Annotated in this window: 102 protein-coding genes, 1 pseudogene and 1 riboswitch (1 of these 104 running past the window's edge); of the genes and pseudogenes, 60 read left to right on the forward strand and 43 right to left on the reverse strand. The window is 59.6% G+C overall.

Translation table 11 applies throughout. The annotated features are described in order from the left end of the window. From FHT78_RS29135 to FHT78_RS21290, 5 genes are all read left to right on the forward strand, one after another. On the forward strand, positions 1 to 229 hold a 229-nt coding region (locus tag FHT78_RS29135; RefSeq protein WP_210289914.1), incomplete at its 5' end, for a hypothetical protein. Between the two features lie 27 nt (positions 230 to 256). Beyond that, the gene (locus tag FHT78_RS21275; protein WP_183748858.1) at positions 257 to 1,027 is read left to right on the forward strand and encodes a glucose 1-dehydrogenase; all 771 of its coding nucleotides are present in this window, start codon (positions 257 to 259) and stop codon (positions 1,025 to 1,027) included. A 448-nt stretch (positions 1,028 to 1,475) separates the two neighbouring features. Beyond that, positions 1,476 to 2,441, forward strand: a complete 966-nt coding sequence (locus FHT78_RS21280) for a sugar-binding protein (protein ID WP_183748389.1) — start codon at positions 1,476 to 1,478, stop codon at positions 2,439 to 2,441. A 74-nt stretch (positions 2,442 to 2,515) separates the two neighbouring features. Continuing rightward, a complete protein-coding gene (locus tag FHT78_RS21285; protein WP_183748391.1) occupies positions 2,516 to 4,057 on the forward strand; it encodes a sugar ABC transporter ATP-binding protein in 1,542 nt (513 codons plus the stop codon). A 42-nt stretch (positions 4,058 to 4,099) separates the two neighbouring features. Beyond that, the gene (locus FHT78_RS21290; RefSeq protein WP_183748393.1) at positions 4,100 to 5,125 is read left to right on the forward strand and encodes an ABC transporter permease; all 1,026 of its coding nucleotides are present in this window, start codon (positions 4,100 to 4,102) and stop codon (positions 5,123 to 5,125) included. A 141-nt stretch (positions 5,126 to 5,266) separates the two neighbouring features. Here the strand turns inward: FHT78_RS21290 and FHT78_RS21295 are convergent, their stop codons facing one another. Continuing rightward, the gene (locus tag FHT78_RS21295; RefSeq protein WP_183748395.1) at positions 5,267 to 6,745 is read right to left on the reverse strand and encodes an NAD-dependent succinate-semialdehyde dehydrogenase; all 1,479 of its coding nucleotides are present in this window, start codon (positions 6,743 to 6,745) and stop codon (positions 5,267 to 5,269) included. A 4-nt stretch (positions 6,746 to 6,749) separates the two neighbouring features. Beyond that, positions 6,750 to 8,030: a 4-aminobutyrate--2-oxoglutarate transaminase gene (locus FHT78_RS21300; RefSeq protein ID WP_183748397.1), complete on the reverse strand. Its 1,281-nt coding sequence runs from the start codon at positions 8,028 to 8,030 to the stop codon at positions 6,750 to 6,752. Positions 8,031 to 8,171: 141 nt separating this feature from the next. Between FHT78_RS21300 and FHT78_RS21305 the strand changes: the two genes are divergently transcribed. The 4 genes from FHT78_RS21305 (at position 8,172) to FHT78_RS21320 (ending at position 11,449) form a co-directional block, all read left to right on the forward strand. Then, the gene (locus FHT78_RS21305) at positions 8,172 to 8,996 is read left to right on the forward strand and encodes a MerR family transcriptional regulator (protein ID WP_183748399.1); all 825 of its coding nucleotides are present in this window, start codon (positions 8,172 to 8,174) and stop codon (positions 8,994 to 8,996) included. A 383-nt stretch (positions 8,997 to 9,379) separates the two neighbouring features. Next, entirely contained in the window at positions 9,380 to 10,180 is an 801-nt protein-coding gene (locus FHT78_RS21310; protein WP_183748401.1) for a cysteine rich repeat-containing protein, read from the forward strand. A gap of 154 nt (positions 10,181 to 10,334) precedes the next feature. Then, on the forward strand, positions 10,335 to 11,123 hold the full coding sequence (locus FHT78_RS21315) for a DUF2092 domain-containing protein (RefSeq protein WP_183748403.1): 789 nt from the start codon (positions 10,335 to 10,337) through the stop codon (positions 11,121 to 11,123). Further along, positions 11,120 to 11,449: a hypothetical protein gene (locus FHT78_RS21320; RefSeq protein ID WP_183748405.1), complete on the forward strand. Its 330-nt coding sequence runs from the start codon at positions 11,120 to 11,122 to the stop codon at positions 11,447 to 11,449. The genes FHT78_RS21315 and FHT78_RS21320 overlap by 4 nt, the downstream gene beginning before the upstream one ends. 115 nt (positions 11,450 to 11,564) lie before the next feature. Here the strand turns inward: FHT78_RS21320 and FHT78_RS21325 are convergent, their stop codons facing one another. The 10 genes from FHT78_RS21325 to FHT78_RS21370 form a co-directional block, all read right to left on the reverse strand. Beyond that, entirely contained in the window at positions 11,565 to 14,732 is a 3,168-nt protein-coding gene (locus FHT78_RS21325) for a multidrug efflux RND transporter permease subunit (protein ID WP_183748407.1), read from the reverse strand. A gap of 41 nt (positions 14,733 to 14,773) precedes the next feature. Continuing rightward, complete coding sequence (locus FHT78_RS21330; protein ID WP_183748409.1) at positions 14,774 to 15,973, reverse strand: efflux RND transporter periplasmic adaptor subunit; 1,200 nt, start codon at positions 15,971 to 15,973, stop codon at positions 14,774 to 14,776. Between the two features lie 203 nt (positions 15,974 to 16,176). Then, positions 16,177 to 17,310 (reverse strand): calcium:proton antiporter, encoded by a 1,134-nt coding sequence (locus FHT78_RS21335; RefSeq protein WP_183748411.1) that lies wholly within the window; start codon positions 17,308 to 17,310, stop codon positions 16,177 to 16,179. Positions 17,311 to 17,483: 173 nt separating this feature from the next. After that, the gene (locus FHT78_RS21340; protein ID WP_112544467.1) at positions 17,484 to 17,834 is read right to left on the reverse strand and encodes a ribbon-helix-helix domain-containing protein; all 351 of its coding nucleotides are present in this window, start codon (positions 17,832 to 17,834) and stop codon (positions 17,484 to 17,486) included. Positions 17,835 to 17,958: 124 nt separating this feature from the next. After that, positions 17,959 to 18,555, reverse strand: a complete 597-nt coding sequence (locus tag FHT78_RS21345; protein ID WP_183748413.1) for a DJ-1/PfpI family protein — start codon at positions 18,553 to 18,555, stop codon at positions 17,959 to 17,961. Between the two features lie 86 nt (positions 18,556 to 18,641). Next, complete coding sequence (locus FHT78_RS21350; protein ID WP_183748415.1) at positions 18,642 to 19,037, reverse strand: DUF779 domain-containing protein; 396 nt, start codon at positions 19,035 to 19,037, stop codon at positions 18,642 to 18,644. A 73-nt stretch (positions 19,038 to 19,110) separates the two neighbouring features. Then, a complete protein-coding gene (adh, locus tag FHT78_RS21355) occupies positions 19,111 to 20,619 on the reverse strand; it encodes an aldehyde dehydrogenase (protein ID WP_183748417.1) in 1,509 nt (502 codons plus the stop codon). A 169-nt stretch (positions 20,620 to 20,788) separates the two neighbouring features. Then, positions 20,789 to 21,748 carry a helix-turn-helix domain-containing protein gene (locus FHT78_RS21360; protein WP_183748419.1) on the reverse strand — a complete coding sequence of 320 codons (960 nt, stop codon included), beginning with the start codon at positions 21,746 to 21,748 and terminating at the stop codon, positions 20,789 to 20,791. A 170-nt stretch (positions 21,749 to 21,918) separates the two neighbouring features. Further along, entirely contained in the window at positions 21,919 to 23,130 is a 1,212-nt protein-coding gene (locus tag FHT78_RS21365; protein WP_183748420.1) for a TIGR03862 family flavoprotein, read from the reverse strand. Between the two features lie 38 nt (positions 23,131 to 23,168). Further along, complete coding sequence (locus FHT78_RS21370; protein ID WP_183748422.1) at positions 23,169 to 23,591, reverse strand: helix-turn-helix domain-containing protein; 423 nt, start codon at positions 23,589 to 23,591, stop codon at positions 23,169 to 23,171. 71 nt (positions 23,592 to 23,662) lie between these two features. Here FHT78_RS21370 and FHT78_RS21375 point away from each other — a divergent pair, with 71 nt between their 5' ends. From FHT78_RS21375 to FHT78_RS21400, 6 genes are all read left to right on the forward strand, one after another. Further along, on the forward strand, positions 23,663 to 25,939 hold the full coding sequence (locus FHT78_RS21375) for a heavy metal translocating P-type ATPase (protein ID WP_183748424.1): 2,277 nt from the start codon (positions 23,663 to 23,665) through the stop codon (positions 25,937 to 25,939). A 308-nt stretch (positions 25,940 to 26,247) separates the two neighbouring features. After that, positions 26,248 to 26,475, forward strand: a riboswitch (cobalamin riboswitch). A 261-nt stretch (positions 26,476 to 26,736) separates the two neighbouring features. Further along, positions 26,737 to 26,958 (forward strand): glutaredoxin-like protein NrdH, encoded by a 222-nt coding sequence (gene nrdH / locus FHT78_RS21380; RefSeq protein ID WP_007820342.1) that lies wholly within the window; start codon positions 26,737 to 26,739, stop codon positions 26,956 to 26,958. Between the two features lie 13 nt (positions 26,959 to 26,971). Beyond that, positions 26,972 to 27,373 carry a class Ib ribonucleoside-diphosphate reductase assembly flavoprotein NrdI gene (gene nrdI, locus FHT78_RS21385; protein ID WP_183748426.1) on the forward strand — a complete coding sequence of 134 codons (402 nt, stop codon included), beginning with the start codon at positions 26,972 to 26,974 and terminating at the stop codon, positions 27,371 to 27,373. Continuing rightward, the gene (nrdE, locus tag FHT78_RS21390) at positions 27,352 to 29,520 is read left to right on the forward strand and encodes a class 1b ribonucleoside-diphosphate reductase subunit alpha (RefSeq protein WP_183748428.1); all 2,169 of its coding nucleotides are present in this window, start codon (positions 27,352 to 27,354) and stop codon (positions 29,518 to 29,520) included. Before nrdI ends, nrdE begins: the two co-directional genes overlap by 22 nt. Positions 29,521 to 29,699: 179 nt before the next feature. Next, complete coding sequence (gene nrdF, locus FHT78_RS21395; RefSeq protein WP_183748430.1) at positions 29,700 to 30,674, forward strand: class 1b ribonucleoside-diphosphate reductase subunit beta; 975 nt, start codon at positions 29,700 to 29,702, stop codon at positions 30,672 to 30,674. A gap of 94 nt (positions 30,675 to 30,768) precedes the next feature. Then, positions 30,769 to 32,016 (forward strand): adenylate/guanylate cyclase domain-containing protein, encoded by a 1,248-nt coding sequence (locus FHT78_RS21400; protein WP_183748431.1) that lies wholly within the window; start codon positions 30,769 to 30,771, stop codon positions 32,014 to 32,016. On the opposite strand, the gene FHT78_RS21405 is transcribed toward FHT78_RS21400, so the two are convergent. Next, positions 32,013 to 33,065: a substrate-binding domain-containing protein gene (locus FHT78_RS21405; protein ID WP_183748433.1), complete on the reverse strand. Its 1,053-nt coding sequence runs from the start codon at positions 33,063 to 33,065 to the stop codon at positions 32,013 to 32,015. The genes FHT78_RS21400 and FHT78_RS21405 overlap by 4 nt on opposite strands. A 313-nt stretch (positions 33,066 to 33,378) precedes the next feature. Between FHT78_RS21405 and FHT78_RS21410 the strand changes: the two genes are divergently transcribed. The 4 genes from FHT78_RS21410 (at position 33,379) to FHT78_RS21425 (ending at position 37,728) form a co-directional block, all read left to right on the forward strand. Further along, positions 33,379 to 34,638: an ABC transporter substrate-binding protein gene (locus FHT78_RS21410; RefSeq protein WP_183748435.1), complete on the forward strand. Its 1,260-nt coding sequence runs from the start codon at positions 33,379 to 33,381 to the stop codon at positions 34,636 to 34,638. 73 nt (positions 34,639 to 34,711) lie between these two features. Next, on the forward strand, positions 34,712 to 35,665 hold the full coding sequence (locus FHT78_RS21415; protein WP_183748437.1) for a sugar ABC transporter permease: 954 nt from the start codon (positions 34,712 to 34,714) through the stop codon (positions 35,663 to 35,665). After that, positions 35,662 to 36,609 carry a carbohydrate ABC transporter permease gene (locus tag FHT78_RS21420; protein ID WP_183748439.1) on the forward strand — a complete coding sequence of 316 codons (948 nt, stop codon included), beginning with the start codon at positions 35,662 to 35,664 and terminating at the stop codon, positions 36,607 to 36,609. The genes FHT78_RS21415 and FHT78_RS21420 overlap by 4 nt, the downstream gene beginning before the upstream one ends. 3 nt (positions 36,610 to 36,612) lie before the next feature. Next, entirely contained in the window at positions 36,613 to 37,728 is a 1,116-nt protein-coding gene (locus tag FHT78_RS21425; RefSeq protein ID WP_183748441.1) for an ABC transporter ATP-binding protein, read from the forward strand. Between the two features lie 25 nt (positions 37,729 to 37,753). Here FHT78_RS21425 and FHT78_RS21430 read toward each other — a convergent pair whose 3' ends face one another. The 3 genes from FHT78_RS21430 to FHT78_RS21440 form a co-directional block, all read right to left on the reverse strand. Beyond that, positions 37,754 to 39,997: a glycoside hydrolase family 2 protein gene (locus FHT78_RS21430; RefSeq protein WP_183748443.1), complete on the reverse strand. Its 2,244-nt coding sequence runs from the start codon at positions 39,995 to 39,997 to the stop codon at positions 37,754 to 37,756. A 104-nt stretch (positions 39,998 to 40,101) separates the two neighbouring features. After that, positions 40,102 to 41,100 carry a LacI family DNA-binding transcriptional regulator gene (locus tag FHT78_RS21435; protein WP_183748445.1) on the reverse strand — a complete coding sequence of 333 codons (999 nt, stop codon included), beginning with the start codon at positions 41,098 to 41,100 and terminating at the stop codon, positions 40,102 to 40,104. Between the two features lie 10 nt (positions 41,101 to 41,110). Beyond that, the gene (locus FHT78_RS21440) at positions 41,111 to 42,115 is read right to left on the reverse strand and encodes a Gfo/Idh/MocA family oxidoreductase (protein WP_183748447.1); all 1,005 of its coding nucleotides are present in this window, start codon (positions 42,113 to 42,115) and stop codon (positions 41,111 to 41,113) included. Positions 42,116 to 42,316: 201 nt separating this feature from the next. Here FHT78_RS21440 and FHT78_RS21445 point away from each other — a divergent pair, with 201 nt between their 5' ends. From FHT78_RS21445 to FHT78_RS21465, 5 genes are all read left to right on the forward strand, one after another. Next, complete coding sequence (locus FHT78_RS21445; RefSeq protein WP_183748449.1) at positions 42,317 to 43,609, forward strand: extracellular solute-binding protein; 1,293 nt, start codon at positions 42,317 to 42,319, stop codon at positions 43,607 to 43,609. A gap of 105 nt (positions 43,610 to 43,714) precedes the next feature. Next, positions 43,715 to 44,602 (forward strand): sugar ABC transporter permease, encoded by an 888-nt coding sequence (locus FHT78_RS21450; protein ID WP_113211859.1) that lies wholly within the window; start codon positions 43,715 to 43,717, stop codon positions 44,600 to 44,602. A 1-nt stretch (position 44,603) separates the two neighbouring features. Next, on the forward strand, positions 44,604 to 45,515 hold the full coding sequence (locus FHT78_RS21455) for a carbohydrate ABC transporter permease (protein WP_183748451.1): 912 nt from the start codon (positions 44,604 to 44,606) through the stop codon (positions 45,513 to 45,515). Between the two features lie 19 nt (positions 45,516 to 45,534). After that, positions 45,535 to 46,617 (forward strand): sn-glycerol-3-phosphate ABC transporter ATP-binding protein UgpC, encoded by a 1,083-nt coding sequence (ugpC, locus tag FHT78_RS21460; protein ID WP_183748454.1) that lies wholly within the window; start codon positions 45,535 to 45,537, stop codon positions 46,615 to 46,617. A gap of 18 nt (positions 46,618 to 46,635) precedes the next feature. After that, positions 46,636 to 47,385: a ThuA domain-containing protein gene (locus FHT78_RS21465; protein ID WP_183748456.1), complete on the forward strand. Its 750-nt coding sequence runs from the start codon at positions 46,636 to 46,638 to the stop codon at positions 47,383 to 47,385. A 54-nt stretch (positions 47,386 to 47,439) separates the two neighbouring features. Here the strand turns inward: FHT78_RS21465 and FHT78_RS21470 are convergent, their stop codons facing one another. Further along, the gene (locus FHT78_RS21470; protein ID WP_183748458.1) at positions 47,440 to 48,351 is read right to left on the reverse strand and encodes an SMP-30/gluconolactonase/LRE family protein; all 912 of its coding nucleotides are present in this window, start codon (positions 48,349 to 48,351) and stop codon (positions 47,440 to 47,442) included. Between the two features lie 340 nt (positions 48,352 to 48,691). Here FHT78_RS21470 and FHT78_RS21475 point away from each other — a divergent pair, with 340 nt between their 5' ends. Further along, entirely contained in the window at positions 48,692 to 49,915 is a 1,224-nt protein-coding gene (locus FHT78_RS21475) for an adenylate/guanylate cyclase domain-containing protein (RefSeq protein ID WP_183748460.1), read from the forward strand. 328 nt (positions 49,916 to 50,243) lie between these two features. Here FHT78_RS21475 and FHT78_RS21480 read toward each other — a convergent pair whose 3' ends face one another. From FHT78_RS21480 to FHT78_RS21495, 4 genes are all read right to left on the reverse strand, one after another. After that, positions 50,244 to 51,023: an SDR family NAD(P)-dependent oxidoreductase gene (locus FHT78_RS21480; RefSeq protein ID WP_183748462.1), complete on the reverse strand. Its 780-nt coding sequence runs from the start codon at positions 51,021 to 51,023 to the stop codon at positions 50,244 to 50,246. 78 nt (positions 51,024 to 51,101) lie between these two features. Further along, the gene (locus tag FHT78_RS21485) at positions 51,102 to 51,497 is read right to left on the reverse strand and encodes a DoxX family protein (RefSeq protein WP_183748464.1); all 396 of its coding nucleotides are present in this window, start codon (positions 51,495 to 51,497) and stop codon (positions 51,102 to 51,104) included. 94 nt (positions 51,498 to 51,591) lie between these two features. Continuing rightward, complete coding sequence (gene dgoD / locus FHT78_RS21490; protein ID WP_183748466.1) at positions 51,592 to 52,740, reverse strand: galactonate dehydratase; 1,149 nt, start codon at positions 52,738 to 52,740, stop codon at positions 51,592 to 51,594. Positions 52,741 to 52,810: 70 nt separating this feature from the next. Beyond that, on the reverse strand, positions 52,811 to 53,551 hold the full coding sequence (locus tag FHT78_RS21495) for a FadR/GntR family transcriptional regulator (protein ID WP_183748468.1): 741 nt from the start codon (positions 53,549 to 53,551) through the stop codon (positions 52,811 to 52,813). Positions 53,552 to 53,738: 187 nt separating this feature from the next. Between FHT78_RS21495 and FHT78_RS21500 the strand changes: the two genes are divergently transcribed. The 5 genes from FHT78_RS21500 (at position 53,739) to FHT78_RS21520 (ending at position 61,535) form a co-directional block, all read left to right on the forward strand. Continuing rightward, positions 53,739 to 54,170, forward strand: coding sequence for an OsmC family protein (locus tag FHT78_RS21500; protein WP_183748470.1), 432 nt, complete (start codon positions 53,739 to 53,741; stop codon positions 54,168 to 54,170). 149 nt (positions 54,171 to 54,319) lie between these two features. Continuing rightward, the gene (locus FHT78_RS21505; protein ID WP_183748472.1) at positions 54,320 to 54,928 is read left to right on the forward strand and encodes a TetR family transcriptional regulator; all 609 of its coding nucleotides are present in this window, start codon (positions 54,320 to 54,322) and stop codon (positions 54,926 to 54,928) included. Between the two features lie 49 nt (positions 54,929 to 54,977). Continuing rightward, entirely contained in the window at positions 54,978 to 56,117 is a 1,140-nt protein-coding gene (locus FHT78_RS21510) for an efflux RND transporter periplasmic adaptor subunit (protein WP_183748474.1), read from the forward strand. Positions 56,118 to 56,142: 25 nt separating this feature from the next. Beyond that, the gene (locus tag FHT78_RS21515) at positions 56,143 to 59,289 is read left to right on the forward strand and encodes an efflux RND transporter permease subunit (protein WP_183748476.1); all 3,147 of its coding nucleotides are present in this window, start codon (positions 56,143 to 56,145) and stop codon (positions 59,287 to 59,289) included. A 341-nt stretch (positions 59,290 to 59,630) separates the two neighbouring features. Next, entirely contained in the window at positions 59,631 to 61,535 is a 1,905-nt protein-coding gene (locus FHT78_RS21520; RefSeq protein ID WP_183748478.1) for a family 20 glycosylhydrolase, read from the forward strand. Between the two features lie 57 nt (positions 61,536 to 61,592). Here the strand turns inward: FHT78_RS21520 and FHT78_RS21525 are convergent, their stop codons facing one another. Continuing rightward, positions 61,593 to 62,504, reverse strand: a complete 912-nt coding sequence (locus FHT78_RS21525) for an ROK family protein (protein ID WP_183748480.1) — start codon at positions 62,502 to 62,504, stop codon at positions 61,593 to 61,595. A 261-nt stretch (positions 62,505 to 62,765) separates the two neighbouring features. On the opposite strand from FHT78_RS21525, the gene FHT78_RS21530 reads away from it, so the two are divergent. The 9 genes from FHT78_RS21530 to FHT78_RS21570 all read left to right on the forward strand — a co-directional run bounded on the left by FHT78_RS21530 (position 62,766) and on the right by FHT78_RS21570 (position 72,656). After that, positions 62,766 to 63,344 (forward strand): exopolysaccharide biosynthesis protein, encoded by a 579-nt coding sequence (locus tag FHT78_RS21530; RefSeq protein WP_183748859.1) that lies wholly within the window; start codon positions 62,766 to 62,768, stop codon positions 63,342 to 63,344. A 99-nt stretch (positions 63,345 to 63,443) separates the two neighbouring features. Beyond that, positions 63,444 to 64,397, forward strand: coding sequence for a sugar-binding transcriptional regulator (locus FHT78_RS21535; RefSeq protein WP_183748482.1), 954 nt, complete (start codon positions 63,444 to 63,446; stop codon positions 64,395 to 64,397). Positions 64,398 to 64,542: 145 nt separating this feature from the next. Continuing rightward, positions 64,543 to 65,853: a sugar ABC transporter substrate-binding protein gene (locus tag FHT78_RS21540; RefSeq protein WP_183748484.1), complete on the forward strand. Its 1,311-nt coding sequence runs from the start codon at positions 64,543 to 64,545 to the stop codon at positions 65,851 to 65,853. A 132-nt stretch (positions 65,854 to 65,985) separates the two neighbouring features. Continuing rightward, complete coding sequence (locus tag FHT78_RS21545; protein ID WP_183748486.1) at positions 65,986 to 66,858, forward strand: sugar ABC transporter permease; 873 nt, start codon at positions 65,986 to 65,988, stop codon at positions 66,856 to 66,858. Position 66,859: 1 nt separating this feature from the next. Next, positions 66,860 to 67,690: a carbohydrate ABC transporter permease gene (locus tag FHT78_RS21550; RefSeq protein WP_183748487.1), complete on the forward strand. Its 831-nt coding sequence runs from the start codon at positions 66,860 to 66,862 to the stop codon at positions 67,688 to 67,690. A gap of 18 nt (positions 67,691 to 67,708) precedes the next feature. Next, on the forward strand, positions 67,709 to 68,707 hold the full coding sequence (locus FHT78_RS21555) for an ABC transporter ATP-binding protein (protein ID WP_183748489.1): 999 nt from the start codon (positions 67,709 to 67,711) through the stop codon (positions 68,705 to 68,707). Between the two features lie 106 nt (positions 68,708 to 68,813). Then, positions 68,814 to 70,295 (forward strand): mannitol dehydrogenase family protein, encoded by a 1,482-nt coding sequence (locus FHT78_RS21560; protein ID WP_183748491.1) that lies wholly within the window; start codon positions 68,814 to 68,816, stop codon positions 70,293 to 70,295. Positions 70,296 to 70,383: 88 nt separating this feature from the next. After that, a complete protein-coding gene (locus FHT78_RS21565; RefSeq protein WP_183748492.1) occupies positions 70,384 to 71,073 on the forward strand; it encodes an HAD family hydrolase in 690 nt (229 codons plus the stop codon). Further along, a complete protein-coding gene (locus FHT78_RS21570; protein ID WP_183748494.1) occupies positions 71,073 to 72,656 on the forward strand; it encodes an FGGY-family carbohydrate kinase in 1,584 nt (527 codons plus the stop codon). Before FHT78_RS21565 ends, FHT78_RS21570 begins: the two co-directional genes overlap by 1 nt. Position 72,657: 1 nt before the next feature. On the opposite strand, the gene FHT78_RS21575 is transcribed toward FHT78_RS21570, so the two are convergent. Beyond that, positions 72,658 to 73,512: a MurR/RpiR family transcriptional regulator gene (locus FHT78_RS21575; RefSeq protein WP_183748496.1), complete on the reverse strand. Its 855-nt coding sequence runs from the start codon at positions 73,510 to 73,512 to the stop codon at positions 72,658 to 72,660. A 235-nt stretch (positions 73,513 to 73,747) separates the two neighbouring features. Here FHT78_RS21575 and FHT78_RS21580 point away from each other — a divergent pair, with 235 nt between their 5' ends. Continuing rightward, positions 73,748 to 74,461, forward strand: a complete 714-nt coding sequence (locus FHT78_RS21580; RefSeq protein WP_183748498.1) for a sulfate transporter family protein — start codon at positions 73,748 to 73,750, stop codon at positions 74,459 to 74,461. A gap of 9 nt (positions 74,462 to 74,470) precedes the next feature. After that, positions 74,471 to 74,710, forward strand: a pseudogene (locus FHT78_RS21585) (TetR/AcrR family transcriptional regulator); the annotation flags it as partial. Here the strand turns inward: FHT78_RS21585 and nth are convergent. Further along, positions 74,675 to 75,454, reverse strand: a complete 780-nt coding sequence (nth, locus tag FHT78_RS21590) for an endonuclease III (RefSeq protein WP_246715396.1) — start codon at positions 75,452 to 75,454, stop codon at positions 74,675 to 74,677. The pseudogene FHT78_RS21585 and the gene nth overlap by 36 nt on opposite strands. Before the next feature lie 22 nt (positions 75,455 to 75,476). Between nth and FHT78_RS21595 the strand changes: the two genes are divergently transcribed. Continuing rightward, positions 75,477 to 75,974 carry a DUF2244 domain-containing protein gene (locus tag FHT78_RS21595; protein ID WP_183748860.1) on the forward strand — a complete coding sequence of 166 codons (498 nt, stop codon included), beginning with the start codon at positions 75,477 to 75,479 and terminating at the stop codon, positions 75,972 to 75,974. A gap of 69 nt (positions 75,975 to 76,043) precedes the next feature. Then, complete coding sequence (locus FHT78_RS21600; RefSeq protein WP_183748502.1) at positions 76,044 to 76,916, forward strand: bifunctional helix-turn-helix domain-containing protein/methylated-DNA--[protein]-cysteine S-methyltransferase; 873 nt, start codon at positions 76,044 to 76,046, stop codon at positions 76,914 to 76,916. A gap of 24 nt (positions 76,917 to 76,940) precedes the next feature. Here the strand turns inward: FHT78_RS21600 and FHT78_RS21605 are convergent, their stop codons facing one another. After that, positions 76,941 to 77,924: a sugar-binding transcriptional regulator gene (locus tag FHT78_RS21605; RefSeq protein ID WP_183748504.1), complete on the reverse strand. Its 984-nt coding sequence runs from the start codon at positions 77,922 to 77,924 to the stop codon at positions 76,941 to 76,943. A 431-nt stretch (positions 77,925 to 78,355) separates the two neighbouring features. On the opposite strand from FHT78_RS21605, the gene tal reads away from it, so the two are divergent. The 3 genes from tal to FHT78_RS21620 all read left to right on the forward strand — a co-directional run bounded on the left by tal (position 78,356) and on the right by FHT78_RS21620 (position 80,899). Beyond that, complete coding sequence (tal, locus tag FHT78_RS21610) at positions 78,356 to 79,321, forward strand: transaldolase (protein WP_183748506.1); 966 nt, start codon at positions 78,356 to 78,358, stop codon at positions 79,319 to 79,321. Between the two features lie 96 nt (positions 79,322 to 79,417). Further along, on the forward strand, positions 79,418 to 80,086 hold the full coding sequence (locus FHT78_RS21615; protein WP_183748508.1) for a DUF1345 domain-containing protein: 669 nt from the start codon (positions 79,418 to 79,420) through the stop codon (positions 80,084 to 80,086). Positions 80,087 to 80,452: 366 nt separating this feature from the next. After that, positions 80,453 to 80,899 carry a DoxX family protein gene (locus tag FHT78_RS21620; protein WP_183748509.1) on the forward strand — a complete coding sequence of 149 codons (447 nt, stop codon included), beginning with the start codon at positions 80,453 to 80,455 and terminating at the stop codon, positions 80,897 to 80,899. Between the two features lie 38 nt (positions 80,900 to 80,937). Here FHT78_RS21620 and FHT78_RS21625 read toward each other — a convergent pair whose 3' ends face one another. From FHT78_RS21625 to FHT78_RS21660, 8 genes are all read right to left on the reverse strand, one after another. After that, positions 80,938 to 81,111 carry a DUF1328 domain-containing protein gene (locus FHT78_RS21625; RefSeq protein ID WP_183748510.1) on the reverse strand — a complete coding sequence of 58 codons (174 nt, stop codon included), beginning with the start codon at positions 81,109 to 81,111 and terminating at the stop codon, positions 80,938 to 80,940. Positions 81,112 to 81,267: 156 nt separating this feature from the next. Continuing rightward, complete coding sequence (locus FHT78_RS21630) at positions 81,268 to 82,374, reverse strand: LuxR C-terminal-related transcriptional regulator (RefSeq protein ID WP_183748511.1); 1,107 nt, start codon at positions 82,372 to 82,374, stop codon at positions 81,268 to 81,270. 181 nt (positions 82,375 to 82,555) lie between these two features. Continuing rightward, positions 82,556 to 83,983 (reverse strand): gamma-aminobutyraldehyde dehydrogenase, encoded by a 1,428-nt coding sequence (locus tag FHT78_RS21635; protein WP_183748512.1) that lies wholly within the window; start codon positions 83,981 to 83,983, stop codon positions 82,556 to 82,558. Positions 83,984 to 84,058: 75 nt separating this feature from the next. Continuing rightward, positions 84,059 to 84,874 (reverse strand): ABC transporter permease, encoded by an 816-nt coding sequence (locus FHT78_RS21640; RefSeq protein ID WP_183748513.1) that lies wholly within the window; start codon positions 84,872 to 84,874, stop codon positions 84,059 to 84,061. After that, positions 84,864 to 85,826, reverse strand: coding sequence for an ABC transporter permease (locus FHT78_RS21645; RefSeq protein ID WP_183748514.1), 963 nt, complete (start codon positions 85,824 to 85,826; stop codon positions 84,864 to 84,866). Before FHT78_RS21645 ends, FHT78_RS21640 begins: the two co-directional genes overlap by 11 nt. After that, positions 85,823 to 86,809 carry an ABC transporter ATP-binding protein gene (locus FHT78_RS21650; RefSeq protein ID WP_183748515.1) on the reverse strand — a complete coding sequence of 329 codons (987 nt, stop codon included), beginning with the start codon at positions 86,807 to 86,809 and terminating at the stop codon, positions 85,823 to 85,825. Before FHT78_RS21650 ends, FHT78_RS21645 begins: the two co-directional genes overlap by 4 nt. 206 nt (positions 86,810 to 87,015) lie before the next feature. Then, on the reverse strand, positions 87,016 to 88,176 hold the full coding sequence (locus tag FHT78_RS21655) for an ABC transporter substrate-binding protein (protein ID WP_183748516.1): 1,161 nt from the start codon (positions 88,174 to 88,176) through the stop codon (positions 87,016 to 87,018). A gap of 120 nt (positions 88,177 to 88,296) precedes the next feature. Next, positions 88,297 to 89,205 (reverse strand): LysR family transcriptional regulator, encoded by a 909-nt coding sequence (locus FHT78_RS21660; protein ID WP_183748517.1) that lies wholly within the window; start codon positions 89,203 to 89,205, stop codon positions 88,297 to 88,299. 178 nt (positions 89,206 to 89,383) lie between these two features. On the opposite strand from FHT78_RS21660, the gene FHT78_RS21665 reads away from it, so the two are divergent. Next, the gene (locus FHT78_RS21665; RefSeq protein WP_183748518.1) at positions 89,384 to 90,109 is read left to right on the forward strand and encodes a hypothetical protein; all 726 of its coding nucleotides are present in this window, start codon (positions 89,384 to 89,386) and stop codon (positions 90,107 to 90,109) included. A gap of 109 nt (positions 90,110 to 90,218) precedes the next feature. Here FHT78_RS21665 and lysS read toward each other — a convergent pair whose 3' ends face one another. The 5 genes from lysS to FHT78_RS21690 all read right to left on the reverse strand — a co-directional run bounded on the left by lysS (position 90,219) and on the right by FHT78_RS21690 (position 96,029). After that, positions 90,219 to 91,715: a lysine--tRNA ligase gene (gene lysS / locus FHT78_RS21670; protein WP_183748519.1), complete on the reverse strand. Its 1,497-nt coding sequence runs from the start codon at positions 91,713 to 91,715 to the stop codon at positions 90,219 to 90,221. Positions 91,716 to 91,737: 22 nt separating this feature from the next. After that, complete coding sequence (gene gltX / locus FHT78_RS21675; protein ID WP_183748520.1) at positions 91,738 to 93,192, reverse strand: glutamate--tRNA ligase; 1,455 nt, start codon at positions 93,190 to 93,192, stop codon at positions 91,738 to 91,740. Between the two features lie 360 nt (positions 93,193 to 93,552). Continuing rightward, positions 93,553 to 94,302 (reverse strand): TerC family protein, encoded by a 750-nt coding sequence (locus FHT78_RS21680; protein ID WP_183748521.1) that lies wholly within the window; start codon positions 94,300 to 94,302, stop codon positions 93,553 to 93,555. A 101-nt stretch (positions 94,303 to 94,403) separates the two neighbouring features. Beyond that, positions 94,404 to 95,243, reverse strand: a complete 840-nt coding sequence (locus tag FHT78_RS21685) for an AraC family transcriptional regulator (protein WP_183748522.1) — start codon at positions 95,241 to 95,243, stop codon at positions 94,404 to 94,406. Between the two features lie 105 nt (positions 95,244 to 95,348). After that, entirely contained in the window at positions 95,349 to 96,029 is a 681-nt protein-coding gene (locus tag FHT78_RS21690; RefSeq protein ID WP_183748523.1) for a TetR/AcrR family transcriptional regulator, read from the reverse strand. Positions 96,030 to 96,181: 152 nt separating this feature from the next. Here FHT78_RS21690 and FHT78_RS21695 point away from each other — a divergent pair, with 152 nt between their 5' ends. The 6 genes from FHT78_RS21695 (at position 96,182) to FHT78_RS21720 (ending at position 103,815) form a co-directional block, all read left to right on the forward strand. After that, positions 96,182 to 97,390 carry an HlyD family secretion protein gene (locus tag FHT78_RS21695; protein ID WP_183748524.1) on the forward strand — a complete coding sequence of 403 codons (1,209 nt, stop codon included), beginning with the start codon at positions 96,182 to 96,184 and terminating at the stop codon, positions 97,388 to 97,390. A gap of 28 nt (positions 97,391 to 97,418) precedes the next feature. Beyond that, entirely contained in the window at positions 97,419 to 99,020 is a 1,602-nt protein-coding gene (locus tag FHT78_RS21700) for a DHA2 family efflux MFS transporter permease subunit (protein WP_183748525.1), read from the forward strand. A gap of 154 nt (positions 99,021 to 99,174) precedes the next feature. After that, the gene (locus FHT78_RS21705; RefSeq protein ID WP_183748526.1) at positions 99,175 to 100,200 is read left to right on the forward strand and encodes a LacI family DNA-binding transcriptional regulator; all 1,026 of its coding nucleotides are present in this window, start codon (positions 99,175 to 99,177) and stop codon (positions 100,198 to 100,200) included. 21 nt (positions 100,201 to 100,221) lie between these two features. Then, the gene (gene xylB, locus FHT78_RS21710; RefSeq protein WP_183748527.1) at positions 100,222 to 101,676 is read left to right on the forward strand and encodes a xylulokinase; all 1,455 of its coding nucleotides are present in this window, start codon (positions 100,222 to 100,224) and stop codon (positions 101,674 to 101,676) included. 59 nt (positions 101,677 to 101,735) lie between these two features. Further along, complete coding sequence (gene xylA, locus FHT78_RS21715) at positions 101,736 to 103,046, forward strand: xylose isomerase (protein ID WP_183748528.1); 1,311 nt, start codon at positions 101,736 to 101,738, stop codon at positions 103,044 to 103,046. A 148-nt stretch (positions 103,047 to 103,194) separates the two neighbouring features. Further along, positions 103,195 to 103,815, forward strand: a complete 621-nt coding sequence (locus FHT78_RS21720) for a class I SAM-dependent methyltransferase (protein ID WP_183748530.1) — start codon at positions 103,195 to 103,197, stop codon at positions 103,813 to 103,815. 21 nt (positions 103,816 to 103,836) lie between these two features. Here FHT78_RS21720 and FHT78_RS21725 read toward each other — a convergent pair whose 3' ends face one another. Together FHT78_RS21725 and FHT78_RS21730 are read right to left on the reverse strand one after the other, a co-directional pair. Next, the gene (locus FHT78_RS21725) at positions 103,837 to 104,223 is read right to left on the reverse strand and encodes an ester cyclase (RefSeq protein WP_183748532.1); all 387 of its coding nucleotides are present in this window, start codon (positions 104,221 to 104,223) and stop codon (positions 103,837 to 103,839) included. A 91-nt stretch (positions 104,224 to 104,314) separates the two neighbouring features. Further along, on the reverse strand, positions 104,315 to 105,346 hold the full coding sequence (locus tag FHT78_RS21730; RefSeq protein WP_113117229.1) for a LacI family DNA-binding transcriptional regulator: 1,032 nt from the start codon (positions 105,344 to 105,346) through the stop codon (positions 104,315 to 104,317). 164 nt (positions 105,347 to 105,510) lie between these two features. Between FHT78_RS21730 and FHT78_RS21735 the strand changes: the two genes are divergently transcribed. From FHT78_RS21735 to FHT78_RS21755, 5 genes are all read left to right on the forward strand, one after another. Next, positions 105,511 to 107,037 carry a sugar ABC transporter ATP-binding protein gene (locus tag FHT78_RS21735; RefSeq protein ID WP_183748534.1) on the forward strand — a complete coding sequence of 509 codons (1,527 nt, stop codon included), beginning with the start codon at positions 105,511 to 105,513 and terminating at the stop codon, positions 107,035 to 107,037. A gap of 84 nt (positions 107,038 to 107,121) precedes the next feature. After that, a complete protein-coding gene (locus FHT78_RS21740; RefSeq protein WP_183748536.1) occupies positions 107,122 to 108,126 on the forward strand; it encodes an ABC transporter permease in 1,005 nt (334 codons plus the stop codon). Between the two features lie 87 nt (positions 108,127 to 108,213). After that, the gene (locus FHT78_RS21745; protein WP_183748538.1) at positions 108,214 to 109,161 is read left to right on the forward strand and encodes a substrate-binding domain-containing protein; all 948 of its coding nucleotides are present in this window, start codon (positions 108,214 to 108,216) and stop codon (positions 109,159 to 109,161) included. Between the two features lie 249 nt (positions 109,162 to 109,410). Then, positions 109,411 to 110,466 carry a sugar phosphate isomerase/epimerase gene (locus FHT78_RS21750; protein ID WP_183748540.1) on the forward strand — a complete coding sequence of 352 codons (1,056 nt, stop codon included), beginning with the start codon at positions 109,411 to 109,413 and terminating at the stop codon, positions 110,464 to 110,466. Positions 110,467 to 110,493: 27 nt separating this feature from the next. Beyond that, entirely contained in the window at positions 110,494 to 111,681 is a 1,188-nt protein-coding gene (locus tag FHT78_RS21755) for a Gfo/Idh/MocA family oxidoreductase (RefSeq protein WP_183748542.1), read from the forward strand. A 79-nt stretch (positions 111,682 to 111,760) separates the two neighbouring features. On the opposite strand, the gene FHT78_RS21760 is transcribed toward FHT78_RS21755, so the two are convergent. Then, positions 111,761 to 112,165 (reverse strand): DoxX family protein, encoded by a 405-nt coding sequence (locus FHT78_RS21760; RefSeq protein ID WP_183748544.1) that lies wholly within the window; start codon positions 112,163 to 112,165, stop codon positions 111,761 to 111,763. A gap of 243 nt (positions 112,166 to 112,408) precedes the next feature. Between FHT78_RS21760 and FHT78_RS21765 the strand changes: the two genes are divergently transcribed. Then, positions 112,409 to 113,782, forward strand: a complete 1,374-nt coding sequence (locus FHT78_RS21765; RefSeq protein ID WP_183748546.1) for a GH1 family beta-glucosidase — start codon at positions 112,409 to 112,411, stop codon at positions 113,780 to 113,782. A gap of 39 nt (positions 113,783 to 113,821) precedes the next feature. Here the strand turns inward: FHT78_RS21765 and FHT78_RS21770 are convergent, their stop codons facing one another. Next, entirely contained in the window at positions 113,822 to 114,286 is a 465-nt protein-coding gene (locus tag FHT78_RS21770) for a hypothetical protein (RefSeq protein ID WP_183748548.1), read from the reverse strand. Then, positions 114,283 to 114,753 (reverse strand): MarR family transcriptional regulator, encoded by a 471-nt coding sequence (locus FHT78_RS21775; protein WP_183748550.1) that lies wholly within the window; start codon positions 114,751 to 114,753, stop codon positions 114,283 to 114,285. The genes FHT78_RS21770 and FHT78_RS21775 overlap by 4 nt, the downstream gene beginning before the upstream one ends. Positions 114,754 to 114,948: 195 nt before the next feature. Between FHT78_RS21775 and FHT78_RS21780 the strand changes: the two genes are divergently transcribed. Continuing rightward, positions 114,949 to 115,343, forward strand: partial view of an EAL domain-containing protein gene (locus FHT78_RS21780; RefSeq protein ID WP_183748552.1) — the beginning only. Its footprint extends 1,795 nt past the window's final position; only the first 395 of its 2,190 coding nucleotides appear in the window; the start codon lies at positions 114,949 to 114,951; its stop codon lies beyond the right edge, outside the window.

The raw sequence follows: 115,343 nt of genomic DNA on the forward strand, positions 1-115,343 counted from the left end.
GGTTCAAATCCTGACCCCGCAACCACCGACACCTGAATATTTTGCCATTCAAGTCGCTTCAACAAAAGCTCCTCCGCGTAAGCGTCGAGGAGCTTTTTTGTTTCTGCTCCGTCTCAAGTTCGCCAGCGCGACGCTTCTCCAGATAGTCGTGACGCTGCAACGCCGCGAACCGCTTCTCCATAAGCGGCGCCGATTCCCGTCTGGCATCCGCAAGCCGACGCTGGCATAAATGAGCTTCATTGAGGGAGGCATCATGATGCAGAAGAACGCACCGGACTTCAGCCTTGCGGGCAAGGTGACTTTGGTGACGGGAGCGAGCCGCGGCATCGGTCGAGCTTGCGCAGTCGCCTGTGCCGCAGCGGGCTCCGATATTATTTTAGGAGTCCGTGATGTCGCAGCCTCGGCGGGCCTGATTGCGGAACTCGAAGGCGCGGGACGAAAAGTTCTTCCTGTTGAACTGGACATTCCCAATAAGGCCCATATCGCCCAAGCCGTCGATGCGGCGCTTGCCAGGTTCGGTCGGATCGACATCCTCGTCAACAACGTCGGCGTGGCTCCCGGCAATCTCGCGGAACTCGTTGAGGAGAAGGACCTTGACGAGATACTCGATGTCAACATCAAGGGCACCTTTCTGATGACGCAGGCAGTTGGCCGTCAGATGATCAAGCGCAATGGGGGCCGGATCATCAGCATCAGCTCACAGGCCGGTACCGTGGCACTGCGTGGCGAGGCAATCTATTGCATGAGCAAGGCGGCAATTAATCATCTTACGCGCTGCCTCGCAGCCGAATGGGCACGCTACAATGTCACCGTAAATACCGTATCGCCGACGTTCATCCACACCGATGGTACGGCACCTTTCCTATCCGATGCCGACAATCGCAAAGCGACGCTCGGTCACATCCCGCTCGGCCGGATCGGTGAAACCGACGATGTGGTGGGTGCCGTAGTCTTCCTTGCATCACCGGCCGCGAGCCTAATCACCGGCGCGAACCTGCTGGTGGACGGTGGATGGTCCGTCGCCTGAGGCTGAGGCGCGCCTGCAGCATAGTCTTATGAAGACGGATCGCTAACGTCATCAGCAAAGGCGAAAGCGATCTAAGATCGTCGAACAGTATTGACTGGAGCACAATGCCTGTGCCCGCCCACTGGCGCAAAGCGGAAATTATCTCCTTTCGGTCCAAGGCTTGCAGCCAACAGCCTACGTGTGATCAGGCCCCCGACAACTAGATCCAGCTGAAAGCCTCCCACATGCGAAGCTTTTGCAGTAGTGCCGCGGGCGGACTTGACCCAGCATCGACATGTTTCGATCGGCATTAATATTACTATTTACTAATTTAGATTCTGGTATACCGTCGTGTTGCGATCGGCACACGTGCCACACGTCGCTTCGCGACGGACCTTGGAGGGGCGCGCATTCGGCCGGCCGTAGTCGCGAACGGGCCCTCGCAACAGCGGCCCTTGGGAGGAGTATTATGAAACAGCTGAAACGGAAAAGTGCAGCCTTGTTTTTCGCCGCGTTGATGCTGAGTGCGGCGCCGATGGCTGCATCTCATGCCGCCGACAAGCCGACACTCGCATTCGTCGTCAATGGAGCATCCGATTTCTGGAAAGCAGCCGAGGCGGGGGTGAAGAAGGCGCACGGCGAGATGCCAGACTACAACATGGAACTGAAATATCCTGAGCAGGCGGCCGTCGCCATTCAGCAGCGTCTCATGGAAGATCTCGTCAGCGCCGGCGTCAAGGGGATCATGGTCTCCGCTGTCGATCCCAAGACCCAGACGGACGGCCTCAACAAGATTGGCTCCCAGACTGCTCTCTTCACCACCGACAGCGATGCGCCGAAGACCAACCGCGTGGCCTATATCGGTTCTTCAAACGTCGACGCCGGCAAACAGGCCGCCGAAATCGCCAAGAAGGCAATGCCGGACGGTGGTAAGTGCATGGGCTTCGTTGGTCTCCTGGGCGCCGATAACGCCCGCGAGCGCATCGAAGGGATGAAGGAGGGGCTCAAGGGTACCAAGATCGAGCTGGTCGATGTTCGCGGTGACGACATCGACCAGACGCGCGCCAAGAAGAACGTAGAGGATGCGTTGGTAGCCAGCCCCGACTTAACCTGCATGGTCGGCTTCTACTCCTACAACACACCGCGCATCTATGAGGCGCTGCGCGATGCAGGCAAACTCGGCCAAATCACCGTCGTCGGCTTTGATGACGATCCGATCACGCTCGGCGGCGTCAAGGAAGGTACGATTGCGGCAACCGTCGTGCAGCAGCCGTTCGAATGGGCCTATCAAGGCATGAAGTTGATGGCCGCCTACCTCAAGGGCGACAAGTCCGGCATTCCCGCCGACGGCTTGATCATCATCCCGACGGTGATCATCGGTAAGGATGACGTCGACAAGTATGCTGCCAACTTGAAGGCCATGGCTGGAAAATAACCTCTTTCGCGGCGGCACTCACCGCCGCCGCGAAAGGCATTCGTGCCGACAGCATCAGTAGCCATGGACAGCCGATGAACCATAGTTTCGATATCCCTCCGCAGGGCGTGCCCGGAACGCCATTCCTTTCGCTTTCCGGTGTTGGCAAGACCTATCCAGGTGTCGTTGCGCTCGAGGGCCTATCAATGGACATCATGCCAGGCGAGGTCATCGGCCTTGTCGGCGAAAACGGGGCTGGGAAATCGACGCTGATGAAGATTCTCGGCGGTGTGGTCGCACCGGATCGGGGCACGATCCTGCTCGACGGGGCAGAACTTCGTTCCCTCACTGTGGAATCGAGCATCTCGTCCGGCATCGCCTTCGTACATCAGGAACTCAATCTCTTTGAGAATCTCGACGTCGCTGCCAATATCTTCCTAGGGCGCGAACCGCTGAAGGCGGGACCTCTTAAGCTCGTCGATCGCGATCGACTAAGGGACATGGTGAAGCCGCTCTTGAGGCGCGTGGGCGCGCATTTTTCCGCCGACACACCCGTGGCGTCGCTTTCGCTGGCCGAGCAGCAGATGGTGGAAATCGCCAAGGCGCTGTCCATCAACGCGAGGCTCGTCATCTTCGACGAACCCACTTCCAGCCTGCCGCTGGCTGAAACCGAGCGGCTGCTCAACATCATCAAATTGCTGAAGGCGGATGGCATCAGCGTTATTTTCATCTCGCATCGGCTCCACGAGGTTGAGCGCGTAGCCGACCGGGTCGTCGTACTCCGTGACGGCGCGCTTGTGGGCACGCTCGCCAAGAAGGACATCGGCCACGACCAGATGGTCAAGCTGATAATTGGCCGGATGCTTGCGGCCCGTACCGCAAAGCCGCAGCGCTCACCCGGCTCAGTTGCGCTGAAGATAAGTGCCGTGCGCACCGAGGCCTATCCCAGCCGCCCGGTTGATTTGGAAATCAGGTATGGAGAAATCCTGGGGCTCGCTGGTCTCGTGGGGTCCGGCCGTACCGAGCTTGCCAGAGTGCTCTTTGGCATTGATCGCAGTTACGGCGGAGTCATCCTGCAGGACGGGCAGGAAATCGCAGTCCATTCCGCGCGGGACGCCGTTGCTCGCGGCATTTTCCTGGTGCCGGAGGATCGAAAGCGTAACGGCATTCTTCTTGATTTCCCTATCGCCCAGAACATAACCCTTGCCGATCTCCCCATGCTCGCCAACCGCTTCATACTTTCCGCCGAGCGGGAGACGGCGGCGGCCGAAAAGCAGCGCGTTCGCCTCGGCATCAAGGCGCCCTCTGTTTCGAGCCGAACCGGCACTCTGTCCGGCGGCAACCAGCAGAAAGTGGTGCTTGCCAAATGGCTGTCGATGAGTCCGAAGGTGATGATCTTCGACGAGCCGACACGCGGCATCGATATCGGCGCGAAGAACGAGATCTACGGCCTGATGCGGGCGCTTGCCGATGCCGGTGTCGCGATCCTGATGATCTCCAGCGACATGGAAGAGGTGATCGGCGTTTCTGACCGCATTGCCGTCATGCATGAGGGCCAGATCGCCGGCATTCTCGATGAGGACGAATTCAGTCAGGAAAGCGTCCTTTTGCTTGCTGTCGGCAAACGCGTAAAATAGCCGCCGCGGCACTATAATCAGGTATCGGGGAATGGGTCTCGAATGATCAAAAAAGATCTTGGACTGCTGCTTTTGATCGTCGTCGTCGGCATCGTCGTCGCCATCATCAATCCGCGCTTCCTGCTGCCGATCAATCTGGCGAATACCGCCAACCTGATCGGTCTGTTCGGCATCCTGTCGATTGGCCAGGCCTACGTCATTATTACAGGCGGTATCGAACTTTCCGTGGGTTCGCTCGTCGCGCTTCTTGGTGTGCTGTTTGTCGATTTCATCGCGGTCCAGGATATGCCATGGATGCTGGCGCTACCACTCATTTTAGTGCTCGGCGCGGCCATAGGCGCCATTCACGGCTGGCTGATCACCCGGCTGAACCTGCAACCCTTCGTCGTCACTCTCTGCGGCCTCCTTATCTATCGCGGGGCGGCGCGCTTCTATACGGCCGACGGAACGGCGGGTTTTGCGTTCGGCCAAAATTTCCCGGACCTCGAGTTCATGACCGCCGGACGGTTCTACGGCGTTCCCAACACCTTCATAGCGCTCGTCATCATTTCCGTGGTCATGTGGGTGGTGCTGCATCGCTCCGTCTTCGGGCGTTATCTTTACGCAATCGGCAAGAACGAGGAGGCGGCCCGCTATTCCGGTATCCGCACCGGCCGAATGGTGATGTCGGCCTATGTCATCTGCGGACTGCTTACGGCGCTCGCGGCAATCTATTTTGCCATGTATACACGCTCGATCTCCCCGGCCAGCCATGGCCAGTTCTATGAACTCTACGCGATTGCCGCTGCCGTACTCGGTGGCTTTTCGCTCCGCGGCGGCGAGGGATCGATCGTTGGCGTCGTGCTCGGAACGGTCCTGCTCCAGGAGTTGCAGAACCTCGTGAATCTGCTTGGTATCCCCTCGTCGCTGAATTTCGCCGTCATGGGTGGCGTGATCCTCATCGGCGTACTGGTCGACCAACAATGGAACGCGATCCGCGCACATCGCCGCCTCATCTCAGCCGCCCGGCAGACTGAAGCGCGTGCTTCGGACGAAGGCAAATTGCCGGCGGTTGCCAATCAGGACTAGGTCGGTGGATGAGACCAGTGTATCAGGCTTGCCGGTAGGACAAAATAGCCCGCGACAAGCGGGCTTTTTTGTTGGTAACTTGAGAGGGATGCGTCGGCGACCAGAGCCAGGCATTCACGCGTAAAGTGATCAACAACAGTCTTAAATGCTCAGGCACAGATACTTAATCTCGAGGTAGTCCTCGATGCCGTATTTCGATCCCTCGCGACCTTGGCCGGATTGCTTTATGCCGCCAAAGGGGGCGACCTCCGTGGAGATGAGGCCGGTATTGATGCCTACCATGCCGTATTCCAGGGCTTCGGCTACCCGGAAGATTTTCGACATATCTTTCGAGTAGAAATAAGACGCCAGGCCAAATTCGGTATTATTGGCCATTTCGATAACGTCTTCTTCCGTTTCGAACTCGAAGAGCGGCGCCACAGGACCGAAGGTTTCCTCACGGGCGACCTTCATGTTCGTGGTTACGCCTGTCAACACCGTTGGCTGGAAGAACAGCCCTCCGCGCGCGTCCCTTTTGCCGCCAAGTGCCACTTCCGCACCCTTCGATACGGCGTCGGAAACGTGCTCCTCGACCTTTTCCAGAGCCTTTTGCGTAATTAGCGGTCCGGCGTTGACGCCTGCCTCGAAGCCGTCGCCCACCTTCATGGATGCAACCTTTTCCGAGAGTCTTTTCGCAAAAGCATCATAAACGCCGGACTGGACGTAGAAACGGTTGGCGCATACACAGGTCTGTCCGTTGTTGCGGTATTTCGAAACCATCGCGCCTTCTACTGCGGCGTCCAGATCCGCATCGTCGAACACGATGAAGGGCGCGTTGCCGCCCAGTTCCAGACCGAGCTTCATGATCTGGTCCGCGCCCTGGCGCATGAGGATTTTGCCGACATTGGTGGAGCCGGTGAATGTCAGCTTGCGGACCTTGTCGTTTTCCGTGAACTCCTTGCCGACAGACGAGGAATCCGTCGAGAGAACAATATTAAATATACCGGCGGGCAACCCAGCGCGTTCTGCCAGAACAGCGAGAGCCAAGGCAGAAAGCGGCGTTTCCGCAGCCGGTTTGGACACCATCGCACATCCCGCGGCAACGGCCGGAGCAAATTTGCGGGCCAGCATCGCATTGGGAAAGTTCCAAGGCGTGATAGAGGCCACGACGCCGACCGGTTGCTTAAGAATGATGATGCGCTTGTCCTGTTGATGGCCGGGGATGGTGTCGCCATAGACGCGCTTGGCCTCTTCACCGAACCATTCCACATAAGAAGCGCCGTAGAGGATCTCGCCTTTCGCTTCGGCCAATGGCTTGCCCATTTCCATGGTCAGAATGGCTGCGAGGTCGTCAGCATTTGCTACCAGAAGGTCGAACAATTTGCGAAGAACAGCCGCGCGTTCCTTGCCGGTCTTCGCGGCCCAGAGCTTCTGCGCCCTGTAGGCCGCTTCGATGCAGCGCGCGGCCTCCTCGCGACCCATGTCGGGAAGGGTCGCGACCAATTCACCCGTAGAGGGGTTGGTTACGTCGAAGGTCTTGCCGCTATCGCTCACAGCCACCCACTTGCCGGCAATCAGCGTCTTGTCGGTCGCAAGGGACGGGTCCTTGAGCATCGATACGAGTTTTTGCGAAATCGTCATGGGATCAAGCCTCCGAAGCACATTCACGCAGCGTCGTTTCGAGAATGGAAAGCGCTTCGTTGAAAACATCGTCTTCAATGGTAATAGGCGCGAGGAAGCGGATCACATTCCCGTATACACCGCAGGTCAGCAAAATCAGCCCCTTCTGCAAAGCGCGCTCACGCACCTTATTGGTGAAATCGGCATTTGGCATTTTCGTTCCGGGCAGGTTGAACTCGATGGCATTCATGAAACCCGGCCCACGAATATCGGCAATCTGCGGAACGCCGTCACGCAGCGATTGAAGCTTCTGCTTCAGGCGATTGCCGAGCGAGGTCGCCCGTTCGTTGAGGTTTTCCTCCTCAATGACGTCCAGGACGGCATTGCCCGCGGCAATGCCGATCGGGTTGCCGCCATAGGTGCCTCCGAGACCACCGGGGCCTGGTGCGTCCATGATCTCTGCGCGGCCCGTAACGGCTGCAATAGGGAAGCCGCCGCCAAGACCCTTGGCCATGGTGGTGATGTCGGCCACGACGCCGAAATGCTCCATGGCAAACAGTTTTCCCGTGCGGGCAAAACCGGTCTGGACTTCGTCCGCAATCAGCAGAATCCCATGCTTATCGGCAATCTCCCGCAGCTTCTGCATGAACGTGCGCGGAACTTCATAGAAGCCCCCTTCACCCTGCACCGGCTCGACGATGAAGGCAGCGACACGGCTCGGATCGACATCGGCCTTGAACATCTTGTCCAGAATGGCGAGGGAATCCTCGATGGTCTGACCGTGCAGTTCGACCGGGAATGGAACGTGGAAGACGTCGGGCACCATGGGGCCGAAGCCGTTCTTGTAAGGCACGACTTTTCCTGTCAGCGACATGCCCATGAAGGTACGTCCGTGGAAACCGCCGGTGAAGGCGATAACTGCAGAGCGATTGGTGGCCGCGCGGGCGATCTTGACGGCATTCTCGACGGCTTCCGCGCCTGTTGTGACGAAGATGGTCTTCTTCTTGAAATCCCCGGGGACGAGATGGTTCAGGCGCTCGGCCAGACGCACATAGTTTTCGTAGGGTACGACCTGATGGCAGGTGTGGGTGAAATGATCGAGCTGATCTTTGACGGCAGCGATCACTTTGGGATGCCGGTGGCCGGTGTTGACCACGGCGATGCCCGCTGCAAAATCGATATAACGGCGACCTTCAACATCCCAGAGCTCAGCATTTTGCGCCTTATCGGCGTAAATCTGTGTCGTGACGCCGACGCCGCGAGATATCGCGTCCGTGCGGCGCGAAGCAATTTCAAGATTCTGCATGATGGTATGGTCCCCTGAGTTATCGCATTTTTACGAGCGTAATCGCCTTATAAATATTATCTACATTTTTTCTGTAGGTTTTCAACGTACCTTTTTGCAATTATGAAGATTGACCAGAGGCACCACCAGAAGCGCCGGTTTATGGACATCATCCACCTCAAAATTGCTGAAGCCGCCCGCATGGCCGGGGTATCGGCTTCCACGCTACGGCTGTGGGAGCAACAGGGGTTGATCGAGCCCATCCGTACACGTTCGGGGCAGCGCCTTTATGATAGAGCCCTTTTAGAGCGGCTGAAGACCATCAGTTGGTTGCGAAGCGAAAAGGGCCTCAATCCAGCTGCGATCAAGCAGGCGCTCACATTGGATGACACGGCGGACCGCCAGTCCATCATGCCAATAGTAGAGGATCGCGAAGCCTCGGACCTGCCCATCGGTATGAAAGTACGTCATCTGCGGAAGAAGGCCGGCCTAACCTTGGAAACGGTGGCACGATCGACCGGCACGACGGTATCTGTCCTCTCCACTTTCGAGCGAACATCGCAAGGCATCTCTCTAACGGCGCTCCATAATGTGGCCCAGTATCTGGGTACGACGATTGCGACCCTCAGCGGCCAGGGGAAATCTCGGCAGGGCGCATCATTGGTGCGGGATGGCCAGTGGACGACCTGGCCAACCACCGCTTCCGGCGTAACAATTCAGGTTCTTGCCGAAGGTAACAACCAGATGGAATGCCACCGCTTCGATCTGGCGCCCGGTGCATCCAGCGAAGGTGCTTATCAGCATGAGGGCGAAGAATTCATCCATGTGCTGACAGGTGGCCTGGAAATCATCCTCGATGGCGATCAGTTTCACGAGTTGCGTCCCGGCGACAGCTTCTATTTCGACAGCAGCCGGTGGCACTCGTGGCGCAATAATTTCGATGGTCAGACGACACTGATCTGGATCAACACTCCTTCGACATTTTAAGCCGCTTTCGGTCAAGCGCAGGGTCGATATGTGCAAATTCTGTTCGGACGCGCCGGTAAGCGTGCCTTCGCTCCGGATGATCTGAGCACCGCCAATCGGAACTTCCGCGGGTTCACCGCATTGCGTTCATCATCGACGACTGAGATGTAAATCGTGTCGCGGTGCCATGACATCTCGAAATCCGGCAGGCACGGTGTAAGCATAGCGGGCTAACCATTATCTTGATATCCGCGTCTACTTTCTAAATTTCGAATGTGCTAAAGTAATTCCGTGTGGCGCTTTAAGCTTCCGCGCACGCATTTCTATTGGTCTTTCCAGGTCTGCTGTCTCGTTCAGCCGGAGTATTCATGCCGTAAATCGATAAACTTTCCAGGGAGGGAACAATGCGAAAATATGCATCTTCTCAATCGGCAACACGGCGCAAGAGGCGTTGGCTTCCGTTGGGGCTGTCGGTATCAAGTCTCTTCTGCGCAGCCAGTCTTTTTGCAGGGATTGCTGTCGCGCAGGCACCCACCGAGGAGCAGCGCAGCGAGGTCCGGGCAGCATGCCGCTCCGATTTCATCGCGCAATGCACCGGTGTGCAGCCGGGAGGCATCGAGGCGCTGAATTGCCTGCAGCAACACGAGTCCACTCTCTCCGCTGCCTGCCGCAAAGCGGTATCAGCGATCACCGCCAAGCCGAAATCGACAGCTGCAGAGCCATCTCAAGCGGCGCCTGTCACGACAGGGGCGGCGACGCCGGCACCGGCAACTGGCGCTCAGACGGCGGCTCAACCGACCGAGGCGCAGCGTGATGCCGTCAAGTCAGCCTGCCGCTCCGATTTCATGGCGCAATGCTCCGGCGTGGCCCCGGGAGGTGCTGCTGCACTCTCCTGCCTGCAGCAGCATAATGCCCGCCTGTCGGCGCCCTGTCAGCAGGCCATTGCGGCCATCGGTGCACCAGGCGCGCCCGCTGCCGGTGCGGGTGCTGCAACAGCTGCCGTGCCGCCGGTAACTCGACCGGCCGTCATGCCTGTCTTCTCTCCGCGTGAGGAAGTGATGATCGTGCGTGAGACGTGCGGGCCTGATTTCCGGGCTTTCTGCCGGAAGGTGCCAATCGGTGGCGGCCGGGTCATCTCGTGCCTACGGGACAATCTGCAGCGCGTGTCGCCGGCTTGCCATAGGGTGCTGACCTCGGGGCTCTAGCGACTTTCCAAATCCTATCTACTTCCGCCAAGAATGCCTGAGCCGTCAGGCATTCTTCTGACGGCTCCAGACAGCCGTTCCGCTGTTGCCGCGGGACATCCGAAATCTCCGCATTTGATGAATTCAATGACGACACAAATGAAAGGCAGTTGCCATGTCATCGACTTCTCATCTATCGCGATTGAAACGAATACTGGCCTATTCCGCTGTTGCCGCCGGTCTCGTTCTGCCAACCCGTGCATGGGCAGATGATGCAAAAGATCTTCTGAAGGCCATGTCCGATTTCCTGGTGGCACAGAAGACAATATCCTTCAACTACCAGTCATCGCTCGAGGCAGTGACGCCGGACTTCGAGAAGCTGCAATTCGTCAGTTCGGGTACGGCCAATATCACCCGGCCTGACAAACTGCGTGTTACGAGAACCGGTGGTTTTGCCGATATCGATGTCAGTTTCGATGGTTCGAAACTGACGGTGCATGGGAAGAATCTCGATGCCTATGCGAAGATTGACGGCAAGGGCTCGCTCGATGACCTGATCGACCGGCTCGCCAATGCGGGCGTGGAAGCGCCTGGCGCCGATCTTCTCTCGTCGCATGTCTTCGATACGCTAATGACCGATGTAACCGAGGCGAAGCACATTTCCAGCGCCTTCGTCGACGGTGTGGAATGCGAATATCTGGCCTTTCGAACGCCGGAAATCGACTGGCAGATCTGGATACAGACGGGACCGCAGCCGATACCTCGGCGTTATGTGATCACCAGTAAACATGTCGTCCAGGCGCCGCAATATACGCTTGAGATCAGTGACTTCAAAAGCGGAGCGGCCGTTGGCGCCACGTCCTACGACATCGACGTTCCTGCCAATGCCAAGACCGTGGATCTGAGCGAACTTCAATCGATCGACGAGCTTCCGGCGCCTGCTGTCACAGGAGAGATGCAATGACCCGCAGCACGCTCTTTTTCGCCCTCTGCCTTGCCGGCGCGATGACCTTCACGGATTTTCGCATGGAAGGGCAAGGTCCGCTGCCGGTGTCGATCGGCTTCGCCACACCGGCGGGCGCTGTCATCGGTCGGCCCCTGACGCCGCTGTCCTACGCCGGCGTTGCCCGTCGCACGACGCGCCGGGTTGTCCGCCGAACGGCGACCACCATTGCGGTGCTGCCCGCCGGTTGCGTCTACGGTGCTTATTATGGTGGTTATTACTACCGCTGCGGCGGCTTGTATTACGCCAAGAGCGGCGGCGTTTATATTCAGGTGATCGTGCAATAAGTTCGCATGCGAGGCGAGAGCATTTCCGTTTTCCTTCGAATCCCAGAACTGCTCTATCTCTTTGTTTTTTACGCAATTCCGGACACAAAACCGCTGCACACTTTGCTGGAATTGCCTATTGCACCCTCACCTCTGCTTCTGCGACCGCAGGGGTTTTGCTGCGGCGCCTTCTGAATTCCTCAAGGCGCTGCAGCACGACGTAGAATGAAGGAACGAACAAAACGGCAAGGCAGGTCGATGCGATCATGCCGCTGAAGACCGAGATGCCGATCGACTTGCGGGCAGATGCGCCGGCTCCCGTCGCGAGGACAAGCGGCAGGACGCCGAGAATGAAGGCGAAGGATGTCATGAGGATCGGGCGGAAACGCAGGCGGGCCGCTTCGACCGCAGCGTCCAGTATTTCCATCCCTTCCTCACGCTTTTCACGCGCATATTCGACGATCAGGATGGCGTTCTTCGATGCCAGCGCGATCAAAAGGATCAGGCCGATCTGGGTGTACAGATTGTTGGCGACGCCCGCCGCCATCAACGCGCCGACGGTGCCGAGCAGAGCAAGCGGGACGGCCAGCAGCACGGCAAGCGGCAGGATCCAGCTTTCATATTGACCCGCAAGCACGAAATAGACGAGCAGCATGCCGAGCGCGAAGATATAGTAGATCTGTCCGCCGACCGCCTTTTCCTGATAGGAGAGCGCCGTCCACTCATAGCCGGTTCCTGTTGGCAAGGTCTGGTCGGCGATCTGCTCCATGACGTCGAGTGCCTGGCCGGAGCTGAAGCCGGCGGCAGGTCCGCCGACGATGGTTGCTGACGGGTAGAGGTTGTAGAGGCTGATCAGTGAAGGGCCTTGCATCGGCTTGATATCGACAACGGTTCCGAGCGGCACCATGGTGCCATCGCCGGCCTTGACCTCCAGATTGCGGATATCGCCGGGGCTGACGCGGAATTCCGGAGATGCCTGGGCGTAGACCTGGAACGTGCGGCCAAACTTGTTGAACTGTGTCACGTAACTCGATCCGACATAGCCCGACAGCGCAGAGAAAACCTGTCCGACCGTGACGCCCAGCGTCTCGGCCTTGATGCGGTCGACTACGATTTCGAGCTGCGGCACATTCGAGCGGAACGACGTGCTCAGCCTTTGCAGGGATGACTGGACTTCGCCATTTTTCACAATCGTATCGGTAAGAGACTGCAACAGTGCGTAGTCGGATACGCCGTTTTTGAGTTCCACCTGCATCGTAAAGCCGCTGGCATTGCCGACGCCCTGGATCGGCGGCGGTACGATCACCAAGGTTTTCGCAACCAGTACGCTTTGCAGCGCGCCATTAAGGTGCTGGTAGATGGACAGGAGATCCTGACCTTTTTCCTTAAGCCTTTCGTCCCAGTCTTTCAGCACGACATAAGCAACGCCGGCATTCTGCAGGCTGGCATTGTTGTCGAGAACGGATATGCCACTGATCGTCAGGACCTGATCGACGCCCGGTGTCGCCTGGGCGATCTTGCCGACCTCCGCCATGACAGCGTCAGTGCGCTCCTTGGAAGCGCCATCAGGCAGTTGAGCGCCGATCAGCACGTAGCCCTGATCCTCGATCGGCAGGAATGCAGTCGGCACGCGCGTGAGGCCCCAGACAGCGACGCCCATCAGCGCCAGCGCCAGAATAACCATGACCGTGGCGTGGCGCGTCATCGAACCGATCAGCCGGACGTATCCGCGTTCGCCCCAGTCGTAAATTCGGTTGAAGCCGCGATAGACGAAGTTCCGCTTCTCGGGAGGCACCGGCGTGCGCAGCCAGAGGGCGCATTGCGTCGGTTTCAGCGTCACAGCATTGATGGCGCTGATCAGCGCCGTTGCGGCAATGACCAGAGCGAACTGCCGGTAAAGCTGGCCTGTCAGCCCCGGCAGGAAGGCGGCCGGAATGAAGACGGCCATCAGTACCAGCGTAATGCCGATAACGGGGCCGAGCAGTTCGTCCATCGCCTTTTCGGCCGCCTGCCTGCCGGACATGCCCGCCTCGATATGTCTCGCGACACCCTCGACAATGACAATGGCGTCATCGACGACGATGCCGATGGCTAGGACGATTGCGAACAGAGTGGAGAGGTTGACGGTAAAGCCCATGGCGGCCATCGCGGCAAAGGCGCCGATGATGGTGACGGGAACTGTTGTCGCCGGCACGAGCATGGCTCGCCAGTCCTGCAGAAACAGCAGAATGACGATGAGAACGAGAACGCCTGCCTCGATCAGCGTGACATAGACTTCGTTGATCGACGCCTTAACGAATTTCGTCGTGTCGAAGGGGAGATGATATTCGAGGCCCGGCGGGAAGGCCTTCGCCAGTTCCGCCATCTTTGCATCGACTGCCTGGGCCACAGCAATGGCGTTTGCTTCCGGCAATTGGGAGATACCGATGCCCGCAGCTGGTCTGCCATTCTGCGTGAAGGTCTGGCTATAGGTCTGCGCACCCAATTCGACCCGGCCGATATCGCGGATGCGCGTTACCCGGCCGCCGTCCGCGCCATCCACTTTGACGATGATGTTTTCGTAGTCGACAGCATCGTTCAGCCGGCCATTGATGTTCAGTGTGTATTGGAATGTCTGCCCTTGGGGAACCGGCGGAATGCCGATCTGGCCGGCCGTGACCTCCTGGCTCTGCTGCTGCACGACATTGACGATATCCTGCGGCGTGAGCCCGCGGGCCTGCAGCAGGTTTGGATCCATCCAGATGCGCATGGCATATTGGCCGGCGCCGAAGACAGTGACGTTGCCGACGCCGGGCAAGCGGGCAAGCTCGTTCTGCAGGTTGATGACCGCATAATTGGAGAGGAACAGGCTGTCATAGCGGCTATCAGGCGAAGTCAGGCTGACGAAGCCGAGGATCGCGGTCGATTTCTTCTGAGTGCTGACGCCTTGAACCTGCACAGACTGCGGAAGCGACGACATGGCGATCGCAACGCGGTTTTGCACCAGGACCTGTGCCTGGTCGGGATCGGTGCCGATGGCGAAGGTCACGGTCAGCGAGTAGGTTCCGTCGCTTGCGCTGGTGGACTGCATGTAGAGCATGTCCTGTACGCCGTTGACCTGCTGCTCGATCGGCAGGGCGACCGTATCGACAAGTGTCTTGGCGCTGGCGCCCGGAAAGCGGGTCGTAACCTGTACTGTCGGCGGAACGACATCAGGATATTGCGCCACCGGCAGTTGGAAAAGAGCCACCGCGCCGATGAGAACAAAGACCAATGCCAGAACATTGGCGAGCACCGGCCGTTCGATGAAGAAGCGCGAGATCATGCTGTTGTCCTTGGACCTTCAGATGAAGCGGGTGGCGGATTTTACTGCGTCGTCGTTGTGGCCTTTGCATCGGCGCCGGTTTCTGCCGGCTGCGTTTTCATATCGATTTTCTCCGGTGCGACCTTGCCGCCGGGGATTGCCTGCTGGATGCCTTGGACGACGACCCAGTCGGCGGGCTCGAGGCCGGATTCGATGACGCGAAGGGCGCCTTCGCGCTGGCCAGTCTTGACCTGTTTCTGTTCGACGGTGTCATCCTTGCCGAGCACGAGCAGATAGCTGCCGAGCTGGTTGGTCGCGATCGCATCGTCGCGCACAAGCAATGCCTTCTCATTCTGGCGGATCGGTACGCGAACGCGCACGAAGAAGCCGGGCAACAGGGCCTTGTCCTTGTTGTCGAACAGAGCCCGCACCTGAAGCGTGCCGGTCGATGCATCGAGTTGCGGCGAGACGTAGTCCAGATGTCCTTTGTGGGGATAGCCTTCCTCGGATTGCAGGCCGAGTTCTGCTGGGATGCTCGGCAGATCCGTCTGCTTGAAGGTGCGTCCCTGCTTTCTCAACATATCCTTGATCAGCAGCACCTGGGTTTCGCTGACGTTGAAATAGGCATAGATCGGGTCCGTCTGGACAATGCTGGCGAGCTTGGTGGGACCCGAGACGCCGACGAGCGTGCCGATATCGACAAGGTGGTCGGTCACCGTGCCATCGAAGGGTGCAATGACTTCGGTATAGCCGAGATTGATCGTTGCAAGTTCGACATTGGCCTGCGCATTGAGGATTTGCGCATTGGCTTCATCGAGCGTCGCCTTGGCGCTGTCGACGGCTGTCTGCGTCGTGACCTGCTGCTTCATCAGATTGAGCTGACGATCGTACTCCTGCTTGGCGCCGACCTGGGATGCCTGTTGCGATGCGAGGGATGCCTTGGCCTGATCAAGCTGGGCCTGATAGGTGTCGCGCTCGATTCCGAAGAGCTTGGTTCCCTTCGTTACCGTCGTGCCGTCCTGATAATCGATCGATTGAAGGTAACCTTGGACGCGCGCTTCGATATCGACCGAGTTCAGCGGCGCAGTATTGCCCGTGAGTTCGAAATAGAGGGTGACGGGCTCCTGGACTGGTTGCGCAACACGGACGGCCGGCGGCGGAGGCGGGACGTAGGTATTGCTGCTTCCATCGCAGGCAGCGAGCGCTGCCATACCGATGAGTGTCACAGAAAACTGCAGGCCCCGATGCAATCCCTCATGCATTCTTGCTGCCCCGATGATCTATTTGCCCCGGTCTTGATGCGTGCCTTGGCGGCGATCCCTATAGCCGCCGGATGTTTCAGGCATGCGGTACTATGTCGCGGGATTGCCCGAAATTGCAATAGCTTGCGGCATGCAATTTAGCTTTGTCTAAATGATTGACGCTGCATGGCCCGGACGGCGGCTCAGCCTGGACATTTTTCTACTCACTGCTGGGTAATGAGCAGTATGTAAGCCAAAAATAGCACCAGGTGAACCGCGCCCTGCATGAGGTTGGTGCGGCCACTTGAAAAGGTAATGATGCTGACGGCGAGCGTCAGCACGAACATGACGAGATCCGGACCCTGAAGCCCTAATGTGACGGGGTGCCCGTAAAAATGGCTGATTGCCAGCATGGCCGGCACGGTCAGGCCGATCGTCGACAGGACTGAGCCGAGGAAGATGTTGATGGCGCGTTGCAGATGGTTGGCTACGGAAGCACGCACGGCGCTGATGGCTTCGGGTGTCGCGACAAGCACCGCCATGATCACACCGCCAAATGCCGCCGGTGCATGCAGGGTTTCGATCACGTAGTCGATCGGCAGGGCAAGCTGTTCGACCAGGAAGACGACCGGCCCCATATAGGCGAGCAGCAGCACTGCATGATGCCATACCGACCGGTGGTGCCGTATGCCGACTGCGTGCCGCTCATGATCGTCGCCGTCATCGGCGAAGTAGCGCTGATGGCGGCCGGACTGCAACAGGAGAAATATGCTGTAGAGGCCGATCGAGATGATGCCAAGAAACATCTGTCTCGGAGCCGAGGGATGCGGGCCATCCGGGCCGGCGAGAAACGTCGGCATGACGAGGCTGAGGGTCGCCAAGGGCACGATAACGCCGAGATAGGCATTGGCGCCGTGCAGATTGTGCTGTTGGTCTTCCCGCCGCCATGCGCCTAAGAGCAGCGACAACCCGACCATGCCGTTCAGGATGATCATCACGACGGCAAACAGCGTGTCGCGGGCGAGCGTCGGATTGTTTTCCCCGTGAAGCATGACGGCTGAGATCGCCATCACTTCGATCGAGGTAATGGCAAGCGTCAGGATGAGGGTTCCGTATGGCTCCTCGAGCTGCTCTGCCAGATGATCCGCATGGCGAACGACCGAAAGAGCAGAGCCCAGCACGACGGCAAAAAGCCAGAGAAGAATGATGACGAACCAGATCGGCTCGGAAAGCCGGTCGAAGATCGGATCGCGGAAGGCGAGGAAAATCAGGCTGGTCGCGATGCTGACGCCAAGGAACCATTCCTCACGGGCCAGGCTCGCCACGCTGGTGGTGTGCGATGTGGAGCCGTCAGTCATCGGCACCATCGCCGGCCATGAAGTACCGTCGCGCTACGACCGCCGCCATCTTCCCCTCCGCTCCGCTCCGCCTGGTCAAACCGAGCAATGCGGTTGATGGCGGTCGAGGCGATTGTCTCATGCAGAGGGGCAATCCGCCTATCTAAAAATCACCGCCCCGGCTTAGGGGGAATTCAATGATACTTCCGCTTCTCCCGCCCCAGAATTTCCGGCGCATTGAGGCCGGCGATCGGCCGCGAGAGATCTGCGGGGATATCGCCGGCAAGCTGGAGGTCCAGGTAGCGTGCGCAGCAGACGCGGAGGAACGAGGTGAAGTTGCCGAGGTCATGGCCGGCGTCGATCGACTCGTGATGCAGCCTGGTGATCAGCTGAACCACGTTCATGCCGTCGCGGGCGGCAATTTCCTCCAGCTTCGACCAGAAGAAATTCTCCAGCCGCACGCTCGTGACCATGCCATCGATGCGCAGCGACCGGGTTGTACTTTCCCAGAGCCTGGCATCAGCTTTGATGAATAGTTCGCACATCGCGTTCCTCGCGCCCGTCCATTTAAAGCGTGTCGCGATCCTTAGGATTCGCTCGGCACGCTTTAAGGCTTTGATTTTGTATGTCGTTATTGCAAAATCGCTGCGCACTTTTGCGCGACATGCTTTAGGCGGCGTTGGTCTCCAGGACTGTTGCCGCATCGAGCACCGTCATGAACTGGCGCAGCCACGAGGGATGAGCCGGCCAAGCCGGTGCGGTGACGAGATTGCCATCGGAAACGGCGTCAGTGATGGCTATATCGGCATAGGTCCCGCCGGCGAGCTCGACTTCCGGGCGGCAGGCGGGATAGGCCGAGCAGGTACGACCTTCTAGGACACCGGCAGCCGCCAGAAGCTGGGCGCCGTGGCAGATGGCAGCGACCGGCTTATTGGCATCGAAAAAATGCCTGACGGCCTTGATGACCTCTGGGTTGAGACGGAGATATTCCGGCGCACGGCCGCCTGGAATGACGAGTGCATCATAATCTTCGGCATGCACGCTCTCGAAGGTCGCGTTCAGTGCGAAGTTATGGCCGCGCTTTTCCGAATAGGTCTGGTCGCCTTCGAAATCATGGATGGCGGTGGCGACCGTCTGGCCGGCGGTCTTGCCGGGGCAGACGGCATGGACCGTGTAGCCGCAGGCAAGCAGCGTCTGGAACGGCACCATGGTTTCGTAATCTTCAGTGAAATCGCCTGTGATCATCAGGATCTTGCTAGCTGGCATTTTTTCCTCCCGTAAAAACCAACAGATGGACTTTAACAAAGGATCGCGGACCGCGGGTAATATGGGAATACTACAGCAGCCGCCGATCAGCTCGTCTCACGTGCCCTGACGTCGGGAATGGTGCAGGCCTCGCCGCCGCCGAACACGCGCGAGCGGGTCAGGAAGCGCTTCTCGCGACCATTATCGAGCGAAAACATGCCGCCGCGGCCGGGTACGACGTCGATGACGAGCTGCGTATGTTTCCAGGCCTCGAACTGGCTGGCGCTGATGTAAACGGGCACGCCGCCAATCTCGCCGAGTTTCACATCCTGGTCGCCAACGATGAAATCATCCGTCGGGTAACACATGGGCGAAGAACCATCGCAGCAGCCGCCGGACTGATGGAAGAGGATATCAGGATAATCCCTCTGGATTTCCTCGATGAGATCGAGTGCTGCATCGGTTGCGAGCACGCGCGGTTCGCCATTGACCAACTGTTCCATGATTGCCTCCTCCAAGACAATGCCTCCTCCCCGTGAAGGGAGGAGGCGCGACATTAGCACAAGCGACTGCTTCTCAGAAGAAGCCAAGCTTCTTCGGGCTGTAGCTGACCAGCATGTTCTTGGTCTGCTGGTAGTGGTCGAGCATCATCTTGTGCGTTTCACGGCCGATGCCGGACTGCTTGTAGCCACCAAAGGCGGCATGGGCCGGATAGGCGTGGTAGCAATTGGTCCACACACGGCCGGCCTGGATTTCCCGACCGAAGCGATAGGCGCGATTGGCGTCACGCGTCCAGATACCGGCACCGAGGCCGTAGAGCGTGTCATTGGCGATCTCGAGCGCTTCCTTGTCATCCTTGAAGGTGGTGACGGAGACGACCGGGCCGAAGATTTCTTCCTGGAACACACGCATCTTGTTGTGGCCCGTGAAGATGGTTGGCTTGATGTAATAGCCCTCGGAAAGTTCGCCGCCGAGATCGTTGCGCGAACCACCGGCCAGCACCTGTGCGCCTTCCTGCTTGCCGATATCGAGGTAAGCGAGGATCTTTTCCATCTGCTCGGTAGACGCCTGAGCGCCGATCATCGTTTCCGGGTCGAGGGGGTTGCCCTGTTTAATGGCTTCGACGCGTTTGACGGCCCGTTCCATAAAGCGGTCGTAGATCGATTCCTGGACGAGAGCGCGGCTTGGGCAAGTGCAGACTTCCCCCTGGTTCAGCGCGAACATGGCGAAACCTTCGAGCGCCTTGTCGAAGAAATCGTCGTCTTCGGCTGCCACATCGGCAAAGAAGATGTTGGGCGACTTGCCGCCGAGTTCCAGCGTGACCGGAATGAGGTTCTGGCTGGCATATTGCATGATGAGGCGACCTGTCGTCGTCTCGCCGGTAAAGGCGATCTTGGCGATGCGCGGGCTGGATGCGAGCGGTTTGCCGGCTTCGAGGCCAAAACCGTTGACGATGTTGAGCACACCGGGCGGCAGGAGATCGCCAACGATTTCTGCCCAGAGAAGCAGAGAGGCGGGCGTCTGTTCGGCCGGCTTGATAACGACGCAGTTGCCGGCGGCGAGGGCCGGTGCCAGCTTCCAGGCGGCCATCAGGATCGGAAAATTCCAGGGAATGATCTGGCCGACGACGCCGAGCGGCTCATGGAAGTGATAGGCAACCGTATCATGATCGATTTCGCCGATCGTGCCTTCCTGGGCGCGGATGCAGGAAGCGAAATAGCGGAAGTGGTCGATGGCGAGCGGAATGTCGGCCGCCATGGTTTCGCGGATCGGCTTGCCGTTGTCCCAGGTTTCGGCCTGGGCCAGAAGCTCCAGCTTGTCTTCCATGCGCTGGGCGATCTTCATGAGGATGTTGGAGCGCTCGGTGGTGGAGGTGCGGCCCCATTTTTCCTTGGCGGCATGGGCGGCATCGAGCGCGGCATTGATGTCCTTTTCGTCGGAGCGCGGGATTTCGCAGAGCTTGCCGCCGGTCACTGGCGTGACGTTGTCGAAATATTTGCCGCCGATCGGCTCGCGCCATTCGCCGCCGATATAGTTGCCGTATCTCAGCTTATATGGCGACTCGACGATTTTCTGATGAAGCATGTCATCCTCCCTTGATGAACAGGTTCCGGAACGAACCAGTGGGAGGAAATCTGTGCCGCTTTTGCCTGAGGGAACAGGGCAGCTTGCCAATACCGCAGCGCACAGTGTCGCAGAGTTGCGACAGGTTCCGGTGTCGCCACGACATTGTGATCAAGCCTTTGGCATGATGTCAGTGCAGGTCGAGCTTCTTCATCTTCCGATGCAGTGTCGCACGGCTGATGCCGAGGGCTGCGGCGGCCTGGGAAACGTTGCCATGGGTGCGAGACAGGGCTCGCCGAAGCGCGGCCTTTTCGGCCTCTGCTATCTCCTCTTCCTGCGAGACGCGGCCTTCATGCAGCGCATCGGAGGCGGGAAGGCCGGCAGCGATGCGCACGTCGTCCAGCTTGAGAGCGAGGCGGGCGGCCCGCGTGGCGCCGAGAACAAGGTCGTGCCGATCGACGGCGAGGAGTGCATTGGCGGAATTGACTCCCGCCGGCACCATGACGAAGCGGGCACCGGCAAAGGCCGAGCGGAACAGATTGAGCTCGATGCGCATCGCCGCATCCCGCACGGCCTGCGACAGGATGCTGAGCGTAATTTCATTGACGTCGTCACGGCAGGTCGAGATGTCAAGGGCGGCTGCCAGCAGGCCACGATGATCGCGGATCGGAGCTGTGGTGCAGCTCAGCTTGATGTTGGAGCAGTAGAAATGCTGATCCCGGAAAACGGCAACGGCTCGGTCATCGGCAAGGGCGGTGCCGATGCCGTTGGTACCGATGCTGGCTTCGGTCCAGACGGAACCGGTCCATAGACCGAGATCGTAAAAATCCTTGTCATTGCCGGTGGCCCCGCGACGCTCCAGCGCAATGCCGTTGCGATCCGTCAGCAACAGGCAGCAGCCGGCTTTGCCGACAGTCGCAAAGAGGCGGTCGAGTTCCTCGCGAGCATCGGCGATCAGCTGTTCAGATTGCTCCCGCGCCAGGCCAAATTCCTGCTCGGTGAGGCGCAGGGGCGCGCGCTTATCTTCCGGCGCCAGCTGATACATGGTCATGCAGCGGCGCCAGGAAGCCACGATTGGAGAGCTGGCCGCAGCGGAATTCTGCTGGGCGCACGTATAGACATGCTCCGCATGCGCGGATTGTTCGTGCATTGAGGCTCCTCCCACGGAACTTGCGCATATTCTGATGTAAATGCGGCGGCTTTGCAATCAGGCCGGCATGACGGCAGATTCTAGGGATGGAATTTTCCGGCTGGTCCGTGTCGCATTTCTGAGACAGTTGCGTGCCCGTCGGTTCGCATGTCGGCGTGCAGCCTTTGCCGTCACCTTCGGCCGAGCCAGGCCTCGATGCCTTTTGCAGCGGCGCGGCCCGTGGCGAAACAGGCGGTGAGCAGGTAGCCCCCTGTCGGCGCCTCCCAATCCAGCATCTCTCCGGCTGCGAAGACGCCAGGGAGGTGTTTCAGCATGTAGGTCTCGTCAATTTCACCGAAGGCGATGCCGCCGGCCGACGAGATGGCCTCGGCGATGGGGCGTGGGCGCAGCAGTGGGACAGGCAGGGCCTTGATGGCGGTGGCGAGTTCTTGCGGGTCGTTGCGATTTGTTTCCGGCGCTAGCTCTCGCAAGAGTGCCGCTTTTGCGCCATCGATGCCGGCCCCTTTGCGCAGGCGATTGGAGAAGCTCGACTTAGCCCCCTGCCGGGCGAGATCGCGAGACAGACGCTCCAGCGTGCGACCGGGGGCGAGGTCGATTGAAAGCGCTGCCTGACCATGTTCCCGCAGGTCATCACGCAGGACGGCCGAATGCGTATAGATGAGGCTGCCTTCGATGCCGTGTCGGGTGATGACAAACTCGCCGGGAAATGTGCCAGCGCGCGACGTTGCCGTGACGGATTTCAGCGGCTGTCCGGCGAAGTGGTCTTGGAAGAGATCGCTCCAGGCGACATCGAAGCCGCAATTGGCGGGCTGAAATGGGGCGATCGTTATGCCGCGTTCGACAAGCAACGGCACCCAGGCGGCGTCCGAGCCGAGACGCGGATAGCTGGCACCCCCGAGTGCGAACAGTGTCGCATCGCAGGAGATGGTCTTGCCGCCATCAGGCGTTTCGAATGCATGCCCGTCGTCGGTAAAGCCGATCCAGCGATGGCGGGGAAAGAAGCTGACGCCACGGCCTTCCAGCCGGGCAAGCCAGGCACGCAGAAGGGGCGAAGCCTTCATGATATTGGGGAAGACGCGGCCGGAGGAGCCGACGAAGGTTTCGGTGCCGAGCCCGGCTGCCCAGACGCGGATATCTGCCGGTGTGAAGGCATCGAGAGCCGCGCGCAGCAGGGGACTGGCATCGCTGAAGCGGGTGGCGAAGCGTTCGTAGTCTTCGGAATGGGTGATGTTGAGTCCGGATTTGCCGGCGAGCAGGAACTTGCGGGCAAAGGTCGGCATCGCATCATAGACGGAAATGGCATGGCCGCTTGCCGACAGCACTTCGGCTGCCGAAAGGCCGGAGGGGCCGCCGCCGATGATCGCGATTTTCTTCTGTTTCATTGCGCCTTCTTGGCGCGGGCGGGGAACGAGCGCAAGTGTCAGTGATGCGGGTGAGCGCACTTGCCGTGATCGGCGAGCACCTCGATGACACGGCACTGATCGACGCGGCCATGGCCGCAGCCTTCGACCATCAGTTCCAGTTCGGCCTTCAGGGCGTTCAGGCTGCGGATACGCTGCTCCACTTCAATGAGACGAGCCTTTGCGATGGCATCGGCGGAGGCGCAGGGCTGATGCGGGTCGTCCTGAAGCTGCAAGAGAGTGCGGATCGCCTCGATCTCGAAGCCGAGCTCGCGGGCATGGCGGATGAAGGCGAGGCGATTGAGATCCGATGGCTCGTAGGAGCGCTGATTGCCCTCGCTGCGGCTTGGCGCAGACAACAGGCCGATGCCCTCATAATAGCGGATCGTCGGCACTTTGACGCCGCTCTGGCGGGCGGCTTCACCGATGGTGATCTTTTTCATGATTTTCCTCTTGCACCTCTAGTCGCTAGAGGATGTAGGAACGATACAGCTTACAGGCAAGGATCGAAATCATGAGCGAAGCAGCACAGGCACGGTTCCGGGTTGGCGGCATGGATTGTGCCGCCTGCGCAACGAAGATCGATACGGCCGTAAGGCGTGTGCCCGGCGTCGAAGACGTCTCCGTATCGGTGACGGCGGGTACGATGACGGTGCGCCATGATGGCAGCAGCGATCTAAAGGCGATCGAAAAAAAGGTGGTGGGCCTCGGTTATTCGGTTGTTCCGCTCACGGGCAAGGCTCCTGTCCGAGAAAGCAAAACCGATCATGATCATGCGCATCACGACCACGCACACGATCATAAGCATGATGATCACGACCACGACGGTCATGACCACGATCATGCTGGTCATGATCACGCCGATCACGGGCATTCGCATGGCACCGAGGAGGTCGAGGGGTTGCACGGCCATGATCATGGGCCGATGACCGGTCCCTGGTGGCTGAGCAAGAAGGGCCGATTGACGATCCTTTCGGGACTTGCACTCGTCGTTGCCTATGTCGTGGGCCACCTGGTGCCTTCGATTGCTCCGTATGCTTTCATCATCGCCATGCTGGTGGGGCTGGTACCGATCGCACGCCGCGCGGTCGTGGCCGCACTTTCCGGCACGCCGTTTTCCATCGAAATGCTGATGACGATTGCCGCCGTTGGCGCGGTCATCATCAATGCTGGTGAAGAGGCAGCGACAGTCGTGTTCCTGTTCCTCGTTGGCGAATTGCTGGAAGGGGTCGCCGCCGGCAAGGCGCGCGCCAGCATCCAATCGCTGACGACGCTGGTGCCGAAGAACGCGTTGGTGGAGACGGGTGGCGAGGTGAAGGAAGTACCGGCTGAGATGCTTGCGGTTGGTTCTGTCATTCTCGTACGGCCGGGAGACCGGATTTCAGCCGACGGCACAATTCTGTCCGGTGAAAGTGCCATCGATGAAGCACCGGTGACCGGCGAAAGCACGCCGGTGCGCAAGGGCGCTGGCGAGAGCGTGTTTGCCGGCACGGTGAATGGTGACGCAGCACTCCGCGTTCGTGTCACGGCAGCCGCCGAGGACAACACGATTGCCCGCGTCGTCAAGCTTGTGGAGGAAGCCCAGGAATCGAAGGCGCCGACGGAGCGTTTCATCGACCGCTTCTCGCGCTATTACACACCGGGCGTGGTCGTTGTGGCGGCTCTGGTAGCGATCCTGCCGCCGTTGCTGACGGGCGCGGCATGGAGCGAATGGATCTATAAGGGCCTTGCCATCCTGCTGATCGGTTGCCCCTGCGCGCTGGTCATTTCCACGCCGGCAGCAATAGCTGCTTCGCTCTCGGCGGGTGCGCGCCGCGGTCTGCTGATGAAGGGTGGGGCGGTCCTGGAATTGCTCGGCAAGGTGACGGCCGTTGCCTTCGACAAGACAGGCACGCTCACAGAAGGCAAGCCGCAGGTCACGGATATCATCGCCTATGGGCGCTCGGAGGCTGAAGTGCTTTCCCGTGCTGCCGTTCTCGAACAGGGCTCCAGCCATCCGCTGGCGCTGGCGATCCTCAACCGTGCCAAGGCCGACGCCGTGCCCGTGCCGCCGGCCTTCGAAGTGGAAGCGCTGCCCGGCAAGGGCATGACCGGTAAGGTTGGCGGCGAGACGCTCGATCTCCTGTCACCGCCGGCGGCGCGCGAGCGCGGGGCGCTGAATGTCGAACAGGACGAGCGGGTCGCGGCACTTAATGGTGCGGGCAAGAGCGTCTCGGTATTGCTCGTCAATGGTGTCGCGGCCGGTCTCATCGCCATGCGCGACGAGCCGCGCGACGACGCCACGAGCGGGCTTGCGACGCTGAAGGCGGCAGGCGTGCGCGCCATCATGCTGACCGGCGACAACAAGCGCACTGCAGCAGCCGTTGCCGGTGACCTCGGCATCGACTGGCGCGGCGAGTTGCTGCCGCAGGACAAGCAGCGCATTGTTGGCGAACTGAAGAAGGAAGGATTGTTCGTTGCCAAGGTCGGTGACGGCATCAATGATGCACCGGCACTTGCCGCCGCCGATGTCGGCATCGCCATGGGCGGTGGCACCGACGTTGCGCTGGAAACGGCGGATGCGGCCGTGCTGCATGGGCGTGTCGGCGACGTTGCCCGCATGATCGAGCTCTCGAAGCGGACGATGCGCAACATCATGCAGAACATCACCATTGCTCTCGGGCTGAAGGCGGTGTTCCTCGTCACCACTATTGCCGGCATTACCGGCCTGTGGCCGGCGATCCTTGCCGATACCGGCGCGACCGTATTGGTGACGATGAACGCGCTTCGTCTTCTCCAGATAAAGGCGTAAAGTCTGTCATTTTAACAGCGTGCGGACGGTGTGCGCCGTGGCATCGTGGTTCCCGGGATCTGCCGAAACCGCAGCTGCCCCGAATGCAAAGTCGGCCTGTTGCGCGATGCCCCATCCGCGATTCGGGCATGAATCGGGAATCGAAAATCGCAGAGCCCGCTACAGGCTGGCTCTCTTCCTTGGGGCCTTCTCCACAGCCTGCTTTCTTTAATCATCTGTTAACCACGTTCTTCACACGAATGCAGTGATTTCAAACATGCCGTAACGCGACGCGCAAACCATCCGTTGACGCAAACTGGGATTCGCGTACTATATCTAGTGTTCAAGGTTCCTTCGATTCGTGAGGGTCGCGGGCTAAGACGGGAATACGGTGCGTTTCGCCATGAAGGCGCGACAAGTCTGCAGCTGCCCCCGCAACTGTAAGCGGCGAGCAACTGTCCGATTTCAGGTCACTGAGGCATGAGGCTTTGGGAAGGCTGGGGGCAGGGTGCTTCGACCCGCGAGCCAGGAGACCTGCCTTGAACTGGTTGTCCACGGGCGGGGTGTCCGGAAGGTCGCGTGCATGAATGCGGATCTATCCGTGCCTGTTACGCTGCCCCGAACTTCCGCATGAGCACTTCGGGGTTGAAGTCATGTCGAGAGCATCAAAACCGCCGCCCGCGCAGATCCCGCAGAGGATAATGCCTGGCGTGTAAAGCGCCGACTTTGTCAGATCATTCTCAAGCGTTGCCCCGGACGCCGCAAGGCGCCCGATCCTAGTTCTGCGTCCGGAATCCATTGACATCACGAGGAACATGATGAGCGTTACCGTTTACAGCAAGCCTGCCTGCGTTCAGTGCACCGCCACCTACCGCGCCCTCGACCGTCTGGGCGTCGACTATCAGATCATCGATATCTCCGAAGATGCCGACGCGCTCGATCGCGTGCGCGGCATGGGCTACATGCAGGTTCCGGTCGTCGTTGCCGGCGAGAACCACTGGGCGGGCTTCCGTCCCGATATGATCAGCGCGCTCTCCTGATCGGAGAAGAGCGGTGGGCCTGATCGTCTATTATTCCAGCCGGTCGGAGAATACCCATCGTTTCGTCGAGAAGCTGGGACTGCGCGCGGCGCGCATTCCCGTAGGCGCTGAAGACATCCACATTCGCGAACCCTTTGTGCTGATCTCGCCCACTTATTGCGGGGACGGCGGAAAAGGAGCCGTGCCCAAACAGGTGATCCGTTTCCTCAACAATGCGGAAAACCGCTCCAACATCCGCGGCGTCATTGCTGCGGGCAACAGCAATTTCGGCGAGACCTACGGGCTTGCCGGCGACGTAATCTCGCAGAAGTGCCAGGTGCCTTACCTCTACCGGTTCGAGCTCCTGGGGACTGCCGAGGATGTCGCCAATGTCAAAGACGGGATGGGACGATTTTGGACACGGGGACAAACCTGACGCGGGATGCGGTCGCCAAGCCTCTGAAGGCCTTGGAAGCGCTCGATTATCACGCGCTGAACGCGATGCTGAACCTCTATGACGATGAGGGCAAGATCCAGCTCGACAAGGACCGCATGGCGGCCAAGCAGTATTTCCTGCAGCATGTGAACCAGAACACGGTGTTCTTCCATAATCTCCGGGAGAAGCTCGATTATCTGGTCACCGAAGGCTATTACGAGCAGGAAGTCCTCGACCAGTATTCGTTCAATTTCGTCCGCGACCTGTTCGACGAAGCCTATGCCAAGAAGTTTCGTTTCCCGACCTTCCTCGGCGCCTTCAAATATTATACCAGCTATACGCTGAAGACCTTCGACGGAAAGCGCTACCTGGAGCGCTATGAAGACCGTATCTGCATGGTGGCGCTGGCGCTGGCCGAAGGCAATGAACAGCTGGCACGCGATCTGATGGAAGAGATCATTGCCGGCCGTTTTCAGCCGGCAACGCCGACCTTCCTCAATGCCGGCAAGAAGCAGCGTGGCGAACTCGTCTCCTGCTTCCTGCTGCGTGTCGAAGACAATATGGAATCGATAGGCCGCTCCATCAATTCGGCGCTGCAGCTGTCCAAGCGTGGCGGTGGCGTTGCGCTTTCCTTGACGAACATCCGCGAGGCCGGTGCGCCGATCAAGCAGATCGAGAACCAGTCTTCCGGCATCATCCCCGTGATGAAGCTGCTGGAAGACTCGTTCTCCTATGCCAACCAGCTCGGCGCGCGGCAGGGGGCGGGTGCCGTCTATCTCAACGCCCATCACCCCGACATCATGCGCTTCCTCGATACGAAGCGCGAAAATGCCGACGAGAAGATCCGCATCAAGACGCTGTCGCTCGGCGTCGTCGTGCCTGATATCACTTTCGAACTCGCCAAGAACAACGAGGATATGTATCTCTTCTCGCCTTATGATGTGGAGCGGGTCTACGGCGTGCCCTTCACCGAGATATCGGTGACGGAAAAGTATCGCGAGATGGTGGCGGATGCCCGCATCACCAAGAAGAAAATTAAGGCACGCGAATTCTTCCAGGTGATCGCCGAGATCCAGTTCGAGAGTGGTTACCCCTACATCGTGTTCGAGGACACGGTGAACCGGGCAAATCCGATTGCCGGCCGCATCAGCATGAGCAACCTCTGCTCGGAAATCCTGCAGGTGAGCGAGGCCAGCGAATTCAACGACGATCTTTCCTACAAGCATCTCGGCAAGGATATCTCCTGCAATCTCGGTTCTTTGAACATCGCCATGGCGATGGATTCATCCGATTTCGGCAAGACGATTGAGACCGCGATCCGTGCACTGACCGCCGTTTCCGACATGAGCCATATCTCGTCGGTCCCCTCGATCGAGAAGGGCAATGACGACAGCCACGCGATCGGTCTCGGCCAGATGAACCTGCATGGATACCTCGCCCGCGAGCGCATTCACTACGGTTCTGAAGAGGGCGTCGATTTCACCAATATTTATTTCTACACGGTGACCTACCACGCGCTGCGCGCCTCGAACCGTCTGGCGGTCGAGCGCGGTACGAGCTTCAAGGGCTTTGCAAACTCGAAATATGCCTCTGGCGAGTATTTCGACAAATATACGGAGCAGGAGTGGAAACCTGCCACCGAGAAGGTTCAGACGCTCTTTACCGATGCCGGCATTCATATTCCGACGCAGGAAGACTGGCTGGAGCTGAAGAAGGCCGTGATGGCTTCGGGCCTCTATAACCAGAACCTTCAGGCAGTGCCGCCGACGGGCTCGATCTCCTACATCAACCACTCGACCTCCTCGATCCATCCGATCGTCTCTAAGATCGAGATCCGCAAGGAAGGCAAGATCGGCCGCGTCTACTATCCGGCGCCGTTCATGACCAACGACAACCTCGATTATTATGAGGACGCCTACGAGATCGGCGCGGAAAAGATCATCGACACCTATGCGGCTGCCACCCAGCATGTCGACCAGGGCCTGTCGCTGACGCTGTTCTTCCGCGATACGGCAACGACGCGCGACATCAACCGCGCCCAGATCTATGCCTGGAAGAAGGGTATCAAGACCATCTACTACATCCGCCTTCGCCAGATGGCGCTGTCCGGCACCGAGGTGCAGGGCTGCGTGTCTTGTACGCTTTGATTTTGGGCTGCTGGCCGAGAGTTTCGAGCTTGTAACCCCCTCATCCGCCTGCCGGCACCTTCTCCCCGATGGGGAGAAGAGACAAGCCGGTTGCACGGCGCTCCCCTCTGCTCAGCGGGGAGAGGGCAGGGTGAGGGGGCTCCGCATTCCGTTAGAATTTGTGGAAGAAAGACCACCCAATGAACATATCCATCAAGCCGGTCAGCCGCGTGCGCGCCATCAACTGGAACCGTATCGAAGACGACAAGGATCTCGAAGTCTGGAACCGGCTGACCGGCAATTTCTGGCTGCCGGAAAAGGTGCCACTGTCTAACGACATTCCATCGTGGGGAACGCTGACACCGGTCGAGCAGCAGCTGACGATCCGCGTCTTCACAGGGCTGACGCTGCTCGACACGATCCAGAACGGTGTCGGTTCCGTCAAGCTGATGGCAGATGTGGTCACGCCGCATGAGGAGGCGGTGCTATCCAACATCTCCTTCATGGAGGCAGTGCATGCGCGCTCCTATTCGTCGATTTTCTCGACGCTCTGCCTGACGCCCGATGTCGACGATGCTTATCGCTGGTCCGAGGAGAACGAGTTCCTGCAGCGTAAAGCGGCCCTGATCATGGAACACTACGCTTCCGGCGATGCGCTGAAGAAGAAGGTTGCCAGCGTCTTCCTCGAAAGCTTTCTCTTCTATTCCGGCTTCTATCTGCCGATGTACTGGTCGAGCCGCGCAAAGCTGACCAACACGGCCGACATGATCCGCCTCATCATCCGCGACGAGGCCGTGCATGGCTATTACATTGGCTACAAGTTCCAGCGCGGACTTGAAAAGCTCTCCGAAGAGCGCCGCCAGGAGATCAAGGACTTTGCCTTTGACCTGCTGCTCGAGCTCTACGACAACGAAGCGAAATATACTGAAGCGCTCTACGATGGCGTCGGGCTGACCGAGGACGTCAAGAAGTTCCTGCATTACAATGCCAATAAGGCGCTGATGAACCTTGGCTATGAGGCGCTGTTCCCGGCCGAAGCCTGCAAGGTGAATCCGGCGATCCTGTCTGCGCTTTCGCCGAATGCCGACGAGAACCACGACTTCTTCTCGGGTTCCGGCTCCTCCTATGTCATCGGCAAGGCGGTGGCGACCGAAGACGAAGACTGGGATTTCTGAGGTTTAACTTTACGAAGCCTCTTATCATTCGGCCCGCTATCGCCCACATTCAGCGCGATGTATTCGTTGAATGTGGCGTAACGGGAGTTTTTTTATGAAGCCCTCTTTCGAAGCGATTGATCCGGCAGGCGAAGCTGCCGAAGGTGTCTGGCCGATCCGCAGACGCCGAATTCTCGACTGGCTGATCAACGAGACCCGCAGCGAGCGTTTCATCGACAATATCCTGGTAGAGATGTGCAAGCGGCTGCTTGCAGCAGGCGTGCCGGTGAACCGGTCCAGCCTGCATTTCCGCACCAACCATCCGCAATGGATCGGCGCCCGCATCCTGTGGGTGGAAGGTATGGAAGAGGCAAAGATCAACACTTTTGCCTATGGGGTGGAAACCACGCCGCAATTCCTCAACAGCCCGGTCAACGAGATCCATAGCGGCGCCAACGAGGTGCGAAAGAACCTGGAGGATTTATGGGAAGGCGACGACTATCCCTTCTATCAGGAACTGCGCGACGACGGCTATTCCGAATATATCGCCTGGCCGATCGATCACACATTCGATAAGCGCCATGTCGTCACCTTCTCGACCAGTCGGCCGGGTGGTTTTACCAGCGAACACGTGGATTTCCTGCGCGATCTGCTGCCGGCTCTCACTCTCGTCAGCGAGATCCGGCTCAAGAACATCATGGCGCGCACACTGCTGCAGACTTATGTCGGACCGCATGCGAGCGAACAAATTCTCTCTGGCGTCATCACCCGCGGCAGCGGTGCGACCGTCGGCGCGGCGATCATGATCTGCGACCTGCGGGACTTTACGGCGATATCCGATCTCTGGCCACGCGATGACGTCATCCACCTGCTCAACGACTATTTCGATGCCATGTCCGATCCGATCGAGCGGCATGGCGGCGAGATCCTGAAATTCATGGGTGATGGATTGCTGGCGATCTTCCCGCTATCAAAGCCCTCGGCCTGCGAGGATCTTCTGATGGCCATCAGGGAGGGGCAGGAAGCAATGGCGCTACTCAATGAGGAACACCAGCGCATGGGACGCGAACCTCTGCGCTACGGTGTTGGCGTACATGTCGGTGATGTCATGTACGGTAATATAGGCTCGCGTCGGCGGCTGGATTTCACCGTCATTGGGCCGGCGGTCAATGTTGCCTCGAGGCTCGAAGCGCTGACCAAAGAGGTGAAGCGACCGGTGCTCTTGTCGCGTGCTTTCGTCGAAATGGCGACCTGCACGGAAGAAATGGAAGATCTCGGCAGCTTTCCGTTGCGGGGACTCGGAGAGCCGGTCGATGTCTTTGCTTTCCGCGATAAGCCGACAGCCGGTCGTGACGCGGCTTAGGCCACTGGAAAATTGATCTGCGGCGGCAGGAGCAGGTTCGGGCTGTCTGCGCCCGGATTGCTGATGCGCTGAAGAAGCATCTGGCCGAGATGTTCGCCGGCCTCGACCAGATCCTCATAAATAGTGTCGATCTTCGGCTGAAGATGCGTGAGGAGATGCGACGTCTCCTTGGCGACGATATCGTAGTCCTTAGTCAGAATGCGGCCCGCATCACCCATGGCGCTGACAAGCGCCAGTGCGGAAACCTCGCCCGGGCAGACAAAACCGTCGGGAACATCGGGTGCGGCGGCGCGGGCGCGGAAGAAATCTCTTATCTCGTTGGCCGGTGAATCGAGCGTGACCGCTTCCGATATTTCATAGGCGACGCCCGCCTCGCGCACGGCGGTCATGAAGCCATGAAGGATGTGCTGACTGAAGGTCAGCCGCTTCGGCGGCATGACGACCGTGACCCTTTTCCTTCCCTTGGCGATCAGGCGCCGGGTGGCTTCGTAGGCGAAGGCATAATTGTCGTAATCGACGTAAGGGTGCGGTGTCGAAAACTCGGTGCGGCCGTGAGACACGAAGGGAAAGCCAACCTCCTGCAGCATCCGCACCCTCGCATCGAAGGGTTCTGTCCGCGTGAAGATCAGGCCATCGGCGAAATTGTTGCGGACGATATATTCCGCCGCTTCGAGATCCGTTGTCGACAAGAAGTTCGGGGCGACGACGAGGTGATAGGATGTCTCTTTCAACGCCTTGGCAATGCCGTACATGATCGCGGTGCCGAAGCCGACCACTTCCTGATGCGGATCGAGAAGGATGCTGATGACATTGGTGCGGCCCGTCTTGAGGCGCTGAGCAGCCCGATCGGGCAGGTAGCCGATCTCGCGGGCAATGCGATGGACGCGCTCGCGCGTCTCAACCGATATTTGCGGCGCGTCGCTGAGTGCGCGCGAAACCGTCGTCACCGCGAGACCGGTCAATGTCGCGATGGTACGCAAGGTTGGCTTGCCGCGCTTTTGCGCACCATCCGGATTTTCACCGCGTTGCAGTTGGGACGATTCGGTCACTGGGGACATTCCATGCTGGATTGCGGCTACAATAACACGATGAAACCGGCACGCAATCAATCAATGCAAACGATTTAAATTTTTACGGTTTCTTAGGCGATTAGGAAAAATTCAAATAAAATCAACACTTATCGAACTAATCATATTTTTCTCGGGAGTCGAGGAAGGACTTGACGTAACCGCGTTTATAACGTTTTAAATTGTTAACCGCGCTGGGAGGTGCGGTGTAATGTGGTGTCTGGCTGCCCTCACGGCGGAAGACATCCGGCGGTCGAGGTGGGTCTCGCCGCCGCTTACGAACGGGAGGATATTCATGCGCAAGTTTTTGAGCTCGGCAGCTCTTGCTGTCGTGATGATGGCTGGTTTCGGCAGCGCTCATGCAGCCGACGTCAAGGAAGTTCAGATGCTGCACTGGTGGACGTCGGGCGGCGAAGCCGCGGCGCTCAACGTGCTGAAGCAGGACCTTGCCAAGGAAGGTTTTGCCTGGAAGGACGTTCCGGTCGCGGGCGGTGGCGGTGACGCAGCCATGACCGCGCTGAAGGCGATGGTTGCCGCGGGCACCTACCCGACCGCTTCTCAGATGCTCGGCTATACCGTTCTCGACTATGCCCAGGCTGGCGTCATGGGCGACCTGACCGAGACGGCCAAGAAAGAGGGCTGGGACAAGTCCGTTCCGGCAGCACTGCAGAAGTTCTCCGTCTATGACGGCAAGTGGGTCGCAGCACCTGTTAACGTTCACTCCGTCAACTGGCTGTGGATCAACAAGTCGGTCATGGACAAGATCGGCGGCACACAGCCGAAGACCTTCGACGACCTGATCGCCCTGCTCGACAAGGCAAAGGCAGCCGGTGTCATCCCGCTCGCCCTCGGCGGTCAGAACTGGCAGGAAGCCACGATGTTCGACTCCATCGTGCTGTCGACCGGCGGTCCGGAATTCTACAAGAAGGCTTTCAACGACCTCGACGAGGAATCGCTGAAGTCCGACACGATGAAGAAGTCCTTCGATAACCTCGCCAAGATCATCAAGTATGTCGATCCGAACTTCTCGGGCCGCGACTGGAACCTGGCGACCGCCATGGTCATCAAGGGCGACGCTCTGGTGCAGGTCATGGGTGACTGGGCGAAGGGCGAATTCGTTGCCGCCAAGAAGAAGCCGAATACCGATTTCCTGTGCTATCGCTTCCCGGGTACCGACGGCAGCGTGGTCTACAACTCCGACATGTTCGGCATGTTCAACGTTCCTGACGACCGCAAGGCCGCTCAGGTGGCGCTTGCCAAGGCTACGCTTTCCAAAAGCTTCCAGTCCGCCTTCAACGTCGTCAAGGGTTCGGTTCCGGCCCGTACCGACGTTTCGGATAAGGATTTCGATGCTTGCGGCAAGAAGGGCATTGCCGACCTGAAGGCCGCCAACGAAGGCGGCACGCTGTTCGGCTCGCTCGCTCAGGGTTATGGTGCTCCTCCGGCGATCGCCAACGCCTATAAGGACGTTGTCTCGAAGTTCGTCCATGGTCAGATCAAGACCTCCGACGAAGCTGTTACCCAGCTCGTTCAGGCTATCGACGACGCTCGCTAATTCTAACGACAAAGGCTTTCCCGCACCCTTGCGGGGAAGCCACGGCCCTGCCGCGCGGGGAGGAGATGATCACATGAGCACAGTTGCGACCACGGATCCGGTCCTGACATCGAAACCCTCAACCCGCACGTCCATTCGCGGCCGACTGCAGGATGCATTGCCGAAGATCGTGCTGGCGCCGAGTTTTCTGATCACCGTGATCTTCGTCTACGGCTTCATCGTCTGGACGGCCTATCTCTCCTTCACCAATTCCAAGACCTTTCCGTCCTATGCAATCACGGGCGCGCGCGCTTATCAGCGGCTCTGGCGCTGGACCTTCGAAAGCGATCCGCCGTCCTCCTGGTACACATCAATCACCAATATGGGGATCTTCGGTTTCCTCTACATCTTCATCTGTCTGGGGCTCGGCCTGCTGCTTGCGATCCTTCTCGACCAGAAGATCCGTGGCGAAGGCATCCTGCGGCCGATCTTCCTCTATCCGATGGCGCTGTCCTTCATCGTGACGGGAGTTGCCTGGAAGTGGTTCCTCGATCCGGGCCTCGGGCTCGAGCAAACGTTGCATCACTTTGGCTGGACGAGCTTCCATTTCGATTGGATCAAGAACAAGGATTTCGTCATCTACACCGTCGTCATCGCCGGTGTCTGGCAAGCCTCCGGCTTCGTCATGGCGATGTTCCTCGCCGGCTTGCGTGGCATCGACGGCGAAATCATGAAGGCTGCGCAGATCGACGGCGCATCGCCCTTCCAGATGTACCGGCGTATCGTCATTCCGATGCTGCGGCCGATCTTTCTGTCGGCCTTCATCGTGCTCGCGCATATGGCGATCAAATCCTATGACCTTGTCGTAGCCCTGACCTCAGGCGGGCCGGGTGGCTCCGCATGGCTGCCGTCCAACTTCATGTACGAATACACCTTCAAGCGGAATGAAATGGCGGTTGGTTCGGCAAGCGCCATCATCATGCTGATGACCATCTCGGCGATCATCGTGCCCTATCTCTATTCCGAGCTCAGGGAGAAGGCGCGATGAGCAGCGTTACCTCTTCTGAGATTGCATCCTCGCAAGGCGGCAATAGCGGCCGCTGGATCGGGCGCGTCATCATCTACGGCCTGTTGCTGATCTTTGCTGTTCTCTACCTGATGCCGCTCTTCGTCATGCTGACGACTTCGTTCAAGACCATGGACGAGATCCAGAACGGCAATATGCTGGCGCTGCCGCAGTCACCGACGTTCGATGCCTGGTTCAAGGCCTGGGGCGAGGCCTGCGTCGGCCTTACCTGCGCCGGCATCAAGGGCTATTTCTGGAATTCGATCAAGATGGTCGTGCCGGCAGTGGCGATCTCGACCATTCTCGGCGCACTCAACGGCTATGTGCTGACCAAGTGGCGCTTCCCTGGCCATACGCTGGTCTTCGGCCTGATGCTCTTTGCCTGTTTCATCCCGTTCCAGTCGGTGCTGCTGCCGATGGCGACTATTCTCGGTTCGCTCGGCCGTTTCGGCACCACGCTGCAGAATGCAACGGGTTTCAGCTTCGGTTTCGGCAATCCGACTGTAAACCTCGTCTTCGTGCACGTGGTTTACGGCCTCGGCTTCACGACGCTGTTCTTCCGCAATTTCTATGAGGCGTTTCCGACGGAGCTCGTGAAGGCCGCGCAGGTGGATGGCGCCAGCTTCTTTCAGATCTTCCGCCGCATCATGCTGCCGAATTCGCTGCCGATCATCGTGGTGACAGTCATCTACCAGTTCACCAATATCTGGAACGACTTCCTCTTCGCCTCGGCCTATGCCGGCACCGGCGATTCCATGCCGATGACGGTGGCGCTCAACAACGTCGTCAATACCTCGACCGGCGTGGTCGAATACAATGTCAACATGGCTGCGGCGATGATCGCGGCCGTTCCTACGCTCATCGTCTATATCCTCGCCGGCCGCTATTTCGTGCGCGGTCTGATGGCGGGCGCCGTCAAAGGGTGATCCATGGCTTTCCTTGAAATTTCCGGTCTCAAGAAGCGCTTCGGCGCCGTCGACATTCTCAAGGGGATCGATCTGGAACTCGAAAAGGGCGGTTTCCTGGTGCTGGTGGGTCCGTCCGGCTGCGGCAAGTCCACGCTGCTCAACACCATTGCCGGGCTCGAAGCGATCACTTCGGGTGAGATTCGCATCGATGGCCGCTCCATCAACGGCTTGCACCCCTCCAAGCGCGATATCGCCATGGTCTTCCAGAGCTACGCGCTCTATCCGAACATGACCGTTGCCGGCAACATCGCCTTCGGCATGGAAATCCGCGGCGTGCCGAAGGAAGAGCGCGAGAAGGCGATCAAGCAGGTCTCTGACATGCTGCAGATTGGCCATCTGCTCGATCGCAAGCCCTCGCAACTGTCAGGTGGCCAGCGTCAGCGCGTAGCGATGGGGCGCGCGCTGGTGCGCAATCCGCAGGTCTTCCTTTTCGATGAGCCGCTCTCCAACCTCGATGCGAAGCTGCGTGTCGATATGCGCACGGAAATCAAGCGCCTGCACCAGCGCATGGGAACGACGATCGTCTACGTCACGCATGACCAGATCGAGGCGATGACGCTGGCGACGAAGATCGCGGTGCTGAAGGACGGCGTGCTGCAGCAGTTCGGCACACCGGCCGAGATCTATAACAGCCCGGCCAATGTCTTCGTAGCTGATTTCATGGGCTCGCCGGCGATGAACCTGCTGAACGCCACCGTTGAAAACGGTGCCGGCGGGCTGCAGGTCTCGTTGGAACGGCCGAATGGCGAACCGCTGAAGCTGCCCGTCAATGCCGGCAATAACAGCCTCACAGGTTATGCCGGCAAGCAGGTGATCTTCGGGATCCGTCCGGAAGCACTGACGGATATCGACGGAGCCGACCGCAAGGCAAAGTCGGTCGTTCACGGCGATTGTGCCATCGAGGTCGTGGAGCCTGCCGGTTCCGATACGTTCGCGGTCACCAAGCTCGGCGGCAAATCGGTAGTGGCGCGCCTTGGAGCGGATACCGGCATCCTGCCGGGCCAGAATACTCGCCTTGCCTTCAATCTCGACAAGGCGGTGTTCTTCGATCCGGCCAGCCAGTTGAGGATCGCTTAGCCAGCAAAATATTCTCTGGCCACCGTCAGACAGCCGCCACGGAAATCGTGACTGGTGCGAAGTGGCTCGAGGTCGCTTCGACGGTGATTTCGCCCGTCAGGCCTGTTGCCTCCAGCCAGAAGCCCGTCGTTCCGCCCTGGAGCGGCACGGTCGCTGGCCCGACGATCTTGCCTGGCCCCTTCACGGTCAAGATTACAACATCGTTGAGGAAGGGCAGGCGCTGGCCGCGCTGGTCGAGCGCGCGGATGATGACGCGGGTCGTGTCGCGTTCGCGAGCCTTCAGCGTGGTGCTGTCGGCCGCGACTTCCAGCGTGGTCGGCAGCGGATCGGCTGCCAGCGTCAGTCTTGTCACGGGCTCGCCGTTGATGAAACCGGTGAATTCGCCATCGATCCATTCCAGACCCCAGCGGCCGAGTTCGTCCTGGGTGAAATGGCGGTGGTCGAGCACGACGGGCGGATGCGGCAGGTGCGGGTAGTTTTCGCGGTCCGGACCGATGCGCTTCGTCAGCGAGCCGTATTTCAACTCAACCTCATCGCAATTGGTCAGGATGATCAGCGGCAGCACGCCGCCGATGCTGCGCTCGCCCCGCGCCCAGAAGGTGACCGGTTTCATGATGATCTCATCCGAAGGGTCGCACTGGCTGGCATAGACATAGGCCGCAAATTTCGGTTCGCGGAACATGTCCATGACGCCGTGATAGCAGATACGGTCGCCGGAACCGAAGTCCTTGTGGGTGTTATAGTCGAACATGCACCAGCCGATCGCGCCAGAAATATCCGGATCGCCATAGGCCGCGTTCAGCACTTCCAGATGGCGGCGCACATGCTCGGCTTGGCGCTGCTCGGCATCATACATCTTGGTCGGATGCATGTGGCCGTTGAACTCGGTGATGATGTAGGGGACCTTGTAAGAGAGGCCGGTATTTTCCTGCTGGCTGCGAAGGGCCGTGCGCGGGCGATTGGCGCCCGGCAGTTCCTCATTGCCGAGGATGAAGTCGTTCATCGTGTAGACGTCTTCCAGAAGCTCGCTTTCGGTCAGATAGCGAACGCCGCCGGTCTGACGGGTGGAATCGAGCTCATGGGCCAGCCGGTTGGTGGCGGTATAGAAGTCGTGGCTGTCGAGCGACTCGTTGATGCGCACGCCCCAGATGATGATCGAGGGATGATTCCAGTCGCGCTCGATCATGCGGCGCACGTTCTCGATCGATTCCTGCTGCCAGTCGAGATCGCCGATATGCTGCCAGCCGGGGATTTCTTCGAAGACCAGCAGGCCGATGCGATCGCACTGGTCGAGGAACCATTTCGACTGCGGATAATGCGAGGTGCGCACGATATTGCACTTCAGCACCTTCTTCATTATGTCGGCGTCGCGCTCCTGCGCGGAACGGCCGGCCGCATAACCGACATAGGGATAGGCCTGATGGCGGTTGAGGCCCTGCAGTTTTACCGGGCGGCCGTTCAGCAGGAAGCCTTCCGGCGTGAATTTGGCCGTACGGAAGCCGAAATGGCCGGTGGTCCTGTCGGCGCCATGTTCCGTCTTCAGTTCGACGGAGATTTCATAGAGCGCCGGGTTCGACAGATCCCAGAGTTCAATATCGGTCAGGCCGCCGAAGGAAAGCGTGGTGCTGGTACCGATCGTCTCGCCGGCAGCACTTGCCAGAATGTTGCCATGCGCGTCCCGCAGTGATCCGGTGACCGTTGCCGCATAGGTGAGGCCCTGCGGGTTGGCGATATCGACACGCACTGTCGCCGATTTTCTGTCGGAGAGGATGTCGTGCGTTTCGATCTTGATGTTGCGGATCGAAACCTTGTCGGTGACCTTCAGCCAGACGTCGCGATAGATGCCGGCATAGGTCAGATAGTCGATGCGGCCGCCGAAGGGCGGGATGGCGGGGTTCTCGCTGCCGTCGATCTTGACGGTGATCAGGTTCTCGCCCTTGATGAGTTTGCCGGTCAGCCGGGCTTCGAAGGGCGTATAGCCATCCTTGTGGCCGATGATCTCCTCGCCGTTTAGATAGACGACGCTGTCGGCCATGGTGCCGTCGAAGAGGATGGAGACTTCGCGGCCTTCGAATTCCGGCAGCCAGCGCAGCACCTTCTGATAGGTGAAGGCGCGCTGGTAGCGCTTCTCGTCGAAATAGTTGAAGGGCAACTCGACCGCCGTATGCGGCAGGCTGACCATGTGGGTGCCGTCGAAAGCCTCGGTCAGGCGATGACCAAAGCCTTCATGGAAGCTCCAGGATTCATTGAGGGAAACGACGGAACGCATCTCAGGCTCCCCGGCAGGCGGCAGGGGAGAGGCGGCGCCTGACAGCGGCGCGGGAAAGAGCGATCATCGATATTCCTCCTTGATGCGAATGACTGGAGCCGCCCTCAGGCGGTCGAGCCCCAGCGGGGTGTGCAGGCAAGCGTAATACTGTGCGGGCCTTCGTCGCCGGCCTCATGGCGTTCGATCACCTCGACGACCGCGTCCATGAAGGCCACGTGGTCGAGGCTCAGCGTCGTCAGGTCGTTGCAGTCCCAGGCGGCCATCGCGATGCCGTCCTGACCGACGATGGCGATATCCTCAGGCGTATTCTTCCCGAGCACACGGCGGGCGGCATCACGCGCGCCGATCGCCATCACGTCATTGCCGCAGATGATAGCGTCGACCTTGGAGCGGTGCAGCAGCAGGACAGCTTCCTTGAAGCCGGAATCATAGGAATAGTCGCCGAAGGCTTCGGCTTCGAAGGCAAGGCCGTGGCGCGCCAGAGCGTCGGCGAACCATTTGCGGCGCAGCTTATCGATCCAGCTCGATTTGGTGCCGGAGAGATAGGCGAAGCGCCGTTTGCCGTCGCCGACGATCTTGTCGATGATCTCGCCGGCGCCGGCAGCGCCATCGATGCGGATGTTGGAGACATCTTCGTTTTCCAATGGTTCGAAGGAGACGATGATCGGCTTCGTTGTATGGAAAATATCGACCGCATCCTGCATCGAGACCATGTCGGAGAAGATGACGACATGATCGACCTGATAGGTGGAGGCGAGCCGCATCAGTTGCAGGCGATCGGAGTGATCGGCGCAACAGAGCAGGATCGGCAGGAGCTGGCGGGCCTGCAGGCGGTGGACGAGAAGCTGCTGCTCCTCGGCCTCGCAGGGATTGCCGATGGCGTTGACCACGAGTGCGACGAGGCGCGAGCGCTGGTTGTTCAGCGAGCGGGCAATCGCATTCGGCTGGTAGCCATATTCGCGAGCAACGGCGAGGATGCGGTCGCGCGTGGCGCTTCCGATCCGCGAATCCGGCGAGAAAGCCCTCGAAATCGTCGCGGAGGACACACCGGCGAGTTTCGCCAGTTCCTTCGAGGTGATCCGCCGTCTGTTCGTTCCGCTCATTATTTTGCGCCTATCCGGCAATCCTGACGGGGGTGCCGTCGGCTGCTGCCGATTCCTTGATTGCATCCCAGAGCCTAGCGAATCTGAGACCCATTTCAACGGAGCCGGAGTTTTCCATCGTTCCGGCGCGGATGGCGAGGAAATTCTTCATCGGGTTGCCGAGAATCTCGGCCTCTTCACGTGGCTCGCTGGTGCGCCCGACGCTGATTTCGCGCCAGCCGCCCCAGGCATCGATGCGTACGATCGCCTTTGAATAGAAGAAGGTGATGTAAGAAGCGCAGCCGGGAGGGCCTTCGCCTGCGGCCGTCAGCGTCGCCAGCGCGCCATTCTTCAGGCGGGCGGAGACGGCGGTCGCGATATCCACCTTTTTGCCGTGGTTGTTCATATAGGCGGAAACGCTGTCGAAATCGGAATTGGCGAGCAGGCAGACGGTGTTCATCATGTGTGCACCGGTATCGAACATGAAGCCGCCGCCGGAGATTTCCGGCTGCTGCTTCCAGTGGCCCTCATAGTTGGAAGACCAGCTTTCCCAGATCATGCCGGAAATGGCGATGAGTTCGCCGAATTCGCCTGAGAGAGCCCGTTTGCGGGTATCGAGCACGAGCGGAGACAGCCCGCCCTGGAAGGCGGTGACGACGGTGACGCCGCTTTTCCTCTGCGCCGCGATCAGCGTTTCGGCCTCTGCTACGGTCGTGACCATCGGCTTTTCGAGGAAGAGATCGAGGCCGGCTTCGGCAACGGCTGTCGCCTGCTCGGCATGGAAAGCGTGCGGGGTGGAGACGTAGATGATGTCGAGTTCATTACGGCATTTTGTGAGCATGTCGCGGTAGTTCTCGAAGCTTTTCGGCTCCGGTGCTCCGGCTGCGGTGCAGACGTCGATGAGGCGCTTTCTGGAGGTTTCCGTCGTGTCGGCGAGTGCTGCGAATTCAATTTCCGGCATCCTTGCCCAGCTTTGAGCATATTCAGCCGCTTTCAAGCCGGCGCCGATGACGCCGAGGCGCAATTTCTGAGACATCGAAATCCTCCCTGATATCGTTGTGCAAACGATTACACAAAGCATATATTCGACGCAAGTTATAAATTATACAATAAAATCATATATATAAATTTGAAGACAACTGAGTTTCAAAAATCATCTTGTCAGCATTCAGAATGCGTGTACATTTTTGTCGCCGGTGCTGGAGGGCGCCGTGGCTCAAAAAAGGGAGGACTTCCGTTGAAGAAGACGGTTATCGGTGGCCTGTGCGCCATCCTGCTCAGCGCGGTTTCGACGCTGGCCCAAGCTGAAACAATTCGTATCGCCAATCACGGTCAGGCCGGCATCGACGCCATGAAGTCGACCGTAGAGCGGATCGAGAAAAAATACGGTGTCACGGTCGAGGTCGTCGAATATCCGGCGCCGGACAAGGACTATCTCACCAAGCTTCTGACCGAACTGGGTGCCGGCAACGCCCCTGATCTCTTCTCCATCCCGACAACGGCTGCCGTTGCCGATATGGTTGAGGCCGGTTACCTCGCGCCCGTTACCACCGAATTTAAGGCCTGGGATGGCTATGCCAACCTTTATGACGTCGCCAAGCAGCTCGCCGTCAGCCCGGACGGTGAAACCTATGTGATGCCGTTCATGCTCGGCATTCAGGAAATCTACTACCGCAAGGACGTTCTCGAAAAGGCCGGCATCTCCACCGAACAGCCGAAGACGTGGCAGGAGCTTCTCGACCGCGCCGCCGAGGTCAAACAGAAGACCGGCTCCTACGGCCTCCTCTTCCCGGCAGGTGTGTCCTGGGGCAGCGGTGCCTTCGACGAAGGCTTCCAGCACCTGATCGTCGGTTCCAAGACGCCGCAGCTCGTCGATGCCGACGGCAAGCTCGATCTGAACGGCGAAGGCGTGAAGGATGTCTTCAACGTCTACAAGACGCTGATCGACAAGGACCTGATGCCGGTGCAGCCGCTCCTCGGACCGGAACCCTGGGTGGTGCCGAAATATGAGATGTTTCCGGCCGGCAAGCTTGCCGCCACCACCTGCGGCTCCTGGTGCTACATTTTCGACTGGGGTCGCGAGAGCAAGAACCCGATCCCTGACGTGACCAAGATCGTCGGCACCTGGACCGTTCCGGGCCAGAGCGGCGGCCAGTATGTTCTTGCCAACCTTGCTGCTCCGTGGGCCGTCAATTCCAAGTCCGCCAATGTCGAACTTGCCAAGAAGGCGCTGATGGAGATCGGCTCGGTCGCAACGCAGGTTTCATACGCTGCCCGCATCGGCAACATTCCGGCCAGCAAGGACGCTGCCAAGGATCCTGAATTCCAGAAGCTGACGGAACTCGTTCCGATCCATGCCGCTGCCGGAAACGGCGTCTTCCTGAAGCAGGCGTCCGGCTTCGGCACGGTTGCCGAAGGTGTGGCACGCGCCACCGAAGCCCTGCTGCGCAAGGAAACCGATGCAGCCGGTGCCCAGAAGATCCTTGTCGACTACGTCAAGGAAACGCTCGGCGACGACATGGTCAAGTAAGCCACTGATATCTTCCTCCCGCCAAGACGGGGACGCGGCATTCTCGCCGCGTCTTCTCGCTTTCATTCGATAAGCCGGTTTCATTCGATAAGGTTGTGAGCTTCAATGGCCCGAAACTCTCATGAAAAGCGAACCGAGCGCCAACTCCTGCTGGTTCTGCTGCCGTCGCTGGTCCTGCTTCTGGCCTTTGTGATCTATCCCGCCCTCTATTCCGTCTATCTGAGCTTCACCAATGAGGCGCTGACGGGAGCTGCGGCCCTGCGGCCGCGCTTCGTCGGCATCCGCAACTATGTGCGCCTTTTCAACGATGCGAAGTTCTGGAATTCGCTGTTCGTCACCTTCGTCTTCGTCATGGGCTCTGCCGTCATCGGGCAGTTCGTGCTCGGGCTTATTTCGGCGATGGCGTTGCGCCGGCCGATCCGTTTCCGCCAGTTCTTCTCTTCGATTATTCTTCTGCCGAATGCCGCCCCGGAAGTCGTTGCCGGCTTCATGTGGATCTCGATGCTGGCCGGCGGCGAACATGCGACGCTCTCGCGCATCGTTGCCTTCTTCGGCATTGATCCCGCTGACTGGCTGAACGCCTTCCCGCTGTCGATGATTATCATCGTCAATACCTGGCGCGGTATCGCGACCGCGATGATCCTGTTGACGGCGGGCTTGAGCACCATTCCCTCCGAGATCTACGAGGCGGCGCGCATGGATGGCGCGACACCGTCGCAGATGTTCCGCCGCATTACCCTGCCGCTGATGATGCCGACGATCCTGCTGTACATGCTGATCTCGGCCGTCTCCACCATTGCTGTCTTCGGCCTCGTCTATGCGCTGACGCGCGGCGGGCCGGGCGGGGCGACGGAGGTCGTCAGCATCTATATCTACAACCAGTCGTTTACGGCCTTCCAGCTCGGCTACGGCGCTGCGGTCGCGGTCGTCGCGCTCATCATCTCGCTGATCCTCGGTATCGGCTATGTCCGAGCCATGAAAGTGGAGGTCTGACATGACCGCTATTTCCCCGAGCGAAGGCGCCAACAAAACCCGCTCCGACCTGCTTGCCTATGCAACATTGACGATCATCTCGATCTTCTGCGCTGTGCCTTTCTTCTGGGTGCTGCTTGCCTCCTTCGACGGCAATGCGCAGCTCTTCCTGCGCTGGCCGGAGCAGTGGACGTTCGCAAACTATGTGCGCGTCTTCACCAAGGAGGATGGGGCGAAGTGGCTGTTCAACTCGCTCTTCGTGGTCGGCGGAGCGACGCTTATCGTCATGGTTCTGGCGGGGCTCGGCGGCTATGCGCTGTCGCGCACGCGGGCCTGGTGGAAGCTGCCGTTCCTCTACGCGATCCTGCTCATCCGCGTGCTGCCGCCGACCGCGCTCGTCGTGCCGCTCTACAAGTTCCTGCTGACGCTCAACAATGCGGAAGGCGCGATCCTGCGCCCGATCTTCGGCAGCTATGCCCGCGATATCATGCGCTGGACCGGGTTCATCGACGGTTATCTCGGTATCATGCTGGTGCTCGCCACCATGCAGCTGCCGCTGGCGCTCTGGATCATGAAGACCTTCTTCGACGGCCTGCCGCGTGACTATGAGGAAGCGGCCGTCATGGACGGGGCGACGATGATGCAGCGCATCCGCCGGGTGCTGATCCCGCTTGCGATGCCCGGGCTCGCGGCGGCCGGTCTCTTCGCCTTCATGTCGGCCTGGGGCGATTTCCTGCTGCCGCTGATCTTCCTGTCGTCGCCGGAGCTGCAGACGCTGCCGCTCGGCCTCTTCCGCGCCTTCCTCCGCATCAACGAGATCGATTACGGCCTGCTGACGGCGCTCGCCTTCATTTACCTGCTGCCTGCCGTCGTCGCCTTCGGCTTTGCGCGGCGCTTCCTCGTCCAGACTTTTTCGGGCGGTGTGAAGGGCTGAGATCAAGAAAGAGAAACGAATGATCAATCTCAGAAACGTTCGCAAATTCTATGGCGCGCTCGAAGTCATCAAGGGCGTCGATATCACAGTGGAGGACGGCGAGTTCGCCGTGTTCGTCGGCCCTTCGGGTTGCGGCAAGTCCACGCTGCTGCGGATGATCGCCGGCCTTGAAGGTATCGACGAGGGCGATCTGGTGCTGAACGGCCAGCGCATCAACGACGTGCCGCCGGACAAGCGCGGCATCGCCATGGTGTTCCAGTCCTATGCGCTTTATCCGCATATGACGGTCGCGGAGAATATCGGCTTTTCGCTGAGCCTCAAGAAGGTGCCGGAAGCCGAAATCAAAAAACAGGTGGAAGGCGTCGCTGAGATCCTGCAGCTGACCGACTATCTCAGCCGCAAGCCGGGCGCGCTATCCGGCGGCCAGCGTCAGCGTGTGGCGATCGGCCGTGCGATCATCAAGAAGCCGTCGCTGATCCTGTTCGACGAGCCTTTGTCGAACCTCGATTCGGCGCTGCGCGTGCAGATGCGCGCCGAGTTGCAGCGCCTGCATCGGGAACTGAAGGCGACTGTCGTCTATGTCACGCATGACCAGGTCGAAGCGATGACGATGGCCGACCGCATCGTCGTTCTGAACAAGGGCGTTGTCGCCCAGCAGGGCGCGCCGATGGAGCTCTATCACCAGCCGGAAAACGAGTTTGTCGCAACCTTCATCGGTTCGCCGAAAATGAACGTGCTGCCAATGACGGCGACGCGCCGGGATGCCGGCAAGGTGCATCTGGAAAGCCCGCTCGGTCTTGCGATCGATCTCTCGGATGCAAACGGTTCCGTGCCGCAGGGCGAGGCGAAGCTCGGCATCCGGCCGGAACATCTGAAGCTCGCGCCGCAAGGGCAGGGTGATTTTTCGGCGGAGGTCGTGATCGTCGAGCGGCTCGGCGTCGAGACCTATCTGACGGTCGGCTCGCAGCAGCAACCGATCGTCGTGCGCACGGAAGGCGACATGACCATCCGTCCCGGCGACCGCGTTTCGCTTACAGCCGAGCGCGCCGCCTGCCATCTGTTCGATTCCGCCGGCCGGGTTGTCCGTTCGGCAACCGCTTGAAACATATCGAGGAATGACATGACAATCAAAGTCACGATCTGGAACGAAGGACGCCACGAGCAGGTCCACAAGGAGGTCCAGGATATCTATCCCGACCGTATCGACGGCGCGATCGCCGCCGGTATCGCCCATTCTGATTTCGAGATCCGCCGCGGCACGCTCGACGATCCGGATGAAGGCCTGCCGGATTCCGTTCTCAATGATACCGACGTGCTGCTCTGGTGGGGGCATATGGCGCATGAAGAGGTCAGCGACGGGCTGATCGACCGCGTGCAGCAGCGGGTGCTGAAGGGCATGGGGCTGCTGGTCCTGCATTCCGGCCATCACTCCAAGCTTTTCCGCCGGCTGATGGGAACAAATGCCAATCTCTCCTGGCGTGAGACGCCCGAGGGAGATCTGGAGCGTGTCTGGGTGGTCAATCCCTCGCATCCGATCGCCGAGGGTTTGCCGCCCTATTTCGAGGTCAATGCCTCGGAAATGTATGGCGAGCCCTTCGATATTCCGCAACCGGACGAGCTGGTCTTCATCTCCTGGTATTCCGGCGGCGAAGTGTTCCGCAGCGGCTGCACCTTCCAGCGTGGGCGCGGGCGCATCTTCTTCTTCAGCCCCGGCCATGAGACCTACCCGATCTATCACGACAAGACCGTGCACAAGGTCATCTCGAACGGCATCCGCTGGGCGCAACAGAAGCACACGGATGGGCGCATCCTCGAAAACTGGCACCGCAAGGAGCCGCTGCACGGCCGGCCGGACAAGGTGAAGGCTTAAATAGTTCCTCCTGTGAGGGCTTGTGGGCTGCGGTGCTGCGAACGTCAATCAGACTTACGGGTACTGCGCACCATTCGTCGTCGTATAGATCGAATAGAGCGATTGCGTCGCCGTGATGAAGAGGCGGTTCTTCTTCGGGCCGCCGAAAGTGACATTTGAAACGGTTTGCGGCACCTTGATCTTGCCGAGCAGCGTTCCGTCAGGGGCAAAGCAGTGCACACCGTCAGCCGCGCTTGTCCAGAGATTGCCGGAGATGTCGAAACGGAAACCATCGGGCGTGCCCGTGTCGATCGAGCAGAAGTAGCGGCTGTTTGCCAGCTTACGGCCATCCACGACATCGAAGACGCGGATATGGCGCGGTACGTCATGATTGGAGGAGCCGGAATCGGCGATGAAAAGCTGGCGCTCATCCGGGGAGAAGGCCAGTCCATTCGGCTGGATGAAGTCCGTCACGACGGCTTCGATATCACCGGTCGCTGCGTCAATGCGATAGACGTTCCGCGTCTCCTGTTCTTCCGGCGACTTGTGGCCTTCATAGTCGGACATGATGCCGTAGCTTGGGTCGGTGAACCAGATCGAGCCGTCGGACTTGACCACGACGTCGTTCGGAGAGTTCAGCCGTTTGCCGTTGTAACTGTCGGCCAGCACGGTGATGCGGCCGTCTGGCTCAGTGCGGGTCACGCGGCGGCCGCCATGCTCGCAGGAAACGAGGCGGCCCTGCCGGTCGCGAGTATTGCCGTTGACATAGTTGGAAGGCGAGCGGAAAACGGAGACCGAGCCATCCGGCACCCAGCGCATCATGCGTTCGTTCGGAATGTCGCTCCAGATCAGGCAGTTCAGATCGGAAAACCAGACCGGCCCCTCGGCCCAGCGGCAGCCTGTGTAAAGCTCCTCCAGCACTGCGCTGCCGGCGATCAGCGCTCGGAAACGCTCGTCTTTGACGTCATAAAATTCGCTTCCAGCCATGCCCGATTCCTCCCAGATCGATATTGCATCTTCGTAGCCGCAAATGGGTGAACGTGCCAGAGCCTCGCTGCAGAGGCCCTGAAGATTTTGTCCGGCCAGTTTCCCGTAGCGCTTCACGCCTCGGCTGCGCCTGGGTTTTCGGCGCGAGACCGCCGAGCGTCAGGTCGCGGTCGTACGGTATAAATCAGGAATCCATCGCCGCCATATTTTCAGCCGCGGAAATCATCGCGCCCTGTAATATGCCGGCTATACAATGATCTCTCAGGCACCAATCCGGTGTTGATTGTCTTTCCATCTGCGGCAGATTCACGCTACAGCTTACCGGTAGTGAGGAGAGCGCATGGACTATAGCGACGTCGGCACAATCGCGGCATGGGTGACGGAACAGGGCTTGAAGGGCGCGACCGAAGCGGAACTGCTGGCTGGCTTCTGCGAGGCCTGCCGGAATGCGGGCATGCGGCTCGATCGCGCCATGGCGCTGATGGACACGCTGCATCCGGTTCACGAGGGGCGAGCTTTCCGCTGGGACAGCGAAAGTGAAGCGAACTTCGGAGGCGAATTCGAATACGGTCCTTCGGGCGAAGGTCAGGGGCTGGAAACCTGGCGCCGCTCGGCTTTCTATCATCTCTGGACAAGCGGTGACAGAGAGGTACGGCGCAGGATCGGCTTCGGCGATCCGACCGATTTCATCATGCTGGACCAGATCCATGCGCTCGGCCATACCGATTACATCGCCATGGCGCATCGTTTTGCCCAGGCCGGCACGATCGGCGAGATGGACTGCTTCTTCTCGCATTTCTCGACCAAGCACCCGGAAGGGTTTTCCGACCAGGATCTTGCGATCCTGCGCAAATTGGTGCCGGTGCTGGGGCTGGCGATCAAATGCGTGGCGCTTGCCCGTATTGCCCGCACGATCGCCGAGGTCTATCTCGGCGAGGATGCCGCGCGCCAGGTGATGGACGGCAAGATCTCCCGCGGCAAATCCGAGCGGATATCGGCAGCACTCTGGTTTTCCGATCTGCTGAACTACACGAAGATTTCCGACAATTCGGCGCCGGAAGAAATCATTCCGCTACTCAATGAATATAGCGAGGTGGTGATCACCGCGATCCATGAGGCCGGCGGCAATGTGCTGAAGCTGATTGGCGATGGCGTCCTCGCCATCTTCAAGGGCGAGGATCCGGCTCAAAGCTGTTCTGCGGCGCTGGAGGCAGAGCGCCTGTTGCGGCAGAAACTTGCGGCGCTGAACGCGGCACGCGAAGTGGACCGGCGACCGACGACGGATGTCTACATCGGCCTGCATATCGGCGATGTCTTCTACGGCAATATCGGCAGCCAGGACCGGCTGGACTTTACGGTTATCGGGCCGGCGGTCAATGAGGTGAGCCGCATCGCATCCATCTGCCGTTCGGTCGATCTCAACGTGCTGATGTCGTCGGATTTTGCCGCCGGGATCCCGAGGGAGCAGCGGGATGTTCTCGCCTGCATCGGTCGTTATGCACTGCGCGGCGTCAAGCGCCCCCAACTGCTTTACACGCTGGAAAGCGCGCGGCTGAACGGCTGACCAGCAAGATCCTCCACGTTCAGGACCTGCATAGGATGCATAGGATGCATAGGCAGTTTCCTGCGCCTTCTAGGAAATGTCAGATTCGTTATATGTGATACGAATATCTGACATTTCTTCGCGTAGGTAAGGAAAAACCTATGCAAGCTATGCATCCTATGCACTCTGCTGATGATCCGGTTGACCGGAGGGATGTAAAGCGACTCGAATTCACTGTCTGAGCAATGAACCGGATCCATTGAGGATCGCTTCGCGTTTTCGCCCACAGGCTTCCCTATGCCGCCCCTGCAGCCTATGCACATGGGAGTACCGACTGATTGGAAGCGCTCTAACGCAGCAATCCCTGTCCGCCGTCGATCCAGACCGGCGTTCCGGTAATATGGCGGGCGCGTTCGGAGGCCAGGAAGAGGATCGTTTCAGCGACATCGTCGCTCGATCCCGCCTTGCCGCCGGTGATCGGGATTTCGCCCTCCGGCCAGATGACGGGCACTTCGGTTTCCTCGCGATGGCGCGTGGTGGTGTTGGCGGAAATGCTGGTTTCGATCGCGCCGGGGCAGACGGCATTGACGCGGATGCCGTGTCTGCCGAGTTCGAGTGCGAGCTGCTGGACCATCGCAACCTGACCGGCTTTGGTCGCGGTATAGGCTGTGGCGCCGGGGGTGGTGAAGGTGCGCGTGCCGTTGATGGAGGAGACGACGATGATCGATCCGCCGTTCATCTTCAGATAGGGTACGGTGAGATGTAGCGTCATGTATGTGCCGCGCAGGTTCACGGCCATGGTCTGATCCCATTCGTCGGGTTTTAGGTCGTCGATCGGCGCCCAGACGCCGTTGATGCCGGCATTGGCGACGACGATGTCGATACCGCCGAAGCTTTTGGCCATCTTATCGATGGCGGCGCGCATCTGCGTTTCGTCACTGGTATCGGCAGTCAGTTCGATCGACTGGCCACCTGCGGCGACAATCTCCCCGCAGGTCTGCGCCACCTCGCTTTCCGTGCGGCTCAGCACCGCGACTTTGGCGCCTTCGGCGGCGAGCTTCAATGCAGTCGCCTTGCCGATGCCGGAGCCTGCGCCGGTCACCAATGCGATCTTTCCCTGCAATTCCATGAGCCGCTCCTCTTTGCGGTTGCCGGTAAAGGCAATGATCGGGGCGGCTCTTGGTTCCGGATCGGGCGTGGCGAGACGTTATTTCAGGAGGCTATGGCGGAGCGCCCACTTTTCCGGTCCGTGGACGGCGGCAAAGAGCAGGCCGGCGAGGAAGGTGAAGTGATCGACGAAGAAGCCAAACTCGGCCTGATTCTGCTGCCAAAGCGATGGGCCGTGGAAGGAGAAGGCAAGGAAGATCACATAGATGCCGGCGAGCAGGCTCGCTTCACTGAAGAAGGCGCCTGTGATGAAGGCGAGTGCCAGGGCGATCTCGAAGAAGGCGGCGACCCAGGCAAGGAATGTCCCCGCCGGAAAGCCGGCCGAGGTGATGTAGCCGGCGGTCGCGGCGATATCGGCAAACTTGAAGCCGGCAGCCATGAAGAAGACGAAGCTGAAGATGATGCGGGCAATGATGATTGCGATTGCTCTGGCCATGTGAAATCTCCTCTTTGAGCTTCCATTATGACGGACGAGATATCCGCTATCCTACAGGCGAGTGAAAAAAGGGCCGCTTTCGCAGCCCTTGGACTTACCATTCGGCAAAACTTCCATCTCCGTGACGCCAGATCGGGTTGCGCCAGCGGTGACCTTCCTTAGCACGCTCGATGACATAGGCTTCGTCCACTTCCACGCCGAGGCCGGGTCCTTGCGGAATGGAGACGAAGCCGTCGGCGTACTGGAAGACTTCCTTGTTGGAGATGTAATCGAGGATGTCGTTGCCCTTGTTGTAGTGGATGCCGAGGCTCTGCTCCTGGATGAAGGCATTGTAGGAGACGGCATCGACCTGCAGGCAGGCGGCAAGCGCGATCGGCCCAAGCGGGCAATGCGGCGCGAGCGCCACATCATAGGCTTCGGCCATGGCAGCGATCTTGCGGCATTCAGTGATGCCGCCGGCGTGTGACAGATCCGGCTGGATGATATCGACATAGCCGTCCGACAGGACCGACTTGAAGTCCCAGCGGGAAAAGAGGCGTTCGCCGAGCGCGATCGGCGTCGAGCAATGGTTGGCGATTTCCTTCAGGGTTTCCCGGTGTTCGGACAGCACCGGCTCCTCGATGAACATCAGCTTGTAGGGCTCGAGCTCCTTGGCGAGAACCTTGGCCATCGGCTTGTGAACACGGCCGTGGAAATCGACGCCGATGCCGATATGCGGGCCGATCGCCTCGCGGATGGTGGCGATGGTTTCGACCGCCTTGTCGATCTTCTCGTTGGTATCGACAATCTGCATTTCCTCGCAGCCGTTGAGCTTGATGGCCTTGAAGCCGCGGGCGACGACGTCCTTGGCGTTGCGGGCGACGTCGGAAGGGCGGTCGCCGCCGATCCAGCTGTAGACCTTGATGCGGTCGCGCACCTGGCCGCCGAGCAGCGAATGGATCGGCTGGCCGAGTGCCTTGCCCTTGATATCCCAGAGCGCCTGGTCGATGCCCGAAATCGCCGACATGTGTATCGCGCCGCCGCGATAGAAGCCGCCGCGGTACATGACTGTCCAGTGGTCTTCGATCAGGAACGGGTCCTTGCCGACTAGGTAATCGGCGAGTTCGTGGACGGCCGCCTCGACGGTCAGCGCGCGGCCTTCGACAACCGGTTCGCCCCAACCCACGATGCCTTCATCGGTTTCGACCTTCAAAAAAAGCCAGCGCGGCGGGACGATATAGGTGGTCAGTTTGGTGATCTTCATGGACGTCTGCTTTCGTTTAGCTTCGTGTTCTCATCGGCGAACGAAGCCGCCGATAGTGTTCTGAGTTCGGTTATTTGGTCCGACCGGCGGTGGTGAGGTCGCGTCCGGCGAGATCGAGAATCCGGTTGACGCAATCGCGCGCTTCCGACGCGTCGCGCAGGCGCAGTGCCTCCACCACCTTGCCATGCAAGGAGATCGCCTCGCGGTGATCGAGCACGGCGAGGTTCGAAGCATGAAGCGCAAACTTTAGTGCGGCATGGATGGCGCTGGAAAGGCGCCGGAATACCTGGTTATGGCTCGCCTTGAGAAGCACCGTATGAAAGAGGAGATCCGCCTCGGTGAAGGCTTCGGGGTCATCGGTTGCCGATTGCATGCGCCGCCAGGCTTCCTCCAGATCGGCTATCTCCTGGGCAGTTGCGCGGCTTGCGGCATATTCGGCGGCAGCCGGCTCGATGGTGCGGCGGGCTTCAAGGATGCTTGCCAACAGGTCGAAATTGCCGAGATGCGGCCCCATCCATTCAAGCACGTCCTGATCGAGGATATTCCACTCGTCCTTGTCGCAGACTGTTGTGCCGATGCGCGGTTTGCCGCGTATGAGCCCTTTGGATTCCAGCACCTTCAGGGATTCGCGGATCACCGTGCGGCTGACGCCATAGAGGTCGCAGAGGTCGTTTTCGCGCGGCAACAGCGTGCCGGCGGCATAGCGGCTGGCGCAGATATCTCCGGCAATCGCCGCCGTAACGTTACGGCGGACGCGCGGCCGGCGCTCGGGCGCCGAGCTCCTTTCGTCGCGGCTTGCTGCAGGCTGCATAGAAAAAGTCCTCATCACCAATCCTAAGACAATCATCGTACATAAACAATACTCTTGTATGATGATTGGACTTCAATCTGGTGTCGTCTTCCGCGGATAGAGGACTATATTGCCGGTCGTAAGGGCGCAGTGTCCTTCGCGGTGGAGCGGCGCAACGCTTCGAAAATCATCGAAACAGGAGGACGGCATGCAGATCAATCGTACAGCTTCGGCCCATTGGTCGGGGGGTCTCAAAGACGGTAAAGGGCAGATCTCGACCCAGAGCGGCGCGCTCAGCAATTATCCCTACGGCTTTGCAAGCCGCTTCGAAGGCGTTGCCGGCACCAACCCGGAAGAGCTTATCGGCGCTGCCCATGCAGGCTGCTTCACCATGGCGCTGTCACTGATCCTCGGCGAAGCCGGCCTCAAGGCCGACCACATGGAAACGTCGGCCAAGGTGACGCTCGAAAGCGTTGAAGGCGGCTTTGCCATCACCGCCATCCACCTGTCGCTCTCGGGCAGCATTCCCGGCGCCGACCAGGCGAAGTTCGAAGAACTTGCCGGCATGGCGAAAGCTGGCTGCCCGGTTTCCAAGGCACTTTCTGCCGTTCCGATCACGCTCGACGTCAAGCTGGCATGATCCTTTAATCTGTTTTCGTTCTGATGCCGCAGCTTGCCGAAGCTGCGGCATTTTTGGTTTGCATCGCAAAATCATTGACAATCGAAGAGTGATATTTTACGAATGATGAAAATCAAAATTCGTCAATCGTAAACATCAGGCCTGAAACCATGAATGACATCGCGGAAACCACGCTGGACGTCACACGGCAGGAAAATGTAACCCGCATCCTCGATGCGGCCGAACGGCTCTTCCGCCACTATGGATATGCCAAAACCACAGTCGCGGATGTTGCCCGCGAACTCGGCATGTCGCCTGCCAATATCTACCGCTTCTTCGCCTCCAAGGTCGAAATCCACCAGGCTATCTGCGGCCGGATGTTGGCAGCCGCCTATCAGCTTGCAGCCAATATCTGCCATCAGAAGATCAGCGCTTCCGACCGGCTGCGCCAGTACGTGCGCAGCCAATACCAGCTGACGCTCGACACCATGCTCGATCAGCAGAAGGTGCATGAGATGGTGATCGTCGCGATCGAACGCGACTGGCATGTCATCGAGAGGCACATCGATTCCATTCACGCATTGCTTGCCGACGTTATCCGCGAGGGCATCGCCGCCGGCGAATTCGCCGAACAGGATCCCGAGGTCGCCTCCCGCTGCTTTGGGGCGGCGACCATCAATCTTTGCCATCCGCAGATGGTGGCCCAATGTCTTGCCAAGACAAACCGGGCGGCCGTGGACGAACTGATCGAATTTGCGATCAGGGCTCTGAAAAAATAAGCGCGGCAAACGCCGCCCGAGAAAACCCGAACAATCAGGAGTGCGAAAGATGTTTTCGCTCAAGACTTTCAGCAACCGCATGCCGTCCGTCGTGAGCTTCGCGCTCGTAGGCGTAGTCGGGCTCGGCGTCGCCGGCTGCACGGAAGAAAAGGCAGAAGTCAAGGAGATCATCCGTCCGGTCAAGGTGGTGGAGATCGCCAAGGCCGGCGATACCCGCACGCTTGATTATTCCGGCTCGGTGCGGGCGCGCACGGAAATGAACCTCGGCTTCCGCGTCGCCGGCAAGATCACCGAGCGTCTCGTCGATATCGGCGAGCGGGTGAAGCCCGGCGATATTCTCGCGCGGATGGATTCGACCGACTATGAACTCGCTGTGAAGACCGCCGAAGCCAACCTTGCTGCTGCCGAAAAGGCCGTCGAAACGGCCGATATCGTCAACCGTCGCGCCGCACAGCTCTTCGACAAGAATGTCGCGCCGAAATCGCAGGTCGAGCAGGCTTCGCTCAGCTACGATCAGGCGATCTCGACCCGTGATGCCGCTGCTTCCGCGCTCAATCAGGCGAAGAACCAGGTGAGCTACACGGAGCTTAAGGCCGATCAGAATGGTATCGTGACGACCATCAATGCCGATGTCGGCCAGGTCGTTGGTTCCGGCACGCCGGTCGTTGCCGTTGCCGTCGATGGCGAGAAAGAAGTGCAGATCGCGGTGCCAGAAAACGATATTGCCCAGTTCAAGCCGGGCAAGACCGTGAGGGCGAGCTTTTGGTCCGACGACAAGCTCGTGCTTGACGGAACCGTTCGCGAGGTCGCGGGCAGTGCCGACCAGCAATCACGCACCTTCGCAGTACGTGTCAGCCTGCCGAACGATCTGCGTGTGCTGCTCGGCATGACGGCGACGATCGAGGCCGATGTCGGCAACAGCGATACCTACGTCTCCATTCCGCTCAGCGCACTGGCGCAAAAAGACGGCAAGAAAGTTGTCTGGACCGTCGATCGCGGAAGTGAAACCGTTCATGTCAGGGACATCGAGATCGCGGATTTCACTGGCGATGGCGTGCGTGTCGCCAAGGGTCTCGGCAGCGGCGACCTCGTCGTGGCTGCCGGCACGCAATTCATGAGCGAAAACCTGAAGGTCAAGCTTCCCGGCCAGCAGTCGGCTTCGGCCGAAACGGACGCAGCCGTCCGCTGAACGGCCAGAAAAAGGGAACAGAATCATGGACAGCACCACCACTGAAAAGCGGCCCTTCAATCTTTCACGTTGGGCAATCGGCCATCCGAGCATCGCCCGCTTCCTGTTCGGGCTGATCCTCATCACCGGCGTGCTCGGCCTGACCCGTATGGGCCAGAAGGAAGATCCCGACTTCACCTTCCGCGTCATGGTGGTGCAGGCGCTCTGGCCAGGCGCCTCCCTTCAGGACATGGAAGACCAGGTCACCAACAAGATCGAGCGCAAGCTGCAGGAGACCCCGCATCTCGACTGGGTGAAGTCCTATACGCGTGCCGGCAGCACGATCATTACCGTGCAGGTGAAAGGCGATACGAACAGCGCCCAGGTGGCGGACGCCTTCTATCAGGTGCGCAAGAAGGTCGGCGACATCAACAGCGATCTGCCGCAGGGCTTGCTCGGCCCCTATTTCAACGATGAATTCGGCGACACGTTCATCACGCTGCATTCGATCAGCGGTGATGGTTATTCCTATCCAGAGCTGAAGACATTCGCGATCCAGGCGCGCGACATGCTGCTGACGACGCCGGGCGTCGAAAAGGCCGTCATCATCGGTGATCAGCCAGAGAAGATCTATATCGACGTCTCGTCCAAGGCGCTCGCCGAGCGTGGCCTGACGATCCCTGATCTTCAGAACGCCATCAAGGGCCAGAATGCCGTCGATCCGGCAGGCAATGTCGATACCGGCCTGCGCTCGGTGCGCATCTCCGTCGAAGGCAATGTTCACAAGGTCGAGGACATCAGAGAACTGCGCCTGCGTTCCGGCAATCAGGTGACGCGCCTTGGCGATATCGCCACCGTCACCTCCGGCCTCGAAGATCCCTACCAGCGCAAGTACCGCTACAATGGTCACGAAAGCGTGCAGGTCGGCGTCGTCATGGCCAAGGGCTTCAAGGTCACCGATGTCGGCAAGGACGTGGAAGCGACTTACAAGCGTTTCGAGGATTCGCTGCCCTATGGTGTCGCCGTTGACCAGATTTCCAACCAGCCTGACGTCGTCACGGATGCTGTCAGCGAATTCATGCATGCGCTCGGTGAAGCTCTCGCCATCGTGCTCGTCGTCTCGTTCGTGTCGATCGGCTGGCGTTCCGGTCTTGTCATTGCCATCGCCATTCCGCTGGTCTTGGCTGCGACATTCGCCATCATGTACGAACTCGGCATCGACCTGCAGCGCATTTCACTCGGCGCCCTGATCATCGCGCTTGGCCTGCTCGTCGACGATGCGATGATCGTCGTGGAAATGATGGAGCGAAAGCTCGAGGAAGGCCTCGTCAAGATCGATGCGGCAAGTTTCGCCTATTCCTCGACAGCCTTTCCGATGCTGACCGGCACGCTCATCACCACGGCCGGCTTCATCCCTGTCTGCTTTGCGGCGTCGACGGCCGGCGAATATGTGCGCTCGCTCTTCTATGTCGTCGGCATCGCGCTGGTGACCTCGTGGTTCGTGGCGGTCTATTTCACGCCGTGGCTCGGCTACATGATCCTGAAACAGCGTCATCATGCCGGGGAACATCACGACGTGTTCGACACGCGTTTCTACCGCGGTCTGCGCCATACCGTCGGATGGGCGGTACGCCACCGCGTCATCGTGCTTGCGTTGACACTCGGCACCTTCGTGGCGAGCCTCTGGAGCTTCCAGTTCATCCCGCAGAACTTCTTTCCGCAGTCTTCACGTCCGGAAATCCTTGTCGATCTCTGGCTGCCCGAGGGAACCAGCATCAAGGAAGTGGAAGTCCAGGCAAAGGCGCTGGAAGCCAAGATGATGGACGATCCGGACAAGAAGTTCATCGCCACCTATATCGGCGAGGGCGCGCCCCGCTTCTTCCTGCCGCTCGACCAGCAGCTTCGTAACCCGAACTATGCCCAGCTGCTGATCATGGCCAATGACGAGCCAGCCCGCGAACGGCTGATCACCAAGCTCAGGACGATCCTCGCGGAAGACTTCCCTGACATCCGAGGCAAGGTCGACCGTCTCTTCCTCGGCCCGCCGACGGGCTGGCCGGTGCAGATGCGCGTGATGGGTCCCGACCGTGCGGAAGTGCGCAAGATTGCCGATCAGGTGAAGGAGCGCTTCACGAGGGATCCGATGCTCGGCGCCATCCACGACGACTGGCTCGAGCCGGTGCCGGCCATGAAGCTGGTGATCGACCAGGACCGTGCCCGTGCACTCGGCGTCACCTCGCAGCGCGTTCGCCAAATGCTGCAGACGGCTATGTCCGGCGCGCCGCTTGATGACTTCCGCGACGGCGAGGAAACGGTCTCCATCGTCGCCCGCGAGCCGGAGGCCAACCGTTCGCTGCTCTCGGCCGTCAACTCGGTCTATGTACCGACGGATTTCGGCGGCTTCGTCCCGGTCTCGCAGATCGCCAAGGTCGTGCCATCCATGGAACAGGGCGTTGAATGGCGGCGCGATCGCCTGCCGACGATCAGTGTCCGCGCGACGCTGCCTGACGGCGTCCAGTCGAACGACGTGGTGACCAAACTCTACAATGACATGCAGGACCTGCGGGACAGCCTGCCGGCCGGCTACAAGATCGAGATCCAGGGCGGTGCGGAGGATTCGGCCGAAAGCCAGGCCTCGATCGCTGCCAAGGCGCCGATCATGCTTGTCGTCATCATGATCCTGCTGATGGCTCAGCTGCAGCATTTCGGCAAGGCGATGCTGGTCTTTGCCACCGGTCCGCTTGGCATCATCGGTGCGGCCTCTGCGCTGCTGATCAGCGGTGCGCCTTTCGGCTTCGTGGCGATCCTCGGCGTTATCGCGCTGCTCGGCATCATCATCCGCAACTCGATCATCCTCGTCGACCAGATCGACCAGGATATCAAGGCAGGCATGCACAGACAGGAGGCGATCGTCGGCGCGGCGGTACGACGTTTCCGGCCGATCATGCTGACGGCGCTGACAGCGGTGCTGGCGCTGATCCCGATCTCGCGCGGCGTCTTCTGGGGGCCGCTCGCCTACGCCATGATGGGCGGCATTCTGGTCGCCACCGTGCTGACCATTCTTGTGCTGCCGGCTGGTTACGCCCTGTTCTTCGGCCGCGAGCCGAAGACGAGGAATGACGAACATGCCAATGCCAACCAGGAAGAGGCGGACGGCGATATCCATCATCCGCCGGCATTGGCAGCCGAATGAGACAATGGCGCGGTCGAGGCCGCGCCATTTTTGTTTCAGCCTATATTTGCCTCAGGCCATAGGGTTCGGCAGGTAGCGGTGAAGCCGACATTTTCCAGCGGCCATGGTGTTTGCGGCAGTAGTAGAGCGTCTGCGAAAGCATGCGATCGCGCGCGCCATCATCGCGCAGGATGGAGGGGAAAGGGTTTTGAACCGGTCTCTCCTCGGGGCTCGCTTCACATTGAAATGCCTCGATTTCCGCCGGCGCCCGCAAGTTGTCAAGCTGCGGAGGCAGACGAGAAGGTGATGGCGCTAAACGGGAGCAAAGACCGCCCTATATCCGTCGAAGGGAGGATATGACTGTGGCCGATTACCGTCTGGAAGCGAGCTGGAACCCGGTCGAAGGAAGCTTCGGACGCTTCAGTTTCACGTTCTTCAACCTATCTGACGAACCGCTCTCCGGTTTTACGCTCGCCTATACGTCGCCCGCCCGCGCGACGGGCGAACATGCCGCAGAAGGCGCCGTGCTCAAGCGGTGCGTTGCAGATTTTCACGAGGTTTCGCCGCCAGAGAGGCTGACCATCAAGCCGGGCGATAGCTGGCGGTTTAGCGTGGAAGAGCTGACGAACGGCCCGGAGCATGTCACGTCCGGCATCAAATCGGCCTACCTTACGCTTGCCGACGGCCGGCAAGTGCCCGTCAGCGTTGTCGATCTCGTGCACGACGGCGCGAAGCCCGGTGCGTTGCCGGAATTTTTGCCGAAAGGTCAGGTAGTCGAACCTTTTTCGCTGCTGCCCTGGCCGTTGTCTCTTGCGATGCGGCCGGACAAGGTGGCGCCCGGCGCCCTCTATCCGGCGGCCGGCTCGCGTCCCGAAAATATCGAGGCGGTAGCCAAGGCGCTTGCGCTCTATCAACGGCTCTTCCCGGCCGACGACGTGCCCTTCTCGCTGCAGCCGGTTGAGAACGGGCGACCGATCCGGTTCAAGGCGGAATCCTCGATCATGCCGGCAGCCTACGAGCTCCGGTTTACGGCTCAGGAGATCATTCTTGCCAGCGACGATGCGGCCGGGCGGTTCTACGGGCTGATCACTCTCGCGCAGCTGCTGCACGGTGCACGCCATGACGCGGAAACTTTCCAATTTCCCGTCTTCGGCAATATAGCTGATCAGCCTCGCTATGAGTGGCGTGGCTGTCATCTCGATGTTTCGCGGCAGTTCTATCCGGTTTTGGACATCGAAAGGCTGATCGATACCCTGGCGTGGAACAAGCTCAACATTTTCCATTGGCATCTTACCGACGACGAGGCCTGGCGGTTGGAGATCAAGGCCTATCCGGAACTGACGGAGATCAGCGCAAGGCGCGGGCCGGGCGAAGTTCCGGTGTCGCAGCTTGGTAACGTGGCCGAAACGCGCTCGGGATATTACACGCAAGACGACGCGCGCCGGATCGTCGCCCATGCTGGCGCACTTCATATCGATGTCTTGCCGGAAATCGACATTCCCGGACACAGCGCGGTGCCTCTTTTCGCCCTGCCGCAGCTTATCGACGAGCAGCAGGCGCCGGACAGCTGTCGCTCGGTACAGGATTATTCCAACAACACGCTCAATCCGGCGATCGAGTTCACCTACGAGTTCCTCGGCAAGGTGTTCGACGAGATGGTGGCGCTCTTTCCGTTTGAATATCTGCACATCGGCGGGGATGAGGTGCCGCATGGCTGCTGGCTTGCCTCACCAGCCTGCAAGTCATTGATGGACAGGGAGAAACTGGCGGACACCGCCGAGCTTCAGTCGCATTTTATGCGGCGGATCAAGACCATGCTGGCGGAGCGTGGCAGGAAGCTCGCCGGCTGGAACGAGGTCTCGCATGGCGGCGGGGTCGATCGCGGCGGCACGCTGCTGATGGCCTGGGAAAAGCCTGAAGTCGGCATCGAACTGGCGGGCGACGGCTATGATATCGTCATGGCGCCGGGTCAGGCCTATCATCTCGACCTGGCGCAGGCCGAAGGCGAGGACGAGCCGGGTGCGAGCCGAGCCGGCTTCACGCCACCGGAAAAGACCTATGCCTACGAAGCCGAAGGCGAACTGCCGGAGGAGCTGAGGGGGCGGATACGCGGTATCCAAGCCTGCATCCGGGGCGTCTCGCGCGCCAATTTCAACCGGCTGGTCTTTCCGCGGCTGCCGGCTGTCGCGGAAGCGGCCTGGACGCCTTGTCTGCGAAAGGACTGGCAGCGTTTTGCAGCAATCGTCCGGATGTGGCCGAAGCTTTGAGCTCTGTTTCCCGCAATTCCGAACGCAGAACCGCTGCGCACTTTTGCGGGAATCGCTTTAGGCAGCCTCAGCCTTGAGGCCCAGAAGTGCTGCCCCGATCAGGCCTGGTTCGATGCGGCACTCGCTGCGCACGACGAGCGGGCGGTCGAATTTCCGCAGGATACGGGCACGTACTGCCTGATCCAGCTCCGCCAGCAGCGGCTCGACATTCGACAGGCCGCCGCCGACAGGGACGATGGTTGCGCCTGTAATGTTGATGGCGAGTGCCAACGGCGAGGCGACCAGATCGACATAGACATCGATGGTGCGGTTGGCCTTTTCCTCGCCGCTCTGCCAATCGGTAATAATTTCCTCACTGGAGACATCGACATCGTGCAGCGTCTTGTGCAGGCGTTCCACACCACGGGCACCACCGACGGTATCGACACAGCCCTTCTGGCCGCAGCCGCAGACATAGGCGGGGATTGCGACGGGCGGAGTGCCGGCCTGCGACGCGATGATCGGTCCGTGACCCCATTCCCCCGCAAAGCCGCCCGACGCATTGATGAGGCGACCATCCGAGACGAGGCCGCCGCCAACGCCGGTGCCGAGAATGGCACCGAAGACGATGCGGTGGCCTCTGCCGGCGCCGAGCTCGGCCTCCGCCACGGTGAAACAATCGGCATCATTGGCGACCAGCACGGGCAGGGCGAGTTCCGCTTCCAGGTCGGCGGCGAGGTTGCGGTCGTGAAGGCAGGGGATATTGGCGACGATGAGGCGCTGTGTATCCGGGTCTACAACTCCGGCGATCGAGAGCGCAATGCGCGAGGGCTGTTCGCCGGCTTCAGCGATAAAGCTTTTCAACGTCTCGACGAACGCCGGGAAGTTATCCTTGGGGGTCGGGCGACGGCCGAGCGGCACGATGTCGGATTCCGAACGCCCAATTCCACCCTTGATGGCGGAGCCTCCGATGTCGAACGAAATAATCATCTGATGTCTACCAATTGTCTTTGCTTGGCGTCTGCTCGCACTCTTGGAGCGGAATTACAAGGATTATTCGATAATTGAACTAAGGGATCGGCCGCGTGCTTCGATAATTTTATCCGTCCGAGTCATGCTAATGGCATATTGCACAGGCAGACCTTTCGTTATTCACTTGCCTATGCCGGATTCATGACAATCGAAAATACCGAAGACAATAGATCCACCGCCCGCAGGCCGCGTCCGAAAGGCCGCCGGCTATCCTCCATCCTGCGGCAGATGGCGGCGGATCAGAGCCGCGAACGCGTATCGATCGGCGACCTGTTCCGGACGATGGGCGATCGGGCGATCGGTGCGCTCATGCTGATTTTCGCACTGCCGAACGCCTTTCCGACTCCACCCGGCACATCCTCGCTGCTCGGCGCTCCGCTGATCTTCCTTGCTGCGCAACTCACTTTCGGACTGAAGCCGTGGCTGCCGAAGGCGATTGCGGCGCGCTCCATGCGACGGGAGGATTTCGAGACGATCGTCGGGCGCATCCACCCCTGGCTTGCCCGGGCCGAGCGCATGCTGCAGCCGCGGCTCGGTATTCTCGCCGAGCCGCCTGCAGAGTATTTGGCGGGCTTCTGCTGCCTGGTGCTGGCGATCGTTCTGGTGCTGCCGGTACCGCTCGGCAATATCCTGCCGGCGATCGCGATTTCCATCTTCGCCTTTGCGATTCTTGGGCGAGACGGATTGTTTTCGCTTCTCGGCTTCGTCATGACGGCGGTCTCGCTCGCCGTCGCAGGCGGAGTGATCTACGGTCTCGTCAAGGCGGCCATCTACGTCGTCATGAAGTGGTTCGGGTAAGGAAGCGACTGCTGACTTTTTCAACGCCCTCGACATTTGCCCGATTTTTGTTTTGATCTGGCGCCAGACAGACTCAAAACGAATTATTGGCGGCAACACATGGCTAAAAAAGCGGAGACTTCCGGACGGCTGGATGACGCGGCGCGCGCCGGCTGGCTCTATTATGTCGCCGGCCGCACGCAGGATGAAATTGCATCCGCCATGGGTATTTCGAGGCAATCGGCGCAGCGGCTCGTTTCGCTTGCTGTGGCCGAGCGGTTGATCAAGGTGCGGCTCGACCACCCGATTGCCGCCTGCCTCGAACTCGCAAATCAGCTGCGCAAGAAATTCGGTCTGCGGCATGTCGAGATCGTTCCGAGCGATCCGGGCTCATCGTCCACGACGGTCGGCATTGCCGAAGCGGCTGCTTCCGAAATCGAGCGCTGGCTGAAACGCCCCGATCCGATCGTACTCGCCGTCGGTACCGGGCGAACGCTGAAAGCGGCTGTCGACCAGCTGCCGGCGATCGAATGTCCCAATCACCGCATCGTTTCGCTGACCGGCAATATCGCGCCCGATGGGTCGGCTGCCTATTACAACGTGATTTTCAGCATGGCCGATGCCGTCAAGGCGCGGCACTATCCGATGCCGCTGCCGGTTCTCGTGACCTCGGCGGAGGAGCGGGAGCTTCTGCACGGCCAGCAGCTCGTGCGCTCGACGCTGGCGATCAGCGCGCAGGCGGATGTGACCTTCGTCGGTATCGGCGAACTCGGCATCGACGGCCCGCTCTGCGTCGATGGGTTCCTCGAAAAAGACGAGATGATGGAGCTGATGAGCGGCGGCGCCGTGGGTGAAATCTGCGGCTGGATTTTCGACGCGGACGGCAGGCTGCTCGACAACCCTATCAACGAGCGTGTTGCCTCCGCCCCGATCCCGCCGCGCGATTCGTCCACAGTCATCGGAATTGCCAAGGGCAAGCGCAAGTTCAAGGCGATCAGGGCAGCCATCACAGGCCATCAGGTGAACGGTTTGATTACCGACGAAGAGACGGCTGAGTTTTTGCTCAGCATCTGAGCAAAAATATTATCATTTCGAATCAATGTTATAGGTCGATCGTTCGGCATCGCAGCAACGATTGCCAATTGACAAATTTCCCCCGCTGATGAGTAATTGCCCATGAGCAAAGCGAATGCTCACATCCATCTTCTGGGAGGAAGATATGACATTGAGAACTTTCCTGCTGGGCGCCTGCTCAGCGATGGCGTTTGCCGGCATGGCTTCGGCCGAGACGCTGACGATCGCGACCGTGAACAACGGCGACATGATCCGGATGCAGAAGCTGACGGATGACTTCAAGGCGAAGAATCCCGGCATCGACCTTGAATGGGTAACCCTCGAAGAAAACGTACTGCGCCAGAAGGTCACGACCGACATTGCAACAAAGGGCGGCCAGTATGACGTGCTGACGATCGGCACCTATGAAGTTCCGATCTGGGCAAAGCAGGGCTGGCTCCTGCCGCTGGACAATCTCGGCGACAGCTACGACGTGAATGACCTGCTGCCGGCCATCCGCAGCGGCATCAGCCAGGACGGCAAGCTCTATGCAGCTCCGTTCTACGGCGAAAGCTCCATGGTCATGTACCGCAAGGACCTGTTCGACGCTGCCGGCTTGAAGATGCCCGATGCGCCGACCTGGGACTTCATCGCGGACGCTGCGAAGAAGATCACCAACAAGGATAAGGAAATCTACGGCATCTGCCTGCGCGGCAAGGCCGGTTGGGGTGAAAACATGGCCTTCCTGACGGCTATGTCGAACTCTTTCGGCGCCCGCTGGTTCGATGAAAAGTGGAAACCGCAGTTCGATCAGCCTGAGTGGAAGGACACGCTGACCTTCTACGTGAACCTGATGAAGGAAGCCGGCCCTCCCGGCGCTTCTTCCAACGGCTTCAACGAAAACCTGGCGCTCTTCCAGACCGGCAAATGCGGCATGTGGATCGACGCAACGGTTGCTGCTTCCTTCGTGGCCGATCCGAAGCAGTCGCAGGTTGCCGACAAGGTCGGCTTTGCGCTGGCTCCGGACAAGGGCCTCGGCAAGCGCGGCAACTGGCTCTGGGCCTGGAACCTCGCCATACCGGCAGGCTCGCAGAAGTCTGAAGCAGCCGAGAAGTTCATCGCCTGGGCAACGAGCAAGGATTACACCAATCTCGTGGCTGAAAAGGAAGGCTGGCTGAACGCACCTCCCGGCACACGCAGCTCGCTCTATGCGAATGCTGATTACCAGAAGGCTGCTCCGTTTGCGAAGATGACGCTCGACAGCATCAACTCCGCAGACCCGACCAAGCCGACTGTCAAGCCGGTTCCCTATGTCGGCGTCCAGTTCGTGGCGATCCCGGAATTCCAGGGCATCGGCACGGCCGTCGGCCAGCAGTTCTCCGCAGCCCTTGCCGGCCAGATCTCGGTCGACCAGGCCCTGCAGAGCGCGCAGCAACTGACTACCCGCGAAATGACCAAAGCGGGCTACATCAAGTAAAACCTCCTGAGAATGTACGGAATGCTTGGCATTCCGCACCTCCGGGCCGCCGATTGCCCGAACTGCATCGGCGGCCCTTTTTTCAAAGCTGTTTCGCAGCCGTTTCCGCTTCAGATCAGACCGGTGATTGCTATGGCAACGTTCCACACTCGCTCCGCAGCACGCCTGATGATAGCACCTTCCGTGGTGCTGCTCTTCGCGTGGATGATCGTCCCGCTGGCGATGACGATTTACTTCTCCCTGCTGAACTACAATCTGCTCAGCCCGGGCATGGAGAATTTCGTCGGTCTCTTAAACTACCAATACTTCCTCACCGACCCGGCCTTCTTCGCAGCACTCATCAACACGCTGGTCCTGGTTGCCGGCGTGCTACTCATCACTGTGATTGGCGGCATTCTCTTCGCATTGCTGCTCGACCAGCAGATTTACGGCCAGGGCATTGTCCGCATCCTGGTCATTGCGCCCTTCTTCGTCATGCCGACGGTGGCGGCTCTTGTCTGGAAAAACATGTTCATGAACCCGGTCAACGGCCTCTTCGCCTATATGGCGAAGGCTGTCGGCCTGCAGCCAATCGACTGGCTTGCCACCGTACCGCTGCTCTCCGTCATTCTGATCGTCGCCTGGCAGTGGCTTCCCTTTGCCACGCTGATACTGCTCACAGCGCTGCAGTCGCTCGATGAGGAGCAGAAGGAAGCCGCCGAGATGGATGGCGCCGGCGCGATCTCGAAATTCATCTACATCATCCTGCCGCATATGGCCCGTGCCATCACCGTCGTCATCCTTATCCAGACGATTTTCCTGCTGTCGGTCTTCGCCGAGATCCTGGTCACCACCAATGGCGGCCCGGGCACGCAGAGCACGAACCTCACCTATCTCGTCTATGCGCAGGCACTGCTGCAGTTCGATATCGGCGGAGCCTCCGCAGGCGGTATTGTCGCGGTCGTGCTTGCCAATATCGTTGCGATCTTCCTCGTGCGCCTCGTCGGCAAGAATCTGGAGGCTTGAGATGGCTAGAAAGGTTACCACCCAACGCAAGGTCATCATGACCGCGATCGCCTGGGCGCTCGGCATCCTGATCTTCTTCCCGATCCTCTGGACGTTCCTGACGAGCTTCAAGTCGGAAGCGGACGCCATTGCCTCGCCGCCGCAGTTCCTGTTCTTCCACTGGACGACGGAGAACTATGCGGAAGTGCAGAGCCGCTCCAACTACCTCAGCCACTTCATGAATTCCGTGGTGATCTCCTTCGGCTCGACACTGATCGGCCTCATCATCGCCATTCCGGCCGCCTGGGCCATGGCCTTTGCGCCGACCAAGCGGACGAAGGACGTGCTGATGTGGATGCTGTCGACGAAGATGATGCCGCCGGTCGGCGCGCTCATCCCGATCTACCTGATGTTCCGCAATTCGGGCCTGCTCGATACGCGCACCGGCCTGGTTATGGTGTTGACGCTGATCAATCTGCCGATCATCGTCTGGATGCTCTACACCTACTTCAAGGAAATTCCCGGCGAGATCCTCGAAGCCGCGCGCATGGACGGAGCATCGCTCGCCAAGGAAATTGCCTACGTGCTGACGCCGATGGCGGTGCCGGGCATTGCCTCGACGCTGCTGCTCAACATCATTCTTGCCTGGAACGAGGCCTTCTGGACGCTGAACCTGACAGCCTCCAAGGCGGCACCGCTGACAGCCTTCATCGCCTCCTATTCGAGCCCGGAAGGCCTGTTCTATGCCAAGCTTTCGGCGGCTTCGACCATGGCGATTGCGCCGATCCTCATCCTCGGCTGGTTCAGCCAGAAACAACTTGTCCGCGGCCTGACCTTCGGCGCGGTGAAATAAGATCATAGGGAGAGAAACATGGGCAGCATTACCCTTCAAAAGGTTTCGAAGGTCTTCGGCGAAGCCAAGGTCATCCCTTCGATTGATCTCGATATCAGGGACGGCGAATTCGTCGTCTTCGTCGGCCCGTCGGGCTGCGGCAAGTCTACGCTGCTGCGCCTGATCGCCGGCCTCGAAGACGTCTCCGGCGGCAAGATCGTCATCGACGGCAAGGACGCGACCGAAAAGGCGCCGTCCGAGCGGGGTCTGGCGATGGTCTTCCAGTCCTATGCGCTCTATCCGCATATGAGCGTGCACAACAACATCGCCTTCCCGCTGAAGATGGCCGGCATGGACAAGGCGGAGATCGACCGCAAGGTGACAGATGCCGCGCGCGTCCTGAACCTTGGCGATTATCTGGATCGCAAGCCGCGCCAGCTCTCGGGTGGCCAGCGCCAGCGCGTTGCCATCGGCCGTGCCATCGTGCGCCAGCCGTCGGCCTTCCTGTTCGATGAGCCGCTGTCGAACCTCGACGCGGCGCTGCGCGTCAACATGCGCATCGAGATCAGCGAGCTGCACCAGCAGCTGAAGACCACGATGATCTATGTCACCCACGATCAGGTGGAAGCCATGACTATGGCCGACAAGATCGTGGTGTTGAACAGGGGCAATATCGAGCAGGTCGGTTCGCCCCTGGAGCTCTACCGCAGCCCGCGAAACCTCTTCGTTGCAGGCTTCATCGGCTCGCCGAAAATGAACTTCATCAACGGGCATAATGCTGCGCAGGTCAATGCGCACACGATCGGCATCCGTCCCGAACATGTGCTGCTGTCGACCGAAAGCGGCGACTGGAAGGGCAGGGTCATGGTGGCCGAACATCTCGGCTCCGACACGTTCCTGCACGTCGATGTCGATGGAATCGGGATGCTGACGGCGCGCAGCAACGGCGATTTTGCTTCCAAGGCCGGGGACACGGTTTATCTGACGCCGGACAAGACGCGCATTCATAAATTCAACGAGGGCGGCCTCGCGATTTGAGGCGGCCGCCGGCTGGGGGAGACATGCGGACCGGGCGGTCTCGTCCGGCCCGCGCTACCGGGAGGACGAACGCCCTTTTTCGCAAGACCTTCAAGAGGACTGAAACATGACGTGCAAACTATCGCTGGCAACGCTCGCCGAGGCAGCAAAGACTGCAGCCATTCCGGCCTATGAGCGGGCGTCGCTGAAAGCCGGCATCGTGCACTTCGGCGTCGGCAATTTCCATCGCGCCCACCAGGCAATCTATCTCGACGATCTCTTCAATGCCGGTAGCGACCACAACTGGGCCATCATCGGCGCCGGCGTCCTGCCCTCGGACGCGGCCATGCGCGACAAGCTCGCGGCGCAGGATTTCCTGACGACTGTCGTTGAGCAGGACAACAACAAGACGGCGGCGCGCGTGACCGGGCCGATGATCGATATCCTGCCGGTCGGCGAACCCGCTGTTATCATCGCCAAACTCGCCGATCCTGAGATCCGGATCGTCTCAATGACGATCACCGAAGGCGGTTACTTCATCGATGCCTCGGGCAAGTTCAATCCGGCGCATCCGGCGATCGCCGCCGACGGCCAGAACCCGGCGACGCCGAAGACGGTCTTCGGTCTGATCGTTGCCGGCCTGAAGGCGCGTAAAGACAAGGGCATCGAGCCCTTCACCGTTATGTCTTGCGATAACATTCCCCATAATGGCGTCGTCACTGCGAATGCCGTCGTCGGAACGGCCAAGCTTTCCGATCCTGCCTTTGCCGACTGGATCAAGACCAACGTCTCCTTCCCCAACGGCATGGTGGACCGCATCACGCCGGCGACCAGCCAGCGCGAGATCGATTTCCTCAAAGACAATTTCGGCATCGAGGACAATTGGCCGGTCTATTGCGAAGAGTTCAAGCAGTGGGTGCTGGAAGACAAGTTCCCGATGGGCCGCCCGGCGCTTGAAAAGGTCGGCGTCACTTTCGTACCGGACGTCACGCCCTATGAGCATATGAAGATCCGCATCCTGAATGGCGGCCATGCGGCGATCGCCTATCCGGCAGCGCTGATGGACATTCATTTCGTCCATGAATCGATGGAAAACGATCTGATCCGCGCCTTCCTCGCCAAGCTGGAAAACGAGGAGATCATTCCGATCGTGCCACCGGTGCCGGACACGTCGCTCGCCGATTATTTCAAGCTGATCGAACGCCGCTTCCTCAACCCGAAGATCGCCGATACGATCCCGCGGCTTGCACAGGACGGCTCCAACCGCCAACCGAAGTTCATCCTGCCCTCGACGCTCGACAACCTGCGCCAGGGTAGGGATGTCGTTGGCCTTGCGCTCGTCTCCGCGCTCTGGTGCCGCTACTTCTTCGGCAAGAGCGACAGCGGCAAGGACATTGTCTTCAACGATGCCAGCGCCGAACGTCTGCACGAGGCAGCTGTCAAGGCAAAGGACGATCCGGCAGCCTTCCTCGCCTTTGACGATATTTTCGGTGAAGTCGCGAAATCAGATCTTTTCCGCAAGCGTTTCGCTCACGCATTGAAAACCCTGTGGGAAAAAGGCACGAAGGAAACTCTGCAGCTCTATCTCGACGGCAAGCTCGCAGTGTAAGGAATCATGATGGCGGCATTGCTGCCATCCCGGCCTTGCGGACGAAGCAGGACGGTTGCGTCCGAACTGAATTCAGGTTGGGTCTTCCATGGCTGATGCTGAACCACGGCTGGTCATCTTCGATTGCGACGGCGTGCTCGTCGACAGCGAACCGATTTCGATCAGCGTTCTCCTCAAGGCGATGGCCGATCTCGGCGTGACGATTACCGAAGACGAGGCCTATGAGCGCTTCCTCGGCAAAAGCCTCGCAACCCTCATCTCTATATTGGAGACGGAGTTCAACGTGCACGCCGACGAGGAATTCCTCGAAGGCATCCGTACCAGTCTCTATGCCCGCTTCCGCACCGAGCTGAAGGCGATACCCGGCATTGGCGATACGATCGATGCGCTGGGCGTTCCCTGCTGTGTTGCATCGTCCAGCCAGGTCGAGCGGATCAAGCTGTCTCTCTCTGTCACCGGGCTCTTACCGAAGCTGCCGAACATCTTCAGCGCCAGCATGGTCAAACGCGGCAAGCCGGCGCCTGATCTCTTTCTCTATGCTGCCGACCAGATGCATGTGGAACCCCGTGACTGCATCGTCATCGAAGACAGTCCGGCGGGTATTGCCGCAGCCAAGGCGGCGGGCATGACGGTCTTTGCCTTTACCGGCGGTTCGCATGCAAACTTTGCCGGCTACCGTGAAGAACTCGACCGTCTTTCACCGGAAGTCGTGTTTGACGCCATGCCGGAATTGATACACCTTGTCCGCAAACAAAAGCTGGACGGGACTCAGCATTGATGCGTGATCATGTGGTTGCGGTAGATATCGGCACGAGCAGCGCACGCGCCGGTATCTTCGATGCGCACGGCCACCTGCTTGGCAAGGCTGAACATCCTGTCGTCATGAACCGGCCGCGCGAGAACCATGCCGAGCATGATTCCGAAGATATATGGTCGGCCGTTTGCACTGCGGTGCGTACGGCTATGGGCAAATCCGGCATCGGGGCTGCCGCAATCGGCGCGATTGGTTTCGATGCCACCTGCTCCCTTGTGGTGCGCGATACAGAAGGCAGGCAGATCAGCGTTTCCACCGGCGGCGAGACACGGTTCGATACGATCGTCTGGCTCGACCATCGGGCGCTGAAGGAAGCTGATTTCTGTACGGCGACCAGGCATGAGGTGCTTGAACATTCCGGCAATGTGATGTCGCCGGAAATGGAAATGCCGAAGCTGATCTGGCTGAAGAAGAGCCTACCGGCGACCTGGGAGAAAGCCGGTTATTTCTTCGACCTTGCCGATTTCCTGACATGGAAGGCGACCGGTTCACTTGCCCGGTCCCGCTGCACGCTGACGGCCAAATGGAATTACCTGGCGCATAAAGAAAAAGGCTGGCAGGAGGATTTCCTGCAGCAGATCGGTCTTGAGGATCTGCTGGCGCGCGGCCATCTGCCGGACGAGACGGTGGCAGTCGGCGAAAGCATCGGTAAACTGACGCCGCAAGCAGCCGAAGCATTGGGCCTGACTACCGATTGCGACGTCTCGGCCGGAATGATTGATGCCTATGCCGGCGCTCTCGGTGCACTCAGCAGCTATGTTGCCGATCCTGCGAAGCTCGAGCAGCAGCTTGCGCTGATTGCGGGAACATCGAGCTGCATTGTCGCCTTTTCCCGCGAGCGAAAGCCAAGCCAGGGAATGTGGGGGCCTTATTACGAGGCGGTTTTTCCGCAGTCCTGGCTCGTCGAAGCCGGCCAATCGGCGGCCGGTGCGCTGCTCGATCATATCGTGCGCATGCACGCTGCCGGCGGGGAGCCGACCGCGGCGCTGCATCAGAGGATCGTTGCCCGCATCGCTGAACTCAGAGCAGAAGAAGGCGATGCGCTCGGTGCCCGGATCTCCATTCTTCCGGATTTCCACGGCAATCGGTCGCCACTGGCCGATCCGCACGCGGTCGGCGTCATCAGCGGCCTGACGCTCGATACGTCCTTCGACGGGCTCTGTGCGCTCTATTGGCGAACCGCGATCGGGATTGCGCTCGGCATCCGTCACATCCTCGAACAGATGAGGGAACACGGCTACGTGCCGGATACGCTGCATGTGGCCGGCGGGCATGTGAAGAACCCCATTCTGATGGAGCTCTATTCGGATGTGACGGGCTGCAAGGTCATCGTGCCTGATATGAACGAGGGGGTCCTGCTCGGCACCGCGATCGCCGCATCGGTTGCCTGTCGCCTACACGAGGATTTGGCGGCGGCTGGCAAGGCGATGTATCCGGGTGGCTCCGAGCGGCTTCCCGACAGGGGCAAGCGGGCGCGTTACGACCGCGACTATCGTCGCTTTCTTGCCATGTATCGCCATCGGGCGGAGCTGGAGGCGATGGAATAGTTCAGTGGTTTGCCGTTTCCCCGAGGATCGTTGCGAATTCCACCATGCGTCGGCGGCGCTGGCTCGCCTCTTCACCGGCACCCAAAATGACCGCCTCGGCCAGACAGTCGAGCAAGGCGATCAGCGGTGGCAGGTTATCCGCGTCCTGCGCGCGGGCAGACGGCAAAGGCAGGACGACGTTCGACTGTTCGGGCAGCCAATCCGCATGTTGAGCGGAAATCAGGATTACCTTGTAGCCGTAACGCCGGGCAGTGCGCGCAAGCAGCCGTGACCTGGCGAAGCGGCGACAATCGATGATGACGAGCACGGCGTCCTCGACGAAGGAACGGGCGAAAAGCTCCGCGAAGCGGTTTCCCGCGCCGTCGATCGCACGTACGCCGTCGCGAGCCAGGGTCAGTCGCTGGCAGAAATGATTGGAGAACCCGGCAAGTCTGGCATGGGTAGCGACGAAGACCTCTCTGGAGGCGCCGATCAGCGCGACGGCTTCGGCCCAATGCGGCTGTGCGGTCAGATGATAGATGTGATGCAGCGCCTGTATCTGTTCGGCCACGAGAACGGCGAGTGCCTTGCCCTCCGATGCATCCGTCTGCAACTCCGTCATAGAATTTTGGAACTGGACGGGTGAGGTCGTAGCCGTTTCTCGGATCTCCACCTTGACACTGTCCAGCCCCTGATAGCCGAGCGCTCGCAGAAAACGGCCGACCGTCATCGGCGAAAGATCAAGCCGGTCGGCAACCGACGCAGCGGTTTCGAACGGCAGGTCGTTTAAATGTTCGGTGAAATATTTCGCGATGCGTCGTTCGGCAGGCGTGCCGGATTTCGCGTATTGCCTAAGCTTCTCTACAAAGTCTTCCACGCCGCAGCCTCCCCCATTTCCTCAGAGGCCTTCCGTGGATTCATGCGCAGCCGAATCCTTGTTTCTTAATATTGTCCGGAAGCTCTTCTTAGGCCCACACGTATTTCCAACTTTGAGAACTATATATTAGCATGTAATTTTCGACAAGTTTTCTATTCAAGCATGTAATTTTCAACTGACTTGCCGGGAGGATCCCGACTCCCTACATCACGCCGCGTAACGGAGATGCCAGAGAATGATCCTTGACGCCGCTCGCCTTTCGCTTGCCAACCTGTTTGCGCCGGAGACCCGGTCGGTTTTCTGGAAGGTTCTGGGACTGACGGTGCTGGTGCTGATTGGCTTGTGGTTCGCGCTGCGCGGCCTGTTCATCACCTTCGTCTTTCCCTGGATGGCCGGGTTCTTTCCCGAGATGCCTGACTGGGCCGGCTGGCTCAGCTTTGTTTTCCTGATCGCTGCCGGTGTCGGCCTTGCGCTTGGGCTGGCGCTACTGCTCTCGCCAGTTACGGCGCTGATTGCCGGCCTCTTTCTCGACGATGTCGCTGAGGTGACCGAAAAAAAGGACTATCCGCAGGATGCACCGGGCAAGGCCATGCCGCTCGGCCCGGCGATGGCAAGCTCGATCAAATTCCTCGGCGTCGTGACCATCGGCAATATTATCGCGCTGTTCCTGCTCTTCATTCCCGGCGTCAATCTCGTCGCCTTCTTCCTCGTGAACGGCTATCTGCTGGGCCGGGAATTCTTCGAATTCGCGGCGATGCGGTTCCGATCGCCGCCGGAGGCGCGGCTGTTTCGCGCCAAGCATAGTCCGACCGTCTTTCTTGGCGGTCTGGTAATTGCACTTTTCCTGGCGATTCCCATTGTCAACCTTCTCACGCCGCTCTTTGCCGCAGGCATGATGGTGCATCTGCACAAGCTGATCTCGGCGCGAGATCCCGATTTCCGAGTTTAGTTTTTCACGCCAGCCGTGCTCGGCCTGCCCACGACGGCACAGATCGACGCCGAGAATGCGGAAGCGACATTGCGGGCAGGGCTCGAGGCTTTGCCGCCACAGGCCAGTTTGCTCGGACCATTGACGACGATGCTGTCCGCCGCTTTCGATCGCGCGGCGATCGCCATCGAAGCAGGCGGTGGCCGTGAGGACTACGAGCAGGGGATAGCTGCCCTACTCGACGGCCTCGCCGATCACCTGCGGCGGTAGCTGGACCAAAGGTGCGGGGATATCGCTGCTCTTCTCCGGCGACTTACAGATATCGGCGATGACGCAGCGTTCGCATTCCGGGCGACGGGCCTTGCAGGTATAGCGGCCATGCAGGATCAGCCAGTGATGGGCGTGATAGAGGTAGTGCTTCGGAACAACCTTCATCAGTCGCTCTTCCACCTCGTCGGGGGTCTTTCCGGGGGCCAGCCTGATGCGGTTGGCGATGCGAAAGATATGGGTGTCAACCGCCATCGTCGCCTGGCCGAAGCCCATTGAGAGTACGACATTGGCGGTCTTGCGGCCGACGCCCGGCAGGCGAACCAACTCTTCGCGCGTCTCCGGCACCTTACCGCCGAATTCATCGACCAGCATCTGCGAGAGCGCAATGACGTTCTTCGCCTTGTTGCGATAAAGGCCGATCGTCCTGATGTATTCGCGCAGCCTCTCCTCGCCGAGATCGAGCATTTTCTGCGGCGTGTCGGCGACCTTGAAGAGTGCCCGTGTCGCCTTGTTGACGCCGGCATCGGTCGCCTGCGCGGAGAGTGCTACCGCCACGACGAGGGTGAAGGGGTTGGTATGTTCCAGCTCGCCGCGCGGCTCGGGTCGCTGGATCGAGAAGCGGCGGAAAATCTCCTCGCGCTCGGAAAGCGAATAGGCTGTCTTCACCGCCGCCGGCTTGCGGCGGACGATCACATTCGAGTTTTGCGACGGTTTGCCGACGGATTTGAGTTTCGGATTGGCCATGGAAAATCTATACTCAACGGCCATGATGGAAAGCAACGCCGACGGCCGCAACGAGCAGCCTGTTTTCGCAGCTGAGCTCTTTCCCTACCGCTCCCTCGGACGGAAGGGTTTCAAACTGTTGCTCATAATTTCCGGCGCCATCTGCTTCGTGTACGGCATGTTCTTCATCCTAACCGGCGCTTGGCCGATCGGCTTCTTTTTCGGGCTGGACTTCCTGCTGCTCTACGGCGCCTTCTGGCTCAATTACCGGTCCGGCAAAGTGCGGGAAGAGGTGACGGTTTCGCGGACGGACGTTTCGATACGCAAGTTCTCTCCGTCCGGCCGAATGATCGAGCACCACTTCAATCCGTTCTGGACGCGTTTTCTCGTGCGGCGGCATCAGGAGATCGGCATTCTCTCCATGCATATTTTCGGGGAGGGCAAGCGCACGGATGTCGGCTCTTTCCTCAATCCCGACGATCGCGAAAGCTTCGCCAAGGCCTTCAAGCGCGCACTTGCAACGGTAAAACAGCGGATCTGAAATATCGCGCAAGAAACGGGTGGTTTGGCCGCCCGGCCTTGATTATCTCCTTTGTAAAGGAGAAAAACGATGAACATGATCGCGAAGCTCGATACGGATATTACCCCCGCAGGCCCGGACTATAATACTGTCCGCCAGGTCATCGAACTCATCAGCGAAGAATATCGCGACCAGCCGTCGCTGGAGGCGATTGCCGCACGGCTGAACCAGTCGCCGACGCAGCTTCAGAAGACCTTTACCCGCTGGGCCGGCCTTTCTCCCAAGGCGTTCCTGCAGGCCGTGACGCTCGACCACGCCAAACGGCTGCTGCGCCAGGAGGAAATGCCGCTGCTCGAAACCTCCATCGAGGTCGGTCTCTCAGGCCCGAGCCGCCTGCACGACCTGTTTGTGACGCACGAGGCAATGTCGCCGGGCGAATGGAAGGCGAAGGGCGGCGGGCTGACGATCCGTTACGGGTTCCATACCTGCCCCTTCGGCACGGCTCTCGTCATGGTGACGGACCGTGGTCTTGCGGGCCTCGCCTTCAGCGATTCCGGTGATGAAAAGGCCTGCCTTGAGGATATGACCTGCCGTTGGCCGAATGCGGAATATGTGGAGGACCGCCAAGCGACGGCGCCTTATGCCGAGCGTATCTTCCAACCGGGCCGCTGGACGTCGGACCAGCCGCTGCGGGTCGTGCTGATCGGCACGGATTTTCAGGTCAGCGTCTGGCAGAGCCTTCTGAAAATCCCCTTCGGCAAGGCCGTGACCTATAGCGATATCGCCAAGGACATTGGCCGGCCGACTGCCATGCGCGCGGTCGGTGCGGCAGTCGGGGCCAACCCGATCTCCTTCGTCGTGCCCTGCCATCGTGCACTCGGCAAAAACGGAGCATTGACCGGTTACCATTGGGGTCTGACCCGCAAGCGGGCCATGCTTGGCTGGGAATCGGCGCACGCCTGACCGATTGGAAGCAGCCGAAGCCGTTCAGGCAGCTTCGGCGAGCGCCAGCAATGCTTTTGCCGCACTCTCGTCGGTAATCAGTGTATTGCAGCCGATGCGTCTGATCGTTGCGCGGATCGCGACGGCACGGTGCGCGCCGCCGGAGGACAGTACGATATGTTTCGCCTCTTTCAGAGTATCGAGATCCACCGACATCACCCGCTGATTGATCGAATGATCGACGGAATTGCCGTCCTTGTCCAGAAAGTTGAACATAGTGTCGCAGACACAGCCGGCATCAACCAGCTGCTGCAGTTCGGCCTTCGAAATCCATCCCTCGGACAGCGACGTCGAATGCGGGCCGATATCGCCACAGCTGACGATCGCGAGATCAAGGTTTTCCGCCAGCCGGTAGATCGTATCCAATCCGCATTTTTCGATGAGGTTTCGCTTGGTCTCGATTGAATCGACGAGTAGTGGGGCCAGGAACATGTAACATTCCGCTCCGAGCTGGTTGGCGAGGCGCCAAGTGTAGTCGATCGGGTTTGTCTGGTGGACGGCGACGATACCGCCGAGCAGAGAGACGATCTTGCAGTTGTCGCGCCGTGGCGGCCGGAAGCTCGCGAGAGAGGCCGTCATAGTGCGGCCCCAGCCGACGCCGATCGTATAATCGTCCGGAATGGCCTCCGACAGGAACTGACCGAGCGCTAAGCCGACATTCTTTGCCAGGGAATTCACATCACATTTGGAGGGCTCCGGCACGACGATCGCCTCATCGAGGCCGTAGGCCCGTTCCAGCTTGACCGATAGCTCTACGCAGTCGCCGATCGAATCGTTGATCCAGATCTGGACTTCGCTGCGCTTCATCGCCTCGTCGAGCAGGCGGATGACGGTCGTGCGGCTGATGCCGAGCTGTTCGGCGACATCCTTCTGGGTCAGGCCCTCGTTGTAATAGAGCCATGCGGCCCGCAGCCGGAGCGAGGAGGCTTCGGAATAAGCAGTGTGTGTGCCGCGTTTCAGCTTGACCACATCTCCTCCCGCGTCGATTTCGCCCTAGATCTTTGCCATCGATGACATAAGATTGCGGCATCGGTTTTGTTCCTGCGATAATGCCGGGCGTGACACTTATGTCAATTGAAATGCACAAATGTCCTTGACTTTTCGTTGCGGGAGCGGCGATAGTCGTCGTCGACAACATCGTTCTTGTCCGTCCGAGGAGGACAATGTGCGGGAATGCGGAAAGTTTCGACCGGCCTCTCAGCCGCACGCGGCATCGATTGCGGTGTGCCGTTGTATTCCGACGTTGGGAACGCCGACAATGTCTCTCACGTTTAAGGATCATCCGTGACGGACGCGCGACTATTTGCCTGCTGCATGCAAACCATCTGATCCTCAGATCACCTCTTTGCCGGGCGGAACTCGCGCCGGTCCGCAGTCCAAGTTCAAAAAGGATTTTGACCATGACATCCAAGCTTGACCAACTCCGCGAGATCACAACCGTCGTCGCCGATACCGGTGACATTCAGGCTGTTGCTCGCCTGAAGCCGGTTGATTGCACGACCAACCCATCCATCGTTCTCAAGGCACTTGGCACCGAGATGTTTGCCGATGACATGAAGGAGGCGATCGCCTGGGGCAAGAAGCTCGGCGGTGACGCCGATGCAGCGGCCGCAGCCGTTGCCGATCGCCTTGCTATCTCCGTCGGTTCTGCCCTCGTAAAGCTCGTTCCCGGCCGCGTTTCGACCGAAGTCGATGCCGACCTCTCCTTCGATACCGAAGCTTCGCTCAAGAAGGCGCGCAGCATCATCGCTGCCTACAAGGAGCGCGGCATCGAGAAGGATCGCATCCTCATCAAGCTCGCTTCCACCTGGGAAGGCATTCGCGCCGCCGAAATCCTTCAGAAGGAAGGCATCGACTGCAATCTGACCCTGCTTTTCTCCAAGGCCCAGGCCATTGCCTGCGCTGACGCCGGCGTGTTCCTGATCTCGCCCTTCGTCGGCCGCATTCTCGACTGGTACAAGAAGTCGACCGGCAAGGATTTCACCGCCGAAGAAGATCCGGGCGTTCTGTCCGTTCGCGACATCTACAATTACTACAAGGCCAACGACATCAAGACCGTCGTCATGGGCGCATCCTTCCGCAACACCGGCGAAATCGAAGCGCTGGCGGGTTGCGATCGTCTGACGATTGCTCCCAACCTGCTCGACGAGCTGTCGAACGATCAGGGCAAGCTCGAGCGCAAGCTGTCGCCGGAAACGATCAAGCCGGCTGCGAAGGTCACGGTCGATGAGAAGACCTTCCGCTGGATGATGAACGAGGATGCCATGGCGACGGAAAAGCTCGCAGAAGGCATCCGTGCATTCGCAAAGGATCTCGGCACGCTGCGAAGCCAGGTCCGCAAGGAGCTGCAACTCGCTGCTGCGTAAGGCTGCGCAAGCCGCACTTTGACGAAAGGCGCAGCTGCCGCTGGCAGCCGCGCCTTTTTCATGTTGATATCAAGGGCATAGGGGCGGGGGATTGCAGTGGCTGACGAGGATGACGGAAATTCGCTGATCTCACTTGCCTGCAAACATGCGAGTTTCATCCTCTCGGTGCTCGGCGGTCTCATCGTCTTTCTGGCGCTGACCTCACGGGAGGTCAGCGCCAGCAACATCCTGTTCGGCTGGAATGCCTCGGCGACCTTCTTCATAGGGCTGAGCTGGCGCAAGATGCTTCGGGCGACCGTTGAAAGCATCAAAAAACGATCGGAAGATCTCGATTTTTCCGATATTTTCCTGCTCTTCCTATCGATTGCAGCGGCTCTTGCCAGCATTGCCGGCATCGGGATCGAGCTTCATTCGATCAAGGATGCACCGGCAGATGTCGCGCTGTGGCGGGCGGCTGCGGCGATCTTGACCATCATGATCTCCTGGTTTTTCCTGCACACGCTTTTCACGATCCACTATGCCCATTATTTCTATGGCGGTCCGGACAAGTGCGAAGGGCTTAAATTCCCTGATGGAATCGAGGAGCCCGCTTATTGGGACTTCCTCTATTTCTCTTTCACAATCGGTGTCGCGGCGCAGACGGCCGATATCGCTGTCACTTCGACGACGATGCGCAAATTCACCCTGCTGCACGCGCTGCTGTCGTTTCTTTTCAACACCACAATTCTCGCACTTGCGATCAATGTCGGGGCGAGCCTGCTTTAGGGCCTTACTGCGGCTCCGAAGAGGGTCTGAACTTTGCAGAATAGCCAGAGCGAAGAACGACGCGGGCACTCGCCGAGCGTTGCGATTCCGCTAAAGATAATCAGCGGGAAGAGGTTTACAATCTGATGAGGAAGATCCTGTGCAACACTGGTGATTCCCGGATGTCGCTGACCTGTCTACGCAGCGCTGGAACTTCAGCTCGATCGTAAGGCGCACGTAAATATCTTGGGGCTCTCTGTGCTTTACCCCGACGGCTGCGAGGAACCTGAAGATACTCAGGAAGCCAACGCCGCAAGGGCGGCGAGCGACCGACACATCAACGGCAGGAATAGGCAGTTTTCCGCCTGCTCCTGAGAAGCGGAGGATATGATGGAAAACGCTGCAAGCCAGCCCCGGTTGGCCGACCTCATTCTTCTTCTGGGTAGGCTTCTCCTATCCTTGATTTTTCTGCATGAAGGTTCATCGCTCATCGCAGATATCCCTGCGACGCTTGCGACCTTCGAAAAGCTTGGCCTGCCGGCGCTGGTGACGTTTGCCGTCATTGCTCTGCAGATTGGCGCCGGCCTTTCCGTAGCCGTTGGCCTTCTCTGCCGGCTCGGCGCAACGGCGCTAGGGCTGTTCTGCCTTGCGACGGCCTTTCTGTTCCATACCAATTTTGCAAGTCAGAACGAGTTGCTGCATTTCGAGAAAGATCTGGCAATCGCCGGCGGCATGTTCGTGCTTGCGGTGCGGGGAGCAGGATCAATCTCGGTCGACGGTCTTCTGAAGCGACAGGCAAAGGGACTGCATCCCTGGCTGATAGGCATGCTGTAGAACTGCCGCCGTTACGCGGCCTGAAATGGCCTCCGCGGCTAGAAGATTGCCTGCCCTGCCATCAAGGCCAATATCAGGAAGATCAGGAAGACGACGAGGAATATGCCGAAGAGCACGCGCGCGATTGTCGCGGTCGCCGCCGAAATGCCGGAGAAGCCGAAAAAGCCGGCAACGATCGAAACTACGAGAAATATCAGAGCCCATTTTAACATGGATATCTTCCTCCGTGATTGCCGCAGGCAAGACGCATCAACGCGGATTTTGTTCCAAATCGTTGAAAACGCCGTTCCTGAAGGTATCTCCGGCCTGCAGTGGTTTTCGAAGCTGCGTCTACCGTTTCGGGGAAAGCGTCGTTGGTTTCATCAGGCCTAGATTTTCAGGCTCGACAGCAGCGAGATAAGCTGGGATTGGCGTTGTGTGCCAGTCTTGGCAAGAACCTTCTTCACGTAGCCGCGCGTCGTCTCGTAGGTCAAACCGGATATTTCCGCGATCTGGCGTGGCGACGAACCATCCATCAGCAGGCGCGCTACCGTCGTTTCCTGAGGAGTGAGCGAAAAGAGCCGGCGCAGCAGATCGCGGCTCGGGGCCGTGCGTTCGGAGAGATCCGTGATGATGGCGACGGCGGCGGAGTGCGAGAAGAGTTCGGCCGGTACTCCGTTCAGGCGCTGGGCACGGATTATCAGGGGTCCTTTTCCGGGGCGGGAAAACAGAACCGGCGTGGAGACGGCAGGATTGGCGAAAGGCTCCTTTGAAAGAACTGCCTGCAGGTGGCGCCGCAGGAGCCCCGTCTCCTCCTGACTGAGCGCAACAAGTTCCTGATCGAGAAGCCGGATATCGCCATCGAGCAGCATCTCCGCCCGCTGGTTCAGCCGGGTGACGCGGCCAAGACGATCGAAGAAGACCACGGCAGTGCCGGCGAGCTCGAATGCCTCGCTCATGCTGTCGATCTTGGCGACATGCAGGGCGCGAATGATCTCGGCTGCGGCGGTCAGTCTCGACTGCATCCTCACGAGCAGGCGCTCGTCATCGCGATCGAACGGCTGGTCTTGAATGCGGCGCTGCAGGTTGAGGCTCAGCATCGTATCACCGGAGGTGAAGCCCACCATCGCGGAGTAACGGAAGCCGAAACGGGCCAGGAAGTCCGTATAGAAGATCTGGTGGTTGAATTCCTCCTCGCCGGCGATGTCGTGTTCGATGACGATACCCTTGGTCATCGCAACCACAAGGCCGCGTTCGCGGAAGTCGCGCTTGTACCATTCTTCGTCGAAATAGACTTCGAAAGCCTCCAGTAAATTCGGCGTGCTCAGGAAGCCGGAGGGGAATTTCCCGCGCACCGGCATGATATGCGTGCCGGTGGAACCGGTGGCCCGGCTGATCTGCTCCAACGTGCGCTCCCAGCTATCAGCGACAAGTGCGGATTCCAGTAAGCCATCCAGGGCTTTTTCGAGCTCGGAAATATCGATGCGCGTCGCCATAAGTAATGCCGATTGATCTCTTTAATCCGACGAGGAACCACAATTATCGCGAGCTGCCGAATGGGGTGAACGGCAATTCAACGTTCAAAAAAACAGTATTTTCAGTTGTATTATGACAAGGTGATAAAAGTCACTGATGGCGGCAGTGACTTTCACGAAAGATCAAGTCGGTATAGTTCAACTATCCGTGATTGATCATCACATGTCGGACAGCGGTATAGTCTTCCAAGGCATAGTTTGACATGTCCTTACCGTAGCCGGATTGTTTCAGGCCGCCATGCGGCATCTCGTTGACCAGCATGAAATGCGTGTTGATCCAGGTGCAGCCGTACTGAAGGCGCGCGGCTGTCTTCATGCCGCGGCCGATATCCCTGGTCCATACAGAGGAGGCGAGGCCGTAATCGCTGTCATTCGCCCAGGTTACTGCATCCTCGACATCGGTAAAGCGGGTGACGGAGACGACGGGGCCGAAGACTTCGCGACGGACGATCTCGTCTTCCTGTGTGGCACCCGCGACGACGGTGGGCGCAAAGAAGAAACCCTTGTCGCCGGAGACCTTCCCGCCGGTGGTGATTTCCATGTGCTTATGTTCGGAGGCGCGAGTGACGAAGCTTTCGACTCTGTCGCGCTGCCGCCTGGAAATCAGGGGGCCGATCTCATTCTCAGTGTCGTCGGCATGGTTGAAACGGATACTGGAGACGGCGGAGGTCAGGTCGGCGACGAAATTCTCGTAAATCTTGGCGTCGGCGTAGATGCGGCAGGCGGCGGTGCAGTCCTGACCGGCATTGTAGTAACCGAAGGTGCGGATACCGGCGACGACGGCATCGATATCGGCATCGTCGAACACGATGACAGGCGCCTTGCCGCCAAGCTCCAGATGGGTGCGCTTGACGGTCTTTGCAGCCGCCTGCAGCACTTTCTTGCCGGTCGCGATATCGCCTGTAATCGACACCATGTTGATTTTCGGATGATTGATTAGCGCATTGCCGACGCTTTCGCCACGGCCGAGGATGAGATTAACCACGCCCTCGGGAAGGATTTCGGAGAGGAGCTTTGCCATTTTCAGTGCCGTCAGCGGCGTCTGTTCCGATGGCTTGAAGACGACCGTATTGCCGCCTGCGATCGCGGGCGCCAGCTTCCAGGCCATCATCATCAAAGGGTAATTCCATGGCGCGATCGAGCCGACGATGCCGATCGGGTCACGGCGGATCATCGAAGTGTGGCCGGGGAGATATTCACCGGCGACAGGCCCGTGCAGATTGCGCACCGCGCCGGCAAAGAAGCGGTAGCAGTCGACGATAGCGGGGATTTCGTCGTTCAGCACGGCATTGATCGGCTTGCCGCAATTCAGCGCTTCGAGCGTGGCAAAACCCTGTGCGTCCCTTTCGATGGCATCGGCAATTTTCAGGAGATAGGCGGAGCGTTCGGATGGCGTCGTCTGCGCCCAGGCAACGAAAGCCTTTTCAGCAGCATCCACGGCGGCATCGATCTGACTGAGCGAAGCTTCGGGGAGGTTCAGCACCGTCTCGCCGGTCTTCGGGTTCAGGATGTGTTCTTCCGTTTCAGTGCCGGTCTCGAAGCGCGAGCCGATCAGCATTTGCGTGTCCATGGACATTCTCCCTCTGCGTTGGTGGAGCGGGATAGGGCAGGAAAGCGTTTGACGCTTTCCGTATCTTGCTCCGGGTTATTTACCGGCACCGGCGATCTGGTCGCCGTCGCGCGTGAGATAATAGGCTGCCAGGATCGGCAGGAAGGTAACGAGCACGACCATCATGGCGACCACGTTGGTGACGGGGCGCTGGCGCGGGCGGATCAACTCTTCGAGCATCCAGATCGGTAGGGTGGATTGCTGACCACCGGTGAAAGTGGTGACGATGACTTCGTCGAAGGACAGAGCGAAAGCCAGCATGCCCCCGGCCAGAAGCGCCGTGCCGATATTCGGCAGGATCACATGCCGGAAGGTCTGGAAGCCGTCGGCGCCGAGATCCATCGATGCTTCGATCAGCGAGCCTGACGTGCGGCGGAAACGGGCGACGGCATTGTTGTAGACGACAACGACGCAGAAAGTGGCGTGACCGAGCACGATCGTCCAGACCGAGAAAGGAATATCGAACAGGCTGAAGGCGGAGCGGAGCGCAATGCCGGTGATGATGCCCGGCAGCGCGATCGGCAGGATGACGAGCAGAGAGATCGCTTCGCGGCCGAAGAACTTCGTCTGGCTGACGGCAGCGGCGCACAGCGTGCCGAGGATCAGTGCGACTGCCGTCGCAATGCAGGCGACCTGCAGGGAGAGGCCGAGTGCCGACCAGACGTCCGGGCGATTCCAGGCGATGCCGAACCATTGCAGCGTCAGGCCGGGCGGCGGCCACTGATAGCTCTTCTCCTCGGTTGTGAAGGCATAGACGAAGATCAACAGGATCGGCAAATGCAGGAAGAGCAGGCCGCACGCGGCCGCGATCTTCAGAATAAGGGGCGATTTCTGTCCTCGATCAGAGCGCATCGAAAGCCCCCATGCGTTTGGCGAGCCAGAGATAGATCGCCATGATGACGATCGGCACGACCGAGAATGCGGCGGCGAGCGGCACGTTGCCGGCCGTTCCCTGCTGGGTATAGACCGCCTGGCCGATGAAAAGGCGGGATGAGCCGATGATCTGGGGGATGATGTAGTCGCCCAAGGTCAGCGAGAAAGTGAAGATCGAGCCGGCGACGATGCCTGGCAGCGCCAGCGGGAAAAGCACGGTGCGGAATGTCTGGTGCGGCGTGGCACCAAGATCGGCTGAGGCCTCGATCAGGTTGCCGGGCACGCGTTCGAGTGCTGCCTGTGTCGGCAGTATCATATAGGGCAACCAAATATAGACGAAGACGATGAAGGTGCCGAGATAGCTGACGGAGAGCGAATTGCCGCCGACCACGGGCAAAGCGAGGACGGTGTCGAGAAGCCAGGAAAGATAGAGCTTGTCGAAGAACCAGGTGAGGATGCCTTCCTTGGCGAGGATCAGCTTCCAGGCATAGATCTTGACGAGATAGCTCGACCAGAGTGGCAGCATGACGCCAAGGTAAAACAGGGCTTTCCATTTTCCTCGCGCATAGCGGGCGGCGTAATAGGCGATCGGGAAGGCGACGATGGCGGAGGCGACCGTCACCAGCGCTGCCATCAGGATGGTTCTGACGATGATGTCGAAATTGCCGGGGTTCAAAAGCTGCGCATAGGTATCGAGGGTGAAGTCGTAATTCACCATTCCCGAGAAATCGTCGATCGAGAAAAAGCTTTGCAGCAAGAGTGCGATCAGCGAGCCGACATAAATGATGCCGAGCCAGAGCAGCGGCGGTGTCAGCATCAGCAACAAGAGCAGTTTCGGGTGGCGCCAGAACCTGTCCGACAGGCGGCCGAAGAAACCGCCGCGCTGCGGCAGGATCGAGGCTTCCGGCTTGGTGATCGCCAGCGTTGTCATGCCGCATCATCCATGTAGTGCACGTCACGCTGCTGCCAGGCGAGGCGGATGGCGGTGCCAATATCGGGTATATCGCTGCCGGCTGGCAGCATGACATGCAGGCGCGATCCAGTGATGTCTACGGTGAGGCGGGTTGCGGCGCCCAGGAAGCTCGCACTTTCGACCTTCGCTTCAATGCCCTCGCCTGAAAGGCGGATTGCCTCGGGGCGCAGGCTCGCCCAGCGCTTTTCGCCGCCGAGGGCCGTCATCACGTCAGGAGAAATGACATTGGACGAGCCGACGAAATCGGCGACGAAGCGGGTCTTCGGACGGCGATATATATCCTGCGGCGTACCCTGCTGAACGATGCCGCCATTGTTGAAGACCGCGACGCGGTCGGCCATGGAGAGGGCCTCCCCCTGATCGTGGGTGACGAAGATGAAGGTGATGCCTAGGGCGCGCTGCAGGCTCTTCAGCTCTTCCTGCATCTGCTCGCGCAGCTTCAGGTCCAGAGCGCCGAGCGGTTCGTCGAGCAGGAGCACTCGGGGCTTGTTGACGAGGGCACGGGCGAGCGCCACGCGCTGCCGCTGGCCGCCGGAAAGCTGGCCTGGACGGCGGCTGCCGTAACCGGGTAGCTTCACCAGTTCCAGCGCCTTTTCTGCCTCTTTGATCCGCTCCGCCTTGCCCATACCCTTGACCATCAGCCCGTAGGCGACGTTGTCGAGGATATCGAGATGCGGGAAAAGCGCGTAATCCTGAAAGACGGTGTTGACGTTGCGGCGATAGGGCGGGACGCCTTCGGCGGTTTCGCCGAAGATTTCGATATGTCCCGATGTCGGCTGTTCGAAGCCTGCAATCAGCCGCAGGCTGGTGGTCTTGCCGGAGCCGGATGGGCCGAGCATGGCGAAGAATTCGCCCGGCGCGATTTCGAGATCGACGCCATCGACGGCTCGCACGGCGCCGAAATAGCGAGAGACCTTTAGGAAACGGACGGCTGACGTCATAGGGGCTCCGGAGCTGTATCTGAGAGAGGCTTTGATCTTCAAAAAGACCCTGCCCTAAACCCCTCCCCACACGGGGAGGGGTTTAATCTGCCGCGCCCACGCTCAAACCTTTCGGCGTTTCGGCAGGAATTTGGCGGCACCACTCTGGCCCCTCTTGGTGAGGAGGGGCTGAGGGAGGGAATTTGCTTACGCGAACCGGCCTGGCGTCACCGCCCGCCAATCACGCCGATATAGTCGGACACCCAGCGATGATAAGGCACGCATTCGCTCTCGCTCGAGCATTTGGCGACCGGCGTCTTCCAGAACTTGATCTTGTCAAAGTGATCATAGCCGTTGGTGCTGCAGCCGGCGTCGGTCAGCAGTTCATTGCCCTTGCAGGCAGCCGGAACGGAGGGCACGGCGCCGAACCAGGCGGCTGCATCACCCTGGACCTTGGCCTTCAGCGAATGCTCCATCCACATATAGGCGCAGTTCGGATGTTCGCTGTCAGCATGCAGCATGGTCGTGTCGGCCCAGCCGGTGACGCCTTCCTCGGGGAAGGTGGAGGCGATCTTCTGCTTGTCGGCCTGCAGCAGGTTGACCTGGAACGGCCAGGAGCCGGAAGCGACGACACCTTCGTTCTTGAAGTCGTCGACCTGGATCATCGCATCGTGCCAATAGCGCGAGACGATCTTTCGCTGGCCGCGCAGCAGGTCGAGAGCGGCCTTGTACTGGTCCTCGTTGAGCTCGTAGGGGTCCTTGATACCGAGATCGGGCTTATGCGCCATGAGATACAGAGCGGCATCAGCGATGTAGATCGGGCCGTCATAGGCCTGCACGCGGCCCTTGTTGGATTTGCCGTCCGGCAGCTTCTGTTCGTCGAAAACGACGTTCCAGCTCGTCGGCGCCTTATCCTTGAAGGTCTCGGTATTATACATCAGCACATTCGGCCCCCAGAGATAGGGCACGCCGTAATGGACTCCGTTCACTGTATTCCAGGGCGCATTCTGCAGGCGCTCGTCGACTGTCTTGAAGCTCGGGATGAGATCGGTGTTGATCGGTTGGACGCGTTTGCCGGCGACGAGGCGCAGCGACGCGTCGCCCGAGGCGGTGACGAGATCGAAACCGCCTTCGTTCATCAGCGCCACCATTTCATCCGAGGTGGCGGCGGTCTTGACGGAAACCTTGCAGCCGGTTTCCTTCTCGAAGTCGGTAACCCAGTCGTAATTCTTGTCGGTTTCGCCGCGCTCGATATAGCCGGCCCAGGCGACGATGCTGACGGCGCCTTCGCCCTTGCCCAATTCTTTCAGCGGTTCGGCGGCAATGACCTGCGTCGCGAAGCTCAGACTCGCGAGCGCGGCAGTGCACGATTTCAGAAGATGCTTCATCGTCTGTCTCCCGGTTCGGTGCCGCTTTTGCGGCGTTTTGTTCCCGGAAGAAAAGGTGACGCGGAATGGCTGGTTTCGCAAATTCATTTATCAGAAAGACGATATCGGAAATTCCGATATCTACCGAGATCTTCCCGAACGCATATTTTCCGCGATGGCCACGAAATCGCGTGCCGCCTGCGGCAGGCTGGAGCCCTTGCGCCAGACCATGCCCACCTGCACGACAGGCAGAGAACCGGAAACGTCGCGGCTTTCGATGCGGTCGCCTTCCAGCGACCACGGACGATAGACGAGATCGGGCAAGAGCGCTACGCCCGCACCTGTCGCGACCAAGCTGCGCACCGCTTCCACCGAGCGGGTGCGGAAGGCGACGTGCGGCCGGGCGCCGAGCGCGGTCAGCAACTTGCCGGTATTCTCCTCGATTTCATCTACTGTCAGCATGATCAGCGGCTCGCGGGCGATATCGGCAATGGAAATGATATCCGCCGAAACCAGCGGATGACCCATCGGCAGCCAGAGGCGATAGGGAGACGTTTCGAGGATCTCGGCCTGCAGCGCCATGCGATCACGCAGATTTGAAATCACCATGACGGCAACATCCAGTTCGCCGCCGATCAACAAATGCTCGAGGTAACTGCCATTGTCCTCGATGGCGCTGACCTCCACACCTGGGCAGGCGCGGCGATAGCGGGCCAGCAGATCCGAGAGCACATAGCCGGCGACGAGCGAGGTGACGCCGATATTGAGCGTGCCGGAGGGTATGTTCCGCTGGCCGGAGAAGCTGGTGCGGGCATCCGAAACCGTTGCCAGGATTTTCGTGGCGTGCCGCAGGAACTGATGGCCGTTGTGGGTGATCGAGAGCCCGCGTGGGTGACGCTCGAACAGCACGACGCCAAGGTCGTTTTCGAGTTCTTTCAGCGCCTCCGTTATCGAGGATTGGGAGATCGACAGGTTCTGCGCGGCGCGCGTGACCGAACCCTGTTCGGCAACGGCGATGAAGTACTGGATCTGGCGAAGCGTGAAGGCCATGGCATTTTAGAGCATGCGCGCGCGCGCTCTGGCAAGCGCGGGAGCAGCTGGACCTTTTTTGGTATTTTGCCACTTCGAGACAAAGTCGGAAGGCCCACTTAAAGATTCGGAAACGTCATTTCCCTAGCTTAACAGTCACTTGTATTGCGTTGGAGTTTCAGATGGCGGAGCAGTTGGCGTGAAGGCCTTACTGCGCATGTTCCGGCCTTCCCGGAAATTGGCTTTGATCATCGGTGGTAGCGCCCTGTTGGCGGGCGTTTCCGGCGGTGCTGCGGTCTATGTCGGTAAAGACAGGCTGCTGGGTGACGAGGAAGCCGCCGATGGCGTGGCCTGCACCGACGTCAATCTCGTTACGATCAAGAAGCAGGATCATGTCTGGGTCCGTAAATATATCAAGACCGAACCTGTCGACGGCATGACGCGCATCAAGACGGCGTTGCGTGTCGCCCAGGCCGTCTATGAAGCACAAAAGCCTGATCTGGTGCAGGTCGTCGTCCTCGACGAGAACGGTCCGACCCTGCGCTCAGATATTCGCGGTCGGGCGATCGGCGCCGACGTGGTCTATATCGCGCATCCCGACAAGATGGTCGAAGGTCTCAACGACAAGCCCTATACTGCCCGCTATTACGACGGCAAGGCGAGTGAGCAGGGCCTTTTTTACGGCGAACGTATCGAATTGGCAGACGATCGGATCGCAGCGCTGAATGCGAGCCTCAAGGATCCGGCCGATTGCATCGACCCGGTGGCCGTTGCTTCCACCAAGAAAGAGAGCAAGACGGTTGCTGGTGGCACAGCATTGAAGGAAGCCGAGGAACCATCTGCTGAAGAGCAGGCTGCCAAAGATGCAGCTGCTCCGGGAGAAGCCGCCCCCGCAGAGGAGCCGCCTGCCAAGAGCGGGCACTAAACCCGAAAATCGTCAGGCCGCAGGCCTGATGCTCTTCATCATCAATGAGGAATCGCAAAACGGAGCGTCCTTACGGGCGCTCCGTTTCTTCATTCAAACAGCGCGTTCTTCAGTCGGCCTTGCTACGGCGAGCCGGGAAGAGAATAACGTCGCGGATCGACTGCGCGTTGGTAAGCAACATGATCAGGCGGTCGACGCCGATGCCGAGGCCGCCTGCTGGCGGCATGCCCTGGTCGATTGCATCGAGGAATTCCTCGTCGAGCTGTTTTGCCTTCTCGCCGCGGGCATGAGCCTGCTCGAGCTGCTCTACCATGCGGCGGCGCTGCTCTTCCGGATCGTTGAGTTCGGAGAAGGCGTTGCCGAGTTCCCAGGCGTTGCAATAGGTCTCGAAACGTTCGACGAGGCGCGGCTCGCCAGGGACTTCCTTGGCGAAAGGCGAGATGTCCTTCGGGAAATGCGTGACATGCGACGGCTGGATCAGCGTCTGCTCGACCTTCTCTTCGAAGATGAAGGCTAGGCACTCGCCCCAGGTCCAGTCCTTCTCGACCTCGAAGCCGGAGGCCTTGGCTGCGGCGCGGGCTTCCTCGTCGGTCTTCATCGCCAGGAAGTCGATGCCGGTGACTTCCTTGACGGCATCAGGCATCGGAACGCGCTTGAACGGTCCCTTGAACGACATGGTCTTGTCGCCGAAGGGGAATTCCGTCGTGCCATGGATCGAGAGCGCTAAGCTCTCGAACAGCCGCTCGACGAGGTCCATGATGTCCTCGTAGTCGGCATAGGCCCAGTAGCACTCCATCATGGTGAATTCCGGGTTGTGCCGGGTGGAGACGCCTTCATTGCGGAAGTTACGGTTGATCTCGAACACCTTGTCGGTGAGGCCCGAAACCAATGTGCGCTTCAGGAACAGTTCCGGCGCGATGCGCAGGTACATGTCGAGCTTCAGCGTGTTGTGATGCGTCTTGAATGGCTCGGCGGTGGCGCCGCCGTAGACCGAGTGCAGCATCGGCGTTTCGACTTCCATGAAGCCGTCGTCTTCCATGAAGCGGCGGATGCCGGAGAGGATCTTCGAACGCTGCTGGAAGCGCAGCTTCGATTCCTCGTTGGTCATGATGTCGAGGTGGCGCTTGCGGTAGCGCAGCTCGATGTCTGACAGGCCGTGCCACTTTTCGGGCATCGGCAGCAGCGACTTCGTCAGCATCTCGATTTTCTGAGCGTTGATCGTCAGCTCGCCGCGCTTGGTGCGGCGCACGATGCCGGTGACGCCAATAATGTCGCCGATGTCGATCATTGGCAGAAGCGCGCGGGCCTCTTCCGGGGTCGTATCCTTGTGACTGAAAATCTGGATCTTGCCGCCGGCATCGTGGATGTCCATGAACATGCCGGAGTTGCGCGACGAGTAGACGCGGCCGGCAACGGTCACGACATCCTGCGTCTCGACGTCGGGTTCCAGGCCCTCGTATTTCGCGGCCAATTCGGCATTGGTCATCGTCCGGTGGAAATGTGCCGGATAGACGTCGCCGATCTGCTCGCGCAGCAGCTTCAGCTTCTGGGCGCGCACTTCCGTTGCGTCAGAGGAAAGGGTGCTTTCGGTCTTTTTGTCAGCCATTGTCGAATTCCTCTGACAGTTCTTACTTCGAGCCGACGAGGGCTGCGACGGCCTGCGCGGCGAGCTTCAGGCGCTGGCGCACGACCGAACGGCCGAGGATCGCCATGGAATCAAAGAGCGGCAGCGAGCGCGACGAGCCGGAAACGGCCACGAAGAGAGGAGCTACCACGACCTTCAGCTTCTTGCCCATTCGGTCGGCGACGGCACGCAATTCAGCTTCGATCGTCTCGACATTCCATTCAAGGATCTTTTCGAGATCTGGCTGAACGGTGTTGAGGATCTCCAGGATCTCTTCCGGCGGCGACTTGATCTTGGCGAAATCCGACGGCTGCAGGCCGAGATCGGACTTCAGCAAGAAGCCTGCAAGATCCGGCAGTTCGCCGAGCTTGGAAATGCGCGTCTGCGACAGGCGCAGGCCGGCCATCAGGCGGTCGTTTTCCATCGCCCAGGTCAGCACGCGAGCGCGGAAATCCTCTTCCGACAGCTTTTCGCGAATCCAGCGGCCGTTCAGCCAGTCGAGCTTCTGGATGTCGAAGATCGCGCCGGCCTTGGAGAGGTTTTCCGGGTCGAACTTTTCCGAGAGTTCGTCCATATCAAGCAGTTCTTCGCCTTCGGCAATCTGGATGAAGAACAGACCGAGGAAGTTCATCAGCGCTTCGGGGATATAGCCGAGCGCGGAATAGTAGGAAATCGAGGTCGGGTTCTTGCGCTTCGACAGTTTGGATTTGTCGGCATTGCGCATCAGCGATAGATGCATGAATACCGGCTGGTCCCAGCCGAAATAGCGATAGAGCAGAATGTGCTTCGGCACGGAGGCCAGCCATTCCTCACCACGCGCGACATGAGTGATCTTCATCAGATGGTCGTCGATGACGTTGGCCATATGATAGGTCGGCATGCCGTCAGCCTTGATCAGCACCTGCATGTCGACGGAATCCCACGGGATCGACACATCGCCATAGACGCCGTCGGTGAAGTCGCACGAGCCTTCGGTCGGGATCTTCATGCGGATGACGGTGGTTTCACCGGCCGCCATGCGCGAAGTGACCTCCTCGGCCTTCAGCGTCAGGCAAAGACCATCATATTTTGGCGGCTTGCCGGCGGCACGCTGGCTTTCGCGCATCTGCTCCAGCCGCTCGGGCGTGCAGAAACAGCGGAAGGCATGGCCCTTGTCCAGCAATTCCTGGGCGTAGGGCTGATACATGTCCTTGCGATCGGACTGGCGATAGGGGCCGTAGGGGCCGCCGATATCGGGGCCTTCCTTCCATTCCAGCCCGCACCACTTCAGCGCATCCAGCACTTTCGTTTCGAATTCAGGGGTCGAGCGCGTCGCGTCGGTATCCTCGATGCGCAGGATGAACTCGCCACCGTGCTTCTTGGCAAAGAGATAGTTGAAGAGAGCGATGTAAGCGGTGCCGACATGCGGCTCGCCGGTCGGCGAGGGAGCGATGCGGACGCGGACGCCGGAAGCTGTCATTTTATGTGCCCGTCAATGAATGCCGAGCGGCTTTTCAGCGAAAGCGACGTCCGGCCTGGAGAATGCAGATATCTATTGGAAATCGGCTGGAGGAAGGCGTCTGCCCGCATAATCCGCCGATTATCCTGATGGTTGCGCTTAGGCCATATTCAAAAGGGCGCGTCAAGAAAAACCGCTTTTGGCGGGCTTCTTCCGGCCTCTCCGGCGGCCGCTTCGGATGATCTGTTCTTCGAGGTGAAGCCCGACGACATGAAGCAGGCGATGTCTGTGCTTTTCAGCAAGGCCGCCAGTGCGCAGAAGAACCTCCGCCTTACCGAGTAAGGCGGAGACGACGATTGGGTCTCAGATGGATAGACGGACTTAGTGGCCGCCCTCGCGCTTTCGCCGGCGCGCGTTTCTTGCGAACATATTCAGCACCTCGACGAGGGCCGAGAAGGCCATGGCGGCGTAGACATAGCCCTTCGGCACGTGGAAGCCCATACCGTCGGCGATCAGGGTCGTGCCGATCATCAGCAGGAACGCCAGTGCCAGCATGACGATCGTCGGATTGCGCTCGATGAAATTGGCGAGCGGCGTTGCGGCGACGAGCATGACCGTGACAGCGGCAATGACGGCGACGATCATGATCGGCAGATGCGGCGTCATGCCGACGGCGGTGATGATGCTGTCCACCGAGAAGACGAGATCGAGCAGAAGGATCTGGCCGATCGCCGAGGCGAAGCTCGTGCCCGTCTTGCCGGCAATGAAGTTCTCCTGATGATCCTCCGGATCGACATTGTGATGGATTTCCTTGGTGGCCTTCCAGACAAGGAAGAGACCGCCGGCGATCAGGATGAGATCCTTCCAGGAGAAGCCGTGGCCGAAAAGCTCGAAGAGCGGTTCGGTAAGCTGAACGATCCAGGCGACCGTGCCGAGCAGGGCAAGACGCATGACGAGAGCAAGGGCGATACCGGTCTTGCGGGCTCTTTCCCGATGCTCGGGCGGCAGCTTGTTGGTGAGGATGGAGATGAAGATTAGGTTGTCTATCCCGAGAACCACTTCCATCACCACGAGCGTGACAAGCGCCACCCAGGCAGCCGGGTCCTGAATGAGCGTCATGATATCCTGCATCGGCGTATTTCCCCTTTGCGTCACCTAAGGACGCGAACAATCTATCGCTACGGGCCTGCCGGGCAAGCACCGCAAGGGGGTATACGAAAACGATCGGGGTTTTATTCCTTGATCGGCAGCCAGATTTCCGTCAGCCCCATCCCCGTATGAGGATCGAAGCGGTCATCATAGCGTTCGAACATGTCGGGCATGCTACCATGTTCGAGACCCGAAGTCGGCCACCAGTTGCCGAAGATCAGGTCCATTGTGGCCGGTATGCCGGAAACATGCCCGCGGTGGGAGAAGACGGCGTAGCGCTGGGCCGGCAGCTTCAGTGTTGCAAAGCCATCCGGCAGATCGTCAGCATCGGATACTTCGACGGCCGCCATGTAACGGAATTTCTCGGTCTCGCCGTCGATATGCGTGCAGATCCCGTAGGCGACATTGCCCTTCTGGTTCGGGATATGGCCGAAATGCTGGTTGAACTTCTGCCAGAGCGAGGGGATCGCAGCATTGCCGCCATAAGCATAGGTTTCCTGCAGGCCGGCAAAAAGCATCGGCTGAAGGGTTTCGAAACGCGGTGGTTCGAGATCGGTAAGGCTTGCGGTTTTCATCCTGATAGGCTCCATCAAAGCGAGGTTGCGAATGTGCCCTTGCCGGCGCACAGCCTCCGGTGTCATGCCGAACTGGTCGCGGAAGGCACGGGTGAAAGCTTCGTGCGAGCCGTAGCCCGCCTCGAGGGCAACCTCGAGAATGCTGGATGAGCCTGAGATGAGAGACAGCGCGGCGCCACTCAAACGCCGTGCGCGGATATAGCCGCTAATCGAATGGCCGGTCACAAGACCGAAGACGCGCGACAGATGATAGCGTGACAATCCGGCGGCTTCCGCGATCTCGTCGAGGCTTATATCGGTTTCGAAATGGCTCTCGATGAACCATATCGCCCGTCCGATGGCGCTCATCTCTTCTCCCTTGGTTGCCGTCTCATTGCTAGCGCAAATGCGACGGCCGGATTTGATCGCTATTGCGCAAATCCGGGAGCAAACCAATCGGGATAGAGATGAGGATCAGGCCGGCTCGTGTTTATGCACGCCATAGGCTGCCATGAAGACGTAGATCGCGCCGCGGATGACGCGCTCAATCTCGTTGCGCGGCGGCGGGCCTTCCATGTTGCCGAAGAGACGCAGCTTGAAGAAGCTGCCGCTTGCAAGATCGAGGAACTGGCCGGCGGCGAGATCGATATCGTCTATCTTCAGGGTACCGGCCTGCACATGCCGCTCCAAGAAGTCGTGCATGATGGTGCGAAGGTTCTGCGGCCCCTTGAAGAAGCGTTGACAGAGAAGGGGCATGCGCTCGCGTACGCCGAGCACGGTGCGCATGGCATCAATGACCTTGTCTTCGGTCATGTGGGTGACGAAGGTTATTCCGAATTCGTACAAGCCGGCCTCGATATCGTCATGCTCGGCAAGGACCGTGCGCACGGCCGCAACAAAGGCGGCGCGCTCGCTCTCGACCATAGCGTGGAAGAGTTCCTCCTTGTTGGCGAAGTAGACATAGAGCGTTCCCTTGGAAACGCCGGCCTCGCGAGTCACATCGTTCATGCTGGCCGCATCGAAGCCCATTTTCATGAACACGCGCCGGGCACCATCAAGAATCTGCTGGCGCTTGGCAGGATCCTCGCCGGCAGCAAAGCGGCCTCCCGGGTTGGGCGGGCTGAATACGGCGATGTCCTCGGGCTTCAGTGTCATGTCTCCTTAACCGTCTTGGCGAATTCGTGTCTTCGTTCAAAGAAATCGAACCGATTGGTTCTATGCATCTTGATATGAAGTTAAAAACGCTTTATGTCAACTGAACCGAACCGTTCAGTTCGATTATTTTACTCCAGATCGGTAGCCTGTCCATGTCGACAAACCAGAAAAGCAACGTCGCGCGCATCGTCAGCGAAAATGCTGGCGCGGAAGAGGTAAAAGCGGAAGCTGCAGCTCCCGCTGAAGCCCTGAAGGCTGAGGCACCGCAGACGGCTCCTGCGCAGTCGTCGCCTGCTGTCGCTCCGGTCGCCGCTGCTCCGAAGAAGCGCCGGAGCTTCGTGCTGCCCGTCGTCGTGCTGGCGCTGCTGGCCGGCGCCGGCTGGTACGGCTATGAATGGTGGACGAATGGCCGCTTCCTGGTGTCGACCGACGACGCCTATATCGAGGGCGATATCGCAACGATCTCGCCGAAGGTCACCGGCTACGTCGCGAAGGTGAATGTTGTCGCCAACCAGGAAGTCAAGGCAGGCGACGTTCTCGCTACCCTTGATAACGGCGACTACCAGAACGCCCTCGACCAGGCCAATGCTCAGATCGAAACCGAGCAGTTGTCGCTCAGCCGCATCGATGCGCAGATCGAAGGCGCCAGGGCAAGCCTCGTGCAGGCCCAGGCCCAGAAGACTGCCCTCGAAGCCACCGTGCGTGGCGCAGAGATCAAGCAGAAGCGCCAGAGCGACCTGCAGGCGAAGTCGGTCGGCACCACTGCAGATCTCGATGATGCGAATACGGCTCTCGATCAGGCGAAGGCAAACCTTGCCGGCGGCGATGCCAATATCGTTGCTGCCCAGGCTAATATCGCCATCCTCGAAGCCCAGCGCAAGGAAGCCGAGGGTTCGGTGCGCACGCTGGAAATCCAGCGCGACAAGGCCGCCCGCGACCTTTCCTTCACGGTGCTGAAGGCGCCCTATGATGGCGTCGTCGGCAATCGTTCGGTTCAGGAAGGCGATCTCGTTTCGCCCGGCCAGCGGCTGATGGCACTCGTGCCGACCCGCCAGCTCTATATCGACGCCAACTTCAAGGAAACGCAGATCCAGCATCTCGTTGCCGGCTCTAAGGTGAACGTCCATGTGGATGCCTACAGCGATTATCCTGTCGTCGGCACTGTCGAATCGATCTCGCCGGCTTCCGGCTCGGTCTTCTCGATGCTGCCTCCCGAGAATGCGACCGGCAACTTCACCAAGATCATTCAGCGCGTGCCCGTTCGCATCGCCTTGCCGCAGGATGCGCTTGATAGCGGTCGTTTGCGTGCCGGTCTCAGCGTCGTGGTCGACGTCGATACCCGCACGGCGCCGGTGAAGTAAGTCAAGCCCTTAGGGCGGAGGTAGTCCCATGGCCGGGAGTGCGACAGCAACGGCAGGTTCGATCCCGGCAGCGCCTGCGCATGCCGCCGATCGCATGGATCCGAGAAAGCTCATCGCCTTCTTTGCGATGGTGCTCGGCATGTTCATGTCGATCCTCGACATCCAGATCGTCTCCGCCTCGCTTGCCGAAATCCAGGCCGGCCTTTCTGCCGGTACCGATGAAATCGGCTGGGTTCAAACAGCCTATCTGATCGCGGAAGTCATCATGATCCCGCTGTCGGGTACGCTCGCGCGCATCATCTCAACACGTTACCTTTTCGCGATTTCGGCGGCGGGCTTCACCATCTCGAGCGCGCTTGCAGCGACAGCGACGAATATCGACCAGATGATCGTCTATCGCGTCCTTCAGGGCTTCATCGGCGGCGGAATGATTCCCTCGGTCTTTGCTGCCGCCTTTACGATCTTCCCGCCGTCAAAGCGCGCCATCGTCTCGCCGATCATCGGCCTCATCGCCACGTTGGCGCCGACCATCGGCCCGACGGTCGGGGGGTATCTCAGCCACGCCTTCTCCTGGCACTGGCTGTTCCTGGTTAATATCGTTCCCGGTATCATCGTCACGCTCGTTACCTGGAATTTCATCGATTTCGATAAACCGGAACTGTCGCTCTTCAAGAAGTTCGACTGGTCCGGGTTGATTGCCATGGGTATCTTTCTCGGCGCACTGGAATATGTGCTGGAAGAAGGCAATTCGAACGACTGGTTCAACGACAACTACATCGTCATGGGTGCTGTCGCGTCGGCCGTTGCTTGTATCGTCTTCTTCTATCGGGCCTTCACCGTGGAATTCCCTGTCGTCGACCTGACGGCTTTCTCGAACCGAAATTTTTCCTTCGGCTCGGTCTTTTCCTTCGTCATGGGCATCGGCCTTTACGGGCTCACTTATATCTATCCGGTCTATCTCGGCCGTATCCGCGGCTACGATTCGCAGATGATCGGCGAGACGATGTTCGTCTCGGGCCTTGCGATGTTCTTCACCGCGCCGATTGCCGGCCGGCTGTCGACCAAGCTCGACCTGCGTTTCATGATGGCGATCGGTTTCGTAAGCTTTGCGGCCGGCACCTACATCATGACGCATCTGACGCAGGATTGGGACTTCTACGAACTCTTCATCCCGCAGATTCTGCGCGGCTTCGGCCTGATGATGTGCATGGTGCCGATCAACAACATCGCGCTTGGCACTCTGCCGCCGCAGCGTATCCGCGGCGCATCCGGCCTCTTCAACCTGACGCGTAACCTCGGCGGCGCCGTCGGCCTCGCCGTCATCAACACCGTGCTGACCAGCCGCCAGGACGTGCATTACGAGCGGCTGCGCGAAAACATCCATTGGGGCAACACGGCTGCAATCGACCAGATGAACAATATGACCGCAAACTTCAATAATTGGGGTCTGGATGGTGCCAATGTTGCAGTCAAGCAGATGGTCGGCCTTGCCACACGGCAGGCAATGATCCTTTCGTTCGGCGACATCTTCCTGATGCTGACAGTGCTTTTCCTGGCGATGATCCTCGGCGTCGTCATGATCAAGAAACCCGCGCCGCAAGGCGGCGGTGGAGGCGGTGGCGGCCACTGACCTCCAGCCGTCATCGCAAGAAAGGCCCTCTTCGGAGGGTCTTTCTGTTTTCTGCCTGGATGGTTTTACCCTTTCAACAGGCTGTGTACCACCTCACCACTTTTTGATTTACGTACATCAAATTTGGCGCTAATGGTCTCCTTCAGGAGGAGCGATGAGGCCAACCGTTCATGATATCGCCGCTGCGGCGGGCGTCAGTCTTGCCACCGTAGACCGGGTTCTGAACCAGCGGCCGGGTGTACGCCATGTGACGCGGGAGAAGGTTGAAACCGCGATCCGCGATCTTGGCTATGTGCGCGACGTGGCCGCTGCAAACCTCGCCAAGAGCCGCGTCTATCCGCTGATCTTCATCCTCCCCGCTAGCGACAACTCCTTCATGCATGGCTTGAATGCTGAAATCCGCGCCGCGATAGCGCGCTCGACCGCCGAGCGTACGGATATCCGCATCGTCGAGGTACCCGCTTTCGATCCGCAGGCGCTGGTGCGTGAGCTGGAAGCGCTCGCTGCGGAAAAGCCCTCCGGTATCGCGCTTGTCGCGACCGATGCGCCCGATGTGCGCGCCGCCGTCGACCGGTTGGTAAAAGATGGCATTCCGGTCGTCACGCTCGTTTCCGATCTGACGGGGTCGCTGCGCCACCACTATGCCGGCGTCGACAATATTGCGGCGGGGCGCACCGCTGCGCGTCTGCTCGGACGCTTCCTCGGCGGCGCCAAGGGCGAGATCGCCATTCTGGCCGGCTCCATGCTGGTACGCGACCATCGCGAACGCCTGGAGGGCTTCGCCGCCGTCATGGCTCATGAATTTCCGGCGCTGCACCTGTTATCGGTTCTCGAAGGCCGGGACGACCCTGAAGTTGCACACATGCTGATTGCCGATGCGCTTGGGAAGAACGACGGCATCATCGGCATTTACAGCCTCGGTGCCGGTAATCGTGGTCTGGTCCGGGCGCTCAAGGAAAAGGCTGTCGACAGGACGCTGACGGTGATTGCCCATGAATTGACGGCCCATACGCGCGCCGCCCTGCTCGACGGCACTATCGACGCAATCCTCAATCAGGATGCCGGCCATGAGGTGCGCAGCGCGATCCGTGTTCTCAAGGCAAAGGCGGACGGGCTTGCTGTTATCGACGCGCAGGAGCGCATCCGCCTCGACATATTCCTGAAAGACAATCTGCCGTAACGGCAAAGGGAGAAATACCACATGTATCTGGGTCTCGATCTCGGAACTTCGGGCGTCAAGGCGATGCTGATCGACGGCGATCAGAAGATCATCGGCTCGGCAAACGGTTCGCTCGACGTCTCGCGTCCGCATTCCGGCTGGTCCGAACAGGAGCCGGCCCATTGGGTCCGCGCCACCGAAGAGGCTGTTGCCGGTCTCAAAGCCAAACATCCAAAGGAGCTTGCCGCCGTCAAGGGTATCGGCCTCTCCGGCCAGATGCACGGCGCGACTTTGCTCGACGCCTCCGATAAGGTCCTGCGTCCCTGCATCCTTTGGAACGACACGCGCTCCCATGTCGAGGCTGCGGCGCTCGATGCCGATCCGCGCTTCCGCAAGCTGACCGGCAATATCGTTTTTCCCGGCTTCACCGCGCCGAAGCTTGCCTGGGTCGCCAAGAACGAGCCCGAGATCTTCGCCAAGGTCGGCAAGGTTCTGCTGCCGAAGGACTATCTGCGCCTCTGGCTGACCGGCGAGCATATCTCTGAGATGTCCGACTCGGCCGGCACGTCCTGGCTCGATACCGGCAAGCGCGCCTGGTCTCCCGAGCTTCTGGCGGCGACCAATCTCGATGAGAAGCAGATGCCGAGGCTTGTCGAGGGCACGGAGCAAGGCGGCAAGCTGCGCGCCGAGCTCGCCTCCACCTGGGGCATTTCCGGCGATGTCGTCGTTGCCGGCGGTGCTGGTGACAACGCGGCTTCGGCCTGCGGCATGGGCACGGTCAGTGATGGCGCTGCCTTCGTTTCGCTCGGCACGTCGGGCGTTCTCTTTGCCGCCAATGCCGCCTACCTGCCGAAACCCGAAAGCGCCGTCCATGCCTTCTGCCATGCGCTGCCGAACACCTGGCATCAGATGGGCGTCATCCTGTCGGCCACCGACGCCCTCAACTGGCATTCTTCCGTCACTGGCAAGTCGGCCGCCGATCTTACCGGCGAACTCGGCGAAAGCCTGAAGGCGCCGAGCGGCGTCACCTTCCTTCCTTACCTCTCGGGCGAGCGCACGCCGCACAATGACGCGGTGATCCGCGGCGCTTTCATCGGTCTCGAGCACGAAAGCAGCCGTGCGGTGTTGACGCAGGCAGTGCTGGAAGGCGTCTCCTTCGCGATCCGCGACAATCTGGAAGCATTGCGTTCGGCCGGCACGGATATTTCCCGTGTCACGGCGATCGGCGGCGGTTCGCGGTCGCGCTACTGGCTGGCCTCTATCGCGACTGCGCTCGGTGTTCCGGTCGATTTGCCGGCGGATGGCGATTTCGGCGCTGCCTTCGGTGCCGCCCGCCTTGGCCTCATTGCTGCAACGGGTGCCGATCCGGTAGCCGTCTGCGCGCCGCCGGTAACGGCCGGCACGATCGAGCCTGTCGCTGCGCTGAGCGGCGCCTATGAAGATGCCTACAAGCGTTACCGTTCTGTCTACCCGGCGATCAAGTCGCTGGTGCATTGAGAACTGCAGCCGCGCGGCACCGACGATAAAACTGAACGACAAACCCAAGGAGAACCCCAATGAGCACCGGATTTTTTGGCGACATTCAGAAAGTGAAGTACGAAGGCCCAGACAGCACCAACCCGCTGGCTTTCCGCTACTACCAGCCTGATGAGATCGTTCTCGGCAAGCGCATGGAAGACCATCTGCGCTTTGCAGTCGCCTACTGGCACACGTTCACCTGGCCGGGCGGCGATCCCTTCGGTGGCCAGACCTTCCTGCGTCCGTGGTTCGAAGATACGATGAAGGCCGCAAAGCTCAAGGCTGACGTCGCTTTCGAGTTCTTCTCGCTGCTCGGCGCGCCCTACTACTGCTTCCACGACGCCGACGTGCGCCCGGAGGGCAAGAACTTTGCCGAAAACACCAAGAACCTGAACGAGATCGTCGATTACTTCGCCGAAAAGCAGGCGACCACCGGCACCAAGCTGCTTTGGGGCACGGCGAACCTCTTCTCTAACCGTCGCTATATGTCGGGAGCTGCAACCAATCCGGATCCGGATGTCTTTGCTTTCGCCGCTGCGACGGTCAAGACCTGCATCGACGCCACGCAGAAGCTCGGCGGCGAAAACTACGTTCTGTGGGGTGGCCGCGAAGGCTATGAAACCCTGCTCAACACCGATATCGGCCGCGAGCTCGACCAGCTCGGCCGCTTCCTCAACCTCGTTGTCGAATACAAGCACAAGATCGGCTACAAGGGCACGATCCTCATCGAGCCGAAGCCGCAGGAGCCAACCAAGCACCAGTACGACTACGACGTTGCGACGGTCTATGGCTTCCTCAAGAAGCACGGCCTCGAAAACGAAGTGAAGCTCAACATCGAGCAGGGCCACGCGATCCTTGCCGGCCATTCCTTCGAGCACGAGCTGGCGCTTGCCAACGCGCTCGGTATCTTCGGCTCGATCGACATGAACCGCAACGATTACCAGTCCGGCTGGGACACCGACCAGTTCCCGAACAACGTTCCGGAAATGGCTCTGGCCTACTACTACGTTCTGGCGGGCGGCGGCTTCAAGACGGGCGGTACCAACTTCGATTCGAAGCTGCGCCGTCAGTCGCTCGACCCTGCAGACCTGCTGATCGGCCATATCGGCGGCATGGATTGCTGCGCCCGCGGCCTCAAGGCTGCCGCCAAGATGATCGAGGACAAGGCACTCTCCCAGCCGCTCGCAGACCGCTATGCCGGCTGGAATTCGGCTGAAGGACAGAAGCTCTTCCGCGGCGAATATTCGCTGGAAGAAATCACGCAGTGGGTCGAAAGCAAGGATATCAATCCGCAGCCGAAGTCCGGCAAGCAGGAACTGCTCGAAAACATCGTCAACCGCTACGTTTGATTGCCGGTCTGATCTTTCTGAAAGCCGGGGAGCGAAAGCTTCCCGGCTTTTTCGTTGTGCGGAGACGGGGACGGCCAGTTGTGCTGGTCGGGCGGTCGGAAATCTGGCATGCCATCACGAGCGGTGGAGAAAACGTTTGGAGCGTTTCATGACTGACGATCGCAAGCTGCATTGGGAAAACGTCTATTCGACCAAGGGTGAAACTGATGTCAGCTGGTTTCAGGAAAGCCCGGCGCCTTCTCTCGAACTGATCCATCTCGTTAAGGCAAAACAATCCGACGCGATCGTCGATGTGGGCGGCGGAGCTTCAAGACTGGTCGACAGCCTTCTTGCCGAAGGGTTTGGCGATGTGACGGTGCTCGATCTTTCGTCAGCGGCCCTCGATACGGCGCGCAAGCGTCTTGGCGCCAAAGGTGAGGAGGTCAAGTGGATCGTTGGTGATGCCACGCTTTGGGAGCCACCTCAGACCTATGATGTCTGGCACGATAGAGCAGCCTTTCATTTCCTGACCGATGCGGCTCAGCAAGCAGCCTATATCGAGCGGCTGAAACGTGCGTTGAAAACGGGGGGGCATCTGATCATGGGGACTTTTGCCCTCGATGGGCCGGACAAGTGCAGCGGCTTGCTGGTTGCCCGCCATAGCTCCGACAGTCTGGCAGAACTCCTCGGACCAGATTTCGAGTTGATCGACAGCCGCCGCCACGATCACTCGACACCCTGGCATAGCGTGCAGAGATTTCAATTCACTACGTTCAAGCGGATTGCATGATCGGAGAGGAAATTCCGCCTTTCAAAGCTGGGCCTCGATGGCTGCCTTGTCTATAACCGACCAGACGTTCTCGATCTTTCCATCCAGAAACCCGTAGAAGACGTTTTCGGCGAACTGCACTCTCCTGCCGTTGACGGGAAGACCGAAAAGTTCGCCCTTCGGTGTGCAGTCGAACTGCAAACGGCTCGCCACATGTGGCGGCTCGCAGATCAGCAGTTGGATATCGAAGAAGAGATCGGGGATGGCGCGAAAATCACCTTCCAGCATTTCCCGATAGCCGAGGATGCCGATGTGCTTGCCATTGTAGCGAACCTCGTCGTGGACGAAATTTCTCAAATTTGCCCAGTCCTGTTCGTTCAGGCAAGCAATGTAGCTTCGGTATCTGTCAGCCAGTTCGTTCCGTGTCATTTCGGTTGTCCCGTCTTCGCAGAGGATTCTGCCGGCAAACTAGAACGGGGCGGAGATCAGGCAATGGCGGATGGTTGTCGAGGCTTCGATGCTATCGCTTCTGCCAGTTGCGCGGCGGCGCCGAAACAGAATTGCGCACCACAAGATCCGGTCGCAGCAGGATTTCCGTCTCGGCCGGGCGGCCGTCGGAGAGAAGTTCCAAGAGCAGCGCCATGGCCTGTTTGCCGATTGCCGTGCGCGGCTGGCGAATGGTCGTCAACGAGGGGCTCATGAAAACGGCTTGCGGCACGTCATCGAAGCCGGTGACCGAAAAATCCTGCGGGATATTGTAGCCGCGGGCGTTCAAGCCGATCATTACGCCGATCGCTGTCTGGTCGTTGACGCACATGAAGGCAGTCGGCAGCGTGTCGCGCATGAAAAGCTGCTCCACAGCATGGCGGCCGCTTTCGATCGTGCCATCGCCTTCCAGCACGATACGCGTGTCTTTCGGCACGCCGGCGGCGTCCAGGCCGGCGTCATAGCCCTGCCGGCGGCGGCTGTAGGCGAGGCGGGTGCGGGAGTCGCCGATGAAGGCGATCTTGCGGTGTCCCTCCGCCAGAAGCAGGTCGACGGCTTTCCTCGCGCCTTCAATATCGTCGACGCCGACATAGGGGATGCCACCATTGAAGACGGGTTCGAAGACGCCGACGCTCGGCGGCAGCTGCGCCGTCACCATCTGATGGCCGAAGGGCAGGATGCCGGTAAAGAGGATCAGGCCTGCAGCCTGGTTGGAATTGAAGAATTTCAGATATTCCAGGCCGCGTTGCGCATCATTTTGCGTGTGGCCGATCAGCACGCCGTAGCCATGGGCCCGCGCCTCGTTTTCCAGGCCGATGAGGATATTGGAAAAGTTGGGGTCGCCGATATCGGGCGCCACGACCAGGATCATGTTGGAACGACCGAGCCGCAGGCTGCGCGCCATGGCATTCGTCGTATAGCCGGTGATGGCGATCGCCTGGTTGACCTTCAGGCGCGTCGAATTGGCCACCTTTTCGGGCATGTGGATCGCCCGCGATACCGTCGCGATGGAAACCTCGGCGATCCGAGCGACGTCTTCGATTGTAGCGGGCGTGGAATTCGACACGTGGTCTGCCTTGGGCTGTCTTCGCCGCACACTACACAGACTTGTCGGGAGGTCAAATTCACCGCACAACAGATCTGTGTAAATCCACGATGTAAACCTTTACATGGCTGATGTAAAGGTTTACATATGCCCACATAAGCGGATGGGAGCCGCAGGAGGAAATCATGACCGTGGATACTGCAGAGATTGCACCGGTGGTGTTGTCCGCTAGGCGCATTTGCAAGTCTTTCAGCGGCGTGCAGGTTCTCTTCAGCGTCAACTTCGATCTCCGTGCCGGTGAAATCCACGCGCTAATGGGCGAAAATGGCGCCGGAAAATCCACTCTCGTCAAGATTCTCTCCGGCTTCGAGCAGCCGACCTCCGGCGAGATCCTGCTCGACGGCGAGCCAGTGGTGCTGCCTCCGAACGGCGCAGCCGAAGCGCTCGGCATTGTCATCATTCATCAGGAATTCAATCTTGCTGAACATCTGACGGTCACCGAGAGCCTGTTCCTCGGTCGCGAGGTCACGCATTTCGGAGTGCTCGACCGCAAATACATGCGCTCGGAGACGCGTCGCGTGTTGGATGTGCTCGGTTCGCATGTCGACGAGAATGCGATGATCAGTTCGCTGTCGATCGCCGACAAGCAGATGGTCGAGATTGCCAAGGCAATCAGCCGCGATGCCCGCGTTGTCTTCATGGACGAGCCGACCGCCGTTTTGTCGCGCGAGGAAATCAATATGCTCTTCAAGCAGGTACGTAAGCTGCGCGATCAGGGCACCAGTTTCGTCTTCGTTTCCCATAAGCTTGACGAGGTCATGGAGCTGACCGACAGGGTCACAGTCCTTCGCGATGGCCAGTGGGTGAAGACGGCTCCGACCTCCATGCTGGATGGTGAATCCATTGCGCAGCTCATGGTCGGCCGCGAGCTTTCGAGCCTCTATCCGGCCAAGGTCGAGCCCAATGTCGATGAGGAAGTCGTGCTTCGCGTCAGTTCGGTTTCGACCGGCTACGTGCAGGATGCGAGCTTCGAAGTGCGTAAGGGCGAGGTGATCGGATTTTCCGGACTTATCGGTTCGGGTCGTACCGAGCTGATGGAGGCGATCGCCGGCCTACGTTCGCGCCTTTCCGGCGAGGTCGTCATCCACGGCGAAAGCGTGTCTTCGGGTGATGCGCGTGCCGCCAATCGCGCCGGCCTCGCCTATATGACCAAGGACCGCAAGTCCAAAGGGCTGCTGCTTGGTTCGGGCATGATCGCCAACCTGACGCTGCAATCGCTCGAACGCCATGTCAGCCATGGTTATCTGAGCCCGAACAGCGAAGCGGCAGCGCTTGCCAAGGCCAAGCGGCGCTTCGACATCCGCGTACGCGACGGCAATATCATTGCCGGCCGCATGTCGGGTGGCAACCAGCAGAAGCTTCTTCTCGCCAAGGTCATGGAGACCGAACCGCAGATCATCATCATCGATGAGCCGACGCGCGGCATCGATGTCGGCACCAAGCAGCAGATCTATCATTTCATCTCGGCGCTCGCCCGCGACGGGCGGTCGATCATCGTCGTGTCCTCGGAAATGCCCGAAGTGATAGGGCTCTGCACGCGGGTTGCCGTGATGCGCGAAGGCCGGATCGTCGGCATCCTCGAAGGGGATGAAATTTCCGAACAGGAAATCATGCGTTACGCCGCGGGGCTGAAGCGTCAAGCGGCTGCCTGATGTCGCCGAGGCGCTACGCGAGCGGACCGCGCGCGAGACAAACAAGATGCCCAGCAGTCATGGGACGGGAGGTTGGTTTTGGACATGAGTGTTAACGAGGAGACCAGGGAGATCCGGCGCAGATCCTGGCGTGACGTCGATCTGCGCGCGGTTGCCCCCTTCGCCGCACTGGCCTTGCTCCTCATCGTGGGCGCACTGGTCAATCCGAATTTCATCGGCATTACCAATCTTACGAATGTCGCGACGCGCTGCGCCTTCATTGCCATCATCGCCGTCGGTGCGACCTTCGTGATCTCGGCAGGCGACCTCGACCTTTCCGTGGGCTCCATGGTGGCCTTCGTCGCCAGCCTGATGATCCTGCTCATCAATTCCGGCATCATTGCCGATCCGGTGCTGATGCTGACTGCTGCCGTCGTCTTCGCCGTGGTCGCCGGTGCGCTTTGCGGTCTCGCAAACGGCCTCATCACGACGGTCGGCAAGATCGAGCCCTTCATCGCGACGCTCGGGACGATGGGCATTTATCGCGGTCTGACGACGTGGCTGTCGCAGGGCGGAGCAATCACGTTGCGTTCGGCTGATATTCAGACGCTTTATCGGCCAGCCTATTTCGGCAGTATTTTCGGTGTCCCGGTGCCGATCGTCGTTATCCTGGTCGTTACCGCCATTGCCGCTTTCATTCTCTACCGCACGCGCTATGGCCGTCACGTCGTGGCAGTCGGTTCGAACAGCGATGTTGCCCGCTATTCCGGCGTCGCAGTCAACCGGGTGCGCACAATCGCCTTCGTCATTCAGGGACTCTGCGTGGCGATCGCCGTTCTGCTCTATGTGCCGCGTCTCGGCTCGACTTCGGCAACGACGGGCATTCTGTGGGAGCTGCAGGCAATCACGGCTGTCGTTGTCGGCGGCACGGCTCTGAAGGGCGGTGCGGGCCGCGTCTGGGGCACGATCTGCGGCGCCTTCATTCTTGAGCTCGTCGGCAACATCATGCTGCTTTCGAACTTCATCAGCGAATATCTCATCGGTGCGATCCAGGGCGCGATCATCATCATCGCCATGCTGGTGCAGCGGTCGCTGGTGCGAAAATCGTAAGACAGGCCTGCTTCTCGGATTGGCCGGGCTATCCAGGGCACCCGGCCCGGATTGAATAAGTCCCTGATATTTTTGGGAGGAAATAGCATGCGCAAGCTCATGTTGGGTCTGGCTGTTGCGGGGGTGGCTTTTGCCGGCGCAGCCTACGCCCAGGACAAGAATTATACGATCGGCGTGTCCATTCCGGCAGCCGACCATGGCTGGACGTCGGGCGTCGTGTTTCATGCCGAGCGCATTGCCAAGAAGCTGATGGCCGAACATCCGGGCCTGAACGTCATCGTCAAGACCTCGCCGGATGCCGCAACGCAGGCAAACGCCGTGCAGGACCTCGATACGCAGGGCATCGATGCGCTCGTCATCCTGCCGTCGGATCCGGATCCGCTCGTCAACGCCATCATGGAAGTCAAGGGCAAGGGCAAGTTCGTCGCGCTCGTCGACCGTGCGCCGTCGAACAACGACAATTCCGTGCGTGACCTCTATGTCGCCGGCAACAACCCGGCACTCGGCGAAGTCGCGGGCAAGTACATTGCCGAAAAGACCCCGGAAGCTCAGGTCGTCGTTATTCGAGGTCTGCCGATCCCGATCGATCAGCAGCGCCAGGATGGCTTCGACAAGGGTATTGCCGGCTCCAAGGTCAAGGTTCTCGACCGCCAGTACGGCAACTGGAACCGTGACGATGCCTTCAAGGTCATGCAGGACTATCTGACGAAGTATCCGAAGATCGACGTCGTATGGTGCCAGGACGATGACATGGCCGTTGGCGTTCTCCAGGCCATCGAGCAGGCCAAGCGCACCGACATCCAGTATGTCGTTGCCGGTGCCGGCTCCAAGGACATGGTCAAGAAGGTCATGGATGGCGACAAGCTGATCCCGGTCGACGTTCTCTATCCGCCGGCGATGGTCGGTACGGCCATGGAGCTGACCGCTGCTGCGCTCTACGATCAGGTTCCGGTCCATGGCAACTACATCCTCGACGCCACGCTCGTCACCAAGGATAATGCCAAGAACTTCTACTTCCCGGATTCTCCGTTCTGATATCAGTCTTTCTGCATGCGCCCATTCGAAAGGATGGGCGCATTTTTCATGCCTTCGGATAAGTTGAAGCCGAAATGCGGCACGTACCTCTTGCCGATCAGCGGCGGGCGTGATTAGGTCCAGGCCGCGTTGATTTTGGCCCAACCGCTTAAATCTCTCGCATTGGCGGGGAGGCGCCTTTTCTTTATCGAACGGCGCGCTAAGATTTCTCGAAAACGTTTACGATCGATATTCAGGGAGGAAACTGACATGAAGACGATCAAGGGACCGGGCCTGTTCCTCGGACAGTTCGCTGGCGATACCGCCCCTTTCAATTCATGGGACGCGATCACCAAATGGGCGGCCGATATCGGCTACAAGGGCGTGCAGGTTCCGACCTGGGCAAGCCAGCTCATCGACCTCAAGAAGGCGGCGACATCCAAGGATTACTGCGATGAGTTCGCAGGCAAGGCGCGTGAAAACGGCGTCGAAGTCACCGAACTTTCCACCCATTTGCAGGGCCAGCTCGTTGCCGTCCACCCGGCCTATGACGAAGCCTTCGATGGTTTTGCAGCACCCGAAGTGCGCGGCAACCCGAAGGCGCGTCAGGAATGGGCCGTGCAGCAGGTCAAGTATGCGCTGACGGCTTCCAAGCATCTCGGCCTCAAGGCACATGCGACCTTCTCGGGCGCGCTTGCCTGGCCCTTCATCTATCCCTGGCCGCAGCGCCCGGCCGGTCTCGTCGAAACCGCTTTTGACGAGCTTGCCCGCCGCTGGAAGCCGATCCTCGACCATGCCGACGAAAACGGCATTGACGTTTGCTACGAAATCCATCCGGGCGAAGACCTGCACGACGGCATCACTTACGAGATGTTCCTGGAGCGGGTCGGCAACCATCCGCGCGCCAACATGCTCTACGACCCTTCGCACTACATTCTGCAGTGCCTCGATTACCTCGACAACATCGACATCTACAAAGACCGGATCAAGATGTTCCACGTCAAGGATGCCGAGTTCAACCCCACCGGACGCCAGGGCGTTTACGGCGGCTATCAGGGCTGGGTCGAGCGCGCCGGCCGCTTCCGTTCGCTGGGCGACGGCCAGGTCGATTTCGGCGCCGTCTTCTCGAAGATGACTGCCAATAATTTCGACGGCTGGGCCGTGGTCGAGTGGGAATGCGCGCTGAAGCATCCGGAAGACGGTGCGCGTGAAGGCGCCGAATTCGTCGCGGCGCACATCATCCGCGTCACCGAAAAGGCCTTCGACGATTTCGCTGCCGGCGGCACCGATCAGGCGGCCAACCGGCGCATGCTGGGTCTGTCGTAAGCGGATCAGGATTTCGAGGAGAATATCATGGCAATCGAAGCATCATCCGAACAGACCCGCGAGCCGCGCATCCGGCTCGGCATGGTCGGCGGCGGGGCAGGGGCCTTCATCGGCGCTGTTCACCGCATCGCCGCACGTATCGACGACCAGTATGATCTGATCGCCGGCGCGCTGTCGTCGACACCGGAAAAGGCTGTTCAGTCCGGTCGCGATCTCGGTCTCGATCCGTCGCGCACCTATTCCAGCTACCGGGAAATGGCGATCCGCGAGGCGAAGCTGAAGAATGGCATCGAAGCCGTTTCCATCGTGACGCCGAACCACGTGCATTATGACGCCGCCAAGGAATTCCTGCGCCGCGGCATTCATGTCATCTGCGACAAGCCGCTTACTTCGAACCTTGCCGATGCCAAGAAACTGAAGAAGGTTGCCGACGAGAGCGGCGCACTCTTCATCCTGACGCATAACTATACCGGCTATCCGATGGTGCGTCAGGCGCGCGAGATGATTGCCAATGGCGAACTCGGCGATATCCGTATTGTTCAGGCTGAATATCCGCAGGACTGGTTGACCGAAGCGATCGAACAGTCCGGCCAGAAGCAGGCTGCATGGCGCACCGACCCGGCCCAGTCCGGCGTCGGCGGCTCGACCGGCGATATCGGCACGCATGCCTATAACCTGGCGTCCTTCATCACGGGTCTCGAACTCGACAGCCTTGCTGCCGATCTCGACAGCTTTGTGCCGGGGCGCCGTCTCGATGACAACGCCCATGTGATGCTGCGCTTCAAGGCCAAGGGTTCGGAAAAGCCGGCCAAGGGCATGCTCTGGTGCAGCCAAGTGGCGCCGGGTCACGAGAATGGCCTCAAGGTGCGCGTTTACGGCACCAAGGGCGGTATCGAATGGGTTCAGTCCGATCCGAACTATCTCTGGTACACGCCGTTCGGTGAATCCAAGCGGCTGATCACCCGCAATGGTGCCGGCTCCGGTGCTGCCGCAGCGCGCGTTTCCCGCGTTCCGTCCGGCCATCCGGAAGGTTATCTCGAAGCTTTCGCGACGATCTATACGGAAGCTGCCCACGCCATCAACGCGCACAAGAAAGGCAAAGCGGTCGACAAGGCTGTGGTTTACCCGACCGTCGATGACGGTGTGAAGGGTGTCGCCTTCGTCGAGGCCTGCGTGGCTTCGTCCAAGCGCAACGGCGCTTGGGTCAAGGTCTGAGTTACGCGCCGATCAGGCCCATATGATCAAAAACGCCGGGGCGATTCGATATCGCCCCGGCGTTTTTTATTCGAAGTGATCAGGCAGCAGCGGTGCGGCCGCGCTTTAGCAGATTATCGACGCTGAAGGTGCCCGCGCCGGCGGCGACCAGATAGAGGAAGACGAAGCAGAACAGGATGGCGGCGACACCCCCATTCTGTGCTGGGAAGAAGCTCTTCGATGCGTGACCGATGAAATAGGCAAAGGCCATCAGGCCGGAAAGCACGAAGGCGGCGATACGGGTCTGGAAGCCGATCAGCACCAGAAAGCCGAGTGTGAGTTCGAGGAGGCCGGCAACCCACGAAAGCGATCCGACGGGGGGCACGCTCGCCGCAGCGGGGAAATGCAGGATCTTCTGCGTTCCGTAGCTGAAAAGCACGAGGGACGAGACGATGCGCAGCAGGCTCAGGAGATGCGGCTGCAGCAGATGGATCGACGAGAGCATTCGTTTCCTTTCATATTGTGATGCTCTTTCCCGTGTAAGGATCACAGTCGCGACAGCAAATCACGACTGCTGACATTGGCGTTATGACCGTTCAGTACAGGGTTCTGTGGCAGGCTCGCGGCTGTTTGGTCATTCTTCCTGCAACGTTGCAGTTTTTCCTTCTGCCGGCCTGTACTTTGCCGGCAGGCTTGGCTAAACCCCGCGTAAACGGTCAGTCCACAACCTGAGAAATGGGATATACAGATGATCGATCCGAAAACGCTTGCCGACCGCTTTCCCGGCGATTTCACGTTTGGTGTTGCCACCGCGGCCTTCCAGATCGAAGGCGCCAGCAAGGCCGATGGCCGCAAGCCGTCCATCTGGGATGCCTTCTGCAACATGCCCGGCCGCGTCCATAACCGCGATAACGGCGATGTTGCCTGCGACCACTACAACCGGCTGGAGCAGGACCTCGATCTTATCAAGGATATGGGCGTCGATGCCTATCGATTCTCGATCGCCTGGCCGCGCATCATCCCCGACGGCACGGGTCCGGTGAATGAGAAAGGCCTCGATTTCTACGACCGGCTCGTCGACGGCTGCAAGGCGCGCGGCATCAAGACCTTCGCGACGCTCTATCACTGGGATCTGCCGCTGCTCCTTGCCGGCGACGGCGGCTGGACGGCGCGTTCGACAGCCTATGCCTATCAGCGCTATGCCAAGACGGTCATGAGCCGACTCGGCGACCGTCTCGACAGCGTCGCCACTTTCAACGAGCCGTGGTGCATCGTGTGGCTCAGCCACCTCTATGGCATTCATGCGCCGGGCGAGCGCAACATGCAGGCAGCCCTGCACGCCATGCATTACATGAACCTGGCGCATGGTCTCGGTGTCGAAGCGATCCGTTCGGAAGCGCCAAATGTGCCTGTTGGTCTGGTACTCAACGCTTCCTCGATCATCCCGGGCTCCGATAGTGCTGCCGATCTTGCCGCCGGCGAACGTGCCCATCAATTCCACAACGGCGCCTTCTTCGATCCGGTTTTCAAGGGCGAGTACCCGAAGGAATTCGTCGAGGCGCTCGGCGACCGCATGCCCGTTATCGAGGACGGCGATCTCAAGATCATCAGCCAGAAGCTCGATTGGTGGGGTCTCAATTATTACAAGCCGGAGCGCGTTACAGACGATGCCAGCCGCAAGGGCGATTTACCCTGGACGGTGGAAGCACCTCCGGCCAGCGACGTGAAGACCGATATCGGCTGGGAAGTCTATTCGCCGGGCCTTAAGCTGCTCGTCGAGGATCTCTACCGCCGCTACGACCTTCCGGAATGCTACATCACCGAGAATGGCGCCTGCGACAATACCGATGTCGTCAACGGCGAGGTCGATGACGTGATGCGCCTGGACTATGTCAGCGACCATCTCAATGTCGTCGCAGACCTGATCAAGGACGGATATCCGATACGCGGTTACTTTGCCTGGAGCCTGATGGACAATTTCGAATGGGCGGAAGGTTATCGCATGCGTTTCGGCCTCGTTCATGTCGATTATGGAACGCAGGTTCGTACGGTCAAGAAGAGTGGCAGGTGGTATCGGGAGCTCGCCAGCCAGTTCCCGAAGGGCAACCACAAGGCCGTCTGAGGCCAGGCATTTTCGGCAGGGCATTGATGCCCTGCCGGTTCAGATTGCGTTCGACGTTTTTGCCGCTGCGAGACGTTTTCCTCTCGTCAGTTTCCGCCCGTCGCGGAAATTGAGGGCAAGCAGCGTCAACTGAGTGAGGCCGGCCAGCAGTTCAAGAGTCTGTATGGCGTAGAAAACACCGTCAAGCAGACCTTCATCCGCGCGACGGTAGAGCAGGATTGCCAGGGGCAAGAGGACCAGCAGCCCGTTTGCGGCAATGATCTTCATCCGCCAGCGCTTCTTGTCGATAGCCGGCGAATGGCGACCACGGGCGAGCGAAAAGCCGTTGGCGCCAGTGATCGCGAGCGCTGGGATCAACAGACAGAGACCGACAAGGATTGCTTTCTTGACGGCAAGAATTGCGGTCGCATCCAGAAGAAGCTCGGAAGTCAGCGTTGCGGTCAGAAAACCGGCAATCAGGATCATGGCAATTGTGCGCGCGCAGACATGAACGAAGGTTTTCATTTCCGTTCCTCGCTTTCCGTGGCGTCCAGCGCCAGCCGTTGGTCGAACCTGCCCAGAAGATCGAGTGCCGCCTGTAATTCCGGTGCGTTTAGTCCGCTGGCCAGCGCATTGGCCCAGCCGGTATGAAGCGCTGATATCCTCGCGTAACTCTCAGCGCCCTGCGGCGTCAGCACATAGAAGGGCGAGCGCTGATGGCGCGGGTTGGGCCGCCTTTCGACGAAGCCGTCTTCCTCCAGCTTGTTTACCTGCTTTTGGGCTCCCTGACGGGTCATGCCCATCATCTCCGCAATGGCGGGAACCGCGACATGACCGGAAGACAGCGAGATCGCTCCGAGCACCTGCCAGCGGGCGCTCGTGAGGTTCAGCGGTGCGCCGAGCCGGTCGCCACCGTCCAACAGTCGTCCGTTGATGCGGAAGATCATTAGCATGATGTCCGTCAGCAGGTCTGCTTCGATCGTCCGCTTCAAGATGTGCCGTTCTCCACAGGTATTATGGAAACTAGTTACCATTATTGGAAACTAGTTGTCAATCTGCGAAAACATGCGGCATTCGGGTAAATCCCGAGCCGGATTCTCGATTGTTCTCATGATTTTAAGCGTTTCTTGACCCTTGACTGCGAAGATTTCTGGAACTGGGAGTTGTGTGAGTTGCCGGCAGTCTTGATGTCAAAAAACAATGGATCGGGTTTAGGCCGCCATACCACGGTTACTGGCGTGCTTTTTTCCTTCGCGGTCATTGTTGCTGTTGTCACCATCATGGTTTTGACGGCGCTGGAACGCGTCTCCGAAAATGCCAATGTGCTCGACGACGAGCGTTCGCGCGAAACCACCGTCGGCGCACTTAAGACCTTCGAAGATCAGCTTGCCGCGACGCTTGACGATTATGCCGCCTGGGATGATGCCGCTGCCAATGTCTACGCACCGGAGGGCATGGCGTGGACAATCAGCAATTACGGCGAGATGTCCCTCAACAGCCCTCTCTTCGACATGGCTATCGTCATTGATGACCAGAAGAAAACCGTCATGGCCTATCAGGACGGTTTGCCAATGCAGATGCC

The sequence above is a fragment of the Rhizobium sp. BK196 genome, assembly GCF_014193255.1.
Classification (GTDB): domain Bacteria; phylum Pseudomonadota; class Alphaproteobacteria; order Rhizobiales; family Rhizobiaceae; genus Rhizobium.

Bases quoted from the DNA above. Each gene is read 5' to 3' on its own strand.
- FHT78_RS21275 (WP_183748858.1), top strand. From the start codon at position 257: ATGCAGAAGAACGCACCGGACTTCAGCCTTGCGGGCAAGGTGACTTTG.
- FHT78_RS21280 (WP_183748389.1), top strand. From the start codon at position 1,476: ATGAAACAGCTGAAACGGAAAAGTGCAGCCTTGTTTTTCGCCGCGTTG.
- FHT78_RS21285 (WP_183748391.1), top strand. From the start codon at position 2,516: ATGAACCATAGTTTCGATATCCCTCCGCAGGGCGTGCCCGGAACGCCA.
- FHT78_RS21290 (WP_183748393.1), top strand. From the start codon at position 4,100: ATGATCAAAAAAGATCTTGGACTGCTGCTTTTGATCGTCGTCGTCGGC.
- FHT78_RS21295 (WP_183748395.1), bottom strand. From the start codon at position 6,745: ATGACGATTTCGCAAAAACTCGTATCGATGCTCAAGGACCCGTCCCTT.
- FHT78_RS21300 (WP_183748397.1), bottom strand. From the start codon at position 8,030: ATGCAGAATCTTGAAATTGCTTCGCGCCGCACGGACGCGATATCTCGC.
- FHT78_RS21305 (WP_183748399.1), top strand. From the start codon at position 8,172: ATGGACATCATCCACCTCAAAATTGCTGAAGCCGCCCGCATGGCCGGG.
- FHT78_RS21310 (WP_183748401.1), top strand. From the start codon at position 9,380: ATGCGAAAATATGCATCTTCTCAATCGGCAACACGGCGCAAGAGGCGT.
- FHT78_RS21315 (WP_183748403.1), top strand. From the start codon at position 10,335: ATGTCATCGACTTCTCATCTATCGCGATTGAAACGAATACTGGCCTAT.
- FHT78_RS21320 (WP_183748405.1), top strand. From the start codon at position 11,120: ATGACCCGCAGCACGCTCTTTTTCGCCCTCTGCCTTGCCGGCGCGATG.
- FHT78_RS21325 (WP_183748407.1), bottom strand. From the start codon at position 14,732: ATGATCTCGCGCTTCTTCATCGAACGGCCGGTGCTCGCCAATGTTCTG.
- FHT78_RS21330 (WP_183748409.1), bottom strand. From the start codon at position 15,973: ATGCATGAGGGATTGCATCGGGGCCTGCAGTTTTCTGTGACACTCATC.
- FHT78_RS21335 (WP_183748411.1), bottom strand. From the start codon at position 17,310: ATGACTGACGGCTCCACATCGCACACCACCAGCGTGGCGAGCCTGGCC.
- FHT78_RS21340 (WP_112544467.1), bottom strand. From the start codon at position 17,834: ATGTGCGAACTATTCATCAAAGCTGATGCCAGGCTCTGGGAAAGTACA.
- FHT78_RS21345 (WP_183748413.1), bottom strand. From the start codon at position 18,555: ATGCCAGCTAGCAAGATCCTGATGATCACAGGCGATTTCACTGAAGAT.
- FHT78_RS21350 (WP_183748415.1), bottom strand. From the start codon at position 19,037: ATGGAACAGTTGGTCAATGGCGAACCGCGCGTGCTCGCAACCGATGCA.
- adh (WP_183748417.1), bottom strand. From the start codon at position 20,619: ATGCTTCATCAGAAAATCGTCGAGTCGCCATATAAGCTGAGATACGGC.
- FHT78_RS21360 (WP_183748419.1), bottom strand. From the start codon at position 21,748: ATGCACGAACAATCCGCGCATGCGGAGCATGTCTATACGTGCGCCCAG.
- FHT78_RS21365 (WP_183748420.1), bottom strand. From the start codon at position 23,130: ATGAAACAGAAGAAAATCGCGATCATCGGCGGCGGCCCCTCCGGCCTT.
- FHT78_RS21370 (WP_183748422.1), bottom strand. From the start codon at position 23,591: ATGAAAAAGATCACCATCGGTGAAGCCGCCCGCCAGAGCGGCGTCAAA.
- FHT78_RS21375 (WP_183748424.1), top strand. From the start codon at position 23,663: ATGAGCGAAGCAGCACAGGCACGGTTCCGGGTTGGCGGCATGGATTGT.
- nrdH (WP_007820342.1), top strand. From the start codon at position 26,737: ATGAGCGTTACCGTTTACAGCAAGCCTGCCTGCGTTCAGTGCACCGCC.
- nrdF (WP_183748430.1), top strand. From the start codon at position 29,700: ATGAACATATCCATCAAGCCGGTCAGCCGCGTGCGCGCCATCAACTGG.
- FHT78_RS21400 (WP_183748431.1), top strand. From the start codon at position 30,769: ATGAAGCCCTCTTTCGAAGCGATTGATCCGGCAGGCGAAGCTGCCGAA.
- FHT78_RS21410 (WP_183748435.1), top strand. From the start codon at position 33,379: ATGCGCAAGTTTTTGAGCTCGGCAGCTCTTGCTGTCGTGATGATGGCT.
- FHT78_RS21415 (WP_183748437.1), top strand. From the start codon at position 34,712: ATGAGCACAGTTGCGACCACGGATCCGGTCCTGACATCGAAACCCTCA.
- FHT78_RS21420 (WP_183748439.1), top strand. From the start codon at position 35,662: ATGAGCAGCGTTACCTCTTCTGAGATTGCATCCTCGCAAGGCGGCAAT.
- FHT78_RS21425 (WP_183748441.1), top strand. From the start codon at position 36,613: ATGGCTTTCCTTGAAATTTCCGGTCTCAAGAAGCGCTTCGGCGCCGTC.
- FHT78_RS21430 (WP_183748443.1), bottom strand. From the start codon at position 39,997: ATGCGTTCCGTCGTTTCCCTCAATGAATCCTGGAGCTTCCATGAAGGC.
- FHT78_RS21435 (WP_183748445.1), bottom strand. From the start codon at position 41,100: ATGAGCGGAACGAACAGACGGCGGATCACCTCGAAGGAACTGGCGAAA.
- FHT78_RS21440 (WP_183748447.1), bottom strand. From the start codon at position 42,115: ATGTCTCAGAAATTGCGCCTCGGCGTCATCGGCGCCGGCTTGAAAGCG.
- FHT78_RS21450 (WP_113211859.1), top strand. From the start codon at position 43,715: ATGGCCCGAAACTCTCATGAAAAGCGAACCGAGCGCCAACTCCTGCTG.
- FHT78_RS21455 (WP_183748451.1), top strand. From the start codon at position 44,604: ATGACCGCTATTTCCCCGAGCGAAGGCGCCAACAAAACCCGCTCCGAC.
- ugpC (WP_183748454.1), top strand. From the start codon at position 45,535: ATGATCAATCTCAGAAACGTTCGCAAATTCTATGGCGCGCTCGAAGTC.
- FHT78_RS21465 (WP_183748456.1), top strand. From the start codon at position 46,636: ATGACAATCAAAGTCACGATCTGGAACGAAGGACGCCACGAGCAGGTC.
- FHT78_RS21470 (WP_183748458.1), bottom strand. From the start codon at position 48,351: ATGGCTGGAAGCGAATTTTATGACGTCAAAGACGAGCGTTTCCGAGCG.
- FHT78_RS21475 (WP_183748460.1), top strand. From the start codon at position 48,692: ATGGACTATAGCGACGTCGGCACAATCGCGGCATGGGTGACGGAACAG.
- FHT78_RS21480 (WP_183748462.1), bottom strand. From the start codon at position 51,023: ATGGAATTGCAGGGAAAGATCGCATTGGTGACCGGCGCAGGCTCCGGC.
- FHT78_RS21485 (WP_183748464.1), bottom strand. From the start codon at position 51,497: ATGGCCAGAGCAATCGCAATCATCATTGCCCGCATCATCTTCAGCTTC.
- dgoD (WP_183748466.1), bottom strand. From the start codon at position 52,740: ATGAAGATCACCAAACTGACCACCTATATCGTCCCGCCGCGCTGGCTT.
- FHT78_RS21495 (WP_183748468.1), bottom strand. From the start codon at position 53,551: ATGCAGCCTGCAGCAAGCCGCGACGAAAGGAGCTCGGCGCCCGAGCGC.
- FHT78_RS21500 (WP_183748470.1), top strand. From the start codon at position 53,739: ATGCAGATCAATCGTACAGCTTCGGCCCATTGGTCGGGGGGTCTCAAA.
- FHT78_RS21505 (WP_183748472.1), top strand. From the start codon at position 54,320: ATGAATGACATCGCGGAAACCACGCTGGACGTCACACGGCAGGAAAAT.
- FHT78_RS21510 (WP_183748474.1), top strand. From the start codon at position 54,978: ATGTTTTCGCTCAAGACTTTCAGCAACCGCATGCCGTCCGTCGTGAGC.
- FHT78_RS21515 (WP_183748476.1), top strand. From the start codon at position 56,143: ATGGACAGCACCACCACTGAAAAGCGGCCCTTCAATCTTTCACGTTGG.
- FHT78_RS21525 (WP_183748480.1), bottom strand. From the start codon at position 62,504: ATGATTATTTCGTTCGACATCGGAGGCTCCGCCATCAAGGGTGGAATT.
- FHT78_RS21535 (WP_183748482.1), top strand. From the start codon at position 63,444: ATGGCTAAAAAAGCGGAGACTTCCGGACGGCTGGATGACGCGGCGCGC.
- FHT78_RS21540 (WP_183748484.1), top strand. From the start codon at position 64,543: ATGACATTGAGAACTTTCCTGCTGGGCGCCTGCTCAGCGATGGCGTTT.
- FHT78_RS21545 (WP_183748486.1), top strand. From the start codon at position 65,986: ATGGCAACGTTCCACACTCGCTCCGCAGCACGCCTGATGATAGCACCT.
- FHT78_RS21550 (WP_183748487.1), top strand. From the start codon at position 66,860: ATGGCTAGAAAGGTTACCACCCAACGCAAGGTCATCATGACCGCGATC.
- FHT78_RS21555 (WP_183748489.1), top strand. From the start codon at position 67,709: ATGGGCAGCATTACCCTTCAAAAGGTTTCGAAGGTCTTCGGCGAAGCC.
- FHT78_RS21560 (WP_183748491.1), top strand. From the start codon at position 68,814: ATGACGTGCAAACTATCGCTGGCAACGCTCGCCGAGGCAGCAAAGACT.
- FHT78_RS21565 (WP_183748492.1), top strand. From the start codon at position 70,384: ATGGCTGATGCTGAACCACGGCTGGTCATCTTCGATTGCGACGGCGTG.
- FHT78_RS21570 (WP_183748494.1), top strand. From the start codon at position 71,073: ATGCGTGATCATGTGGTTGCGGTAGATATCGGCACGAGCAGCGCACGC.
- FHT78_RS21580 (WP_183748498.1), top strand. From the start codon at position 73,748: ATGATCCTTGACGCCGCTCGCCTTTCGCTTGCCAACCTGTTTGCGCCG.
- nth (WP_246715396.1), bottom strand. From the start codon at position 75,454: ATGGCCAATCCGAAACTCAAATCCGTCGGCAAACCGTCGCAAAACTCG.
- FHT78_RS21595 (WP_183748860.1), top strand. From the start codon at position 75,477: ATGATGGAAAGCAACGCCGACGGCCGCAACGAGCAGCCTGTTTTCGCA.
- FHT78_RS21600 (WP_183748502.1), top strand. From the start codon at position 76,044: ATGAACATGATCGCGAAGCTCGATACGGATATTACCCCCGCAGGCCCG.
- tal (WP_183748506.1), top strand. From the start codon at position 78,356: ATGACATCCAAGCTTGACCAACTCCGCGAGATCACAACCGTCGTCGCC.
- FHT78_RS21620 (WP_183748509.1), top strand. From the start codon at position 80,453: ATGATGGAAAACGCTGCAAGCCAGCCCCGGTTGGCCGACCTCATTCTT.
- FHT78_RS21625 (WP_183748510.1), bottom strand. From the start codon at position 81,111: ATGTTAAAATGGGCTCTGATATTTCTCGTAGTTTCGATCGTTGCCGGC.
- FHT78_RS21630 (WP_183748511.1), bottom strand. From the start codon at position 82,374: ATGGCGACGCGCATCGATATTTCCGAGCTCGAAAAAGCCCTGGATGGC.
- FHT78_RS21635 (WP_183748512.1), bottom strand. From the start codon at position 83,983: ATGGACACGCAAATGCTGATCGGCTCGCGCTTCGAGACCGGCACTGAA.
- FHT78_RS21640 (WP_183748513.1), bottom strand. From the start codon at position 84,874: ATGCGCTCTGATCGAGGACAGAAATCGCCCCTTATTCTGAAGATCGCG.
- FHT78_RS21645 (WP_183748514.1), bottom strand. From the start codon at position 85,826: ATGACAACGCTGGCGATCACCAAGCCGGAAGCCTCGATCCTGCCGCAG.
- FHT78_RS21650 (WP_183748515.1), bottom strand. From the start codon at position 86,809: ATGACGTCAGCCGTCCGTTTCCTAAAGGTCTCTCGCTATTTCGGCGCC.
- FHT78_RS21655 (WP_183748516.1), bottom strand. From the start codon at position 88,176: ATGAAGCATCTTCTGAAATCGTGCACTGCCGCGCTCGCGAGTCTGAGC.
- FHT78_RS21660 (WP_183748517.1), bottom strand. From the start codon at position 89,205: ATGGCCTTCACGCTTCGCCAGATCCAGTACTTCATCGCCGTTGCCGAA.
- lysS (WP_183748519.1), bottom strand. From the start codon at position 91,715: ATGGCTGACAAAAAGACCGAAAGCACCCTTTCCTCTGACGCAACGGAA.
- gltX (WP_183748520.1), bottom strand. From the start codon at position 93,192: ATGACAGCTTCCGGCGTCCGCGTCCGCATCGCTCCCTCGCCGACCGGC.
- FHT78_RS21680 (WP_183748521.1), bottom strand. From the start codon at position 94,302: ATGCAGGATATCATGACGCTCATTCAGGACCCGGCTGCCTGGGTGGCG.
- FHT78_RS21685 (WP_183748522.1), bottom strand. From the start codon at position 95,243: ATGAGCGCCATCGGACGGGCGATATGGTTCATCGAGAGCCATTTCGAA.
- FHT78_RS21690 (WP_183748523.1), bottom strand. From the start codon at position 96,029: ATGACACTGAAGCCCGAGGACATCGCCGTATTCAGCCCGCCCAACCCG.
- FHT78_RS21695 (WP_183748524.1), top strand. From the start codon at position 96,182: ATGTCGACAAACCAGAAAAGCAACGTCGCGCGCATCGTCAGCGAAAAT.
- FHT78_RS21700 (WP_183748525.1), top strand. From the start codon at position 97,419: ATGGCCGGGAGTGCGACAGCAACGGCAGGTTCGATCCCGGCAGCGCCT.
- FHT78_RS21705 (WP_183748526.1), top strand. From the start codon at position 99,175: ATGAGGCCAACCGTTCATGATATCGCCGCTGCGGCGGGCGTCAGTCTT.
- xylB (WP_183748527.1), top strand. From the start codon at position 100,222: ATGTATCTGGGTCTCGATCTCGGAACTTCGGGCGTCAAGGCGATGCTG.
- xylA (WP_183748528.1), top strand. From the start codon at position 101,736: ATGAGCACCGGATTTTTTGGCGACATTCAGAAAGTGAAGTACGAAGGC.
- FHT78_RS21720 (WP_183748530.1), top strand. From the start codon at position 103,195: ATGACTGACGATCGCAAGCTGCATTGGGAAAACGTCTATTCGACCAAG.
- FHT78_RS21725 (WP_183748532.1), bottom strand. From the start codon at position 104,223: ATGACACGGAACGAACTGGCTGACAGATACCGAAGCTACATTGCTTGC.
- FHT78_RS21735 (WP_183748534.1), top strand. From the start codon at position 105,511: ATGACCGTGGATACTGCAGAGATTGCACCGGTGGTGTTGTCCGCTAGG.
- FHT78_RS21740 (WP_183748536.1), top strand. From the start codon at position 107,122: ATGAGTGTTAACGAGGAGACCAGGGAGATCCGGCGCAGATCCTGGCGT.
- FHT78_RS21745 (WP_183748538.1), top strand. From the start codon at position 108,214: ATGCGCAAGCTCATGTTGGGTCTGGCTGTTGCGGGGGTGGCTTTTGCC.
- FHT78_RS21750 (WP_183748540.1), top strand. From the start codon at position 109,411: ATGAAGACGATCAAGGGACCGGGCCTGTTCCTCGGACAGTTCGCTGGC.
- FHT78_RS21755 (WP_183748542.1), top strand. From the start codon at position 110,494: ATGGCAATCGAAGCATCATCCGAACAGACCCGCGAGCCGCGCATCCGG.
- FHT78_RS21760 (WP_183748544.1), bottom strand. From the start codon at position 112,165: ATGCTCTCGTCGATCCATCTGCTGCAGCCGCATCTCCTGAGCCTGCTG.
- FHT78_RS21765 (WP_183748546.1), top strand. From the start codon at position 112,409: ATGATCGATCCGAAAACGCTTGCCGACCGCTTTCCCGGCGATTTCACG.
- FHT78_RS21770 (WP_183748548.1), bottom strand. From the start codon at position 114,286: ATGAAAACCTTCGTTCATGTCTGCGCGCGCACAATTGCCATGATCCTG.